General features: G+C 71.2%; 104 protein-coding genes and 1 riboswitch. Of the genes, 42 read left to right on the forward strand and 62 right to left on the reverse strand.

The features are described 5' to 3' along the window. Positions 1-134 precede the first annotated feature (134 nt). Positions 135-713, forward strand: coding sequence for a sigma-70 family RNA polymerase sigma factor (locus ABTY98_RS26285; RefSeq protein WP_352223437.1), 579 nt, complete (start codon positions 135-137; stop codon positions 711-713). Further along, positions 710-2,005 carry a maleylpyruvate isomerase N-terminal domain-containing protein gene (locus ABTY98_RS26290; protein ID WP_502994359.1) on the forward strand — a complete coding sequence of 432 codons (1,296 nt, stop codon included), beginning with the start codon at positions 710-712 and terminating at the stop codon, positions 2,003-2,005. The genes ABTY98_RS26285 and ABTY98_RS26290 overlap by 4 nt, the downstream gene beginning before the upstream one ends. Positions 2,006-2,216: 211 nt before the next feature. Here the strand turns inward: ABTY98_RS26290 and purU are convergent, their stop codons facing one another. Further along, positions 2,217-3,101 (reverse strand): formyltetrahydrofolate deformylase, encoded by an 885-nt coding sequence (gene purU, locus ABTY98_RS26295; protein ID WP_352223438.1) that lies wholly within the window; start codon positions 3,099-3,101, stop codon positions 2,217-2,219. 57 nt (positions 3,102-3,158) lie between these two features. After that, positions 3,159-3,659, reverse strand: coding sequence for an SCO4402 family protein (locus ABTY98_RS26300; protein WP_352223439.1), 501 nt, complete (start codon positions 3,657-3,659; stop codon positions 3,159-3,161). Positions 3,660-3,776: 117 nt separating this feature from the next. On the opposite strand from ABTY98_RS26300, the gene ABTY98_RS26305 reads away from it, so the two are divergent. Further along, entirely contained in the window at positions 3,777-5,081 is a 1,305-nt protein-coding gene (locus tag ABTY98_RS26305) for an ABC transporter substrate-binding protein (protein WP_352223440.1), read from the forward strand. A gap of 36 nt (positions 5,082-5,117) precedes the next feature. On the opposite strand, the gene ABTY98_RS26310 is transcribed toward ABTY98_RS26305, so the two are convergent. Together ABTY98_RS26310 and ABTY98_RS26315 are read right to left on the reverse strand one after the other, a co-directional pair. Beyond that, positions 5,118-6,779 (reverse strand): hypothetical protein, encoded by a 1,662-nt coding sequence (locus tag ABTY98_RS26310; protein ID WP_352223441.1) that lies wholly within the window; start codon positions 6,777-6,779, stop codon positions 5,118-5,120. 201 nt (positions 6,780-6,980) lie between these two features. Continuing rightward, positions 6,981-8,366, reverse strand: a complete 1,386-nt coding sequence (locus tag ABTY98_RS26315) for an NsdA family TPR-like regulatory protein (protein WP_352223442.1) — start codon at positions 8,364-8,366, stop codon at positions 6,981-6,983. 274 nt (positions 8,367-8,640) lie between these two features. On the opposite strand from ABTY98_RS26315, the gene ABTY98_RS26320 reads away from it, so the two are divergent. From ABTY98_RS26320 to ABTY98_RS26330, 3 genes are read left to right on the forward strand one after another with little or no spacing between them, the layout of a single operon-like run. Next, a complete protein-coding gene (locus ABTY98_RS26320) occupies positions 8,641-9,303 on the forward strand; it encodes a bifunctional DNA primase/polymerase (protein ID WP_352223443.1) in 663 nt (220 codons plus the stop codon). 55 nt (positions 9,304-9,358) lie between these two features. Then, positions 9,359-10,132 carry an ABC transporter ATP-binding protein gene (locus ABTY98_RS26325; protein WP_352223444.1) on the forward strand — a complete coding sequence of 258 codons (774 nt, stop codon included), beginning with the start codon at positions 9,359-9,361 and terminating at the stop codon, positions 10,130-10,132. After that, a complete protein-coding gene (locus ABTY98_RS26330) occupies positions 10,129-11,724 on the forward strand; it encodes a transporter (protein WP_352223445.1) in 1,596 nt (531 codons plus the stop codon). The genes ABTY98_RS26325 and ABTY98_RS26330 overlap by 4 nt, the downstream gene beginning before the upstream one ends. Before the next feature lie 30 nt (positions 11,725-11,754). On the opposite strand, the gene ABTY98_RS26335 is transcribed toward ABTY98_RS26330, so the two are convergent. Further along, on the reverse strand, positions 11,755-12,645 hold the full coding sequence (locus tag ABTY98_RS26335; protein ID WP_352223446.1) for an alpha/beta fold hydrolase: 891 nt from the start codon (positions 12,643-12,645) through the stop codon (positions 11,755-11,757). Positions 12,646-13,150: 505 nt separating this feature from the next. Continuing rightward, the gene (locus ABTY98_RS26340) at positions 13,151-13,843 is read right to left on the reverse strand and encodes an iron-dependent transcriptional repressor DtxR (RefSeq protein WP_351321325.1); all 693 of its coding nucleotides are present in this window, start codon (positions 13,841-13,843) and stop codon (positions 13,151-13,153) included. 238 nt (positions 13,844-14,081) lie between these two features. On the opposite strand from ABTY98_RS26340, the gene ABTY98_RS26345 reads away from it, so the two are divergent. Then, positions 14,082-14,837, forward strand: coding sequence for an SIS domain-containing protein (locus ABTY98_RS26345; RefSeq protein ID WP_352223447.1), 756 nt, complete (start codon positions 14,082-14,084; stop codon positions 14,835-14,837). Between the two features lie 7 nt (positions 14,838-14,844). On the opposite strand, the gene ABTY98_RS26350 is transcribed toward ABTY98_RS26345, so the two are convergent. From ABTY98_RS26350 to pdxH, 4 genes are all read right to left on the reverse strand, one after another. Further along, positions 14,845-16,266: a PAS domain-containing protein gene (locus ABTY98_RS26350; RefSeq protein WP_352223448.1), complete on the reverse strand. Its 1,422-nt coding sequence runs from the start codon at positions 16,264-16,266 to the stop codon at positions 14,845-14,847. A gap of 128 nt (positions 16,267-16,394) precedes the next feature. Then, the gene (locus ABTY98_RS26355; RefSeq protein WP_352223449.1) at positions 16,395-16,838 is read right to left on the reverse strand and encodes a GNAT family N-acetyltransferase; all 444 of its coding nucleotides are present in this window, start codon (positions 16,836-16,838) and stop codon (positions 16,395-16,397) included. After that, a complete protein-coding gene (locus ABTY98_RS26360; protein WP_352223450.1) occupies positions 16,835-17,239 on the reverse strand; it encodes a RidA family protein in 405 nt (134 codons plus the stop codon). Before ABTY98_RS26360 ends, ABTY98_RS26355 begins: the two co-directional genes overlap by 4 nt. Before the next feature lie 321 nt (positions 17,240-17,560). After that, positions 17,561-18,274, reverse strand: coding sequence for a pyridoxamine 5'-phosphate oxidase (pdxH, locus tag ABTY98_RS26365; protein ID WP_352223452.1), 714 nt, complete (start codon positions 18,272-18,274; stop codon positions 17,561-17,563). A gap of 125 nt (positions 18,275-18,399) precedes the next feature. On the opposite strand from pdxH, the gene ABTY98_RS26370 reads away from it, so the two are divergent. Then, positions 18,400-19,500: a citrate synthase 2 gene (locus ABTY98_RS26370; protein ID WP_352223453.1), complete on the forward strand. Its 1,101-nt coding sequence runs from the start codon at positions 18,400-18,402 to the stop codon at positions 19,498-19,500. Positions 19,501-19,623: 123 nt separating this feature from the next. On the opposite strand, the gene ABTY98_RS26375 is transcribed toward ABTY98_RS26370, so the two are convergent. From ABTY98_RS26375 to ABTY98_RS26410, 8 genes are all read right to left on the reverse strand, one after another. Further along, positions 19,624-20,265: a TetR/AcrR family transcriptional regulator gene (locus ABTY98_RS26375; RefSeq protein WP_352223454.1), complete on the reverse strand. Its 642-nt coding sequence runs from the start codon at positions 20,263-20,265 to the stop codon at positions 19,624-19,626. Then, entirely contained in the window at positions 20,253-20,987 is a 735-nt protein-coding gene (locus ABTY98_RS26380; protein WP_352223455.1) for an enoyl-CoA hydratase family protein, read from the reverse strand. The genes ABTY98_RS26375 and ABTY98_RS26380 overlap by 13 nt, the downstream gene beginning before the upstream one ends. Further along, positions 20,984-22,597: a 4-coumarate--CoA ligase family protein gene (locus ABTY98_RS26385; protein ID WP_352223456.1), complete on the reverse strand. Its 1,614-nt coding sequence runs from the start codon at positions 22,595-22,597 to the stop codon at positions 20,984-20,986. The genes ABTY98_RS26380 and ABTY98_RS26385 overlap by 4 nt, the downstream gene beginning before the upstream one ends. Before the next feature lie 36 nt (positions 22,598-22,633). After that, positions 22,634-23,800, reverse strand: coding sequence for an acyl-CoA dehydrogenase family protein (locus tag ABTY98_RS26390; protein ID WP_352223457.1), 1,167 nt, complete (start codon positions 23,798-23,800; stop codon positions 22,634-22,636). An 81-nt stretch (positions 23,801-23,881) separates the two neighbouring features. Next, positions 23,882-25,726, reverse strand: a complete 1,845-nt coding sequence (locus ABTY98_RS26395; protein ID WP_352223458.1) for an acetyl/propionyl/methylcrotonyl-CoA carboxylase subunit alpha — start codon at positions 25,724-25,726, stop codon at positions 23,882-23,884. An 8-nt stretch (positions 25,727-25,734) separates the two neighbouring features. Further along, positions 25,735-27,333: an acyl-CoA carboxylase subunit beta gene (locus tag ABTY98_RS26400; protein WP_352223459.1), complete on the reverse strand. Its 1,599-nt coding sequence runs from the start codon at positions 27,331-27,333 to the stop codon at positions 25,735-25,737. Beyond that, on the reverse strand, positions 27,330-28,997 hold the full coding sequence (locus ABTY98_RS26405) for an acyclic terpene utilization AtuA family protein (protein ID WP_352223586.1): 1,668 nt from the start codon (positions 28,995-28,997) through the stop codon (positions 27,330-27,332). Before ABTY98_RS26405 ends, ABTY98_RS26400 begins: the two co-directional genes overlap by 4 nt. Positions 28,998-29,005: 8 nt before the next feature. Next, positions 29,006-29,800 (reverse strand): TIGR03084 family metal-binding protein, encoded by a 795-nt coding sequence (locus ABTY98_RS26410; protein ID WP_352223460.1) that lies wholly within the window; start codon positions 29,798-29,800, stop codon positions 29,006-29,008. A gap of 239 nt (positions 29,801-30,039) precedes the next feature. Between ABTY98_RS26410 and ABTY98_RS26415 the strand changes: the two genes are divergently transcribed. Both ABTY98_RS26415 and ABTY98_RS26420 read left to right on the forward strand, forming a co-directional pair. Continuing rightward, on the forward strand, positions 30,040-31,104 hold the full coding sequence (locus ABTY98_RS26415; RefSeq protein WP_352223461.1) for a permease: 1,065 nt from the start codon (positions 30,040-30,042) through the stop codon (positions 31,102-31,104). Beyond that, on the forward strand, positions 31,101-31,853 hold the full coding sequence (locus ABTY98_RS26420; RefSeq protein ID WP_352223462.1) for a TIGR03943 family putative permease subunit: 753 nt from the start codon (positions 31,101-31,103) through the stop codon (positions 31,851-31,853). Before ABTY98_RS26415 ends, ABTY98_RS26420 begins: the two co-directional genes overlap by 4 nt. On the opposite strand, the gene ABTY98_RS26425 is transcribed toward ABTY98_RS26420, so the two are convergent. The 6 genes from ABTY98_RS26425 to ABTY98_RS26450 all read right to left on the reverse strand — a co-directional run bounded on the left by ABTY98_RS26425 (position 31,823) and on the right by ABTY98_RS26450 (position 41,015). Next, positions 31,823-32,884, reverse strand: coding sequence for an EamA family transporter (locus ABTY98_RS26425; protein WP_502994360.1), 1,062 nt, complete (start codon positions 32,882-32,884; stop codon positions 31,823-31,825). The genes ABTY98_RS26420 and ABTY98_RS26425 overlap by 31 nt on opposite strands. A 486-nt stretch (positions 32,885-33,370) precedes the next feature. Continuing rightward, positions 33,371-35,563 carry an ABC transporter ATP-binding protein gene (locus ABTY98_RS26430; RefSeq protein WP_352223463.1) on the reverse strand — a complete coding sequence of 731 codons (2,193 nt, stop codon included), beginning with the start codon at positions 35,561-35,563 and terminating at the stop codon, positions 33,371-33,373. A gap of 93 nt (positions 35,564-35,656) precedes the next feature. After that, positions 35,657-35,785 carry a hypothetical protein gene (locus ABTY98_RS26435; RefSeq protein WP_352223465.1) on the reverse strand — a complete coding sequence of 43 codons (129 nt, stop codon included), beginning with the start codon at positions 35,783-35,785 and terminating at the stop codon, positions 35,657-35,659. A 250-nt stretch (positions 35,786-36,035) separates the two neighbouring features. After that, positions 36,036-37,169 carry a lipid II:glycine glycyltransferase FemX gene (locus ABTY98_RS26440; protein ID WP_352223466.1) on the reverse strand — a complete coding sequence of 378 codons (1,134 nt, stop codon included), beginning with the start codon at positions 37,167-37,169 and terminating at the stop codon, positions 36,036-36,038. 169 nt (positions 37,170-37,338) lie between these two features. Beyond that, a complete protein-coding gene (locus ABTY98_RS26445) occupies positions 37,339-38,127 on the reverse strand; it encodes a metallophosphoesterase family protein (RefSeq protein ID WP_352223467.1) in 789 nt (262 codons plus the stop codon). Then, positions 38,124-41,015, reverse strand: coding sequence for an FAD-binding and (Fe-S)-binding domain-containing protein (locus ABTY98_RS26450; RefSeq protein WP_352223468.1), 2,892 nt, complete (start codon positions 41,013-41,015; stop codon positions 38,124-38,126). Before ABTY98_RS26450 ends, ABTY98_RS26445 begins: the two co-directional genes overlap by 4 nt. 136 nt (positions 41,016-41,151) lie before the next feature. Here ABTY98_RS26450 and serC point away from each other — a divergent pair, with 136 nt between their 5' ends. After that, complete coding sequence (gene serC, locus ABTY98_RS26455; RefSeq protein WP_352223469.1) at positions 41,152-42,270, forward strand: phosphoserine transaminase; 1,119 nt, start codon at positions 41,152-41,154, stop codon at positions 42,268-42,270. Positions 42,271-42,318: 48 nt separating this feature from the next. Here the strand turns inward: serC and ABTY98_RS26460 are convergent, their stop codons facing one another. Beyond that, positions 42,319-43,332, reverse strand: a complete 1,014-nt coding sequence (locus tag ABTY98_RS26460) for a TolB-like translocation protein (RefSeq protein ID WP_352223470.1) — start codon at positions 43,330-43,332, stop codon at positions 42,319-42,321. Positions 43,333-43,425: 93 nt separating this feature from the next. On the opposite strand from ABTY98_RS26460, the gene ABTY98_RS26465 reads away from it, so the two are divergent. After that, the gene (locus ABTY98_RS26465) at positions 43,426-44,112 is read left to right on the forward strand and encodes an SGNH/GDSL hydrolase family protein (RefSeq protein WP_352223471.1); all 687 of its coding nucleotides are present in this window, start codon (positions 43,426-43,428) and stop codon (positions 44,110-44,112) included. 213 nt (positions 44,113-44,325) lie between these two features. Beyond that, positions 44,326-45,318 carry an aldo/keto reductase gene (locus ABTY98_RS26470; protein ID WP_352223472.1) on the forward strand — a complete coding sequence of 331 codons (993 nt, stop codon included), beginning with the start codon at positions 44,326-44,328 and terminating at the stop codon, positions 45,316-45,318. Between the two features lie 563 nt (positions 45,319-45,881). On the opposite strand, the gene thpR is transcribed toward ABTY98_RS26470, so the two are convergent. Beyond that, complete coding sequence (gene thpR / locus ABTY98_RS26475) at positions 45,882-46,508, reverse strand: RNA 2',3'-cyclic phosphodiesterase (protein WP_352223473.1); 627 nt, start codon at positions 46,506-46,508, stop codon at positions 45,882-45,884. 26 nt (positions 46,509-46,534) lie between these two features. On the opposite strand from thpR, the gene ABTY98_RS26480 reads away from it, so the two are divergent. Beyond that, positions 46,535-47,053, forward strand: a complete 519-nt coding sequence (locus tag ABTY98_RS26480; RefSeq protein WP_352223474.1) for a GNAT family N-acetyltransferase — start codon at positions 46,535-46,537, stop codon at positions 47,051-47,053. Between the two features lie 31 nt (positions 47,054-47,084). Here ABTY98_RS26480 and ABTY98_RS26485 read toward each other — a convergent pair whose 3' ends face one another. Then, complete coding sequence (locus ABTY98_RS26485) at positions 47,085-48,434, reverse strand: MFS transporter (protein ID WP_352223475.1); 1,350 nt, start codon at positions 48,432-48,434, stop codon at positions 47,085-47,087. A gap of 27 nt (positions 48,435-48,461) precedes the next feature. Then, positions 48,462-48,899 (reverse strand): MarR family winged helix-turn-helix transcriptional regulator, encoded by a 438-nt coding sequence (locus tag ABTY98_RS26490; protein ID WP_351711436.1) that lies wholly within the window; start codon positions 48,897-48,899, stop codon positions 48,462-48,464. Between the two features lie 153 nt (positions 48,900-49,052). Here ABTY98_RS26490 and ABTY98_RS26495 point away from each other — a divergent pair, with 153 nt between their 5' ends. Continuing rightward, positions 49,053-49,247 carry a YlcI/YnfO family protein gene (locus ABTY98_RS26495; protein ID WP_352223476.1) on the forward strand — a complete coding sequence of 65 codons (195 nt, stop codon included), beginning with the start codon at positions 49,053-49,055 and terminating at the stop codon, positions 49,245-49,247. A 31-nt stretch (positions 49,248-49,278) separates the two neighbouring features. Here the strand turns inward: ABTY98_RS26495 and ABTY98_RS26500 are convergent, their stop codons facing one another. Then, a complete protein-coding gene (locus tag ABTY98_RS26500; protein ID WP_352223477.1) occupies positions 49,279-50,730 on the reverse strand; it encodes an NCS2 family permease in 1,452 nt (483 codons plus the stop codon). Between the two features lie 112 nt (positions 50,731-50,842). Between ABTY98_RS26500 and ABTY98_RS26505 the strand changes: the two genes are divergently transcribed. Together ABTY98_RS26505 and ABTY98_RS26510 are read left to right on the forward strand one after the other, a co-directional pair. Further along, complete coding sequence (locus ABTY98_RS26505) at positions 50,843-51,100, forward strand: DUF2530 domain-containing protein (protein ID WP_352223478.1); 258 nt, start codon at positions 50,843-50,845, stop codon at positions 51,098-51,100. Positions 51,101-51,245: 145 nt separating this feature from the next. After that, a complete protein-coding gene (locus ABTY98_RS26510; protein WP_352223479.1) occupies positions 51,246-53,645 on the forward strand; it encodes an HAD-IC family P-type ATPase in 2,400 nt (799 codons plus the stop codon). A 213-nt stretch (positions 53,646-53,858) separates the two neighbouring features. Here the strand turns inward: ABTY98_RS26510 and ABTY98_RS26515 are convergent, their stop codons facing one another. The 6 genes from ABTY98_RS26515 to ABTY98_RS26540 form a co-directional block, all read right to left on the reverse strand. Beyond that, positions 53,859-55,109: an RNA-guided endonuclease InsQ/TnpB family protein gene (locus ABTY98_RS26515; protein ID WP_352223480.1), complete on the reverse strand. Its 1,251-nt coding sequence runs from the start codon at positions 55,107-55,109 to the stop codon at positions 53,859-53,861. Positions 55,110-55,240: 131 nt separating this feature from the next. Next, the gene (locus ABTY98_RS26520) at positions 55,241-55,405 is read right to left on the reverse strand and encodes a hypothetical protein (protein ID WP_352223481.1); all 165 of its coding nucleotides are present in this window, start codon (positions 55,403-55,405) and stop codon (positions 55,241-55,243) included. 101 nt (positions 55,406-55,506) lie between these two features. Beyond that, entirely contained in the window at positions 55,507-56,439 is a 933-nt protein-coding gene (locus ABTY98_RS26525; RefSeq protein ID WP_352223482.1) for a hypothetical protein, read from the reverse strand. Positions 56,440-56,526: 87 nt separating this feature from the next. Then, positions 56,527-57,306, reverse strand: coding sequence for a DUF5707 domain-containing protein (locus tag ABTY98_RS26530; RefSeq protein WP_352223483.1), 780 nt, complete (start codon positions 57,304-57,306; stop codon positions 56,527-56,529). A gap of 174 nt (positions 57,307-57,480) precedes the next feature. Beyond that, positions 57,481-60,597: a sacsin N-terminal ATP-binding-like domain-containing protein gene (locus tag ABTY98_RS26535; RefSeq protein ID WP_352223485.1), complete on the reverse strand. Its 3,117-nt coding sequence runs from the start codon at positions 60,595-60,597 to the stop codon at positions 57,481-57,483. 400 nt (positions 60,598-60,997) lie between these two features. Then, the gene (locus ABTY98_RS26540; RefSeq protein ID WP_352223486.1) at positions 60,998-61,924 is read right to left on the reverse strand and encodes a DUF3027 domain-containing protein; all 927 of its coding nucleotides are present in this window, start codon (positions 61,922-61,924) and stop codon (positions 60,998-61,000) included. Between the two features lie 404 nt (positions 61,925-62,328). On the opposite strand from ABTY98_RS26540, the gene ABTY98_RS26545 reads away from it, so the two are divergent. From ABTY98_RS26545 to ABTY98_RS26560, 4 genes are all read left to right on the forward strand, one after another. Beyond that, complete coding sequence (locus ABTY98_RS26545) at positions 62,329-63,729, forward strand: MFS transporter (protein WP_502994362.1); 1,401 nt, start codon at positions 62,329-62,331, stop codon at positions 63,727-63,729. Between the two features lie 80 nt (positions 63,730-63,809). Beyond that, the gene (locus ABTY98_RS26550; RefSeq protein WP_352223487.1) at positions 63,810-64,283 is read left to right on the forward strand and encodes a DUF2771 domain-containing protein; all 474 of its coding nucleotides are present in this window, start codon (positions 63,810-63,812) and stop codon (positions 64,281-64,283) included. A 23-nt stretch (positions 64,284-64,306) separates the two neighbouring features. Further along, positions 64,307-65,014 (forward strand): futalosine hydrolase, encoded by a 708-nt coding sequence (locus tag ABTY98_RS26555; RefSeq protein WP_502994363.1) that lies wholly within the window; start codon positions 64,307-64,309, stop codon positions 65,012-65,014. After that, positions 65,004-65,855 carry a 1,4-dihydroxy-6-naphtoate synthase gene (locus ABTY98_RS26560; RefSeq protein WP_352223489.1) on the forward strand — a complete coding sequence of 284 codons (852 nt, stop codon included), beginning with the start codon at positions 65,004-65,006 and terminating at the stop codon, positions 65,853-65,855. The genes ABTY98_RS26555 and ABTY98_RS26560 overlap by 11 nt, the downstream gene beginning before the upstream one ends. Positions 65,856-65,870: 15 nt before the next feature. Here ABTY98_RS26560 and ABTY98_RS26565 read toward each other — a convergent pair whose 3' ends face one another. After that, entirely contained in the window at positions 65,871-66,344 is a 474-nt protein-coding gene (locus tag ABTY98_RS26565) for a hypothetical protein (RefSeq protein ID WP_352223490.1), read from the reverse strand. Between the two features lie 18 nt (positions 66,345-66,362). Beyond that, on the reverse strand, positions 66,363-66,746 hold the full coding sequence (locus ABTY98_RS26570; protein WP_352223492.1) for a cold-shock protein: 384 nt from the start codon (positions 66,744-66,746) through the stop codon (positions 66,363-66,365). A 188-nt stretch (positions 66,747-66,934) separates the two neighbouring features. Here ABTY98_RS26570 and ABTY98_RS26575 point away from each other — a divergent pair, with 188 nt between their 5' ends. After that, entirely contained in the window at positions 66,935-67,189 is a 255-nt protein-coding gene (locus ABTY98_RS26575) for a hypothetical protein (RefSeq protein ID WP_352223493.1), read from the forward strand. On the opposite strand, the gene ABTY98_RS26580 is transcribed toward ABTY98_RS26575, so the two are convergent. The 3 genes from ABTY98_RS26580 to ABTY98_RS26590 all read right to left on the reverse strand — a co-directional run bounded on the left by ABTY98_RS26580 (position 67,162) and on the right by ABTY98_RS26590 (position 70,643). Further along, entirely contained in the window at positions 67,162-67,791 is a 630-nt protein-coding gene (locus ABTY98_RS26580) for an HAD family hydrolase (RefSeq protein WP_352223494.1), read from the reverse strand. The genes ABTY98_RS26575 and ABTY98_RS26580 overlap by 28 nt on opposite strands. A 244-nt stretch (positions 67,792-68,035) precedes the next feature. Beyond that, positions 68,036-68,950 carry a hypothetical protein gene (locus ABTY98_RS26585; RefSeq protein ID WP_352223495.1) on the reverse strand — a complete coding sequence of 305 codons (915 nt, stop codon included), beginning with the start codon at positions 68,948-68,950 and terminating at the stop codon, positions 68,036-68,038. 67 nt (positions 68,951-69,017) lie between these two features. After that, complete coding sequence (locus ABTY98_RS26590; protein WP_352223496.1) at positions 69,018-70,643, reverse strand: PstS family phosphate ABC transporter substrate-binding protein; 1,626 nt, start codon at positions 70,641-70,643, stop codon at positions 69,018-69,020. Positions 70,644-70,880: 237 nt separating this feature from the next. Between ABTY98_RS26590 and ABTY98_RS26595 the strand changes: the two genes are divergently transcribed. Further along, positions 70,881-73,418 carry a helicase-associated domain-containing protein gene (locus ABTY98_RS26595; RefSeq protein WP_352223497.1) on the forward strand — a complete coding sequence of 846 codons (2,538 nt, stop codon included), beginning with the start codon at positions 70,881-70,883 and terminating at the stop codon, positions 73,416-73,418. 24 nt (positions 73,419-73,442) lie between these two features. Next, positions 73,443-73,817: a nuclear transport factor 2 family protein gene (locus ABTY98_RS26600; RefSeq protein WP_352223498.1), complete on the forward strand. Its 375-nt coding sequence runs from the start codon at positions 73,443-73,445 to the stop codon at positions 73,815-73,817. A gap of 13 nt (positions 73,818-73,830) precedes the next feature. Here the strand turns inward: ABTY98_RS26600 and ABTY98_RS26605 are convergent, their stop codons facing one another. Then, positions 73,831-74,376 carry a hypothetical protein gene (locus ABTY98_RS26605; protein WP_352223499.1) on the reverse strand — a complete coding sequence of 182 codons (546 nt, stop codon included), beginning with the start codon at positions 74,374-74,376 and terminating at the stop codon, positions 73,831-73,833. Positions 74,377-74,694: 318 nt separating this feature from the next. Further along, positions 74,695-76,257, reverse strand: coding sequence for a recombinase family protein (locus ABTY98_RS26610; RefSeq protein ID WP_352223500.1), 1,563 nt, complete (start codon positions 76,255-76,257; stop codon positions 74,695-74,697). Between the two features lie 108 nt (positions 76,258-76,365). Between ABTY98_RS26610 and ABTY98_RS26615 the strand changes: the two genes are divergently transcribed. Then, a complete protein-coding gene (locus ABTY98_RS26615; RefSeq protein WP_352223501.1) occupies positions 76,366-78,024 on the forward strand; it encodes a DNA repair helicase XPB in 1,659 nt (552 codons plus the stop codon). Here ABTY98_RS26615 and ABTY98_RS26620 read toward each other — a convergent pair. Then, entirely contained in the window at positions 77,964-79,079 is a 1,116-nt protein-coding gene (locus tag ABTY98_RS26620; RefSeq protein WP_352223589.1) for a glycosyltransferase 87 family protein, read from the reverse strand. The two genes, ABTY98_RS26615 and ABTY98_RS26620, sit on opposite strands and share 61 nt — an antisense overlap. Positions 79,080-79,217: 138 nt before the next feature. Beyond that, positions 79,218-79,403 carry a hypothetical protein gene (locus tag ABTY98_RS26625; protein WP_352223502.1) on the reverse strand — a complete coding sequence of 62 codons (186 nt, stop codon included), beginning with the start codon at positions 79,401-79,403 and terminating at the stop codon, positions 79,218-79,220. A 688-nt stretch (positions 79,404-80,091) separates the two neighbouring features. Between ABTY98_RS26625 and ABTY98_RS26630 the strand changes: the two genes are divergently transcribed. After that, positions 80,092-82,158: a HelD family protein gene (locus ABTY98_RS26630; protein WP_352223503.1), complete on the forward strand. Its 2,067-nt coding sequence runs from the start codon at positions 80,092-80,094 to the stop codon at positions 82,156-82,158. On the opposite strand, the gene ABTY98_RS26635 is transcribed toward ABTY98_RS26630, so the two are convergent. From ABTY98_RS26635 to ABTY98_RS26645, 3 genes are all read right to left on the reverse strand, one after another. Further along, positions 82,146-82,643: an NAD(P)H-binding protein gene (locus ABTY98_RS26635; RefSeq protein ID WP_352223504.1), complete on the reverse strand. Its 498-nt coding sequence runs from the start codon at positions 82,641-82,643 to the stop codon at positions 82,146-82,148. The genes ABTY98_RS26630 and ABTY98_RS26635 overlap by 13 nt on opposite strands. Before the next feature lie 53 nt (positions 82,644-82,696). Continuing rightward, a complete protein-coding gene (locus ABTY98_RS26640; RefSeq protein ID WP_352223505.1) occupies positions 82,697-83,404 on the reverse strand; it encodes a copper homeostasis protein CutC in 708 nt (235 codons plus the stop codon). A gap of 135 nt (positions 83,405-83,539) precedes the next feature. Then, positions 83,540-84,211: a maleylpyruvate isomerase family mycothiol-dependent enzyme gene (locus ABTY98_RS26645; protein WP_352223506.1), complete on the reverse strand. Its 672-nt coding sequence runs from the start codon at positions 84,209-84,211 to the stop codon at positions 83,540-83,542. A gap of 47 nt (positions 84,212-84,258) precedes the next feature. On the opposite strand from ABTY98_RS26645, the gene ABTY98_RS26650 reads away from it, so the two are divergent. Then, entirely contained in the window at positions 84,259-84,924 is a 666-nt protein-coding gene (locus tag ABTY98_RS26650) for an HD domain-containing protein (protein WP_352223507.1), read from the forward strand. 10 nt (positions 84,925-84,934) lie between these two features. Continuing rightward, positions 84,935-86,005, forward strand: coding sequence for a GNAT family N-acetyltransferase (locus ABTY98_RS26655; RefSeq protein ID WP_352223508.1), 1,071 nt, complete (start codon positions 84,935-84,937; stop codon positions 86,003-86,005). 6 nt (positions 86,006-86,011) lie between these two features. Here the strand turns inward: ABTY98_RS26655 and ABTY98_RS26660 are convergent, their stop codons facing one another. After that, positions 86,012-86,281: a DUF4031 domain-containing protein gene (locus tag ABTY98_RS26660; RefSeq protein WP_352223509.1), complete on the reverse strand. Its 270-nt coding sequence runs from the start codon at positions 86,279-86,281 to the stop codon at positions 86,012-86,014. A gap of 10 nt (positions 86,282-86,291) precedes the next feature. Next, positions 86,292-86,675, reverse strand: a complete 384-nt coding sequence (locus ABTY98_RS26665) for a DUF8819 family protein (protein ID WP_352223510.1) — start codon at positions 86,673-86,675, stop codon at positions 86,292-86,294. Between the two features lie 55 nt (positions 86,676-86,730). Here ABTY98_RS26665 and ABTY98_RS26670 point away from each other — a divergent pair, with 55 nt between their 5' ends. The 3 genes from ABTY98_RS26670 to ABTY98_RS26680 all read left to right on the forward strand — a co-directional run bounded on the left by ABTY98_RS26670 (position 86,731) and on the right by ABTY98_RS26680 (position 90,142). Beyond that, complete coding sequence (locus ABTY98_RS26670; RefSeq protein WP_352223511.1) at positions 86,731-87,675, forward strand: MurR/RpiR family transcriptional regulator; 945 nt, start codon at positions 86,731-86,733, stop codon at positions 87,673-87,675. Positions 87,676-87,810: 135 nt separating this feature from the next. Continuing rightward, a complete protein-coding gene (gene murQ / locus ABTY98_RS26675; protein ID WP_352223512.1) occupies positions 87,811-88,740 on the forward strand; it encodes an N-acetylmuramic acid 6-phosphate etherase in 930 nt (309 codons plus the stop codon). Between the two features lie 16 nt (positions 88,741-88,756). Continuing rightward, on the forward strand, positions 88,757-90,142 hold the full coding sequence (locus tag ABTY98_RS26680) for a PTS transporter subunit EIIC (RefSeq protein ID WP_352223513.1): 1,386 nt from the start codon (positions 88,757-88,759) through the stop codon (positions 90,140-90,142). Between the two features lie 123 nt (positions 90,143-90,265). Here the strand turns inward: ABTY98_RS26680 and ABTY98_RS26685 are convergent, their stop codons facing one another. Next, a complete protein-coding gene (locus ABTY98_RS26685) occupies positions 90,266-90,658 on the reverse strand; it encodes a hypothetical protein (protein ID WP_352223514.1) in 393 nt (130 codons plus the stop codon). 114 nt (positions 90,659-90,772) lie between these two features. Here ABTY98_RS26685 and ABTY98_RS26690 point away from each other — a divergent pair, with 114 nt between their 5' ends. Both ABTY98_RS26690 and ABTY98_RS26695 read left to right on the forward strand, forming a co-directional pair. After that, positions 90,773-91,612: a helix-turn-helix domain-containing protein gene (locus ABTY98_RS26690; RefSeq protein WP_352223515.1), complete on the forward strand. Its 840-nt coding sequence runs from the start codon at positions 90,773-90,775 to the stop codon at positions 91,610-91,612. Next, on the forward strand, positions 91,596-91,799 hold the full coding sequence (locus ABTY98_RS26695) for a DUF397 domain-containing protein (RefSeq protein WP_352223516.1): 204 nt from the start codon (positions 91,596-91,598) through the stop codon (positions 91,797-91,799). Before ABTY98_RS26690 ends, ABTY98_RS26695 begins: the two co-directional genes overlap by 17 nt. Here the strand turns inward: ABTY98_RS26695 and ABTY98_RS26700 are convergent. Genes ABTY98_RS26700 through nthB form a run of 3 tightly spaced genes read right to left on the reverse strand, consistent with a single transcriptional unit; the run spans position 91,789 to position 93,385 of the window. Next, entirely contained in the window at positions 91,789-92,121 is a 333-nt protein-coding gene (locus ABTY98_RS26700; protein ID WP_352223517.1) for a nitrile hydratase accessory protein, read from the reverse strand. The genes ABTY98_RS26695 and ABTY98_RS26700 overlap by 11 nt on opposite strands. After that, positions 92,118-92,717, reverse strand: coding sequence for a nitrile hydratase subunit alpha (gene nthA / locus ABTY98_RS26705; RefSeq protein ID WP_352223518.1), 600 nt, complete (start codon positions 92,715-92,717; stop codon positions 92,118-92,120). Before nthA ends, ABTY98_RS26700 begins: the two co-directional genes overlap by 4 nt. After that, positions 92,714-93,385, reverse strand: a complete 672-nt coding sequence (gene nthB, locus ABTY98_RS26710) for a nitrile hydratase subunit beta (RefSeq protein ID WP_352223519.1) — start codon at positions 93,383-93,385, stop codon at positions 92,714-92,716. The genes nthA and nthB overlap by 4 nt, the downstream gene beginning before the upstream one ends. Before the next feature lie 203 nt (positions 93,386-93,588). Between nthB and ABTY98_RS26715 the strand changes: the two genes are divergently transcribed. From ABTY98_RS26715 to ABTY98_RS26730, 4 genes are all read left to right on the forward strand, one after another. After that, on the forward strand, positions 93,589-94,050 hold the full coding sequence (locus tag ABTY98_RS26715) for a cupin domain-containing protein (protein WP_352223590.1): 462 nt from the start codon (positions 93,589-93,591) through the stop codon (positions 94,048-94,050). 45 nt (positions 94,051-94,095) lie between these two features. Then, complete coding sequence (locus ABTY98_RS26720) at positions 94,096-95,022, forward strand: alpha/beta hydrolase fold domain-containing protein (RefSeq protein WP_352223520.1); 927 nt, start codon at positions 94,096-94,098, stop codon at positions 95,020-95,022. A 104-nt stretch (positions 95,023-95,126) separates the two neighbouring features. Continuing rightward, the gene (locus ABTY98_RS26725) at positions 95,127-95,990 is read left to right on the forward strand and encodes a helix-turn-helix domain-containing protein (protein WP_352223521.1); all 864 of its coding nucleotides are present in this window, start codon (positions 95,127-95,129) and stop codon (positions 95,988-95,990) included. 43 nt (positions 95,991-96,033) lie between these two features. Continuing rightward, complete coding sequence (locus ABTY98_RS26730; protein WP_352223522.1) at positions 96,034-96,612, forward strand: hypothetical protein; 579 nt, start codon at positions 96,034-96,036, stop codon at positions 96,610-96,612. Between the two features lie 18 nt (positions 96,613-96,630). On the opposite strand, the gene ABTY98_RS26735 is transcribed toward ABTY98_RS26730, so the two are convergent. Further along, positions 96,631-98,184 (reverse strand): carboxylesterase/lipase family protein, encoded by a 1,554-nt coding sequence (locus ABTY98_RS26735; RefSeq protein WP_352223523.1) that lies wholly within the window; start codon positions 98,182-98,184, stop codon positions 96,631-96,633. Positions 98,185-98,448: 264 nt separating this feature from the next. On the opposite strand from ABTY98_RS26735, the gene ABTY98_RS26740 reads away from it, so the two are divergent. Next, positions 98,449-98,712 carry a hypothetical protein gene (locus ABTY98_RS26740; RefSeq protein ID WP_352223524.1) on the forward strand — a complete coding sequence of 88 codons (264 nt, stop codon included), beginning with the start codon at positions 98,449-98,451 and terminating at the stop codon, positions 98,710-98,712. A 176-nt stretch (positions 98,713-98,888) separates the two neighbouring features. Here ABTY98_RS26740 and ABTY98_RS26745 read toward each other — a convergent pair whose 3' ends face one another. From ABTY98_RS26745 to thrC, 5 genes are all read right to left on the reverse strand, one after another. Then, on the reverse strand, positions 98,889-100,016 hold the full coding sequence (locus tag ABTY98_RS26745; RefSeq protein ID WP_352223525.1) for an NADH:flavin oxidoreductase: 1,128 nt from the start codon (positions 100,014-100,016) through the stop codon (positions 98,889-98,891). A gap of 245 nt (positions 100,017-100,261) precedes the next feature. Beyond that, positions 100,262-101,884, reverse strand: coding sequence for a chaperonin GroEL (groL, locus tag ABTY98_RS26750; protein WP_352223526.1), 1,623 nt, complete (start codon positions 101,882-101,884; stop codon positions 100,262-100,264). Positions 101,885-102,300: 416 nt separating this feature from the next. Further along, the gene (locus tag ABTY98_RS26755; RefSeq protein WP_019057200.1) at positions 102,301-102,507 is read right to left on the reverse strand and encodes a cold-shock protein; all 207 of its coding nucleotides are present in this window, start codon (positions 102,505-102,507) and stop codon (positions 102,301-102,303) included. Between the two features lie 490 nt (positions 102,508-102,997). After that, on the reverse strand, positions 102,998-103,273 hold the full coding sequence (locus ABTY98_RS26760; protein WP_352223527.1) for a ubiquitin-like small modifier protein 1: 276 nt from the start codon (positions 103,271-103,273) through the stop codon (positions 102,998-103,000). A 47-nt stretch (positions 103,274-103,320) separates the two neighbouring features. After that, a complete protein-coding gene (gene thrC, locus ABTY98_RS26765) occupies positions 103,321-104,619 on the reverse strand; it encodes a threonine synthase (RefSeq protein ID WP_352223528.1) in 1,299 nt (432 codons plus the stop codon). Positions 104,620-104,637: 18 nt separating this feature from the next. Continuing rightward, positions 104,638-104,814, reverse strand: a riboswitch (SAM riboswitch). 157 nt (positions 104,815-104,971) lie between these two features. Between thrC and ABTY98_RS26770 the strand changes: the two genes are divergently transcribed. After that, complete coding sequence (locus tag ABTY98_RS26770) at positions 104,972-105,916, forward strand: glucosyl-3-phosphoglycerate synthase (RefSeq protein WP_352223529.1); 945 nt, start codon at positions 104,972-104,974, stop codon at positions 105,914-105,916. A 93-nt stretch (positions 105,917-106,009) separates the two neighbouring features. Further along, complete coding sequence (locus tag ABTY98_RS26775) at positions 106,010-107,434, forward strand: alpha,alpha-trehalose-phosphate synthase (UDP-forming) (protein ID WP_352223530.1); 1,425 nt, start codon at positions 106,010-106,012, stop codon at positions 107,432-107,434. A 50-nt stretch (positions 107,435-107,484) separates the two neighbouring features. On the opposite strand, the gene otsB is transcribed toward ABTY98_RS26775, so the two are convergent. The 3 genes from otsB to ABTY98_RS26790 form a co-directional block, all read right to left on the reverse strand. Further along, positions 107,485-108,333, reverse strand: coding sequence for a trehalose-phosphatase (gene otsB / locus ABTY98_RS26780; RefSeq protein ID WP_352223531.1), 849 nt, complete (start codon positions 108,331-108,333; stop codon positions 107,485-107,487). Positions 108,334-108,527: 194 nt separating this feature from the next. Then, positions 108,528-108,761, reverse strand: a complete 234-nt coding sequence (locus tag ABTY98_RS26785) for a DUF3263 domain-containing protein (RefSeq protein ID WP_352223532.1) — start codon at positions 108,759-108,761, stop codon at positions 108,528-108,530. A 17-nt stretch (positions 108,762-108,778) separates the two neighbouring features. Then, positions 108,779-110,044 (reverse strand): extracellular solute-binding protein, encoded by a 1,266-nt coding sequence (locus ABTY98_RS26790; protein WP_352223591.1) that lies wholly within the window; start codon positions 110,042-110,044, stop codon positions 108,779-108,781. A gap of 129 nt (positions 110,045-110,173) precedes the next feature. Between ABTY98_RS26790 and ABTY98_RS26795 the strand changes: the two genes are divergently transcribed. Together ABTY98_RS26795 and nagA are read left to right on the forward strand one after the other, a co-directional pair. Next, complete coding sequence (locus tag ABTY98_RS26795; protein WP_352223533.1) at positions 110,174-111,112, forward strand: ROK family protein; 939 nt, start codon at positions 110,174-110,176, stop codon at positions 111,110-111,112. Between the two features lie 119 nt (positions 111,113-111,231). Then, positions 111,232-112,365 carry an N-acetylglucosamine-6-phosphate deacetylase gene (nagA, locus tag ABTY98_RS26800; protein WP_352223592.1) on the forward strand — a complete coding sequence of 378 codons (1,134 nt, stop codon included), beginning with the start codon at positions 111,232-111,234 and terminating at the stop codon, positions 112,363-112,365. Positions 112,366-112,578: the final 213 nt, after the last annotated feature.

The raw sequence follows: 112,578 nt of genomic DNA on the forward strand, positions 1-112,578 counted from the left end.
CCCGCGCCGCCCTCGTCCTGCTCCAGATCGAGCACGGACGCACCACCTGAAACGAAGATCACGAACCGTCACGAGAGGTTACCGAGAAGGGTTCAGTGGAGACAGGCTGGACACGGGCATGGGGAGGGGGCCGCATGGCGAAGAAGGACGTACCGCCCCGCTGGGACCGCAAGATGCAGCAGCGGCTCGCACGCGGCGAGGCGGCCGCCCTCGGTGAGCTCTACGACCGCTTCGCCTCGCTGGTGCACGGCCTCGCCCACCGCGTCCTCGGGGACGAGCGGGCCGCCGACTCCATAACCCGCGAGGTCTTCGCCCACGTCTGGGAGCATCCGGACGCCTACGACCCCAGGCAGGGCCCGCTGCGCTCCTGGGTCGCCGCGCTGACCCACCGGCTCGCCGTGCAGCGTCTCAGGGCCACCGAGACCGCCGCGCTCACCCCGGGCGACACCGGCTCGGAGGCCACCCGGGAGCTGGAGCGCAAGGTGCGGCGCGCCTCCGTCGCCGCCCGCGCGGACTACATCGTGCACTCCATGCCGACCCCGCTGCGCGCCGCCCTGGACCTCGCCTACTTCCAGCGCCGTGACTACCGCCAGACCGCGGTGGACCTCGGCGTCACCGAGGACGAGGCCCGCCGCCGGCTGCGCCTCGGCCTGCAACTGCTCTCCACCGCGCACGATGCCGGGAGACCGCCCGGATACGGAGGTGCGGTGTGACCGGCGCAGACCCCTTCGAGGCCCACGACGGCACGGGCTCCGGAGACGGAGCCGGAGCCGGTGACGTGCCGCGCGACGGCAGCGGCGAGCCGGGCGGCCCGCCGCGCGTACCGCTGCCCCGGGCCTCCGTCGAGGACACCGGGCAGCCGCTGCCCGAAGTGGACGACGAACTGCCGCCGGTACCGGTGGAGTTGCCGCACGACGTCCTGAAATCCCTGCTGGGGGCGTGGGCTTTGGCCGCCTGCTCGACGGCGGAGGCCCTCGCCGTCGAGATCCACCTCGGCGACTGCGGGGCCTGCGCGGACGAGGCCCGCCGACTGCGCGAGGCGGTCGGCCTGCTGCACCAGCCGGAGAGCCTCGACCTCGACCCCGGCCTGCGCACCCGCGTCCTGGAGGCCTGCCTGGACCGCCGGCCACCGCGCATCCCGATCCCCGAGTGGGCGGCGCCCTACGACGCCGAGACCGCCCGCCTGGACGCCCTCCTCCAGGACTTCGGCGACGCGGAGTGGCACGCCCCGGTACGGCTGCGCTGGTTCGACGGCGCGGCGCAGACCAGCCGCCGTACGACGGTCGCCGGGGTGATCGCGCACCTGCTGTCCGTCGACGGCCTGGTGGCGGCGGCGCTCGGTCTGGACGACCCCGTCGGGGAGGCTCCCGCACAGGGCCCCGCCGCCCGCACCGAGGCCTTCTGGCGGGCCTCGCACTTCCCGCCGACCCGTGCGGTGCGGGCTCCCTGGCGGGAGCAGAGCCACCGGGTCGTGCAGACCGTCTCCTTCACCGGCGGCGGCGCCGGGCGCCTCGGGGTGTCGTACGGCGACTTCGCCCTGCCGTTGCACGACGCGATGCTGGACCGTGCCTTCGAGTGCTGGGTGCACGCGGAGGACATCGCGGAGGCCGTTGACTACCCCTACGGGCCGCCGGCCCCGAGGTACCTGCACCGGATGATCGACCTCGCGGCACGCATGCTTCCCGCTGCGCTGGCGGCGCGCCGGCAGGCGGGTCTTGCGGCGCCCGGTCCGACCCCGCACCTCGTCCCCGCGGGACAGCCGGGCCGAAGCCTGCGGCTGGAGATCGAGGGCACCGGGGGCGGCGAGTGGCTGATCCCGCTGGACTCACCGGGGGCGGTGGGCTCGGAGGAGTTCGAGGTGGCGCACGTGGCACTGGACGACGTGGAGTTCTGCCGGTTGGCCGCGGGCCATGTACCGCCGGAGGACGCTGCGGCGGGGCAGCTGGGAGACAGGGCGGCGATCAGGGACGTGCTGTTCGCGGCGGCGAGCCTGAGCCGGATGTAGGTGCCGGTTCGCGCCAGGGGCGAGGTGGTTCGGTCTTGCGGCGGCTGCGGGTACATGGGGGGCCGTTCGCGCAGTTCCCCGCGCCCCTGAGAGATGCGGGCGTTTCCTTGGGGGCGCGGGGGAACTGCGAGACCAGCCACGAACCACCCGCAGTCGCACCACGACCGAACCGCCCCGCCCCTTGGGCGAAGGCACCCGCCCGAAACAGCCGTCAGGCGAAGACGACCGTCCGTCGGCCGTTGAGCAGGATGCGGCGCTCCGCATGCCACTTCACCGCCCGCGCCAGCGCCTGGCACTCCACGTCGCGCCCGATCGCGACCAGCTGGTCCGGGGTGACGCCATGACCCACCCGTTCGACCTCCTGCTCGATGATCGGCCCCTCGTCGAGGTCCGCCGTGACGTAGTGCGCCGTCGCTCCGATCAGCTTGACGCCCCGCGCATGCGCCTGGTGGTACGGCTTCGCGCCCTTGAAGCTCGGCAGGAACGAGTGGTGGATGTTGATGATCCGGCCGCTGAGCTGCTTGCACAGGTCGTCCGAGAGGACCTGCATATAGCGGGCGAGGACCACCAGTTCGACGTTCTCCTCGCGGACGAGCTCGAGGAACCGTGCCTCCGCGTCCGCCTTGGTCTCCTTCGTCACCGGGATGTGGTGGAAGGGGATGTTGTACGAGCCCACCAGCTCCGCGAAGTCGGTGTGGTTGGAGACCACCGCGGCGATCTCCACCGGCAGCGCACCGATACTGGCCCGGAAGAGCAGGTCGTTCAGACAGTGACCGAACTTGCTGACCATGAGGACGACCCGCATCCGCTCGTCGGCCCGGTTGATCTGCCAGTCCATGTGGAAGGAGTCGCCGACCGCCGCGAAGCTGGCCCGCAGCTTGTCGACCGTCACCGGCTCCTCGGCGGAGAAGTGGACGCGCATGAAGAACAGACCCGTGTCGTGGTCCCCGAACTGCTGGCTGTCCTCGATGTTGCAGCCGGTCATGAAGAGGTAGCTCGACACGGCGTGCACGATGCCCTTCTTGTCCGGGCAGGAGAGGGTGAGGACGTACTGGTCGGCCGGGGCGGCCTGGGCTCGGGTGGACTGATCGGTCATGCACCACAGAATCTCATGCCCGGCCGCCCCCCGGCGGTCAGCGTCCGCTTCGCGGACTCACGCCGCCCGGGTCACGATCCGCAGCACCTCGAGGCTGCGCGGCGGGATGTCCGGATCGTCGCCGTCGCTCGCCGCCAGACGCATGTGCGCGTCCCGGGCCGCCCGCACCGCGTCCGGCCACGCCTGGTGGTCGAGGTACGCGGAGACCGGCGCGTCCGGCCCGACCTGGTGCATGATCCGCAGCACCCGCAGCACGGCGGTGTCGACGAGCGCCGCCTCCTGCGAGTCGCGGAATATCGTCCCGACGTATTTCTCCGCGGACCAGCTGTCCAGCCAGGTGTCCTCGACCAGCCGGTAGACCGCGTCGGTCACATCTCCGTACCCCTCCTGGCCGGCCAGCCAGACGTTCCGCTGGAAGTCCGGGTCGGAAAGCATGTGCAGCGCGGAGCGCACATTGCTGCGCCAGCGCCACCACGGCATGTCATTGAGTGGCATGCCGCCCATGGTGGAGGAGCGACGGCCGCGACGGGAAGAGTTCTCCGAACCTTGCACGGTCATCGATCGTACGTTCCTCGTCACACGTCCGTAACCGCCCCCCGTAATTCACCCGTACGTCACTCTTCGTTGACCATGGGGCACTCGCTGGTTATTGATGTGGCGGAATCGTGTGTGTTCATGACCGGCAGGCGCCCCACCCTCAGCACCATGCTCCCCACGACCCACCGGCGCGTCAGAGCCACCGCCCTGTCCGCGGTGGCCATGACGGCCTGCGCGTCACTCGCCGCCGGCTGCGGGGTCATCCCAGGACTGTCGGGCTCGGGGGACGACGAGATCAAGGTGATGACCTGGGCGCCGCAGCAGACCGGCGCCACCAACAAGCCCGGCATGCCCGCCATGGCGTCGGCCATCGTCCGCTGGACCAACTCCCAGGGTGGCATCAACGGCCGCAAGCTCAAGCTGCTCACCTGCAACGACCACAACACCAGCGTGGGCGCCGCGAACTGCGCCCAGAAGGCGGCCGACGAGAACGTCGTCGCGGTCGTCGGCTCCTACAGCCAGTTCGGCGACTCCTACTTCGCCGCGCTGGAAGGCGCCGCCATCCCCTACATAGGCGGCTACGGGGCGTCGAACCAGGAGTTCACCAGCCCCGTCTCCTACCCGGTCAACGGCGGCCAGCTCACCCTGCTGGCCGGACTCGGGGAGGCGCTGGCCGGCTCCTGCGGCCCGGTCACCCTGGTCCGCCCGGACAGCATCGCCGGCGACCAGCTGCCCCAGCTGCTCGACTCGGGCCTGCAGGCCGGCAGCCACGCCAAGGCGATCGACCAGCTCGCGGCCGAGGATCTCACCGAGTACGACAAGCAGTCGCAGAAGGCGCTGGAGAACGCCACTTCGGACTCGCTGAAGGAGGGCTGTGTGGTGCCCGAGCTCGGTGACCGCACGGCCACCTTCATGGACAACTTCCAGCGCGCCCGCGACGACTACCCGAAGGTGAAGACGGCCGCCGAGGTCGGCAGCGTCGACCAGACGGTGATCAACTCCACCGGCGGTGCGTCCGGCCCGTACGAGGGGTCGTACATCACCGGCTGGTACCCGGTGGCCTCGGACTCGCGCTGGGACCAGATGAAGAAGGTCATCAGCAAGGAGGCCTTCGGCGACAACCGGATCGACCCGGCCGACGCCGGGGTGCAGACGACCTGGATCGCCTACCAGGTCCTGACCGCCGCCCTGAAGAAGATCGGCAGCGGCGAGGTCAGCGCCGACAGTGTGCGCCGCACCCTCAACGACGGCCTGAAGGTCTCCACCGGCGGCCTGACCCCGTCCCTGTCCTGGCCCTACCAGGGCAAGCTGGCCGCGGCCGGCTTCTCCCGGCTGGTCAACACCGACGTGAACGTCCAGACCGTCAAGGGCGGCCTGCTCCAGTCGGCGAACAAGAACGCCCTCGACATGGCGAAGATCCTGGAGAACGCCGACCTCAGCTGACCGGCCGGCCGGCCCTCACAGCCGGCCGGCCCGTTCTCACAGCTGGGTCGGCTGCCGCTGGGTCAGCCCGTACTTGCTCGCGATCGTGTTCCACAGCGCGGCCGCCTTCACCTTCTGGGAGCTGGCTGTCCCGCTCTCCCGGTTGCCGGCCGCGGTCTGGCCGGTGGTGCGGGCCTGGCCCTTGTGGCAGCCGTGCTTGCCCTTGGCCTGGTCGGCCCAGGCCGCGTAGTGGTTGTCGGCGTTCGCGGAGGCCTGCCAGGCCTGGGTGAGGGCGGTGGTCAGCTCCGCGTTGTCCGGCAGCTTGTCGACGGACAGCTTCGACAGCCGGGTGACCAGCGCGGCACGCTGCGTGGCGGCGGTGCGCAGGTCGGAGGCGGAATCGTCCAGGTCCTTGCACTGCTTCACGTTGGCGACGGCGCCGATCACCGTGGCCCGGCTGCTGCCGCTGTCGGCGAGCAGCTTGTCCAGGGCGGTGGCCTGCGCCTTCGCCGGGTCGGCCGCGCCCGACGAGGAGCCGTCGGTCGCAGGCAGGGACGCGGCGACCGTCTTGTCGGCGTCGCCCGAGCCCCCGCCGCCCCCGCTGAACAGGGCACCGGCCCCGATCCCGAGGACGGTGATCCCGATCCCGACGGCCGCGATCAACGGCACCTTCGACCTGCCACCACCGCCCCGGCCACCGCCGTCACCGTCGTGGTCGTACGACGGCGGGGGCGGGGTGTACGCCGGCGGCTGCTGGAAGTTCTGCGGCTGCTGCTGGAAGCGGGGCAACTGGGCCGTGGACGCGGCCGGGGGCTCGCCGCCGGAGGCGCTGCGGAAGAGGTTGTCGAACTCGGCGGGCGGCTGCCGGTCCCCGCCCTGCGGGGCACCGGCCTGGTACGGCGCGATGTACTGCGTGGCCTCGGCGTCGGGGTGCGCGGCGGGGGCGGACTGCCGGCCCAGGAAGGTGGTCTGCTCACTGGATCTCTCCGGCGGCAGCGCTCCGGGGCCGACCGGCGGTATCAGCTGGGTGGCCCCTTCGGGGGCCGCCGACACGGGCGGTATGTACTGCGTGGCCCCCTCGTACACCGGCGCGGCGGGCACCGGCGGGAGGTACTGGGTCGCGCCTTCGTCGGCGGCGGACGGCAGGGCGCCGGGGTGCCCGCCGTGGCTCCCGTGCGGGACGGCGGCCGGCAGCGCGGCGCCCGGAGCGCCGTAGGAGTCCTGGCCGGCGGCCGGGGGCAGCGGGGCGCCGTACGGCTGCTGGGGCTGGGCGCCGTAGCCGTGGGACTGCTCGTACGACTGCTCGTAGCCGCCGCCGTACGACGGGGCGGGCGCCCCCTCCGGCGGGAGCGGGCCGGCGCCGGAGGCGGGGGGCTGGAACTGCTCGGCGTGGGACTGGTACTGGTCGGCGTGGGACTGCGCGGCCTGGGACTGGGCGTTCCAGGCGGGCGGCAGCGCCGGCTCCGGGGTGTTCCACTCCTGGCCGGCCGCCTGCGGCCAGCCCTGCTCGGGCTGCGGCGCGCTCCGCTGTTGACCGGGCCCCCACGGCTGTCCCCAGGCCTGGCCCTCGGAGGGCGCGGTGGTCGGCGCCGGGGCCTGCACGGGCGGCTGCGATACGGGGGCGGGAACGCCCGTCATGCCCGGCAGCAGGGGCTCGCCACCGTCGGAGGGCAGCACGATGCCTTCGCGCGCGGGCTCGCCCTGTCCACTCTGCGTCACCGGGACTCCTACTAATGGGGGACCTTGTGAATCGTCGGCTCACGCTACCGGGTCCCCTCAGCAAGGTGCCACGCAGCCGAGGGCGCGATCTTCTTCCCTGTGACAGCAGTAACAAAACCGCCCCGCGGTGCGCTGTATATGCCGCCTCTCGCACGGCAAGGTGTGGTTTCCCACACGTTCACGCAGCCGCGGGGCATGAATTCATGCGGCTGCCTGCAGATCCAGGCGGGCGCCGAACTCCCTGACGACCGGTTCGTCCCGGAACGGCTCCAGACGCTGCTGGAAGTCCTCCAGGTACTCGGCGCCCCGGTTGGAACGGACCGTCTCCAGCAGTTCCACCGCCTTCAGCCCGGTGGCACAGGCCTGTTCGATCTCACGCTGCTGCACCTGCGCCGTGGCGAGGAGCACATAGCCGATCGCGCGGCGCCGCGCCCGCGCCGGCGGGTGCCCGGCCAGCGACTGCTCCGCGCTCCGCGCGGCCGCCTCGGCCTGACCCAGGTCACGGTGGCAGTGCGCCAACTCGTCGGCCAGATACGCCTCGTCGAAGTGCGCGATCCACGACGGGTCGTCCCCGGAGGACGGATCGGCCGCCTCCATCGCCGACACCGCACGCCCGGACGCCAGCTGCGCCGACCGCGCGTCGCCCAGCAACGCGTGCCCCCGGGCCTCGGCCGCGTAGAACATCGCCTCCGCGCGCGGGGTCACGCGCCCACGCGCCCCCTCCTGCGCCGCCCGCGCCAACTGGGCGATCTCCCGCGGGTTTCCGAGCTGAGCGGCGAGGTGGCTCATGGAGGCGGCGAGCACATAGCCGCCGTAGCCACGGTCACCGGCGGCCTGCGCGAGACGCAGCGACTGGATGTAGTACCGCTGGGCCAGACCGGGTTGGCCGGTGTCCACGGCCATGTACCCGGCGAGTTCGGTGAGCCGGGCGACGGCCGCGAACAACTCCCTGCCCACGGGCTCCCGGTAGGACCCGGCGAGCAGGCCGGAGACCACGCTGTTGAGGTAGTGCACCACGACCGGGCGCACATGCCCGCTGCCGTACTGGTGGTCCAGGTCGGTGAGCGCCTGTGTCATGGCCTTCACGGCCGCGACGTCCGACGGTCCGACCCGCGGCCCGGCCTGCCGCGCCACCTGCGCGTCCGGCGCCGAGATCAGCCAGTCCCGGCTGGGCTCGACCAGCGCGGACGCGGCGACCGAGGAGCCGGACAGGAAGTCCCGGCGGCCCACGTCACTGCGCCACAGCTCGCAGACCTGCTCGATGGCCCCCAGGACCGTCGGCGAGAACTGCAGGCCGACGCCCGACGCGAGGTTCTTGCCGTTGGCCATGCCGATCTCGTCGATCGTGACCGTGCGGCCCAGCTTGCGCCCCAGCGCCTCGGCGATGATCGCCGGTGCCCGGCCCCGCGGCTGCTGTCCGCGTAGCCAGCGGGCCACGGACGTCTTGTCGTACCGGAGGTCGAGACCGTGCTCCGCACCGCACATGTTGACCCGGCGGGCGAGCCCGGCGTTCGAGCACCCCGCCTCCTGGATGAGCGCCTGCAACCGTTCGTTCGGCTGCCGCGCGACAAGCGGCCTTGCGGCCATGGCGTACCCCCTGCGAACTCCCTGTTGGGAAAAGATCCGGCCTTGACGATCACTGCCCAGCGGACATACCGAAAATGCGGGACATGCGAGGATTGCCGGGTAAAGGCAGCGGAATTGCGGGTACGACCGCTGCCAACCCCCCACTTGTGACTACCCGCTCACGCCCCGGTTCCTCCTGCGCGCCCCCACACGTGCATCCATGCGCCCCGGTTGCGGAACCGATGCTCCTCCCCCGCGCGCGCTACGCCCGTAACTCCAGGTGGGTGCGGGAGTTGTGTTGAGCGTGGAAGAGACGATCGTCGGCACCGAAGCCGCTCAGATTCCGAAGCAGCGTGGGGAATCGCTGCTGGAGACCGCCGTACGCTACGCCGAGGAGCGCCACTGGGACGTCTTCCCGGGCACCTGGCTGGAAGCGGTCCAGGGGGTGCAGCGCTGTTCCTGCGGGGAGGTGGCGTGCGCGGCGCCCGGCGCGCACGCGGCGCGCCCGGACTGGGCGACGCAGGCGACCGGTAGTGCGACGGTGGCGCGCCGGATGTGGCAGAAGCAGCCGGCGGCGTCGATCCTGCTGCCGACGGGGCGGACCTTCGACGCGTTGTCCGTCCCGGAGACGGCGGGGTTTCTGGCGCTGGCACGCATGGAGCGGATGGAGCTGACGCTCGGGCCGGTGACGCTCACGCCTGATCGGCGGATGCAGTTCTTCGTACTGCCGGGCGGGTCGGTGAAGGTGCCGGAGCTGGTACGGAAGCTGGGCTGGTCGCCGGCGTCGCTGGACCTCACGGCACTGGGCGAGGGCGCGTACGTGCCGGCGCCGCCGACGCGGTACAGCTCCCGGGGTGCGGTGCAGTGGGCCTGCCGGCCGACACCGGCGAACCGGTGGCTGCCGGACGCGGAGGAGTTGATCTCGGCGCTTGCCTATGCGTGCGGGCGGGACCGCTGAGGTGCGTGGTTCCCCCGCGCCCCTGAGGGCGCTGCCCACCCCCTAGGGTGCTGGCATGACCGATGCCGTTCGTGTTCGTGGGCTCTGGAAACGCTTTGGGCAGCAGGTGGCCGTCGGCGGGATCGATCTGTCGCTGCCCGCCGGGAAGTTCGTCGGGCTGGTCGGGCCCAACGGGGCCGGGAAGACCACCACTCTCTCCATGGTGACCGGGCTGCTCCGCCCGGATCAGGGGAGCGTCGAGGTCGTCGGGCACGACGTGTGGCGGGACCCGGTGGCGGTGAAGGCCCGTATCGGCGTGCTGCCCGAGGGGCTACGACTCTTCGAGCGGCTCTCGGGACGCGAACTGCTCGCCTACAGCGGCCGGCTGCGCGGGCTGCCCGGCGCCGAGGTCGACAAGCGGGCCGCCCAGCTCCTGGACGTGCTCGATCTCGCCGGAGCCCAGCACAAACTCGTCGTCGACTACTCGACCGGCATGCGCAAGAAGATCGGGCTAGCCGCGGCTCTCCTCCACAACCCCGAAGTCCTCTTCCTGGACGAGCCGTTCGAGGGCGTCGACCCGGTGTCCGCGCAGACCATCCGGGGCGTCCTGGAGCGCTACACGGCCTCCGGCGCGACCGTCGTCTTCTCCTCCCACGTCATGGAACTCGTCGAGTCGCTGTGCGACTGGGTGGCGGTGATGGCCGCCGGACGGATCCGCGCGACGGGCACCCTGGAGGACGTGCGCGGGGCGCACACCACCCTCCAGGCCGCCTTCCTCGAACTCGTCGGGGCGAGCGGCCGGGACGCCGGTTCGGACCTGGACTGGCTGGGCGGCGGGACGGCCCGATGACGGACGTGACCTCCACCGTCGTACGGCTGAAGCTGTCGCTGCTGCGCAACGGGCTGCGGCAGTCCGGTGGCCGGCGGGCCGCGTTCGTCGCGTCGGCCGTGATCGCGCTGCTGTTCGGGGCGGTACAGCTGCTGGGGCTGGTCCTGCTGCGCGGGCATGCGCACGCGGACGCCGTGGCCGTGCTGGGAGCGGCCGTGCTGGCGCTCGGTTGGGCGGTGATGCCGCTGTTCTTCCCCAGCGGCGACGAGACCCTGGACCCGACCCGCCTGGTGATGCTCCCGCTGCGGCCACGACCGCTGGTGCGGGCCCTGCTGGCCGCCTCCCTGGTCGGTATCGGCCCGCTGTTCTCGCTGTTGCTGCTGGTGGGCTGTGCGGTGTCCGTGGCGCACGGGGCGGCGGCGTACGGTGTCGCGGTCGTCGCGGTCGTCCTCGCGCTGCTGATCTGCGTGGCCCTCGCACGGGCCGTGGCCGCCGCGAACGTACGGCTGCTCAGCAGCCGCAAGGGCCGTGACCTGGCCGTACTGAGCGGCCTGGTCATCGCGGTCGGGGCGCAACTGGTCAACTTCGGTGCCCGGAGCCTCGGTTCGGCCGGGCTCGGGGAACTCACACCGGTGACCGACGTGGTGCGCTGGCTGCCGCCGGCGTCGGCGATCGGCGCGGTGCACTCGGCGAGCGAGGGCTCGAACGGCACGGCCGCCGCACAACTGGGCCTGTCCGTGGCCGCGTTGGCGTTGCTGATCGGCGCGTGGGCGCGGACCCTGACCCGGCTGATGACCTCACCGGACGGCTCGACGCTCCAGGCGCCCGACTCGGCCGGCCGGAGCCGTTTTTCCTCCGACGGCGCGGGCCTCGGCCGGCTGCTCCCCGCCGGCCGTACCGGAACGGTCATGGCGCGCAGCCTGCGCTATGTCTGGCGCGACCCCAAGACCAAGGCCGCGTGGGTGACCTCGCTGGCCATCGGCCTGATCGTGCCCGTCTTCAACGCCCTCCAGGGCACCGGGTCGATCTACTTCGCGTGCTTCGCCGCCGGGATGCTCGGCATCCAGATGTACAACCAGTTCGGGCAGGACACCTCCGCCTTCTGGATGGTCGCGATGACCATCTCGTCCCCGCGGGACGCCTATGTCGAACTGCGCGGGCGGGCCCTGGCCCTGCTGGTGATCACCCTGCCGTACGCCACGCTGGTGACCGTCGTGACCACGGCCATACTGGGCGACTGGCCCCGGCTGCCCGAGGTGCTCGGCCTGTCCCTCGCCCTGCTCGGCGCGATGCTGGCGACCGGCGCCTGGACATCGGCCCGCTTCCCGTACTCCATCCCCCAGGAGGGCCACAAGAACGTCGCCCCCGGCCAGACCGGCCTCGCCTGGATCGCCATCTTCGGCGGCATGGTCTCGGCGGCCCTGCTGTGCGCCCCCGTCATCGCCCTGACGATCGCGTTGAACGTGAGCGCGGGCGGCGAGGACTGGACGTGGGCGCTGCTACCGGTGGGGGCGGCCTACGGGGCGGCGATCACGTGGACGGGGCTGCGCCTGGCGGCACCGCGCGCGGCGGCGAGCTTGCCGGAGATCCTTACGGCTGTGAGCAAGGGGTGACTGCAGCGCCCACTCCCCCACAGGCACCCCTCACTCCCCCACCCGATCGAGAAACGGCTCCACAGCCGCCCGCCAAGCCTCCGGCCGGTCGTACGGCAACAGATGCCCCGCCTCGGCCACCTCCGCGTACTCCCCCTTGGAAAGGACCCGCACCATCTCCTGTGCCTCCGCCCGCCCCAGCTCCCCGTCCACCCCGCGGACAACGAGCGTCGGGCACGGCACCTGGGCCAGTTCCTCCCAGTGCGCGTCGTACACCCAGGTCTCCCGGGACTTCAGCATCTGGTCGGGGTCGAAGACGGGCCGCCAGCCGTCGGCACTCTCGTGCATCACCTCGGCGTAGAACTCCCCGCGTGCCGGGTTCGGCCGCTCCACCCAGGGGTCGTCCTCGCCGAACCACTTGCGTACGTCGGCGAGCGTGGCGAAGGGGACGGGCCAGGACCTGAACCAGTCGGCCCACTCGCGCTGCGAGGCCGCGCCCAGCGCGGAGGCCCGCATATCGCAGATGATCAGGCCCCGGACCAGTTCGGGGCGCTTCGCGGCGAGCTGCCAGGCGGTCAGCGCGCCCATGGCGTGGCCGATGAGCACGGCCGGGGCGAGGTCCAGCTGCTCGATGGCGGCCGCGGCGTCCTCGACGTACGCCTCACGGGTGTACGCGGCCTGCGGGGGCTTGTCGCTCTGGCCGTGGCCGCGCTGGTCGAGTGCGACGGCGCGGTGCCGGTCGGAGAGCCAGCGGGCGGTGGACGCCCAGTGCGAGGCGCGGCCCATCAGGCCGTGCAGTAACAGCACACCGGGGAACGAGCGGTCCCGGTCGGCGCGGTCACCGTGCGGCCGCGCCGGGTCGCCCTGCTTGGGCGGGTCCGCGAACTCCCAGGCGGCGAGGTGTACGCCGCCGGCTCCTGTCACGTCGATGCGTCGTGCCATGAGCCTGGCACCCCCCCTAGCTCCGCGTGCCTAGTGTCGCCTCGTATCGCTTCGTGATGCTTCGATACCACTGCAGACTATCGAATACCTATTCGAAAATCGGGTCCCTACGGGCAACACCCCTCGTTCGAGTGACCCCTCCCCAGGCATGATCGGCGCCACCAGGGGGATTTCTTCTGCGGGGGGCGGACCGCTCGGGGAAGACGGTCCGTGGGGATGACCCTGAGAGCTCGGGGCTCCGGGTCAGCACTGGGGAGGACAGGCCCCGGCACCGAAGGGTGCCGGGGCCAACCCCAGGTCCGTTTCGATGTCTTCGGCACATCCCCCCGCCCCCCTCAGGTCATATGCCTCTCGCGACAGCCTCGCACGCGAAACGTTCCGGCGCTGCGATTCGACGCATTGAACCTTGGATTCGACGCGTTCGACAAACCCGGGAGAGACGACGAAGAGAGGCGCCAACTCCCCCACGAGCAACGGAAGTTGAACGACGCTCTGGTTTCAGTACTCAGCGCTTGGCGACGAACACATGGGAGGCGACGTCCGCCTCCAGCTCGGCCGCCTCACCACCGCTTCCCACCAGCACCCCGCCGGCCGCCTCCGTCACGCTCACCACCGAACCGGGCTGCACACCCGCCCGCCGCAGCGTGTACATCAGCTGCGCGTCCGTCTGGATGGGCTCGCCGATCCTGCGTACGACCACGGTCTTGCCGTCCGCGCCCGGGTCCAGGTCGGCCAGCGACACCATGCCCTCGTCGAGGAACGGGTCCGCACCGTCCTTCTCGCCCAGCTCCTCCAGCCCCGGGATCGGATTGCCGTACGGCGACTCGGTCGGGTGGCGCAGCAGCTCCAGCACCCGCCGCTCCACGGCCTCGCTCATCACGTGCTCCCAGCGACACGCCTCGGCGTGCACCTGCTCCCACTCCAGGCCGATCACATCGACCAGCAGGCACTCGGCGAGCCGGTGCTTGCGCATCACACGCGTCGCCAGCCGGCGACCCTCGTCGGTCAGCTCCAGATGGCGGTCGCTGGCGACGGACACCAGACCGTCCCGCTCCATCCGCGCCACCGTCTGGCTCACCGTCGGCCCGCTCTGGTCGAGCCGCTCCGCGATGCGGGCGCGCATGGGGACCACGCCTTCCTCTTCAAGCTCGAGGATGGTGCGGAGATACATCTCCGTGGTGTCGATCAGTCCGGACATACGTGCCCCTCGATTACCTCTGCCGAAGCCCGGTCGCGTGCGTGCGCTGGCCCTGTCACCAATTCTGCCGGATCCCACTGACAAGCGGGGGACGCCGGGAGAACAGAGGTCGCACGTCCCGGCCCACCGCTGCCGCCCCCGGCCGTATTGACACCGAGATGGTCCAGACCGGAGGGTGATCCGCGACACAGACATCCGCGACACAGACAATGGCGTCGACCGCGCAAAGGGGCACCGCATGAGCGACGGCACACCCGCCGACCTTTTCTTCGACGCCGCGATCGGCCTCCTGCAACGCGTCCGCGACGAGGAGGCCGACGCCATCACCGCCGCAGCCACCCTCCTCGCCGACACCGTCGCCGCCGGCGGCCGGCTGTTCGCCTTCGGCGCCGGGCACTCCTCCCTCGCCGCCCAGGACGTCGTCTACCGCGCGGGCGGCCTCGCCCTCATGAACCTCCTGGCCGCCCCCGGCCTCGTCGGCGTCGACGTGATGCCCGCAACCCTCGGCTCCCGCCTGGAACGCGTCGACGGCCTCGCCACCGCCGTCCTCGACACCTCACCCCTGCGCGCCGGCGACACCCTGGTGATCATCTCCCTCTCCGGCCGCAACGCCCTCCCCGTCGAGATGGCCGCCAGCGCCCGCACGCGCGGCGCCAAGGTCATCGGCGTGACCTCCGTGGCGTACGCGGCGCAGACCACGTCCCGGCACTCCTCCGGCACGTACCTCAAGGACCACTGCGACGTCGTACTCGACTCGAAGATCGCCATCGGGGACGCCGAACTCACCCTCGACACCATCCCGGCGCCCTTCGCCCCCGCCTCCACCGTCGTCACCAGCGCCCTGCTCCAGGCGGTCCTGGCCACCACCGCGGCCACCCTCGCCGACCGCGGCATCGAACCCCCGCTGCTGCGCTCCGGCAACGTCGACGGCGGCCACGAGTGGAACGCCCGCGTGTTCGAGGAGTACCGCGACCGGATCTTCTACCAGCACTGAGACGCCCCTACTGCTGCCTCTCCTTCGCCAGCTGGGCCAGATCCAGCGCCGTGGCGATCCGCACGGCCACGTCCTCCGCGTACGTCGCGTCCACACGCTCGAAACGGCTGCGCCCCGACCCACGGAGAAACGTGAGCACGCCCAGCGTCCGCCCCCGGCTGCGCAGCACCGCGCACAACGCGTGCACCGCGTCCTCCGGCCACTGCCGGTCCAGCGCCCACGCCCGCGCACGGTCCGCCGGCACCGAACCGGCGTCCGCCCGCACACTCCCGGCCCGCGCCACGCACTGCAGCGCCGGATGCCCTTCGTCGTAGCGCACCGGCAGCCCCGCCGCCCCAGTCACCAGGCTCGGCCCCGGCGTCCCGGAGGGCGTGGCCGCGATCCGCACCAGCCGTACCGGACCCACGTCCCCGTCCGCCCGGGCACCGCCCACCACCCGGTCGACCACCGCGTGATCGGCGAACCCGGCCAACGCGAAGTCCAGATGGACGGTGGCCGCCTCCACCGGATCCTCGCAGTCCGCGGCCGCACGGCCCGCACGATGCAACTGGTTCGCACGGAAGCGCAGCATCGACGCCTCCTGCTCCGCCTGCTTCCCCTCCGTGACGTCCAGGAACAACCAGCCCACCCCGAGCGGCACCGGCTCCTCCGCGAGCGGCGACGCCAGCCGCAGGAACCCGGACCGCCAGCAGCGCCGCTGCTCGCCCTCCGCCGTCCGCACACTCACCCACATCTCGGCCGGCGCCGGCGGCGCACCCTCGGCCAGCACATGCGTGAGCGCGCCCTCCAGCTCCTCCACACCCTGCGCGAGCAACTCCCCGAGCGGCCGCCCCAGCGCCGACGTACGTCCGATCCCGAGCGCCCGCGCCGCATGCGCGTTGACCACGGCCGGCCGCAGATCCGCGTCCACGAGGACGACACCCCAGGCCGCGTCCTCGAACAGCGCCTCGCTCAGCGCGATCGACCGCTCCAGGTCGATCTGCGCATGCACCTCACTGAACGCGCAGTACACACCCGCCGGCTTCCCGTCCGGGCCACGCACGGCCGCCGACTGCGTCCTTACGAGCACCCGCCCGCCGTCCTTCGTGAGCAGCGCGAACTCGTGCACCTGACGCCCCGGGGCGTGCATGGCCGACAGCAGCCGCCCCTCGACCTCGTCGGCGTCCGCCTCACGCACCGCCCACCCGGCGAACCCGTGCCGGCCCACCGCCTCCGCCGCCGTCCACCCCAGGATCCGCTCGGCCTCACGGTTCCAGTGGGTGACCACGCCGTCCGCGTCGAACGCACACAGGGCCGCGTCCATGCCGTCAAGGAGCGCCGCGAGCAGATCCGACCCGCCCGAGTCCTCCGGACCATCCCGCTCCGGTTGCGGCTCGGGCTCGTCGGGCCCCAGCTCGTCGGTGGTCCCACTACGCCGGGAAGCACTCACCTGGACCCCCATCAGGCTGCGTCCGCACGCACGGCGCGTCGGTTCCTCGCTGCCCTTCATTCAACTGGAACGTGACGCAGCCCACACCGTGTTCCCGCAAGATTGAAGGAATCGTTGCAAGCCGACGCTCACAGCCCCAGCCGAAGATCCACCCACTCATCGTTCCCTCCGTCGAGCACATACCGCTCGACCTCGACGAACCCGCACCGACCGGCGAACCGCAGCCCGTCCTCGTTGACCGCCAGCACACACGTCTCGACGGCCTCGGCACCCTGCACACGCGCGTGCGCGAGCCCACGCTCGTACAACGCCTTACCGAACCCCCGCCCCCGAAACCCGGGCAGCACCCGCGCGATCACGGTCACCGCCCCGCCGACCACGGGCCGCACCGTCGAGCACCCCACGAGAACGTCCCCGAGATACGCGTTCTCCAGCCGGTACCCGCGCGCCAGCCGCTCCCGCGCCTCCGCCGCCGACATCGCGGCAGGCGGCACCACGACGTTGTGCACATACCGCCACTCCTCCAGCGCCTCGTCCCCACCCACGGGAACGAACCTCAGCACACCACTCACGCGTCCCCCTCCCCTCCTGCCGCCAGCCGCGCGTACACCTCGATCTCGATCTTCATCCGGGGATCCGCCAGCCCGCACACCATCATCGTCGCGGCCGGCCGCACATCCCCGAACACCCGCCGCAACACCGGCCAGCACGGCTCGAAATCCTCCCGCTCGGGCAGCAGATACCGCACCCGCACCACATCCTTGAAGCCACACCGGGCCTCGGCCAGCGCCGCCCCGATGTTCCGCAGACACTGCTCGGCCTGCTCCACCACATCCTCGGAGATGGTCATGGCCGCATAGTCGAACCCGGTGGTCCCGGACACATGCACCCAGTCCCCGTCCACCACCGCCCGCGCATAGCCGATCTGCTCCTCGAACACGGAACCACCGAGAATCACCTGCCGCTTTGTCATGTACGAAACCTAGACGACCACCGCGAGAAGCCGTGGCCGCGTACATCTCCAAAAAACAGTTGAACCGTTCCGAGCAGCTTCTTAGAGTGGCTGTTACTTCGGAGAGGAGGTGGTTCGGCAGATGTATGCATACCGGACGGAAGAGGTGGCTGCGGGCTAGCGGCTCGCCACCACACGATGTGCGGTGCCGGATCAGCGTGTGCGAGACGCACGCAGCCGGCCAATCCAACGCAGTCACCCGACCCGCGAGCTCGCCGGTACGTCCGGCCGGCTTCTTCGCCGTCAGGCGGAGGGACCACGAGTTCGCGGGTCGTCTGCGTTTCAGGGGCTGAGGCGGTCCACGTGCCAGGTGCCGTCGGGGGCGATGGCGTAGCGGAGGCGGTCGTGGAGGCGGTTGTGGCGGCCCTGCCAGAACTCGACCGTGCGGGGTGCGATGCGGAAGCCGCCCCAGTGCGGGGGGACCGGGACCTGTTCGCCCTCGGGATAGCGGGCGCTCAGTTCGGCGTAGGCGGTGTCGAGTTCGGTGCGGGAGTGGATGACCGAGGACTGGGCGCTAGCCCAGGCCCCGAGCTGGGAGCCGTGCGGGCGGGTGCGGAAGTAGGCGGCGGTCTCGTCGCGGCCGGTGCGGCGGGCGGTGCCGGTGACGATGATCTGACGGGCGATCGCGTGCCAGGGGAAGAGCAGCGAGACATGGGGATTCGCGCCGAGGTCCTGGGCTTTGCGGGAGTCGTAGTTGGTGTAGAAGACGAAGCCCTGGGTGTCGTACTGCTTCATCAGGACCGTGCGTGAGCTGGGGTGGCCCTCGGTGTCGGCGGTGGAGACGATCATCGCGTTGGGTTCGTAGATCATGCCGTCGGCGGCCGCCCGTGCGGCTTGTTCGAACCAGCGGGTGAACTGGTCCATGGGGTGTGCGGCCAGGTCGTGCTCGTCGAGGCCCTCGGCCCGGTAGTGCTTGCGCATCAGCGCGGGGTTGAGGATGTGGTCGGAGGCGGCGGCGTCGGGGTCGGTCACGCGGTCATCTTGCCGTATGCACATATGGGTCGGGGGCACATGTGGCGCAGAGCTACTGTGGCACTGAGTGCCGCTGGGCTCCCCAACTCTGGCACTCGGGGTTATGGTGCAGATGCCGCCGCCGTACACCTCATTGAGGAGCCGCCCCCATGTCCGACTTCGTACCTGGGCTCGAAGGAGTCGTTGCGTTCGAGACGGAGATCGCCGAACCGGACAAGGAGGGTGGCGCCCTGCGGTACCGGGGCGTCGACATCGAGGATCTGGTCGGGCACGTCTCGTTCGGGAACGTCTGGGGGCTGCTGGTCGACGGTGCCTTCAATCCCGGTCTGCCGCCCGCCGAGCCTTTCCCGATCCCGGTCCATTCGGGTGACATCCGGGTGGACGTCCAGTCGGCGCTCGCCATGCTCGCCCCGGTGTGGGGGCTGAAACCGCTCCTCGACATCGACGCGGCGCAGGCCCGGGAGGATCTGGCGCGGGCCGCGGTCATGGCGCTGTCGTACGTCGCCCAGTCCGCGCGTGGGCAGGGGCTGGCGATGGTGCCGCAGCGGGAGATCGACAAGGCGAACTCGGTGGTGGAGCGGTTCATGATCCGCTGGCGCGGTGAGCCGGATCCCAGGCATGTCGCGGCCGTGGACGCGTACTGGACCTCCGCCGCCGAGCACGGCATGAACGCGTCCACGTTCACCGCGCGGGTCATCGCTTCCACCGGTGCGGATGTCGCCGCGGCGCTGTCGGGTGCGGTGGGCGCGATGTCGGGGCCGTTGCACGGGGGTGCGCCGTCCCGGGTGCTGGGGATGATCGAGGAGATCGAGCGGACCGGGGACGCGGAGGGGTACGTCAAGGGTGCGCTGGACCGGGGTGAGCGGCTGATGGGGTTCGGGCACCGGGTGTACCGGGCGGAGGATCCGCGGGCGCGGGTGTTGCGGCGGACGGCACGGGAGCTGGGGGCGCCGCGGTTCGAGATCGCGGAGGCGTTGGAGAAGGCCGCGCTGGAGGAACTCCACAACCGTCGGCCGGATCGTGTGCTGGCCACCAATGTGGAGTTCTGGGCGGCGATCATGCTGGACTTCGCGGAGGTGCCGGCCCACATGTTCACGTCGATGTTCACGTGTGCGCGCACTGCTGGGTGGTCGGCGCACATTCTTGAGCAGAAGCGGACGGGGCGGTTGGTGCGGCCGTCGGCGGAGTATGTGGGGCCGGGGCCGAGGAAGCCTCAGGACATCGCCGGGTATGCGGATATCGCCCGCTGAGCCGCCTTTGACGGTGCGGGGGCGGGTGCGGGCGGGTGGGGGTTGGTCGCGCCCACGCGGCGGTGGCCGCACATCGGGTGCAGCCCCGCGCCCCTGAGAAGCGGGCCCTTCGGGCCCCGCTTCTCACCCCAGGACCTCGTCCAGCAGTGCCGCCCACTGGGTCACCACTCGTTCTCTCCTCGCCCCGTCGTCCGTCAGCAGGTTGGCCAGGCCCAGGCCCCTCGCCATGTCCAGGAGGCCCTGGACTGTTTCGCGGGTGCCCGGACGGGATTCGTCGGCGGACAGGAGGTCCACGGCGATGCGGTGGGTCTCGCGGCCGACTCGGGCTTCCAGTTCGGTGACCCGGGGGCGGAGCTGGTCCTCGTCGGAGGCGGCTACCCAGAGGTGGAGGGCGGCGCGGAAGAGGGGGCCGGTGTAGAGGTCGACGAGGGCACGGACCACGGCTCGGCGGTCGTCGGCGGCGCCCTGCGGGAACAGGGCGCGCAGGGCCGTGGAGCGTTCTTCGGCGACGTATTCGACGGCGGCGGTGAAGAGGTCCTCGCGGGTCGGGAAGTGGTGCTGGGCGGCGCCTCGGGAGACGCCGGCGCGTTCGGCGACGACGGCGACCGTGGAGCCTGCCCAGCCGTGTTCGGCGAGGCAGGCCACGGCGGCTTCCAGGAGCCGTTGCCGGGTGGCCCGGCTGCGGTCCTGTTTGGGGGCGCGGTCCTGTTGAGGTCCGCGCGCGTGTTCCGCCGTACTCGCGCCAGCCGTGCTCACACCACCCACGCCGCATCCCGTCGTTCGAGGAAGGCCGTCATCCCCTCGCGGGCCTGGTCGGAGGAGAACAGCCGGGCCGAGAGGGCGGTCAGGGCGGCCGCGTCCCGGTCGAATGTTTCCAGCACCCTAGCTGTGAGCAGCTGTTTCGTCTCGGTCAGGGCCTGGGGGGCGGAGCGGCGGAGGCCGTCGAGGATGGGTTCGAGGGCGGTGTCGACGTCGTCGGCGGTGGTGGTGAGGAGGCCGAGGCGTACGGCTTCGGGGGCTTCGAAGCGTTCGCCGGTGAGGTAGTAGCGGGCGAGGGCGCGGGGGTCGGTGCGTGGGAGGAGGGTCAGGGAGATGACGGCGGGGGCAACTCCGATGCGTACCTCGGTGAAGGCGAAGGTGGCGGCGGTGGCGGCGGCCGCGATGTCGCAGGCGGCGAGGAGGCCGAGGCCGCCGGCGCGGACGTGGCCGGTGATCCGGGCGACGACCGGTTTGGGGAGTTCGACGATCTGGCGCAGGAGGCCGACGAGCGCGTCGGGGTGGGGCGGGTCGCGCAGGTCGGCGCCGGCGCAGAAGGTGGTACCGGTGTGGGTGAGGACGACCGCGCGGATCCCGGGGTCCTTGGCGCAGTCGGTGAGGGCTTCGGCGAGTTCGGTGACGAGGGCCGCGGACAGGGCGTTGCGGGTGGGGGTGGAGTCGAGGCTGAGGGTGGCGACGGCACGCGCGCGTGTCTGGCCGATCAACGTCATGCCCGCTCCCCGGGTTCCCCGGTCCGCCCGGTTTCGCCCAGTGCGCGCAGTTCGCGCAGTTCGCGCCGGAGTATTTTCCCGGAGGCCGCGCGGGGCACTCCGGCGACGAAGGTGACCTTGCGGACGCGTTTGTAGGGTGCGACGCGTTCGGCGACGTAGAGCATGGTCTCGTTCTCGGTGAGGTCGTGGGCGGTGGGCTGGCGGACGACGAAGGCGTGCGGGATCTCGTTGCCGTCCTCGTTGTAGGCGCCGACGACTGCGGCGTCTCTGATGCCCGGGTGGGTGAGCAGGAGTGCCTCCAGTTCGGCGGGGGCCACCTGGAAGCCCTTGTACTTGATGAGTTCCTTGACCCGGTCGACGACGAACAGCCAGCCGTCGGCGTCGACGTGGCCGACGTCGCCGGTGTGCAGCCAGCCGTCGGTGTCGATCATCGCGGCGGTGGCGTCGGGGCGGCCGAGGTAGCCCTTCATGACCTGGGGCCCGCGGATGAGGATCTCGCCGGGTTCGCCGGTGCCGAGGTCCTTGTGCGGGTCGTCGAGGGAGACGATCCGCATCTCGGTGCCGGCGATGAGCTTGCCGACGGTGCCGGGCGGTGCCTGGTGCATGGCGTCGAGCGGGACGACGTGGGTGCCGGGCGAGAGTTCCGTCATGCCGTAGGCCTGTGCGACGGGTGGCAGGCCGAGGCGCTCGGAGCAGGCGGCGGCGAGGAGGGCGTCCAGGGGTGCGGCGGCGCTCATGACGTACTTCAGGGAGGACAGGTCGTACTGCTCGACCAGCGGGTGCTTGGCGAGGGCGAGGACGATCGGCGGGGCGACGTACAGGCCGGTGATGCGGTGGTTCTGGATCGCCGCGAGGAAGGTCTCCAGGTCGAATCGGGGCAGTACGACGATGGTTGCGCCCTTGCGCAGGGGCGCGTTCATGAGTGCGGTGAGGCCGTAGATGTGGAAGAGCGGGAGCACGGCGAGGACGCGGTCGCCGGGGGCCGCCGGGACGGCCGGCTCCAGCTGGATGAGGTTGGTGGCGATCTGGCGGTGGGTGAGCATCACGCCCTTGGGGATGCCGGTGGTGCCGGAGGAGTACGGCAGTGCGGCGACGTCCTCGGCGGGGTCGATGTCGACCTGCGGTTCGGGGGCGTCGCCGGCGAGCATGTCGATCAGGGAGCGGTGCCCGGGTGCGCTGTCGCAGACGAAGATCTCGGCTACGCCGCCGGCGAGTTCGGCTGCCCGGCGGGCCGCTTCCAGCAGCGGTGAGACGGTGACGATCCAGCGGGCCGCGGAGTCCTTGAGCTGTTTGGCGAACTCCTCGGGTGTGGCGAGCGGGTGCACGAGGGTGACGGAGGCGCCCGCGCGCGTGGCGGCGTAGAACGCCGCGGGGAAGGCGACCGTGTTGGGGCTGTGCAGGGCGAGCACATCGCCCTTGCGGACGCCCGCGTCGGCGAACGCGGCCGCGATCCTGCGGTGGAACCGGTCCAGTTGTTCGTACGTGAGGGTGGTGCCGTCGGTGCCGTCGATCAGGGCGGGCGTGTCACCGAACTCGGCGGCCCGGCCCAGCACCGCCTCGTGGATGGGGAGTTCTACGGGCGGAACGTCTGCGTACTCGCTGCGGAACACGGTTCCTCCAGGCGGCTGCCGGTGCCAGTGGGTGGCCTAGTACGACTTGGGAAGGCCGAGAGTCTGGTGGGAGACGTAGTTGAGAATCATCTCCCTGCTCACCGGAGCAATACGAGCCACGCGCGCGGCCGTTATCAACGAAGCGAGTCCGAATTCCCGGGTGAGTCCGTTGCCGCCGAGGGTGTGCACGGCTTGGTCGACCGCGCGGACGCATGCCTCGCCCGCCGCGTACTTGGCCATGTTGGCGGCCTCGCCCGCGCCGATGTCGTCCCCCGCGTCGTACAGATGGGCCGCCTTCTGCATCATCAGGCGCGCGAGTTCAAGGTCGATGTGTGCCTGGGCGAGGGGGTGTGCGATGGCCTGGTGGGCGCCGATGGGGGTCTTCCAGACGGTACGGTCGCGCGCGTACTCGATCGCCTTGGACAGTGCGTAGCGCCCCATGCCGATCGCGAAGGCGGCCGTCATGATCCGCTCCGGGTTGAGTCCGGCGAACAGTTGCAGCAGGCCCGCGTCCTCGTCGCCGACGAGTGCGTCCGCGGGCAGCCGTACGTCGTCGAGAACCAGGTCGAACTGCTTCTCCGCGGCGTTGAGTTCCATGTCGATGGGGTGCTTGTGGAAGCCCTCGGCGTTTGTCGGGACGATGAACAGGCAGGGCTTGAGGCGTCCGGTGCGGGCGTCTTCGGTACGGCCGACGATCAGGACGGCGTCGGCCATGTCGACGCCGGAGATGAAGACCTTGCGGCCGGTGAGCAGCCAGTCGCCGGTGTCCGGGTCACGGCGGGCGGTGGTGGTGATGCGGTGGGAGTTGGAGCCGGCGTCGGGTTCGGTGATGCCGAAGGCCATCAGGCGTGAGCCGTCCGCCAGCGCGGGGAGCCAGCGGGTCTTCTGGGCGTCGGTTCCGAAGCGGGCGATCACTGTGCCGCAGATGGCGGGTGAGACCACGAGCATGAGGAGCGGCGAGCCGGCTGCACCGAGCTCTTCGAGCACGATGGAGAGGTCGGCGATGCCGCCGCCCCCGCCGCCGTGTTCCTCCGGGAGGTTGACGCCGAGGTAGCCGAGCTTTCCGGCCTCCCGCCAGAGTTCGGTGGGAGGGCGGCCCTCCGCGATGGCTCGGGTGATGTAGTCGCGGCCGTACTTCCTGCCGAGGGTGGCCACCGCTTCGCGGAGTGCCTTGTGCTCGTCGGATTCGATTTGGGGGGTCAACGTGGCTCCTTCGCGTGCGGGATCGTCGTTGCTGGTCGCGTTCACGCGGCGGTAGCCGCATATCGAATACAGCCCCGCGCCCTAAAGGGGCGCTTTCACCACTGCCAGGAGAGAGCCGGGCTCTACCTGCTGCCCAAGCACCACCTTCAGCTCGGTCAGCGTGCCCGTGACCGGTGCTGTGATCTGGTGCTGCATCTTCATCGCCTCCAGCCACAGCAGGGGCTGGCCGACCTCTACGGCGGCCCCTTCCGCCAGGCCCTCTGCCACCCGGACCACCGTCCCCGGCATCGGTGCCAGCAAGGATCCCGGCGCCAGCTGGGCCTTCGGGTCGGGGAAGCGGGGTAGCGCGGTGAGAGCGGTGTTGTTGACGTGGACCTGGTCGCCGTATCTCGTCACCTCGAACTTCCGGCGTACGCCGTCCACTTCGAGTACGACCAGATGCGCGCTCGCGTGCACGACCCGTACGCCCTCTGCCGTGAGGCCCTCGCGGGTGTGCCGGTAGTGGGCCTCGTGTTCCTCGCCTGCCATCAGGTAGCGCTTGGTCTGCGGCTGGGAGGGAACGTTGCGCCAGCCGCCGAAGCGGGAGCGGCCGTGGGCGTCGGCCAGGGCGGCCGCGAGGGGGGCGTGCGGGTCGTGGGCGGGCGCCGTGAGGGTGGTGAGGTGGCGGTCGTAGAAGCCGGTGTCCATGCGGGCCGCGGTGAACTCCTCGTGGCGCAGGGAGCGGACGAGGAGGTCGCGGTTGGTGGTGGGGCCGTGCAGGGTGGTGCTGTCGAGCGCGTTCGCCAGCGTGCGCAGCGCTTCCGCGCGTGTGGGGGCGTGCGCGACCGCTTTCGCGAGCATCGCGTCGTAGTGGACGCCGATCTCGTCGCCGTCGGTGTAGCCGGTGTCCAGGCGGACGCTGCCGGGGACGGTGAGGCGGTGCAGGGTGCCGGTCTGCGGGGCCCAGTCGCGGGCGGGGTCCTCGGCGTAGAGGCGGGCCTCGATCGCGTGGCCGTGCGCGCGGGGGGCTTCGAGCGGGAGGGCGTGGCCCTCGGCGATGCGGATCTGTTCGGCGACCAGGTCGATGCCGAAGACGGCCTCGGTGACGGGGTGTTCCACCTGGAGGCGGGTGTTCATCTCCAGGAAGTGCGCCTTTCCGTCGGCGACGAGGAACTCGACGGTGCCCGTGCCGACGTAGGCGACGGCGCGGGCGGCGCGCACGGCCAGCGCGTAAAGCTCCTTCGTGAGCCCTTCCGCGAGCCCGGGCGCCGGCGCTTCCTCGATCACTTTCTGGTGTCTGCGCTGGAGTGAGCAGTCGCGGGTGCCCAGCGGCCACACCGTGCCGTGCGCGTCGGCGAGGATCTGCACCTCCACATGGCGGCCGCGTTCGATGTAGGGCTCGACGAAGACCTCGCCGTCGCCGAAGGCGCTCGCGGCCTCGGCGCGTGCGCCGTCCAGTGCGGCGGTCAGCTCCTCCAGGCGGCGCACGATACGCATCCCGCGCCCACCGCCACCCGCGGCCGCCTTCACCAGTACCGGCAGGTCGGACTCGGTGACCTCGCCGAGTGGCGCGATCCCCATCAGCTCCTTGGCGCGCGTCTTGGACGCCATCGCCTCGATCGCCTCCGGGGGCGGCCCGATCCAGGCCAGACCGGCGTCGATGACGGCGCGGGCGAAGTCGGCGTTCTCGGAGAGGAAGCCGTACCCGGGGTGCACGGCGTCCGCGCCGGCGCTCACGGCGGCCTTCACCACCAGGTCGCCGCGCAGGTAGGTGTCCGCGGGCGTGGCGCCCGGCAGTCGTACCGCGGTGTCGGCCACGCGCGTGTGGAGCGCGTTCGCGTCGGCGTCCGAGTGGACGGCGACGGTCCGGATGCCGAGTTCGGCGCAGGTGCGGAAGATCCGGCAGGCGATCTCGCCCCGGTTGGCGACCAGCAGAGTCGAAATCATGTGATCCCTCACATCCGGAAGACGCCGAAGCCGCCCCGCGCGCCCTCGTAGGGGGCCGTGTGGATGGCGGACAGGCACAGGCCGAGGACGGTGCGGGTGTCGCGCGGGTCTATGACTCCGTCGTCGTACAGCCGCCCGGACAGGAACATGGGCAGCGACTCGGACTCGATCTGCTGCTCGACCATGGCGCGCATGGCTGCGTCGCCGGCCTCGTCGTACGGCTGTCCCATCGCGGCCGCCGACTGGCGGGCGACGATCGAGAGGACGCCGGCGAGTTGCTGCGGACCCATGACGGCCGACTTGGCGCTGGGCCAGGCGAACAGGAAACGGGGGTCGTAGGCGCGCCCGCACATGCCGTAGTGGCCGGCGCCGTAGGAGGCGCCCATGAGGACCGAGATGTGCGGGACTTTCGAGTTACTGACCGCGTTGATCATCATCGCGCCGTGTTTGATGATCCCGCCCTGCTCGTACTCCTTGCCGACCATGTAGCCGGTGGTGTTGTGCAGGAAGAGGAGCGGGATGTCCCGCTGGTTGGCGAGCTGGATGAACTGGGCGGCCTTCTGCGACTCCGCGGAGAACAGGACGCCCTGTGTGTTCGCCAGCACCCCCACGGGATAGCCGTGCAGGGTGGCCCAGCCCGTCGTCAGACTGGTTCCGTACAGCGGCTTGAACTCGTCGAAGTCGGAGGCGTCGACGAGCCGGGCGATCACCTCACGCGGGTCGAAGGGGATCTTGAGGTCGCCGGGGACGATGCCCAGGAGTTCGTCGGCGGAGTACTTGGGGGGTTGTGCCGGGCCCGGATCCTGGTGCGCCTTGCGGTGGTTGAGGCGGGCGACCACCCGGCGCGCCTGGCGCAGCGCGTCCGGCTCGTCGACGGCGAAGTAGTCGGCGAGACCCGACACGCGCGCGTGCATCTCCGCGCCGCCCAGGGACTCGTCGTCGCTCTCCTCGCCGGTGGCCATCTTCACCAGGGGCGGTCCGCCGAGGAAGACCTTGGCGCGCTCCTTGACCATGATCACGTGGTCGGACATGCCGGGGATGTAGGCGCCGCCGGCGGTGGAGTTGCCGAAGACGACGGCGACGGTCGGGATACCGGCGGCCGAGAGCCGGGTCAGGTCGCGGAAGATGGCCCCGCCCGGGATGAAGATCTCCTTCTGCGAGGGCAGGTCGGCGCCGCCGGACTCGACCAGGCTGATGCAGGGCAGCCGGTTGGCGAGGGCGATGTCGTTGGCGCGCAGGGCCTTCTTCAGCGACCAGGGGTTGCTGGCGCCGCCGCGCACGGTGGGGTCGTTGGCGGTGATCAGGCACTCCACGCCCTCGACGACCCCGATCCCGGTCACCAGCGAGGCGCCGACGGCGTAGTCGCTGCCCCAGGCGGCCAGCGGCGACAGCTCAAGGAACGGCGTGTCGGGGTCGAGGAGGAGTTCGATGCGCTCGCGGGCGAGGAGTTTGCCGCGTGCCCGGTGCCGTGCGACGTACTTGTCGCCGCCGCCCGCGAGGGCCCTGGCGTGCTCGGCCTCCAGGTCGGTGAGCTTGGCGAGCATGGTGTCGCGGTTCGCCCGGTAGTCGGGGGTGTGGGTGTCGAGCGTGGTCTCGATGACCGTCACAGCAGGGCCTCCGGGATGTCCAGGTGGCGGGAGCGAAGCCATTCGCCGAGGGCCTTGGCCTGGGGGTCGAAACGGTGTTGGGCGGCCACACCCCGGCCGAGGATGCCTTCGACGGTGAAGTTGACGGCGCGGAGGTTGGGCAGGAGGTGCCGGGTGACGGTCAGTTCACGGCTCTCGGGTATGAGGTGCCGGAAAGTGTCGACGGTCAGGGTGTGCGCGAGCCACCGCCAGGCCTCGTCCGAGCGCACCCAGACGCCGACGTTGGCGTTCCCGCCCTTGTCACCGCTGCGGGCCCCGGCGACCAGGCCGAGGGGCGCCCGCCGGGTGGGACCGGCCGGGAGCGGCTCGGGCAGCGGCGGTCGCGGCGGATCCTGGAGTGCGAGGGTGTCCTGGGCCGGCGGCACAGGGATCCGTCGCCCGTCGTGGAGGACGGCCACATGGGGCACCTCGCCCTGGGGGACGTACACGTCCTCGAAGACCCCATAGGGCGCGCCCTTGCCAGGTGGTGCGAGCACATGGAAGCCGGGGTAGCTGGCGAGTGCCAGTTCCACGGCGGCTCCGCTCAGCGCCCGCCCGACGGCTTCCTGGTCCTGGTCCCGTACGACGAGCCGCAGCAGTGCGCTGGCCGTCTCCTCGGTGTCCGCGTCGGCCCGGTCGGTGCGCACCAGCTCCCACCGCGCCTCCTGCGGGGGCGACTTGGCGAGGGCGTCGGCCATCTGCTCCTGTACCAGATCCGCCTTGGCCTCGATGTCGAGCCCGGTGAGGACGAAGACGACCTCGTTGCGGAAGCCGCCCAGCCGGTTGCGGCCGACCTTGAGGGTCGGGGGCGGTGCCTCGCCCCGCACGCCCTCGATCCGTACCCGGTCCGGGCCGTCCTGGCTCAGCCGTACGGTGTCGAGGCGGGCGGTGACGTCGGGGCCGGCGTACCGGGCGCCGCCGGTCTCGTAGAGGAGCTGGGCGGTCACCGTGCCGACGTCGACGAAGCCGCCGGTGCCGGGGTGCTTGGTGATCACGCAGCTGCCGTCCTCGTGGAGTTCGGCGAGCGGGAAACCGGGCCGCCGGAGATCTCCGGAAGCCTCGTTGAAGAACGCGTAGTTGCCGCCGGTGGCCTGGGTTCCGCACTCCAGGACGTGTCCGGCGACGACGGCGCCCGCGAGCCGGTCGTACTCCTGCGGCCGCCAGCCGAAGTGGGCGGCGGCCGGTCCGGTGACGAGGGCGGCGTCGGTGACCCGGCCGGTGACCACGACGTCGGCGCCGGCCCGCAGGCACTCGGCGATCCCGAAGCCGCCGAGGTAGGCGTGGGCGGCGAGGCTGCCGGGGTGGGCGGCGGTGAGGTCGTCGCCCTCCACATGTGCGACGCGCACGGGGATGCCGAGCCGGTCGGCCAGCGTCCGCACCGCGTCGGCGAGTCCGGCGGGGTTGAGGCCGCCGGCGTTGGTGACGATCCTTACGCCGCGTTCCTGGGCGAGGCCCAGGCAGTCCTCCAGCTGGCGGAGGAAGGTGCGGGCGTATCCGGCGCCGGGGTCCTTCAGCCGGTCGCGGCCCAGGATGAGCATGGTCAGCTCGGCGAGGTAGTCGCCGGTGAGGACGTCGAGTTCACCGCCGGTGAGCATCTCGCGCAGGGCGTCGGAGCGGTCGCCGTAGAAGCCGGAGGCGTTGCCCATGCGCAGGGTCACGCGGTGCCGCCCTTCGGGGTGCGGCCGGTGCCGGGCGGGCCGGCGAAGGCCTGGGCGATGTCGAGCCAGCGGTCGGCGTCGGGGCCGACGGCGCGCACGGCGAGGTCCCTCCGGTGGGCGCGCTGGGTGACCAGGAGGCAGAAGTCGAGTGCGGGGCCGGTGACGCGCTGCGGGGCGGCTTCGGGGCCGTAGGTCCACAGCTCGCCGTCCGGGCCGGTGATCTCCACCCGGAACTCCTCGGTGGGAGGGGTGAGGCCGTGTACCAGGTAGGCGAAGTTCCTCGCGCGCACCCCGATGCGGACCACATGTCGGAGCCGGGCGGTGGGGGCGCGGACCACACCCAGGGCGTCGGCGATGTCCTGGCCGTGGGCCCAGGTCTCCATAAGCCGGCCGGTGGCCATGGAGGCGGCGGACATAGGCGGCCCGAACCAGGGGAAGCGGGTGCCGGGTGCGGCCTCCCGCAGGGCCCGGTCGAGCGCGGTCCGGCCCTCGCGCCAGCGGGACAGCAGCTCGGCGGGCGGGAGCCGGGCGCCGTCCTCGGCGCCCTCGTCGACGAACGTGTCGGGGGCGGCGAGAGCCTTCTCGGCCTCCGAGCGGAAACCGTCCTCGTCCGTCACGGCGAGCAGTGCGGCGCGGTCGGTCCAGTGCAGATGGGCGATCTGGTGGGCGATGGTCCAGCGGGGCGCGGGGGTGGCGAGAGCCCACCGCTCGGTTCCCAACCCGGCTACCAGCCGGTCGAGTTCCGTGCTCTCCTCGCGCAGGTCGTCGATGACGGGCGTCGGCTCGGACATGGGGAGGAGCATGGCAGCGAGCCAAGAAACAATCAAGCACGCTTGCATGAATTTGCGTCCACGGCCCGCCGCGGGAGCTTGCCCCGGGGACGGTCCTTGGCGACATCCGGGGCGGCCGTGGGACGTTCATGGGGCATTCCTTGGGACGGCCAGTCGCGGCCACGGCGCCCGTATGCCCTATGTTCGATGCGGACATCCGGCGATGGAGCGATGTGCGAGGCGTGCGGGACGTGCGGGACGTGCGGAGGACAGACGAACTCGCCGTGGGGGCGGAGACGACGATCGTCGTAGACCCCACGGCAAGCGGTCGTACGGCTGCGGAGGGGGTCGCGGACACACCCTCGCGTGAACTCCCCCGCTACTGGCCCCTGCTCCTCGTGGCCGCCGCCGTCCTCCCCGGTACCGCCCTCTTCCTCCTCGGCCAGGGCGTGAGCAAGGCCGCGTTGCAGGCCTGGCAGACGGTGTGCCTGGCGGTCGTCGTGCAGGCGACGCCGTTCCTGCTGCTCGGTACGGCGCTGTCGGGGGCGATCAACGCGTTCGTGCCGGAGCGGGTGTTCACCCGGCTGCTGCCGAAGCGGCCCGCGCTGGCCGTGCCGGTCGCCGGGCTGGCCGGGGTCGTACTGCCGGGCTGCGAGTGCGCGTCGGTTCCGGTGGCGAACAGCCTGATCGGGCGAGGGGTCACCCCGGCCGCCGCCTTCGCGTTCCTGCTCTCCGCGCCCGCCATCAACCCGGTCGTGCTGACCGCCACCGCCATCGCCTTCCCCGGCACCCCCCTCATGGTGCTGGCCCGGCTGCTCGCCTCACTGGTCACCGCTGCCGTGATGGGCTGGCTGTGGCTCTGGCTGGGGCGGGAGGAGTGGCTGCGGCCCGCCGTACGGCACACCGGGCACCGGCCGGGGCACAGCCGCTGGACGGAGTTCCGGCGCGGCTTCCAGCACGACTTCCTCCAGGCGGGCGGCTTCCTGGTGATCGGCGCCATGGCCGCGGCCACCTTCAATGTGGCGGTGCCGCGCTCGGTGCTCGACACCTTCTCCGGTTCGACGTGGCTGTCGGTGCTGTTCCTGGCCGCGCTGGCGATCATCCTCGCGGTGTGTTCGGAGGCGGACGCGTTCGTGGCGTCGTCGCTCACGGGCTTCTCGCCCACTGCCCGGCTGGCGTTCATGGTGGTCGGCCCCATGGTCGACCTCAAGCTGATCGCGTTGCAGACGGGTACGTTCGGCCGGGCCTTCGCGGCCCGTTTCTCGGCCGCCACGACGGTCGTCGCGGTCCTGTGCAGTGTGCTGGTCGGAGGGGTGCTGCTGTGAGACGTCCGCTTCAGGTGACCCTGCTGGTCCTCAGCGGCCTCGGCCTGCTGCACGCCTCCCTCTTCACCGACCTGTGCCTGCGCTACGTCAAGCCCGGGATGCGTCCGCTGCTGATCGCGTCGGGGTTCGTGCTGCTGGTGCTGGGCATCGTGGAGGCGGCGGCGAGAGAGGGCAGGAAAGGGCACGGCAGGCATGGCGGCCACGAAGACCACCACGCTGACCACGACCACGACCACTCCGCCGTCCCCCGGGTCGCCTGGCTGCTACTGCTCCCCGCGCTGAGCCTGCTCTTCTACGCCCCGCCGGCGCTCGGCGCGTACACCGCTTCGCGCCAGCCCGCCAAGGTCGTGGCGGAGCAGGACGACTTCGATCCGCTGCCGAAGACCTCACCGCTGCCCATCACCCTCACGGACTTCACCACCCGCGTGCAGCAGGACCGCACGCTGGCCATCAAGGCGCGGACCGTTGAGATGAGCGGGCTGGTCACGCCCGTCCCAGGGGGCGGGAGCTGGGATCTGACCCGGATCATCATCTCGTGCTGCGCGGCCGACGCGCAGTCCGTGAAGGTGCGGATCTACGGCAGCAGCATCCCGGCCGCCAACACCTGGGTGTCGGTGACGGGCAACTGGCATCCCGGCGGAAAGCTGGGCACGAAGTCGGCGCCGGTCGCGCTGGACGCCCAGACCGTGAAGAAGATCCAGCGGCCGTCCAACGGCTATCAGGACGCGCTGCCCTTCCCGTCCGCCTGAAGGCCGGCCGCCGTCTCAAGACCCGCAGCCGCCTCAGGACCGGCCGCGGCCTCAAGGCCCGCCGACTCAAGGCCCGCCGACTCCAGACCGGCCGCCGCCCGCCGGCCGCGGCCCACCTGGGTGCGGACCGCGCCGATGCTCGCCGCGATGACGAGGGCGATGGCGGCCGCCTGGGTGGCTGTCAGGGCCTGGTCGAGGATGAGGAAGCCGGCGGTGGCGGCGATGGCCGGTTCCAGGCTCATGAGAACGGCGAAGGTGTGCGCGGGAAGGCGGCGCAGGGCGAGGAGTTCGAGGGTGTAGGGGAGGACGGAGGAGAGGATCGCGACCGACGAGCCCAGGGCGACGGTGGTCGGGTCGAGGAGCTTGGTACCGGCGTCGGCGATGCCCAGCGGCAGGAAGAGCAGGGCCGCGACCGCCATGGCCAGGGCGAGGCCGTCGGCCTGCGGGAAGCGGCGGCCGGTACGGGCGCTGAAGACTATGTAGGCGGCCCACATGGCGCCGGCCCCCAGGGCGAAAGCGACACCTGTGGGGTCGAGATCGCTGAAGCCTGCGCCGCCGAGGAGGAAGACACCGGCCAGGGCGAGTCCGGCCCACACCGCGTTGACGGCGCGCCGGGAGGCCAGTACGGACAGGGCGAGCGGGCCCAGCACTTCGAGGGTGACGGCGGGGCCCAGCGGGATGCGGTCGACGGCCTCGTAGAAGAGGCCGTTCATCGCGCCCATGGTGACACCGAAGACGATCACCGTGCCCCAGTCGGTGCGGGAGTGGCCGCGCAGCCGGGGCCGGCAGACCACGAGCAGGACGACGGCGGCCGCGAGGAGCCGCAACGTCACCACGCCGAGCGCACCCGCCCTGGGCATCAGGGTCACCGCGAGGGCACCACCGAACTGCACGGAGATCCCGCCGGCCAGCACCAGACCGACGGGACCGAGCGAGCCGAGTCGGCCCGGGATGCCGGTGGCAGCCGGCGCGGACACCGGGGCGGGCGTGGGCGTCGACGTCGGCTGCTGTGAGGTGCTGGAGGTGGTCAAGGGTGGTCCTGGGGTTTCGTCGTTCAGTTCGATGCACTTCTCAGTCCAGGGTAATGGACTTCGACAGGCGCGTGAACCCCTTATGGGACTGTCCTGGATGGTGAGATAGACGCACGGTGGCCTGCTCACCACCTGCCTTGCCGCGGGCTGTGCCCAGGGCACGGCCGGGACAAGGTGGAGGTAGCCCCTCCGCGACAGGTCCGGGTAGCCGAACCGTTCGGCGACCGCGAGGAACGCCCGGTGATCACGCGGGCCGATGGGCAGGGCCGAGGCCTTCAGCATCCGCAGGAAAAGCCGGAAACCCAGGTCCACGTCGACTCTCTCCACCACCTCGGTCACAGCGGACACCAGGCCGGGGAGCGCGGGACGCCAGACGCGGTTCTCCGTCACGGCCGCCAGTCGGGGCGCCACGCCGTCGATGGGCTCCAGGAGCGCCGTGCGCAGATCCGGATCAGGCGCCGGCGCCGGCGGCAGTCCGACGGCGGCTCAGATGCCGGGCCAGGGCTCCTCGTCACGGAACAGGGGCCGACCGTCGGGGAGTGTGGACGGGACGTTCGCGCCGTAGTCGGCCTCCATCGGCACCCCGGTCGCCATGGGCGCCGCCTCCATGTGGGCCGCCTCCATGTGGGCCCCGTACACGGGCTGGGGCCATAGCCCCGCGGCCGCGTACACGTCGTAGTCGTACACGTTCCCGTACGGCTGCTGGTACCCGTACCCGCCAGCCTCCGCCCCGGCGTAGGAAGCCCGGGGTACGGCCACAGGCTGCCCCGCCGCCGGTGTGCCCTGGTCGGCGAAGAGTGGGAGCCGTAGCTCGCCGGTGTCCATCACCGCGTTGTTCTGGGAGCGGTGGAGCCGGGAGTAGGCGCCGCCGTGGGCGAGGAGTTCGTCGTGGCGGCCGGTTTCGACGATACGGCCGCGGTCGACGACGAGGATGCGGTCGGCGTCGGGGGCGAGGTTGAGGTCGTGGGTGATCATGATGGTCGTGCGGCCGCTCATCAGGCGCCGCAGCGGCTTGACGACGCGGCGCGCGGCCATCGCGTCCAGGCCGGTGGTCGGCTCGTCGAGGACGAGGACGGGGGCGTCGCGCAGGATCGCGCGGGCGATGGCCAGGCGCTGGAGCTGGCCGCCGGAGAGCCGGGCCGAGTTGGGGTCGACCTTGGTGTCGTAGCCGTCGGGGAGCCGGACGATGAAGTCGTGCGCGTCGGCGGCCCTGGCGGCGTCCTCGATGGCCTGTTCGCTGGCGCCGGGGCGGCCGCAGGCGATGTTGGCGCGGACGGTGTCGTGCAGGACGAGGGTCTCCTGCGGGAGCAGGGTGATGTACTCGCGCAACCGGGCCAGCGGGAAGTCGCGGAGCGGGACGCCGTCGAGGAGAACCTCGCCGCTGTCGGGGTCGTAGAAGCGGAGCAGCATCTTGGAGACGGTGGACTTGCCTGCGCCGCTGGGCCCGGTGATGATCACGAGTTCGCCGGGGCTGACCGTGAAGGAGAGGCCCTCCAGGGCTGCCCTGTCGGCGCCGGGGTAGCGGAAGCCGACGTCGCGGAGCTCGACGGTGCCGTCGGGGCGGCCGGTGTCGGTGCCGGTGCCGCGGCGCGGGTCGGTGACCGACGGCTTCACGTCGAGGATCTCGATCAGCCGTTCGGCACCGGCCGTGGCGGCGGTGACGGTGAGGCCGAGCTGGGCGAGGCCGCGCACGGGCGGGTAGAGGTAGCCGAGGAAGGCCGAGAAGGCGAGGAGCTGGCCGAGGGTCATGCGGCCGGTGGAGATCTCCCAGGCGCCGATGCCGATCACCGCGAGGACGCAGACGGTCTCGATGACCTGGACGAGCTGCTCGTAGGCCTCGTTGAGGCGGGTGGAGCGGACGGAGGCACGGAACCAGGCGCTCGCCTCCTCGTTCAGACGGCGGCGCTCGGCGTCACGGCGGTCGTACGCCTGTGTCAGCACGATGTTGCCGAGGGACTCCTCGACGACGGAGGTGATGGCGCCGTCGGCGACCCGGCCCTCCCTGGACACGTCCTTGATGGAGCCGGAGAAGCGGCGGGCGGCCAGCCAGAACAGGGGGGCGAGGACGAAGGTCGCGGCGGCCAGGTCCCAGCGCAGCCAGAATGCGGCGGCCGCGTAGAACAGGGCACTGAACAGGGCCGATGCGGCGCCGACCAGCCCGGACACGACCATGGTCTCGATGGCCTCGACGTCGCTGGTCAGACGGGAGAGCAGGTCGCCCTGGCGGTGGCGCTGGAAGAAGTGCGGGGGCAGCTGCTGGACATGGTCGAAGACGTGTTCGCGCAGCCGCATGACGAAGCGTTCGGTGACCCAGGCGGCGATGGAGTTGCCGGCGTATGCGACGATCGCGCCGACCATCGCGATGCCCAGCCACTGGCCGGCCGGGCTCCAGAAGGCGCGGAGCGAGCCCTGCTGCAGGGCGTGGTCGGTGAGGTCGCTGAAGAGCAGGATGGCCTCGGTCTCGGCGAGCGCGGCGATCACCGTGCACACCCAGACGATCACCAGCCAGCCGCGCAGGCCCCGGGTCAGCGGCCAGAAGCGGCGGAAGGCGGTGCGGGCCGGGATGGCGGGCGTGTAGTCGGCGTCCTCGTCGTACTCGTCGTACTCGTCTTCGTCCTCGTATTCCGAGTCGTCGACTTCGTACTCGTATTCCGTTCCTCCACTCTCCTTTGCGCGCATTTCCCACGACCTCCGCTCTCCGACGCTGGAATTACGGGAATTCAGGAGTGAAAAAGGACCGACGGCGAACCGTCGGTCCTTTTTACAGCCGGCTCAGCCGTCCTGGCCGGGGATCGGCTTCGGAAGCGGCTTGTGGGCCTTCTTCTTCGGCTTCGGCGGGGGCGGCGGGGGCAGCTGCTTCTTGGGCTTGGGGGGCAGCGGGGCGAGCTTCTTGAGGCTCATTCCGACTCCTTGAGAGTTCGAAGTGCAAGTGGTGCAGGATGGAGCGAGAATTCTCTTGGGCAACGTCCGGGGATTTCGGATCGTCATCCTCGGCAATCCCCGCCGCCCGACACCGATGAACTTACACGGCCCGGATCTCAAGGAACAGCAAAGTCGGCTTGCGAAAGGCAAACAGGCGCTGTGAATACCTGGGTAACAGCTGTATAACGGCCCCGAACCTGAGAGTTCTCTTATGAACCTGAGAGCCGGCTTATGAAGCGCGGCGGGCCATGTACACGTCGAACGCCTTGTGGAGCAGCTTGTTGAGCGGGAAGTCCCACTCCCCCAGATACTCGACGGCCTCCCCGCCTGCGCCGACCTTGAAACGGAGCAGCCCCAGCAGGTGGTTGGACTCCTCCAGGGTGTCGGTGATGCCTCTGAAGTCGTATACGGAGGCACCGAGTTCGTGGGCGTCGCACATCATCCGCCACTGGATGGCGTTGTTGGGCTGGACCTCGCGCCTGCGGCTGGTGGAGGCGCCGTAGGAGTACCAGACGTGCCCGCCGACGGTGAGCATGGTCGCGGCGGCGAGCACCTCGCCCTCGTGGTGGGCGAGGTAGAGGCGCATACGGTCGGGGTGTTCGGCGGTGAGGACGGTCCACATGCGCTGGAAGTAGGAGAGGGGGCGCGCGATGAAGCGGTCGCGCTCGGCGGTCTCGGCGTACAGCGTGTAGAAGGCGGGCAGGTCCTCGTATCCGCCGCGGACGACCTTGACCCCGGCCTTCTCGGCCTTCTTCACATTGCGCCGCCACTGCTGATTGAGCCCGCGCTGGATGTCGTCCAACGACCTTCCGGCGAAAGGAACCTGGAACACATACCGGGGCTGCCCGGCCGCGAACCCCTCCTCCCCGCCCGCCTCCGCCTGCCGCCACCCCATCCGGCGCAGCCGTTCGCCGAGTTCGAGGGCACGGGGATCCTTCGAGGTCGCCTCGGCGTCCCGCAGCCGCCGGGCGGCGGGATCGGCGATCGCCTCCTTCACCGCGTCCGCACTCCACCGTCGTACGACGACCGGCGGCCCCATCTTCACCGCGAAAGCGCCGCGCTGCTTCAGATACGCCAGGAACGGATCGAGCCAGCGCTCGAGCCCCGGGTCGTGCCAGTCGATGACAGGCCCCTCCGGCAGATAGGCGAGACACCGCTTCACCTTGGGCAACGCCCGCAACAACACCAGCCCGGCCCCGACGATCCGCCCCTCCCCGTCGAACCAGCCCAGACTCTCCGCCCGCCAGTCGGCCTTCACATCCCCCCAGGACGGCAACTGCATATGGCTGACGGACGGCCGGGAACCGGCGAAGGCGAGATGCTCGGCACGGCTGATGGGCTGAAGGCGAAGGGCTGCTGTCATCGGCGGGGGCTCCTCGGCTGCGGGACCGGTCATTTCCGTCAAGGACAACAGACGCACCCCGAGCGGTTGCCTTCCCCACGCCGCCGAGGACCGCGTGTCACGGAAACGCTCACCGACGCTCCGGGCTGCCCGGCCCGGACCGTCCTGAGCTGCGCCCGCCGGACAGGCCTCAAGGAGCCTCGGTGGCCGCCGCCCTCCCGTCCCTCGGCCCGAACACCGCCAACGCCTCCGTATCGGTCACCCGGGAGTTGAGGTAGCAGTCCGCCCACTCGGCGATGTCCCGGTACGCGCACTCGGCACGGAGCCGGGCCACCGCCGCCGGGATGTCGTACGACGTCACACGCAGGTCGGTCCCGGGGCCCAGGAGGCACCAGTGGGCGCCCGGACGGCCGTAGGGCATGCCCACGCTGCCGGGGTTGACGACCAGGCGGCCGTGGGCGAGGCGGGTGAACGGCATGTGGGTGTGGCCGCAGACGACGGTTCCGATGTCGGGGCCGATGCCGGCGAACACCTCCGCCCAGCGGTCCGAGGGGGAGTCGACCAGGACGACCTCCTCGTCGTCGCGGGGAGTCGCGTGGCAGAACAGGACCCGGCCCATGCCTCGAATCGTGAGAGTGGCCGTCTTGGGGAGGGCAGCGAGGAAGTCGACCTGTTCGGCGGTGAGCGCGTCCGCCGCGAACGGGCCTATCGGGTCGGGGATTTCGGTACGTTCGCCCCGGCGGTACTCGACCAACTCCCGGTCCGCGTTTCCCGACAGCCACAGCACCCGGTCGCCCAGCTCGCGCAACGCGTCGATCACCTGGCCCGGTTGCGGGCCCGCCGTGATGTCGCCGGTGAGGACGATGCGGTCGGCCGTGGACACGTCCGGTTCCGCGAGGACCGCCTCAAGCGCCGGCAACACCCCGTGGATGTCGGAGAGGACCGCCACCCGGTTCCATCCAGCCTCGCGCAAGGTCACTTCCCCTCCCCCTCCAACCCCTCCGCCAGCACTTCCGCCAGATGCCGCCCCCGCACCCCCGCCAGCTGTTCCAGCTGGGTCCGGCAGGAGAAGCCGTCCGCCAGGATCACCGTGTCCTCCGCCGCCTCGGCCACCGCCGGCAGCAACTGTTCCTCCGCACACGCCCTCGACACCTCGAAGTGGCCTTTCTCGAAACCGAAGTTGCCGGCCAGGCCGCAGCAGCCGCCCGTCAGGTCACCGTTGAGGGCGGCGGCCTGGCGGAGGCGGCGGTCGGCGGTGTCGCCCAGAACCGCGTGCTGGTGGCAGTGGGTCTGACCGGTGACCGGGCGGTCCAGGCGGGGCGGCGCCCAGTCGGGGGCCAGGCGTTCCAGGGCCTCCGCGAAGGTGACCACCGCCCCCGCGAGGTGTGCCGCACGCGGGTCGTCCGGGAGGAGTTCCGGCAGATCCGCGCGCAGGGCTGCCGCACAGCTGGGTTCCAGGACCACGAACAGGGGCGCGTCCCCCGGTTCCGGGACCAGGAACGGCTCCAGCAGATCCAGGGTGCGGCGCAGCACAGCGCGGGCACGGTCCAGTTGGCCCGTCGAGATGTACGTCAGTCCGCAGCAGGCCCGGGAGAAGCGGCCGAGCCGGCCCGGGAACAGGCCGGGCCACCGGGCCCTCCCACCTCGCGTCGGCAGCTCCAGCACTCCCACTCCCGCCGTCTCCAGCACCCGTACGGCCGCCCGGCCCACGGACGGTGACAGGTACTCGGTGAACGTGTCCGGCCAGAGGAAGACCCTGCGCACCGGAGGGTCCGGGTGGTGACCCGGCCGCGCCTCCGCCGCCCAGCCGCGCGGGCGCCGCCGCTGCCACCGGCTGAAGGGCTCCCTCGCCAGGCGCGGGATCCCGCGTTCCGGTGCGATACCGCCCAGGCGTTTGGCCAGCGCCGCCAGCGGTCGTACCGAGGCGAGCGCGTTGGCCGCCCACGCCGTGCGGGTGCGGGCCGTCAACTCCAGCCACCTCGGCAGCCAGCCCATGCTGTAGTGCGACGAAGGACGGCGACGGCCCTCGTAGTGGTGGTGCAGGAACTCCGCCTTGTATGTCGCCATGTCCACCCCTACCGGGCAGTCCGACCGGCAGCCCTTGCAGGACAGGCACAGGTCCAGCGCGTCCCGGACCTCCTCCGAGCGCCAGCCGTCCGTCACCAGCTCGCCCGCCAGCATCTCGTGCAGCAGCCGGGCCCGGCCGCGCGTCGAGTGCTCCTCCTCGCCCGTCGCCCTGAACGACGGGCACATCACGGAGGAGCCGGACACCGCGGTCGTACGGCATTTCGCCACACCCACGCAGCGGCGGACGGCCGCGGAGAAGTCGCCGTCGTCGGTGGGGTAGGCGAAGGCCACCGGCAGTGACTCGCGGGGGAGGACGGAGAAGCGGAGGTTCGAGTCCAGGGGGGCGGGACGGACCAGGATGCCCGGGTTGAGGAGGTCGTCCGGGTCCCAGAGGGCCTTGGCGCGCTCGAAGAGAGTCACCATCTCCTCGCCGTACATCCTCGGCAGCAGTTCCGCTCTCGCCTGGCCGTCCCCGTGCTCCCCGGAGAGCGAGCCGCCGTGGGCGACGACGAGGCCGGCCAGCTCCTCCGAGAAGCGGCGGAAGCGGGCCACACCGGCCTCGCTGAGCAGGTCGAAGTCGATGCGGACGTGGATACAGCCGTCACCGAAGTGGCCGTACGGGGTGCCGCGCAGGGCGTGGGCCGACAGCAGGCCTCTGAAGTCCCGCAGGTACGCGCCCAGGCGGGCCGGCGGTACCGCGCAGTCCTCCCAGCCGGGCCAGGCCTCCCTGCCGTCCGGCATCCGTGTCGCCGTACCGGAGGCGTCCTCGCGGATGCGCCAGAGTGCGCGCTGCCCGGCCGGGTCGGTGACGACCAGCGCGTCGAGGACATCCGCCGCCCGGACGACCGACTCCGCACGCGCCCGTGCCGCCGCGGCCGAGTCCCCGCCCGTCTCCACGAACAGCCAGGCGCCACCGCGCGGCAGTCCGGCCGGGGACCGCACCAGGTCGGCGGCCATGCCCTCGACCGTCAGCGGGGCGGCGGCGAGCAGCCCGGCCGCCGCCTCCGCCGCCGCGCTCTCGTCGGCGTACCCCAGCACCGCCAGCGCACGCGCGCGGGGTGACTCGACAAGGCGGACGGTCGCCTCCGTGAGGATTCCCAGCGTGCCCTCGCTGCCACAGAAGGCGCGGGCCACGTCGGCGCCCCTCTCGGGGAGCAGGGCGTCCAGCGCGTAACCGGAGATACGGCGGGGCAGCTCCGGGAATCCGGTGCGCAGGCGGGCCAGATCCCCGGCCACCAGTTCGCGCAGGCCCTCCGGTGCCCCGGCCCAGTCCTGCCCCAGCCGCAGCCGCCCGCCCCGCGCGGTGATCACGTCCAGCTCCCGGACGCTGTCCGCCGTCGTACCCCAGGCCACACTGTGCGAGCCGCACGAGTTGTTGCCGATCATCCCGCCGAGCGTGCAGCGGCTGTGCGTGGAGGGGTCGGGGCCGAAACGCAGGCCGTGCGGGGCGGCGGCCTCCTGGAGACGGTCCAGGACCAGCCCCGGCTGGACGACGGCCGTACGGGTGGACGCGTCCAGGTCGACCAGACGGTTCATATGGCGGGTGAAGTCAAGGACCACGCCCGTGCCCGTCGCCTGCCCCGCGATGGACGTGCCCCCGCCCCGGGCGACCACCGGCACCCCGTGGGCACGGCACACCTCCAGTACGGCCGCCACGTCGTCCGCGTCCCGAGGGGCCACCACCCCCAGCGGGACCCGCCGGTAGTTGGACGCGTCCATGGTGACCAGCGCCCGCGACGTGATGCCGAACCCCACCTCGCCCCGGACGGCCCCGCGCAGTTCAGCCTCCAGTTCGACCATGTCTCCCAGTCTGCCCGCCGGCACCGACAGTGACGCGGGACGACGGCCGCGGAACCGTCTCACACCCCCACACCCGCCCGTCTCACCCGACGGACTACATTTCGACCGCGTTTCCTCCAACCACTACGCTCGCCCCGTGGCTGACATCCAGATCCCCGCTGACATCAAGCCCGCCGACGGACGCTTCGGCGCGGGCCCCTCCAAGGTGCGGACAGAGGCGCTGGACGCGCTCGCCGCCACCGGTACCTCTCTCATGGGCACCTCCCACCGCCAGGCCCCGGTGAAGAACCTGGTCGGCCAGGTCCGCGAGGGCATCAGCTCCCTGTTCTCCCTCCCGGACGGCTACGAGGTCGTCCTCGGCAACGGCGGATCCACCGCCTTCTGGGACGTCGCCACCCACGGTCTGATCGACGGCAAGTCGCAGCACCTGAACTTCGGCGAGTTCTCGTCCAAGTTCGCCAAGGCCGCCAAGCTCGCCCCCTGGCTGGCCGAGCCCACCGTCATCGCCTCCGACCCGGGCACCCACCCGGAGCCGCGCGCCGAGGCCGGCGTGGACGTCTACGCCTTCACGCACAACGAGACCTCGACCGGTGTCGCCATGCCGATCGAGCGGGTCGCCGGGGCCGACGAGGGCGCGCTCGTGCTCGTCGACGCCACCTCCGGCGCGGGCGGCCTCCCCGTGGACGTCACCGAGACCGACGTCTACTACTTCGCCCCGCAGAAGTCCTTCGCCTCCGACGGCGGCCTGTGGATCGGCATCTTCTCCCCGGCCGCGATCGAGCGCGCCGAGCGCATCCACGCGTCCGGGCGTCACGTGCCGGAGTTCTTCAGCCTGCCCACGGCGATCGACAACTCCCGCAAGAACCAGACGTACAACACCCCGGCACTCGCCACCCTCTTCCTGCTCAACCAGCAGCTGGAGTGGCTCAACGGCCAGGGCGGTCTGGCGTGGTCGACGGCCCGTACGAAGGACTCCTCGACCCGGCTGTACAGCTGGGCGGAGGAGAGCAAGTACGCCACCCCGTTCGTCGCCGACCCGGCGCAGCGCTCCCAGGTCATCGGCACGATCGACTTCGCCGACGAGATCGACGCGGCCGCCGTCGCCAAGGTGCTGCGCGCCAACGGCGTCGTCGACACCGAGCCCTACCGCAAGCTCGGCCGCAACCAGCTCCGTGTCGCGATGTTCCCGGCGATCGACCCGGCCGACGTCGAGGCGCTGACCAAGTGCGTCGACTACGTGATCGAGAAGCTCTGATCACTTCCGTACGACGGTGAGAGGCGCCCGGTGTACGCACACCGGGCGTCAGTGCCGGCGGGTGGGTGTGCGCCGCAGCCGGCGCAGCCCGAAGAGGGCGAGCAGGGCGACGCCGACGGCGATGGCGCCGACCTTGATCTGGCCGGTGGCGGGACTGCCGCTGCCCCCGTCGGCGGCCGAACTCCCGCTTCCGGTCGACGACTTCCCGGCCGCCGTCCCGCCCGGCACGTCCTTGGCCTGCACCGGGCTGTCGGAGCCCTCGCTCCCGTACATCAGCTTGGTCCCGTCGGCGGAGTAGCTGACCGACTCGCCCTGCTTCTGGAGCGGCACGTCGAGCCGCCCCTCGCGCTTGATCCTCCCGCCGTTCCAGTCGTAGTAGATGCCGCCGAAGTAGCCGCGTACGGCAAGCTGCTTGCCGTCCGGCGAGAAGGCGGCGTCGGTGGCCCAGAGGTCGACGGTGGCGACGGGCTTGAAGATGTTGGTGCCGGAGGAGGACAGGGTCGCCGGGCCCTCGTACAGATGCCCGCCGTCCTCCTTCTTGTCGATGATGTACACGCGTCCCGTCCTGGGATGGACGATGAGCGACTCGGCGTTCCGGGCGACGTTCGAGTACTTGACGATGTACTGCGTGGCCTTGATCGTCTGGTTCTCCAGCACCTTCGGCTCGGGCAGCCGGTAGATCCACACATACGGCCAGCTGCCGTCGAGGTTGTCGCCGATGTCACCGACGTAGATCTGGTTGTCGGGGCCGATGGAGATGGCCTCGACGTCACGGGGTCTGCCGATGCCGCTGAGAGTGACCGTGGCGACGGTCTTCCCGGTCGCGCTGTCGACGGCGTAGATGTAGGGGCCGTCGCCGCTGTCGTTGTGGGTCCAGTAGATGCCGGGGTGGAGGTGGGAGGCGGCGAGACCGCTGGACTCGGTGATGCGCGGGTCCTTGATCGTGAACCCCTGGTCACCGGTGCCGTCGGCGGCGGAGGCGGGGGCGGAGCCCAGGGCCCCCGTGAGCAGGAGCCCGGCGAGGAGGGCTCCGGCGGGGAAGGCGGGCGATCGTCGGCGCATGGGCCAAGCCTGCCATCCCGCCCGATGTTCCCCTACGGGGGACGTGGTGGTCCTCACACCCCGTCCCTCCCGCTGATCGTCCATCATGAGCGGATGCTCAGGTTCATGCCCGTCGGGGACTCGATGACCATCGGCAGCGCGGGCGAACACACATGGCGGTACCGCATGTGGCGGCACCTGTGCGCGACCTACGGCGGCCCGTTCACGCTGGTCGGCCCGCGCGAGACGCTGTACGACAAGCTCGCCGACGCACCCACGTCGTACGCCTACGCCGACCCCGACTTCCCCCGCGCCCACCTGGCCGGCTGGGGCGAGGGCTGGCTGCACATGGCCCCGCTGATAGGGGAGGCCGCGCGTTCCTGCCACGCCGACGTCCTCCTGGTGTCCCTCGGCCTGATCGACCTGGGCTTCTACACGAACGCGGAACAGACGGCGGCGAACGTACGGTCCTTCGTCGCCGCCGCACGGGAGGCCAAGCCGCGCATCCGCATGGTGGTGCTGCCGGTGATCCCGAACATCCGGGCCGCGTCGGACGTGCGGTTCGCGGAAGAGGTGAACCTCTTCAACGAGTTGCTGGCGAAGGCGGTCGCCGACCTGGACGAGCCCCGGTCACCGCTCCTGCTGGCCTCACCTCCGCCGTCCTACGACATCCACACCGACACCTACGACGGCACCCACCCCAACGCGAACGGCGAGCACCGGATCGCGGAGGCGTTCGCCGTGGCGATGTGGCAGGGGTGGGCTCTGGGCGAGGAGTACGCGGCCGCCGGAACGGACTGACCGGATCCGGACGTTCCCCGGTCACCGTGCGTATCGTCGAACCGCGCGATCGTGGTCATACGGAGGCGGCCGAGGAGGAGGGCCGGCGGTCGCCGAGTACCTTCCCTCGGTCCGGTGCGAGCTGATGGACGACCTGCTCGCCGAGCCCCGCGGCCGGGACGACTGACCGGGGTGCTTGCTTAGAGCGCACTCCACGCCGTTGGCTGGGTGAACATGAAGTACACGCAGCTCGGACGTACCGGACTCAAGGTCAGCCGACTCGTCCTCGGCACCATGAACTTCGGCCCCCAGACCGACGAGGCCGACAGTCACGCGATCATGGACGCGGCGCTGGACGCCGGCATCAACTTCTTCGACACCGCCAATGTGTACGGGTGGGGTGAGAACAAGGGGCGGACCGAGGAGATCATCGGAAGTTGGTTCGCCAAGAGTGCCGCGCACCGCGACAAGGTCGTGCTCGCCACCAAGGTGTACGGCAACATGGCCGCCGACGGCGACGCCTGGCCCAACCACGACAAGCTGTCCGCCCTCAACATCCGGCGATCCGTCGACGCCAGCCTGAAGCGGCTGGGGACCGACTACATCGACGTCTACCAGTTCCATCACATCGACCGCAGCACTCCCTTCGAGGAGATCTGGCAGGCGATCGACACCCTCGTCACGCAGGGCAAGATCCTGTACGTCGGGTCCTCCAACTTCCCCGGCTACAAGATCGCCCAGGCCAACGAGATCGCCGCCCGGCGCGGCGGGACCATCGGGCTGGTCAGTGAGCAGTGCCTGTACAACCTGGCCGAGCGGCGCGCCGAGATGGAGGTCATCCCGGCCGCTCAGGACTACGGCCTCGGGGTCATCCCCTGGTCGACGCTGCACGGCGGCCTGCTGGGCGGAGTGATCAAGAAGGAGATCGAGGGCGGGCGCCGGGCGTCCGGGCGGGCCGCCGACACCCTCAAGGACCCCGCCGCCCGCGCGCAGATCCAGGCCTACGAGGACCTGCTGGAGAAGCACGGGGTGGAGCCGGGCGAGGCCGCGCTGGCCTGGCTGCTGACGCGTCCGGGGGTGACGGGTCCGATCGTCGGCCCGCGCACCGGCGGGCAGCTGGAGTCGGCGCTGAGGGCCGTCGAGCTCGAGCTGAGCGAGGAGTTGCTGGAGGGGCTGGACGAGATCTTCCCGGGTCCGGGTCCTTCTCCGGAGGCGTTCGCCTGGTAGCCGACCGGTAGCCGACGTCAGGGGCAGCGCCCGTAAGGGCCACCGCCGGCCCGCGGCCGGTCACTCAGCCGGCCGCGGTCATCCCTTCGGCTCCTCCGGTCACCTCATGGCAGAAGCCACGGCGACCACCACGAACAACAGCACAAGCGCACCGGCCATAATCCGGTTCCGGGTCTTCGGGTCCACGACAAGGAGCCTAACCGGCCGCCCTTGGGGCCTGCCCGGCGGATCCCGCTCCCCCAGAGGGGGGACCCCCAGCCGCGTACTCTCCGACGTCCGCCAGCCTTCGGCCGGGGGTGCCCCCACCGCGTCGCCCGCCGCGGCGGGGTCTTCGGGTCCACGGCTGGGGGCCTGTCCGGCGGATCATGCCGCAGACGCGGGGCGTGGCAGGCACAAGGCACTCCCCCAGAGGGGACCCCCAGCCGCGTTGTCGTCACTCGCCGACGTCCCCCAGCCTTCGGCCGGGGGTGCCCCCACCGCGTCGCCCGCCGCGGCGGGGTCTTCGGGTCCACGCCTCCCCCACCTTGCGGCCGCACACACCACGCCCCGCTCACCAGCACCGATCAGGCACCGCCGATTTCCCGCGACCCGTTCCGCCGGACAGGCCCCAGCCCCCAGCGGTCGACCACCTCGTACCGCGGTTGCTCCCCCGGCACTCCCGACGTCGGCAGGTTGCTGCGCACCAGCGTCAGCTCCCCCACCGTCCAGGTCCGGCTCGCGAACTCGGCGAGCAGCGCGAGATACGGCCGTACCTCCACCGCGTCCCGGCTGCGGGCCACCGTCAGGTGGGCCTTGTAGCGACGGTGCTCCCCCATCGCCACGCCCGCCTTCCGGGCCGCCGCCTCCGCGCGGTCGGCCAGCAGGCGGAGGGTCTCCAGGTCGCCCTCGGCGCCCGCCCACAGGACCCGGCCGTGGCCGAACTGGCCGCCACCCGCGACGGACAGGCGGAAGGGCGGCGTGCGGTGGGCCGCGCGGGCCAGCCGGTCCGACAGGTCCGGTACGACCCCGTCCTCGACCTCGCCGTAGAACGCCATGGTGAAGTGCCAATCAGCGGCTCCGCCGCGGGGCCAGCCAGGGCGACCGGTCCAGCGCAGCGCCTCCGCACCCGGCAACCGCTTCAACCGGTCGACCTCGGCGGCGAGTTCGGCGGCCACCTCGGGCGGGGGCAGCACGGCTGCGAAGAGTCTCATGCAGACCACCCTGCCATCATGGCGAGATGGAGATCACCATCAGAGAAGGCGGCCCCGACGACGTTCCCGCGATACTCGGCATGCTCGACAGCTCGGTGGCGTGGCTGGTGGGCCAGGGGCGGACCGAGCAGTGGGGGACCACGCCGCTGTCGGAGAACTCGAAGACGGCGGAGTCGGTCGTCCACTACAAGGACAAGGGCGTGACCTACATCGCCGAGGCCGACCGGGTGCCGGCCGCCACGCTCACGCTCACCGACGCTCCCGGCGCCTATCTGGCGCATCTCCCGCCGCCCGGTGAGCCCGAGCGGTACATCCACTGGCTGGCCTCGGACCGCCGGTTCAGGGGGCACGGCGTGGGCAGCGCCCTGCTGGCGCACGCGGCCGAGGAGACCCGGCGGGCCGGGGTGTCACTGCTGCGGGTGGACTGCTACGCGGGCGCCGACGGCAAGCTCGTCCGCTACTACGAGGGCAACGGCTTCACCCGCACCGACACCTACACGTTCAGGAACGACTGGCCGGGACAGGTACTGGCCCGGCGGCTGTAGTACGTCTCCGGGCCAGTACCCCGTGCGTGTCTCACGCGGCCGCGGCCAGTTCCTCCTGCTTCTCCCGCGGGACGAACCGCACCCGCGGGTGGCCGCCGTGCCAGCCGACCGACAGGCGCAGGTTGCCGAGGCGGGCCAGGACGAGGCCGATCACCACGGCCGCCGCGGCGGCGATGGCGCCGCCCACCGCCAGGCCCGCGCGGACGCCGTACGCGTCCGTGATCCAGCCGGCGATGGGTGCGCCGACCGGGGAGCCGCCGAGGAAGACCATCATGTAGAGGGCCATCACCCGGCCGCGCATGGCCGGGTCGGTGCCCATCTGGATGCTGGTGTTGGCGGTGACGTTGATCGTCATGCCGAACATGCCGATCGGGACCATGAGCAGGGCGAACAGCCAGAGCGAGGGGGCGGTCGCGGCCACCAGCTCCAGTGCGCCGAAGGCGACCGCCGCAGCGATCATCACCCGCAGCTTGGCCGTGCCGCGTCTGGCCGCGAGCAGGGCGCCGGCCAGGGAGCCGACCGCCATGAGGGTGTTGAAGAGGCTGTAGGAGCCGGCGCCCGCGTGGAAGACGTCGTCCGCGAAGGCGGAGAGGTAGACGGGGAAGTTGAAGCCGAAGGTGCCGATGAACCCGACCAGGGTGATCGTCCAGAGCAGGTCGGGACGGCCGCTGACATAGCGAAGGCCCTCCCGCAGCTGGCCCTTTCCTCTCGGTGCCCGCTCCACGACGTGCAGGTCACGCGCGCGCATCAGCAGCAGGCCGGCGATGGGGGCGACGAAGGACAGGCCGTTGAAGAGGAAGGCGTAGCCGGTGCCGACGCCGGTGATCATCAGGCCGGCGACGGCGGGGCCGACCAGTCGGGCCGACTGGAAGTTCGCGGAGTTGAGGCTGACCGCGTTCTGCAACTGGTCCGGGCCGACCATCTCGGAGACGAAGGACTGGCGAGCCGGGTTGTCGATAACCGTGGCGAGGCCGACGGCGAAGGCGGCGAGGTAGACATGCCAGACGTGGACATGGCCGGAGAGGGTCAGCAGCGCGAGCGCGATGCCGGTGAGGGCCATGGCCGACTGGGTGACGAGAAGTGCGCGCCGCTTGTTCAGCCGGTCGACGAGGACTCCGCCGTAGAGGCCGAAGAGCAGCATCGGCAGGAACTGCAGGGCGGTGGTGACGCCGACGGCGGTCGCGGAGCCGGTGAGGCTGAGGACCAGCCAGTCCTGGGCGATGCGCTGCATCCAGGTGCCGATGTTCGAGACGACCTGGCCCGCGAAGAACAGGCGGTAGTTCCTGACCTTCAGCGAGCCGAACATCGAGGACCTGCGGGATGCGGGGGTAGTAGGGGCGGTCGGTGCGGGGGCGGAAGGTGCTCCGGATCCCGTACTCAAAGTGCGTTCGCCTCCTCGTCAGGGGGTTTACAGGTGTGCGAGTTTCTCCAGGACGGGGGCGGCCGCACGGAGCTTGGCCCACTCGTCCTCGTCGAGGCCGTCGACCAGGCCGGCCAGGAACGCGTTGCGCTTGCGACGGCTCTCTTCGAGCATCGCCTCGGCCTGCTCGGTCTTGGTGACGACCTTCTGGCGCCGGTCCTCGGGGTGCGGCTCCAGACGGACCAGTCCCTTGGCTTCGAGCAGCGCCACGATGCGGGTCATCGAGGGCGGCTGCACATGCTCCTTGCGGGCCAGCTCACCGGGGGTGGCCTGGCCGCAGTTGGAGAGGGTGCCCAGTACCGACATCTCGGTGGGGCTCAGTGACTCGTCGACCCGCTGGTGCTTCAGCCGTCGCGAGAGTCGCATCACGGCGGAGCGGAGGGAGTTCACGGCGGCCACGTCGTCGCCATGGGTAAGGTCCGGCATGTCTTTAGAGTAACTCATTACCCTACCTAAGGACCACTCGGACACGCCGATATGCCCGTGACCTCGACCACTGAACCCCCATCGTCACCCTTACGAGTGAGCCGGATCCGGAAAGTGACGCATCGGACGCCCGGATGTGGCGCCCTCGTATGCATGGGGACCAGTGTGCTCAGCCTGCGGATAGACAAAGAGCTGCTCGACCGGCTCCGGCACCATGCGGCGAAAAGGGGAATGAGCGTCCAGGACTATGTGGTCCGGACGCTCATTCGCAACGACTTCGACGAGCGGTTCTCGGCCGCCGTCGAGGAGACGGAGAGGTTCTACGGTGATCAGGTCAAGGTCACATGAGACCCCGGCCTGATCAGCATCAGGCTCAGGATCAGGTGAGACCCAGGGCCGGCATCAGGTAGTAGAAGGCGAACACGGCCGAGACCACGTACATCGCGACCGGGATCTCCTTCCCCCGGCCGGCGGCCAGGCGCAGCACCACGAAGGTGATGAAGCCCATGCCGATGCCGTTCGTGATCGAGTAGGTGAACGGCATCATCACCATCGTCACGAAGGCCGGGATCGCGACGGTGTAGTCGGCCCAGTCGATCTCCTTGATCGAACCGGCCAGGATCAGGAAGCCCACCGCGAGCAGCGCCGGGGTGGCCGCCTGGGACGGGACCATCGTGGCGACCGGGGTCAGGAACAGCGCCACGGCGAACAGCGCGCCGGTGATGACGTTGGCGAAGCCGGTGCGCGCGCCCTCGCCGACGCCCGCCGTCGACTCCACGAAGCAGGTGGTGGCGGAGGAGGAGCTGGCGCCGCCGGCGGCGACCGCGACTCCGTCGATGAAGAGGACCTTGTTGATGCCCGGCATATAGCCCTGGGCGTCGGTCAGCTTGGCCTCGTCGCTGACGCCCATGATCGTGCCCATGGCGTCGAAGAAGCAGGACAGCAGGACGGTGAAGACGAAGAGGATGCCGGTCAGCACACCGACCTTGCCGAAGCCGCCGAAGAGGCTGACCTTGCCGAGCAGGCCGAAGTCCGGGGTGGCGAGGGGGTTGCCGGGCCACTTCGGGGTGGTCAGGCCCCAGGAGGTCACATGGGCGACGGCGTTGATGATCAGCGCGAGCACGGTCATCGCGACGATGGAGATCAGGATCGCGCCGGAGACCTTGCGGACGATCAGCGCGAGGGTCAGCAGCGCGCCGAGCACGAAGACCAGGACCGGCCAGCCGTTGAGATGACCGTCGGCGCCGAGCTGGAGCGGGACCGTGGTCTGGGCGGCGTCCGGGATCCGGCTGACGAAGCCGGAGTCCACGAGACCGATCAGCATGATGAACAGGCCGATACCGATCGAGATCGCCTTGCGCAGGCTGTAGGGCACGGCGTTCATCACGCGCTCGCGCAGACCGCTGGCGACCAGCAGCATCACGATGAAGCCGGCCAGGACCACCATGCCCATCGCGTCCGGCCAGGACATCCGGGGCGCCAGTTGGAGGGCGACGACGGAGTTCACGCCGAGACCGGCGGCGAGCGCGATCGGGACGTTGCCGATGACACCCATGAGCAGCGTGGTGAAGGCGGCGGTGACGACGGTGGCCGTGACCAGCTGTCCGTTGTCGAGGTGGTGGCCGTACATGTCCTTCGCGCTGCCGAGGATGATCGGGTTCAGCACGATGATGTACGCCATCGCGAAGAACGTGGCGAAGCCGCCGCGCACCTCGCGGGCGAGGGTGCTGCCCCGCTCGGAGATCTTGAAGTAACGGTCGAGCGCGCCGTACGCGGGGGTCGCACCCGGCTGTTCGGGGGCGGGGGCCTGAGTGGAAGCCGGGGTCGACATTGGATGTTCCTACGATCAGAAGTAGCCAGACACAAACGGTTTCAGTATGAACGTATGAGTGGCAGATGGCTATCTCCGCGCGTAGACCACCGAGGTGCGTAAGCTAGGGCCCATGGCGAAGTGGACCCCCAAGCACGAGGCGCCGGAGCCCCTGGAGGGCCCCGTCGTCCCGACCGTCGTCGGCGGCACGATCGTCTGGTTCGTCCTCTTCCTGGTCCAGCTCCCCTTCTACGGCTGGTTCGCCGACCACGGCCACACCTGGTGGGTGTGGACCTGCCTGGCCGGCGGCGGCCTCGGGCTGATCGGCGTCTGGTACGTGAAGAAGCGGGACGCGGCCATCAGGCGGGCCGAAGCGGCCCGCGCCCTGTAGGCCGCGCCGCGGTCCGCTCACCTAGGCCGCGTGCAGGAGACCTGGGGGCCGCTCTACGACCAGGGCACGACTTGACTCCTCCCCTGGTCGGATCTTCCGGGCACTCGGCAGGTGAACGCGCAAATGCGCACGTACCGTCGGACGTATGACGCACATCGACGCGGGCGCGGAACTCGACCCTGTGCATCCGGTCCCGCTGCCGGCCCCGGCCCGGACGAGCGGGCTGACCGCCGCCGAGGTCGCGGAGCGGATCGCGCGCGGGCAGGTGAACGACATACCGGTGCGCAGCAGCCGCTCGTTCGGCGAGATCGTGCGGGCGAACGTCTTCACGCGGTTCAACGCGATCATCGGTGTGCTGTGGGTGATCATGCTCGGGGTGGCCCCGATCCAGGACAGCCTGTTCGGCTTCGTGATCCTCGCCAACACGGGCATCGGCATCGTGCAGGAGTGGCGGGCGAAGAAGACCCTGGACTCGCTCGCGGTGATCGGCGAGGCGCGGCCGACCGTGCGCCGCGACGGGGCCGCGGTCGAAGTGGGCACCAGCGAGATCGTGCTCGACGACCTCATAGAGGTAGGCCCGGGCGACAAGATCGTCGTGGACGGGGTGTGTGCCGAGGCCGACGGCCTGGAGATCGACGAGTCGCTGCTCACCGGTGAGGCCGACCCGGTCGTCAAACGCCGCGGCGACCGGGTGATGTCGGGGAGTTTCGTGGTGGCCGGCGGGGGCGCGTTCGCGGCGACGAAGGTCGGCCGGGAGGCCTACGCGGCCCAGCTCGCCGAGGAGGCCTCCCGGTTCACGCTCGTCCACTCCGAGCTGCGCACCGGTATCTCCACCATCCTCAAGTACGTGACCTGGATGATGGTCCCGGCGGCCATCGGCCTGGTCGCCACCCAGCTCGTCGTCAAGAACAACGGGGTCAAGGACGCCGTCGCCCGCACGGTCGGCGGTATCGTCCCGATGGTCCCCGAGGGTCTCGTCCTGCTCACCTCCGTGGCCTTCGCGATCGGCGTGATCCGGCTGGGCCGCCGGCAGGTCCTGGTCCAGGAACTCCCCGCGATCGAGGGTCTCGCCCGCGTCGACACCGTCTGCCTCGACAAGACCGGCACGCTCACCGAGGGCGGCATGGACGTCACCGGGCTGCGGGCGCTCAACGGGGTCGACGAGACGTACGTACGCAAGGTGCTGGGCTCGTTGGGCGAGTCGGACCCTCGCCCGAACGCCTCCCTCCAGGCGATCATCGACGCCTATCCCGACAGCGAGGACTGGCGGTGTGTCGAGTCGCTGCCCTTCTCCTCCGCCCGCAAGTACAGCGGGGCGGCCTTCAGCGAGGGCGACGGGGAACTGAGCACCTGGCTGCTGGGGGCGCCGGACGTGCTGCTCGCCGCCGACAACCCGGCGTTGGCCGAAACCGTACGCCTCAACGAGCAGGGACTGCGGGTGCTGCTGCTGGCCCGCGCCACCCGGGACCTCGACGACCCGGAGGTGGCGAAGGGCGCCGGCCCCACCGCCCTCGTGGTCCTGGAGCAGCGGCTGCGGCCCGACGCCGCCGACACCCTGCGCTACTTCGCCGACCAGGAGGTCCGGGCGAAGGTGATCTCCGGCGACAACGCGGTGTCGGTCGGCGCGGTGGCCGCGAAGCTCGGCCTGAGCGGTACGACGGTGGACGCGCGCCGGCTGCCCGCGGAGCGCGGCGAGATGGCCGATGCCCTCGACGAAGGAACCGTCTTCGGCCGGGTCACCCCGCAGCAGAAGCGGGACATGGTCGGGGCGTTGCAGTCACGCGGGCACACGGTCGCGATGACCGGGGACGGCGTGAACGACGTTCTCGCCCTGAAGGACGCCGACATCGGTGTCTCGATGGGCTCGGGCTCCGAGGCCACCCGTGCGGTCGCGCAGATCGTTCTCCTCGACAACAGCTTCGCCACACTGCCCTCGGTGGTCGCCGAGGGGCGGCGGGTGATCGGCAACATCACCCGAGTCGCCACCCTGTTCCTGGTCAAGACGGTCTACTCGGTCCTGCTCGCGGTGTTCGTGGTCTGCTGGCAGGTCGAATATCCCTTCCTGCCGCGGCACCTGACCCTGCTGTCCACCCTCACCATCGGCATCCCGGCCTTCTTCCTGGCCCTCGCCCCCAACAAGGAACGGGCCAGGCCCCACTTCGTCCGCCGCGTGATGCGCTACTCGATCCCGGGTGGGGTGGTGGCCGGTGTCGCGACCTTCGTGACGTATCTGCTCGCCCGCCACTACTACACGGGTCCGGGCTCCCTGGACGCGGAGACCAGCGCGGCCACGCTCACCCTGTTCCTGATCTCGATGTGGATCCTGGCGATCATCGCCCGCCCCTACACCTGGTGGCGGGTTGTCCTGGTGGCCTCGATGGGCGTGGCCTTCGTGTTCGTACTCGCCGTACCGGCACTGCAGAGCTTCTTCGCGCTGAAGCTGGTGGGGGACGTGATGCCGTGGACCGCGGTGGGCGTGGCGGTGGTGGCGTCGGCGGTGCTGGAGTTCCTGTGGAAGTGGGTCGAGCGCCGCTTCCCGGTGTGAGCGCCCGAAGGACGGCCGCCCCACCGGTGAGACACCGGTGGGGCGGCCGTTCGGTTCCGGTGGGACTACTGCACGTCGACGTAGTCGCCCGTGGCGCTGACCGCCGGGGTCGTCGAGGTCGGTCGCGGTCGATCGAGGTACCCGCGAAGGATTGACACGCTCCTCGCCCCGAAGGGGCGAGGATTCTGGCCTTCTCGACTGGTTGCTGTGCCGCTACGCGGCACGGTTTCCGGTCGGGAATCCGTGGCTTCCTGTTTCTTCGCGCTGTGCCGGGATTGCTCCTGGTCTTACCGGCGCTCCGCAGGCCGATACCGCCAGTCCAGCGGCCGTTTTCACATTGAGTGCGGCGTTGTGGTCCCGGTCGTGGACGGTGCCACAGGCGGAACAGGTCCATTCCCGCACATTCAGGGGTTTGGGTCCGTCCACAGCACCGCAGGTGGAACACGTCTGGGAGGTCGGAATGAACCGGCCGATCCTGACCAGGGTGCGGCCGTACCGTTCCGCTTTGTACTCGAGCATGCTGATGAACTGTGCCCATCCGGCGTCGTGCACCGACTTGGCCAGCTTCGTGCGGGCCAGTCCCGCCACCGACAGGTCCTCCACGGCGATCCCTTGGTTCTCGGAGATCAGCTTCGCGGAGAGCTGGTGGTGGAACTCACGGCGTGCGTCGGTGACCTTGGCGTGGGCGCGGGCGACCTTAAGGCGGGCCCTGGCCCGGTTCTTTGATCCCTTCTGCTTGCGGGACAGTTCCTGCTGGGCCTTCCTCAGCTTCTTCTCCGCGCGCCGCAGGAAGCGCGGGGAGTCGATCTTCGTGCCGTCGGAGAGGACCGCGATGGGGGTCCCCCCGGACGGAGTCTGGGGGAGGGTGAGGCCGAGATCGATGCCGATGGTGCGGTCGGTCTGCGGCATCCGGGCCGCGTCGGCGGCGGGGTCGGTGTCGATGACGAAGGAGGCGAAGAATCTGCCGGCCGCGTCCTTGACGACGGTGACGGAGGTGGGGGTGGTGGGCAGGGTGCGGGACCATTTCACCTGCACCGCGCCGATCTTCGGCAGGCTCAGACGGCCACTGCCGGTGATGTTCCAGCGGGCGTTGGCGGTGAACCGGATCGACTGCCGCGTGTCCTTGCGGGACTTGAAGCGGGGCGGGCCCACCTTCGGTCCCTTGCGGGTGCCCGTGAGGGAGGCGAAGAAGTTGCGGTACGCGGCCTCGGCGTCGCGCAGGGACTGCTGGAGCACCACCGCGGAGACCTCACCGAGCCAGGACCGCCCGGCTGTCCGTTTCGCCTGGGTGATCAGGCGCGTGGACAGCTGACCGGCCGTCGGGAACGGCAGCCCGGCCTTACGGGCGTCTTCACGGGCACGCACGGCGTCGTTGAACACGACGCGGGCGCACCCGAACGCCCTGGCCAGCGCGGCCTGCTGAGCGACATCGGGGTACAACCTGAAGGCGTACCGGAGCTGCATGACGATCACAGTAGGCAAATCGAACCCACGCCGTCACCGGGAACATGTGAACGACCCGTCACCGTCACAAGCAGGGTCCGGCTCCGCCGAACACCACCGCGACGCTCCGCGTCGCAACCCCAGGATTCGCTTCACCCCCGGCCTGAAGGCCGGAGCACTGCGAATGAATCCCGGTAGCGGTAGTAGCCGTCGACCGTCGCCGTGGTGGTCGTCTTCAGGGCGCCCATGGAGGACGACTTGATGGTCTTCAGCGTGGTGTAGGTGCTGGAGCCCTTCTTGCGGAACTGGAGCTTCACCGACTGGCAGGGTGAGACGTAATCCGGTCAGATTCTGATTCTTTTGCGACCGGATTACGTCTCCATGGGATTACTCCACGGCCGGAGTGCTGCCGTCGCTGCTACTTCACGCCGACGTAGTCACCCGTCGCGTTGGCCGCCGGGGTCGTCGAGGTGCCGACGAAGGAGAAGCGGTAGTAGCCGGACACCGTCGCCGTGGTGGTGGTCTTCAGGGCGCCCGTCGAGGACGACTTGATGCCCTTGACGTTCGTGTAGGTGCTGGTGCCCTTCTTGCGGAACTGCAGCCGCACGGACTGGGTGGCGTAGCCGTGGTACTTGCCGTCGTCCCAGTTGGCGCGGGTCAGCGTGCCGGTGACCGTGAGGGTCTTGCCCTTCTTCACCGGCTCCGGGGCGGCGTTGACCGTCAACTTGGACAGACGCTGGAGCGGCACCTTGGCCAGGTTGTCCTGGTCGACGTAACCAACCTTGCTGAGGTCCACGTTGTCGGAGGTCGGGTCCTGACCGTTGAGGGCGATGGCGTAACCGACCCCCTTCCAGGTGGTGGCGTCGGCGTTCGACAGTTCCTCGTCGGCGTAGACGTCGATGGTGCCGGTGCAGCTCGCGGTCGTCGTCGAGGTGTCCGTGCAGGTCGGCCAGTCGTCGCCGAACAGCTCGTTCGTCGGGTTGTCGAAGGAGCCGCGGTAAATCTCGACGTCCATGAGGAAATCGTCCGCGTGGATGTCGATGTCGGCGGCGTGCGTCACGGTGAAGGTGACGGGGGCCTTCGTGTGCGTGGTGGTGCCCGCGACGATCGGCTTGCCGTTGTTGACCTTCACGTTGGAGAAGGAAAGATCCAGCGTGTACGGCACACCGGTGTCGTCGGCGGTCGACGCGGTGTACGCCGACCGGCCAGCGGTCTTGTGCTGCGCCTGGACGAGCTTCGCCAGGTCGGAGGGGCTGTAGGAAGATCCGCCGGCGGCCTGCGAGGCCGGCACGGCGAGAGCGGAGAGGGCCAGGGCGCCGGAGACGGCGGCCACGGTGGTGCGTATGCGCATGTGCTTCCTCGGAGAAGGGGAGGGAAGAGAGGAGGCGTGGGGGGTGGTGACGGGGCGAAGGCATTCCCTTCGCCCCGGAAAGCCGAACTACTTGACGTCGATGAAGTCGCCCGTAGCGCTGACCGCGCCCGTGGTCCCGTTGCCCGCGAAGGAGAAGCGGTAGTAGCCGTCCACCGTCGCCGTGGTCGTCGTCTTGAGGGCGCCCGTCGAGGACGACTTGATGCCCTTGACGTTCGTGTACGTGCTGGAACCCTTCTTGCGGAACTGCAGCGCCACCGACTGGCTGCCGTAGCCCGAGTACTTGCCGGCGTCCCAGTTGGCGCGGGTCAGAGAGCCGGTGACCGTGATGGTCTTGCCCTTCTTCACCGGCTCCGGGGTCGCGTTGGCCGTGAGCTTGGCCTGGCGCAGCACCTTGAAGGTCTTGACGTTGTCCTTCTGGACGTAGTCGGCGTCCTTGCCGGAGGCGATCCCCCAGACCTTCCAGGTACCGGCGACCGCGTTGATGGCGTTGTAGCCCGGCTCGAAGTCGAAGGACGCCTTGCAGTTCGAGGTGGTGGCGTTCACAGCGGTGCACGTGGCGTAGTGGTTGCTGCTGTTGGCCACGGCGCCGCTGTCGGACGTGTCGAAGGTGCTGCCGTGCCACAGGATGGCCATGGCCGACTTGACGCCCGAGTCGTCCTTGGCGGTGAAGGTGACCGTGATGGTCTTCGTCGAGGTCGCAGCGACGACGACGGACTTGCCGCCGTTCACCACGACGTTCGAGATCGTGGTGTCGCCGGCGACCTCGTCCGCCTGCGCGACCGGCACGGCGAAGGCGGACAGGGCCAGGGCGCCGGTGATGCCGGCCCCGATGGCTCGTATGCGCATGAGTTCCCCACGTTGGCAGAGGCCCCGACGGCGGTCGTCCCCCACGGTTCGTCCTGCCACCGGGGCCCGGTTGATCAGTGAGTCTTGTGACTCCCGTGATCAGACTCGGGAGATGGGGGAACGGTTGTACGGAAGTCGAGGAATTTGCGTGAAGAGGCTCCTGTGCGAGGAGGGTCAGTCGAACCAGCGGTCCCGGGCCAGTTCCTCCGTCCGTGACGGGTCCTCCAGCAGGGCCGCCACCTCGAAGCGGCGCGGCCACTGGCCCGCTGCCCAGGCGAGGCCGGCGGCGACGCCCTCCAGGGTGGCGGCGTGCAGGACGCCGTCGCCGGTGAGCCGCCAGTCGATCTCGACGCCGTCGACCACCAGCTCCTCGTGTTCGACGTAGGTCTCCGGGGTGCGCGGGCCGAGCAGGACGCGGACCGGCTCGGGGACGTCGTGTTCGGTGCCCTCCGAGTCGACCGAGCCCGTCACCGACTCGCTCAGCCGCCGCACCTGGAACAGTTCGGCCAGTTCGGCGGCGCGGGCGGGCCGTACCGGGAGCAGCGGGACGCCGGTCGTGAACGGCAGCAGGTCCGGGGAGTCGACGACCACCGCGTCGGCCGCGTCCACGACCTCCACCCGGCCGTCGACCACCGCCCGCAGCTCGTCGGGGAGGGTCACCTGCTCGGGGTCCAGGTCCGCCAGCGCGCCGTACAGGGCGTGCAGTTGGGCGCCGGTGACCGAGCGGTCCGGGTCGGCCAGGCGGTCCAGGAGTTCGGCGGCGCCGCCCGGCTCGTCGAGGAGGGCGGCGACCGAGGTCCGTACCCCGAGCGCCCGCAGCACCTGCTCGTCCTCGAAGCCGGTCGCGTCGGCCTCCTCGTAGAGGCCGCGCAGCAGCGGGTCGCCGCCCGAGGCCAGCAGACCGGCGGGGCGGCGGCCGTCGAGGACGGGGTGGCCGCGCAGCCACCACGCCGTGTACGGCCGTACGACCTCGTGGGTGCCGTCCGGCAGCAGGATGCGGACCGGCTGGGTGAGGGCGTCCCGCAGCGGCGGTTGGGCGAGCAGGGCGAGGGCCTCGGGCCAGTGGTCCTCGTCGACGAGGTCGAGGTCGCGGACGGCGATCAGCTCGGTGGCGACCGGGGGGACGGGTGTGTCCGGGAAGCGGTCGAGGATGTCCTCGCACCAGACGTCGACGGCGTCAAGGAGGCCGGCGTCATCAGGTTCCGCGAAGTCGCCTTCGCGGGGCTCCAGTTCGTCGGGGTCCAGGACGACGTCGGTGGCGCGGACGAGCGCGAAGTTCGCGAGCACCCCGCAGGCGGCCAACGGCTGTTCGCCCCACTTCTCCGCCAGTTCGGCGTCCACGGCGGCCAGTTCGTCCTCGCGGATCACCCGGGCGAACGGGCTGCCGGGGAAGACGAGTTCACCAGCGGGGGCCGGCTCGCCGTCCTCGTCGGGCAGGGCCAGGGCGCCCAGCCAGGGCTCGTCGCCGGGTTCCAGGCCCGCGTCCCTGACCAGGGCGAGGACCGTGTCCGCCAACTCCTCGGCGTCCGGGGCGTCCTCCTCCCAGTTCACGGCTCCCTCGTCGTCCAGGGAGGCGGCCACGGCGGCCCGTACCTGCGGGGTGGTGAGGACCGCACGCGGGCTCGCGGGAAGCGCGCCGAGCTTCTCCAGGAGGGGGTGGGCGGCGTCCCGGTGGGCGACCTTGAGGCCGAGCCGGGCGAGGACCTCGGGGTCGATGGCCGCGTCCGGGGTGGGGATCAGGACCTGGCGCGGACCGATGGTGGTCCGTCCGTCGGCCAGCGGCACGGGCAGCCCGGACAGCCGTTCCGGGTCGACGCCCGCGAGGCTGTCGTAGAGCCGCCACCACCAGTCCGGGTCCTTCTCCAGGCCGGCGAGGCGGTCGACCGCGTCGGCGAGCGGGAGACGGGTGACGGACAACGTCCGCAGCTCGACGCGGCGTTCAAGACCGGCGGGCAGGAGGGTGGGGAGGACCTCGGCGAGTACGCGGACCGTGTCCGCGCCCGCCCCTTCCACGATCTCGGCGTCACGCGGCCGCAGTGCCTCCGGGAGTTCGCTGTCGTCGCCGGCCTCGACGGCGGGCGGCAGGAACGCGGTCCGTGGCAGCCGCTCCAGGATCGCCTGGCGCAGCGCGCCGTCCAGCTCGCCCTTGCCGAGCGGGCCGGGCACCAGGTGGATGATCCCCTCCCCCACCGGCCGCCAGTCGGCGAGGAGTTCGGCGTACGCGTCGGCCGCGCGCTGCACCAGGAAGTCGGTGAGCGGGCCGGGGGCGGTGTGCCGGCGGGTGGTGTCGAGGGGGAAGGACGCGATGAGGAGGGCGGGGACGCCGAGGGGCTCGTCGCTGGGGGTGGGGGCGTGCAGGACGGCGGCGGTGCGCGGCCGGTCGGGAGCGCCCGCGCCGTCCGTGGGCACGGCCCAGGTCAGCGACCAGTGCGGGCGCAGCCGCTCCTCCACCGGCCGGTCGGCCAGCAGCTCCGGGGTGAGCGAGCCGTGCGCGGAGACGGTACGCCAGCGGGTCGTGCCCTCCTGCGAGTCGTCTACGACGGTGAGCGCGCCGTCGGTGCCGCGGCGCAGGGTGCGCACGGTGTCGCCGCTCTCGATCACGACCTCTTCCAGACCCGGCAGGGCGAGCAGGAGGGCGTCGTCGACGGCGGCGAGGAGGCGTTCGGCGAGATCGGTGGCCGCCGTGTCCCTGAGCGGCAGGATCACGACCGTGTCGTACGGGTCCGGGGCGGTGCCCTCGGCGGCGAACGGGAGCCTGAGCAGCGGCACATGGCCGTCCCGGCGGCGAATCTCGTCCCCGAGCCCCGAGCTGTGGCCTGCGGTCTCCTCGGCCAGCTCCCGGGCCTCGGCGAGCGACCAGCGCACCCCGCCGTGCCGCCCCACGACCGCCGGCTCGTCGGTGACGGCCAGCACGGCGGCGAAGCCGACGCCGAACCGGCCGACGGCACTCTCGGTCTCCTCCCGCTTCGCGGAGGCGCGCAGGGTGGAGAGGGACTCGACGCCGGCCGCGTCCAGCGGGGCGCCGGTGTTGGCGGCGAACAGGACTCCGTCGCGGAGGGTGAGCCGGAACCGGCCGGGGACTCCGGCGCGGGCGGCCGCGTCGGCGGCGTTCTGGGCGAGCTCCACGACGAGCCGGTCCCGGTAGCCGCCGAGGACCAGGTCCTCCTCGGCGTTGGCGTCCTCACGGAACCGGGCGGGGCTGGTGGCCCAGGCGTCGAGGACACCGCGGCGCAGGCGGGCGGTGCCGAAGGGGTCGGCGCCCTCGGCGGCGGGCCGCACGAACTTGCTCACGTTCACTCTCCTCGTCGACGTGAGGACGAAGGTACCGCGCGCCGAGGACCCACCCACCCGCCCACCCGACCCGATCAGCCGAGAAGCGGACACCCGACCCCCGGTCCGACACCGACGGCGGCGGGCCTCCCCGTGGCGCCCTACATGATCATCCTCTACGCCCTGACCGAACGCCTCGCCCCACCGCGCCGTGTCACGACCGCGATGACGCTCCTGTGCGCCGCCGGTCCGCTGGGCACCGCGGCCGGCCAGGCCGTGCCGGGGCCGCCGGCCGAAAGCCACGGCCCGCGGGGTGCCCTGCTGGTGGCCGTGGGGGCGGCGGCCGGCGCGTTCCTGCCGGCGCTCGGGAACCGGGGTGACGGCGACGGGGCTGAGGGGCCGTCACTACAAGAGGGAGCGGCTACGAGTGGCCCAGTTCCGCCGACGTCTCGTCCTCCGTCGCCGGTACCGAGCCGGAGTCGGAGGCGGGGCGGAGCGGGAAGGGGTCCACGCGGGTCTCGTCGATCACCGGGGGTGCCACCACCGGAGGCTTCGGCATGACCGCGGCCTCCGAGTGGCCGCCGCAGCCGTAGGCGAAGGAGACGACCCGGCCGTCGGCCGGGGAGAACTCGTTGGCGCAGACGCCGAAGGCCTGGCCCAGGGAGCCGCCGATGGGGGTGAGGAAGCCGCAGCTGACGCACGTCGCGGGGGCCGCCTGGGCCATCGGGGTCTTGGCGCCGAACGACTCCTCCCAGCGGTCGGCGGCGATGTGCAGGCCGTAGCGGGACAGGACGCGGGCGCGGCGCATGCCCAGTTCCTCGGCGACCGAGGCGATCGTGCCCCGGGAGGGGACGGTGGGCAGATGCGCGGGCGTGCCCGCGGTGACCTCGGCGTCCTCCGCCTCCGCCAGCTCCTCCATCTCCTCCGAGACCGGAGAGTTCGGCTCCGGTCCGTCCTCGCCGGTGTAGCCGGGCTCCAGACGGAGGTCCTCGGCCTCGGTGGGGAGCAGGTCGCCAGGGCCCATGTCGCCGGGGCGCAGCCGCTCGCTCCACGGCACCCACTCGGGGGCGAGGAGGGCGTCGGAGCCGGGGAGGAGGACCACCTCGTCCAGCGTGACGATCTTGGCGCGAGAGGCTCGGGCCACCGTCACGGCCCAGCGCCAGCCGCGGTACCCGAGTTCCTTGCACTCGAAGAAGTGCGTGACGACGCGGTCGCCCTCCGCCACCGCTCCGGCGTGCTCGCCGACCACTCCGGGTGCGGCGGCCTCCTCGGCGGCGGTCCGCGCGAGGTCGACCGCCTCGGCGCACAGACGGTCGGGGGTGCGGCTTCGCGTTGTCGCTGCGCTCACAGGTATCGCTTCTCTCCTACGCCGTCTCACGAGTGCGGCTGCCTCCGGCGGTGGGGCGGACGGAGCGGACCTGTGGGCCGCATCGACGTCCGCGTCCGATCGCTCTCGGGCGCACCTCTGCCATCCATTGTGCTTTATGGCTGAGATACGCACGCTACCCCGTCGCCGGTAGTGGGGGACAGTCCGCCGCGACGCCTGCGCGGCGGCGGGGGGCCGACAGCCGGGGGGGTGCCGCGTCGGGCTGTGGGGTCCGCGCGGGTGGGTGGGGGCTGGTCGCGCCCACGCGGCGGAGCCACGATCGGTACAGCCCCGCGCCCCTGGAGGGCCGCTCCACTCGTGCACTCTCCGACTCGCTTGGTTACAAAGTGCACTAGGAACTGTCGTCTCAGGGCACTATGAACGACGTGGCAACCGCGAAGTCCCCCCAACGCACCGTCGGGGTCGGTAGCGGTGCGGGCCGGGTGCGCGGTGCCGTCCGCTCGGTCGGGCGTGCCCTGCACTTCCCCGTGACCGGCACCGCCCGGGGTATCCGCAAGGCCACGCACGCGCACGGCGCCGGTGAGTCCGGCCTCGGCAAGCTGATCGAGCTGCACGCGGTCAACGGCGCCGGTGATGTCATGATCACCGTCGCTCTGGCCTCCACCGTGTTCTTCTCCGTGCCCACCGACGAGGCCCGGGGGCGGGTCGCGCTCTATCTCGCCATCACCATGGCGCCCTTCACCGTTCTCGCCCCGGTCATCGGCCCCCTTCTCGACCGGCTTCCACACGGCCGCCGCGCCGCGATGGCCGGCGCGATGCTCGCCCGGGCGCTGCTCGCGCTGATCATCTCGGGGGCGGTGGCCGGGGGCAGCCTGGAGCTGTATCCGGCCGCGCTCGGGGTGCTGGTCGCGTCCAAGGCGTACGGCGTGGTGCGCAGTGCCGTCGTGCCCCGGCTGCTGCCGCCCCGGTTCTCCCTCGTGAAGGCCAATTCACGGGTCACCCTCGCCGGGCTGCTCGCCACCGGTGTGGCCGCCCCGATCGGGGCCGGGCTGCACGCCATCGGCGACCCCTGGCCGCTCTACGGTGCCTTCGTGATCTTCGTGGCCGGTACGTTTCTCTCCTTCACCCTCCCCCCGAAGGTCGACTCGGCCAAGGGCGAGGACGTGGCGCTGCTCGCCGCCGACGAGGAGCATCTGCACGGCCCGCTCCGGAAAGAGACGAAGCGGCCGGGGCTGCGGACGGTCGGGCCCGCCGTCACCCACGCGCTCGGCGCGAACGCGGCCCTGCGCTGTCTCTCCGGCTTCCTGATCTTCTTCCTGGCGTTCCTGCTCCGCGAGCACCCGCTGACCGGCGAGAGCGCGGCGGTGTCCTTAGGGATAGTGGGCGTCTCCGCGGGCGCGGGCAACGCGCTCGGCACGGCGGTGGGCGCCTGGCTGCGCTCCCGGTCGCCGGAGATCATCATCGTGACGGTGGTCGCCGTGGTGCTGGGGACGGCGATCGTCGCGGCCCTGTTCTTCGGCGCCTTCCTGGTGGCCGTCCTCGCCGCGGTGGCCGGCTTCGCGCAGGCGCTGGCCAAGCTGTGCCTGGACGCGCTGATCCAGCGGGACGTGCCGGAGCAGGTGCGCACCTCGGCGTTCGCCCGCTCGGAGACGCTGCTCCAGATGGCCTGGGTGTTCGGCGGCGCGGTGGGCATCGTGATGCCGCTGAACGGCACCCTGGGCCTGGTGGTGGCCGCCGCGATCGTGGCCGCCGGCTGGCTGACCACCCTGCGTGGCCTGGTCAGCTCGGCCCGGCACGGCACCCGTACCCGGCCGAGGGTGGCCTGAGGGGCGCGGCTGGCGTAACGAACCGGGCACGCCGTACCCCACATGGGGAGCGGGCCGGGTGCTCCAGATAGCCTTCGGCCATGACCACGCTGCAATCCCGCTCGCGACGCCGCCGCGTCGTCGCCGCCGCCGGCGCCGTTTCCGCCGGACTGCTCGTTCTGTCGGCCTGTGACAAGCCGACGCCGATCGCCACGATCACCGTCGGTACGAGCTCGGTCAACTCCGAGGCCAGCTGCTACAACGACGGTAAGGCCCTGAACACGGCCTCCCTCGCGAACTGCCTGAAGGACACCGGGATCAAGTCCATCAAGGTGGACCCGGACGCCACCGTCCGCTTCGGCGTCGACCCGAAGATCGCGGACAACGGCTGGACGATCCTGATGAACGGTCAGGCGCTCACCGACTCCAGCACCAAGACCTACCGCACCATCCCGGGCAGCGTGTTCTTCAACGCCCAGTACGGCGCCTCCGGCAACTCGACCCTCGTCTCCATCAAGGAGGGCGGCAAGTCGGTGCTGGGCCTGTGGTCCTTCAAGCTCAAGAAGGACGCCTGACCACGTCCGCCGTACGCATCCTCGTGGCCACCGCGGTCCCCGCCGAACGGGACGCGGTGGCACGGGCGTTCACCGACGCCACGACCGAGGTACGGCTGCCGGGCTCGGCCCTGCTGCACCGCACCCGCGGGGGACGCCAGGGGTACGACCTCCTCGCCGCCGGGGTCGGCCCGGCCCTGGCCGCGGCCGGTACCGCGACCGCCCTGACCGCCGCCGCACTCGACGGCCGGCCCTACGCCCTGGTCGTCTCCGCCGGGATCGCAGGCGGTTTCCAGCCTCAGGCGCCCGTGGGCTCCCTGGTCGTCGCCGACGAGATCACCGTGGCGGATCTCGGCGCCGAGACGGCCGACGGGTTCGTACCGGTCACCGACCTGGGTTTCGGGACCGTCAGCCACCGTCCGCCGGATCCACTCGTACGAGTCACCGCCGAGGCGACCGGAGCACACCCCGGAGCGGTACTCACCGTGTCCACCGTGACCGGCTCGGCCGCCCGCGCGGCCGAACTGCGCGCCCGGCACCCGCGCGCCCTCGCCGAGGCCATGGAGGGCTTCGGCGTGGCCGAGGCGGCCGCCGCGCACGGCGTGCCCGTACTGGAGATACGCGCGGTCTCCAACCCCGTCGGCCCCCGCGACCGAGCCGCCTGGCGCATCGCGGACGCCCTGGCCGCCCTGACAGAGGCCTTCGGGAAGCTCGCGCCCGCTTTGGAGAGTTGGAACCCACATGACCAGTGAGCCCCTGCAGATCGCCTACTCGCCCTGCCCGAACGACACCTTCGTCTTCGACGCCCTCGCCCACGGCCGCGTCCCGGGCGCGCCCGCGCTCGACGTGACCTTCGCGGACATCGACATCACCAACGGCATGGCCGAGCGCGGCGAGTCGGACGCGCTGAAGGTGTCGTACGCGGTGCTGCCGTACATCCTCGACGAGTACGCGCTGCTGCCCTGCGGGGGCGCGCTGGGCCGGGGCTGCGGGCCGCTGGTGCTGACCCGCGAGGCCGGGGTGGACCTCACCGCCCGGACCGTCGCCGTACCGAGCGAGAAGTCCACGGCGTATCTGCTGTTCCGGCTCTGGGCCGCGGACACACTGGCGGCCGGCGCAGTCGGCGAGATCGTGGTCATGCCGTTCCACGAGATCATGCCGGCCGTACGGGACGGGAAGGTCGACGCGGGGCTGGTGATCCACGAGGCGCGCTTCACCTACCAGAACTACGGGCTGCACAAGCTCGCCGACATGGGCGAGCACTGGGAGACCACGACGGGCCTGCCGATCCCGCTCGGCGCGATCATCGCGAAGCGTTCGCTGGGCGCGGAGACGCTCACGCGGCTCGCCGAGTCGATCCGTACGTCCGTCCACGCGGCCTGGGACGACCCCGAGGCCTCCCGGCCGTACGTCATGGCCCACGCCCAGGAGATGGACCCGGCCGTCGCCGACCAGCACATCGGGCTCTACGTCAACGAGTTCACCTCGGAACTCGGCGAGGACGGCTACGCGGCGGTACGCGGACTGCTCACGCGGGCGGCAGCCGAGGGACTCGTCCCACCCCTCGGTCCGCACGCACTCGATTTCCCGTAAGCCTGCTGCTTGTCTCTACTGGTCGGGCCCGTCGCCGTCGGTGAGACGGTCGGCCCACGGCCACCCGGCCAGGGCCAGCATCCCCAGGACCTTCCAGATGAGGAAGCCGGCCAGCGGCAGCTCGACGCAGACCGCCAGCCCGGCCGACATCCACACGTCCGGGGTACCGAGGGCGAGCGACACGTCGAACCACGCGTCGCACACCAGCAGCGCCCCCGTGGCGACGGCCGCCACCGCGACGGGCCGGTGCCGACGCCACCCGAGCAGGGCGGTGACCGCCATCGCGAGCACGAGCAGAACGTCGAAGCCGACCCAGGTGGTCCGCCATTGGCGGACCGCGTACCCGGACGGCAGGGTGAACGCCAGCAGGATCGTCCACGGAACGAGGCCGATGGCGCAGACGACGATCAGCTCCAGGGTGTGGCGCCGCTGCCGCCGAATCCGCTCCAGCAGTTCGGGCGACGGCCTCCCGGTCCGTATGTCGCTCACTTCGGCTTTCCCGGCGCCCTACACGTCCAATTGGTCGGCGACCGCGCGCAGCAATCCGGCGATCTTCGCGCCGGCGGCCTTCTCGGGGTAGCGGCCGCGCTCCAGCATCGGCGTGATGTTTTCGAGCAGGGTCGTCAGGTCCTGCACGATCGAGGCCAGCTCGTCCGGCTTCTTGCGCTGGGCGGCGGCGACCGACGGGGTGGGGTCGAGCAGGACCACCGACAGTGCCTGGTCACCGCGTTGACCGGCGACGACGCCGAACTCCACGCGCTGTCCGGGCTTGAGTGCGTCGACCCCGTCGGGGAGAACCGAGGAATGGACGAAGACGTCACCGCCGTCGTCACGGGAGAGAAAGCCGAAGCCCTTCTCACTGTTGAACCACTTGACCTTGCCGGTAGGCACGTCTGTCCTCGTCCTCGTATCTCGTCGGAAACTGCTCGGTAAACTTCTGAATGCAACAGCTCGGGAACGGCTCTTGATAGCACTCGGGCGGGTCGACCATGACCCGCCGGTACCAAGGCTAATGGTCTTCGGGCGCGTGACAAGACGTCGCCCGGTTGTTCCTTCGGGCAGGGAACTACCCTGGTCGAGTGCGTGACAAAACCCAAGCGAATTCCGCCGCTCCCGGTGACCGACTGATCCGCGCCGGTGCCGTGGTCTTCTTCATCGGTACGGTGGCCACTCTCGTCACCGTGATACCGCTGTTCCTCGGTGCGAAGCCTTTTCCGACGTACATGTACGTGCTGAGCATGCTCATGGGCGTCGGCTTCCTGGTCGCGGGCGCCGGAGTGCTCCAGTCGATCGCGGCGGGGCGCCGTCAGGCGAGGGAGGCGTCCTCGCGGTAGCCGGCCAGCCAGGCGGGCAGCTCGGTGAGGTCGCCGAGCACCACGTCCGCGCCGGCCGCGCGCAGCTCCTCGGCATCGCAGGGCCCCGTGGCCACGGCCACGGACAGGGCTCCCGCCTTACGGGCCCCGCGGACGTCTCCCACGTGGTCGCCGACGTACACGCCGGCGCCGTGCTCGCGCAGCGCCTCGGCCTTCTGCTCGGCCCACAGGTCGCCGACGACCGCGTCGGGGACTATGCCGAGGTGGCCGAGGTGCAGCTTCGCGTTGGGCTCGTACTTGGCGGTGACCACGACGGCCTTGCCCCCGGCGTCCCGCACGGCGGCGATCGCCTCCCGCGCGCCGGGCATGGCCGGCGTCGCGGCGATCGCGATCTCCGGATACATGGTCCGGTACAGATCACTCATCTCCGCGATCCGCTCGGCCGGAAACCAGTGGATCAGCTCGTCGGCGAGCGGCGGCCCCAGCCGGGTGACCGCCAGATCGGCGTCGATGTAGGTCCCCGTGCGCTCGGCCAGGGCCGTGTAGCAGGCGTGGATCCCGGGCCGGGAGTCGATGAGGGTCATGTCGAGGTCGAAGCCCACGGTGAGGGCGCGGTCAGTCATGTGGGCCATTGTGCCGGGGTGGCGTGGGCCGTCGAACGACTGCGAGCCGGTGGGGCCGTTCGCGCAGTTCCCCGCGCCCCCAAGAAGGCGGGTCCGCCGGTCCCCGGTGGCGTGGGCCGTCGGACGACTGCGAGCCGGTAGGGGCCGTTCGCGCAGTTCCCCGCGCCCCCAAGAAGGCGGGTCCGCCGGTCCCCCCTGAAGGGGCGCGGGGCTGTATCGACTTGCGGCTCCGACCGCGGCACCCCTACCGCGCTCTCTGCGACCGCCAGACCAGATACAGGGCCGATGCCACCGCCGCCCCCCGCACCACCCACGGCCAGGTCTCGCCCAGCGCATCGCTCATGTGCCCCTGGGCGATCGGGTCGCCCCACCGGCCGACGCTGCGGCCCCACAGCCACACCACCCCGGCCGCGACCGAAAGCCCCGGTACCCACATCACCGCCAGCTTGGTCTCCGCAGGAGTGAGCCTCCGGGAGCCGTACGCGATGAGCCAGCCGAGGAGCAGCGCGAACCAGTTGCCGAGCACGGCACCCACGACAAGCGCGGCGGCGGCGAGCAGCAGCAGGGGGTTGCTCCAGCCGGTCGCGGGCCGAGGGACGCCGCGGAGGCGAAGGCGGCGCGGAGCGGGCGGCACGGGCTCCTCGGCCTCCACGACCGGCTCGACGGCCTCCTCCTCCGGCTCCTCCTTCCGCAGCCGCGGTTTCCTGAGCATCTCCGGGATCTCCACACCGCCCACGAACCCCGGTACGGCGTCGCCGTCCCCGAACGGGCTGCTGTCCACCCGCCACCAGTCGGCGGGCATCGGGCCGTCTTCCGGCTCGGTGGGCCGCGGACGCGGTACGACGCGACGCAGGTCCTCGCTCCCGGAGGGCGCCCCGGCCTCCCGCTGGACGGGAACCGCCGCCGACGGTGGCGGCGGCGCGGTGTCCGTCGTACCCCCCGCCGCCTCGACGACCTCGTCGGGCGTGCCCAGCCGGTTCAGGATGCGCCGCACGGCGGCGGGACTGTCGACGGACGCCTTGGCCCGGTGCCGGTCGATCTCGTTGCGCAGCCCCGACACCAGCCGCATACGGTCGGCCGACGACAACTGGCGCTGGTGCGCGATGTCCCCGACACGGCTCAGATACTCGTATACGACCTGGTCGCTCTCGATACCCACGAAGTCCCCTCCGGGGCCGGCGCGTTGGTGAATACCCCGTCCAGACGAAGGTAGCGCAGGCCACCGCTCATGTCGGCCGGCACACCAGCGGGTAACGCGTCTCCGAGCAGGGGCGGTTGCCGTACTCGCGCAGGATGTCCTTGCCGCCCTGGTCGGTGAGGTAGCGCAGGAAGGCCGCGGCGATGGAGCCGGCGGGCGGTTCGCCGAAGGTGTAGGCGTACTCGGTCTGCCAGTACGGATAGGTGCCGTGCTCGACGCCTTCGAGGGTGGGCGGCATGTCGCCGATGTTCAGCTTGACCAGGTCGGCGGAGGTGACGCCGGCCGCCTCGCTGTAGCCGAGGGCGCCGTGCTGGGCGGCCGCGGTGTCCAGCATGGTGTCGGTGCTGTCGACCTCGCAGACGCCGGGCTTGGCCGGGTCCAGGGACGCGCAGTCGCCGTTCGCGGCGCCGGGCACGGGCTTGCCCGCGAGGACGCGTTCCTGGAGGGCGTTGCGGGTGCCGGAGTCGGAGTAGCGGTTGATGAGGTGGATGGGGAGGTCGGCGCCGCCCACCACGGACCAGTTGGTGATCTTCCTGGCGTAGATGTCGCGGATCTGCTGGAGGGAGAGGTTGCTGACGTGCGCGTCCTTGTTCACGACGAGGGTGAACAGGGAGTAGACCACCGGTCGCGGCAGATCCTGGGGGTGGCCCTTGCCGGCCGGGCCGTCGGTGAAGGCGAGGTGGTCGCCGAGTCCTTCGTCGCCGGAGATCCCGGCGTCCTTGCCGGCCTTCTCCAGGGCGGTGAGTCCCGCCCCGCTGCCCCGGAACCCGCCGTCGCTGACGGGGATGTGGGCGCCCTTGGCCGAGCACAGCCGGGTGTACTCCTTCGCCGCCGCGGTCACCGCCGGTTCGAAGGCGGTCGAGCCCGACAGGTGCAGGGTGCCGCCGACGCAGTCGAGCGGCGCGGGCCTGGCGGGGAAGAACAGGGTCAGGCCGGCCTGTAGCACGACCGCCGCCGCCAGCAGGGCCATGCCGCCCAGCGCCGCCCCGGAGGCGAAGGTGTGGCTCTCGGTGTGGGCAAGCTTGAGCCGGGCCAGCCAGCGCAGCCAGGCGAAGGAGTGGTCCATGCCCCCGGTGACCGCGGCCTGGAACTCCGGCTGCGGGAAGGGCGCGTGCGGGCTCCCGCCCCGGCGCTCCAGCACCGCGAGCACCTTGTAGTGGGCGCCGGGGTTCAGCGTCACCTTGGGCAGCCGGATGACACCGGCGCCGTCCTCCCAGTCCTTCCCGAAGCCGTCGGTCTCCTGGGTCCTGCCGTCGCGGGTGGTGACGAAGAAGTGGCGGAGCGTGGGCTGGCTGAGTTCGGTGACCGCCATGCCGACGACCCGGCGGTCCCGGAACATCACCCGGATTCCGGTGTGGTCGTCGGGCGGGGTCAGATAGTCGCCGGGGACGATCTCCCGCCAGCCGGCGTTCTCGATCCGCACCAGCACGAACGACGGCTCCACCAGTTCGTGGCCGTCGTCCCGCATCCGTGCCAGCACGTCGGCGCTCGGCGCGTGCGCGGTGTCCGTGGCCAGGGTGTCCATCTGGAGGCGGTAGCCGAGCCGCTTGCGGCGGATGACGACGAACTCCCAGAAGAACGCCAGCACCGGGATCGCGACACTGACGATCGCGACGACGTTGTTGAAATCGAGCTCGGCGCCGAAGGCTCTCACGATCGCATCCCCCGAATCCCCGTGACCGGTCCCACAGTTGACTTCACGCGGTGGCCAGGGAGCCCAGGGTGACGAGTGCGAGGCCAGTGTTGCCGGAACTGCCGTGTTCCTCCTGCCGAAGTTCATGTGAGGGACATCTACGAAACGCTCCGTTCGCCCGGTGGCTGCCCTGTACACAGAAGAGGCCGCGGGACAGGTGATCCCGGTCCCTGCCCCGCACCCGCTACCGTGGGTCGGATGAGCAACCCGGCCACCCCGCCGCGTTCCCTCGCGGAGGCGCTTCGCGCCAGGGACGACGCCTCCCTGGCCGTACTGCTGCGCGCCCGCCCCGACCTCGTCACCCCCGTCCCCACCGACCTCACCCAGCTGGCCACCCGGGCCGGCACCCGCGCCTCGGTGCTGCGCGCCCTGGAACGCCTGGACCGCTTCGCCCTGCAGACCGCGGAGGCCCTCGCCGTGGCCGGCGACCCGGCGTCGTACGGTGAACTGCTGGGCCTGATGGCCGGCGACGGCGGGGACCCGCTGGTCGCCGCCGCCCTGCCGCGCGCCCTCAACACACTCCGCGACCAGGCGCTGGTGTGGGGCGACGACGACCGGCTGCGGCTGGTGCGGACCGCGCGCGAGGTGCTCGCCCCGTCCCCGCAGTACCCCTCGCCGACCGGGCTTGGCCCGACCGTGCGGGAGGCCACCTCGGGCATGTCGCCGGGCCGGATCCAGGAGATCGTCACCACCGCCGGGCTGCCCTCGACGCATGACTCGGTGTCCGCGGCGGACGCGCTCGGCAAGCTGTTCGGCCACCGCAAGAAGATGGCGAAGCTGCTCGCCGCGGCGCCCGCCGAGTCCGTCGAGGTCCTCTCCCGGCTGGTCTGGGGGCCGCCGTACGGCCAGGTCACCCCGGAACCGGCCGCCCATCTGCGCTGGCTCCTCGACCGCGGCCTGCTGCTGCCGACCGCGCCGGGCACGGTCGTCCTCCCCCGCGAGGTCGCCCTGCACCTGCGGGAGGGCCGGGCACACCGCGAGCCGGAGCCGGTGCCGCCCGCGGTCGAGCCGACGGCGACGCACCGTCCACAGGTTGTGGACGCGACGGCGGCCGGGCAGGCGTACACCGCGCTCGCCACCGTCGAGGAGCTGCTGAAGGACTGGGACGAGGGCGGACCCGCCGTGATGCGGGCCGGCGGCCTCAGCGTCCGGGACCTGAAGCGGACGGCCGTGGCCCTGGACCTGCCCGAGCCTGTCGCCGCCTTCTGGGTCGAGCTGGCGTACGCGGCCGGGCTGCTCGCCTCCGACGGCGAGGCCGACGAACGCTACGCGGCCACCCCCGTCTACGACGAGTGGCTGGACCGCCCTCCGGCCGAACGCTGGGCCCAGCTCGCCCAGGCCTGGCTCACCGCGACCCGCGCCGCCGGCCTGGTCGGCGGCCGGGACGCCAAGGACCGCGCCCTGTCGGCGCTCGGTCCCGGCCTCGACCGCTCTGCGGCGCCCGAGGTACGGCACCGGGTGCTGGCCCTGCTGGCCGGGCTCCCGGAGGGCACCGCCCCGGCCGCCGCCTCGGTGCTGGCCCGGCTGCGCTGGGAACGCCCGCTGCGCGGCCCGCAGCAACGGGACGACGATCTGCGCGGCCGCCTGGCCCGCTGGACCCTCTCGGAGGCCGAGCTGCTCGGCGTGACGGGACGCGGGGCGCTGTCCGCGCACGGCAGGGCCCTCCTCGGCGCGCCGACCGTGGAGAAGGCCGCTGAACGGGCCGCTGAACGGCCCGCCGGCCCCGGTGACAAGCTCCCCGTGCACCATCACCGTCCCGCCGCCGCCCTCGAACCCCTCTCCCCGCCCGAGCAGGCCGTCGCCGCCGCGGCCGCCGGCCGTCTCCTCGCCCCGCTCCTGCCGGAGCCCCTCGACCACGTCCTGCTCCAGGCCGACCTGACGGCGGTCGCCCCCGGCCCGCTGCAACGCCCGCTCGCCGACACGCTGGGCGTACTGGCCGACGTCGAGTCGAAGGGCGGCGCCACCGTCTACCGCTTCACGCCCGCCTCGGTCCGCCGCGCCCTGGACGCCGGCCGCACCGCCACCGACCTGCACGCCTTCCTCACCACCCACTCCCGCACACCGGTCCCGCAGCCGCTCGCGTACCTCATCGACGACGTGGCCCGCAGGCACGGCCATCTGCGGGTGGGGGCGGCCTCGGCGTACGTCCGCTGCGACGACGACACCGTCCTGAACGAGATCATGGCCGACAAGCGGGCCGCCGCCCTGCGCCTGCGCCGCCTGGCCCCGACCGTCCTCTCCACCCAGGCCGACCCCGCCGCCCTGCTGGAAGGCCTGCGCGCGATGGGCTACGCGCCCGCCGCCGAGTCCGCCGAGGGCGACGTCCTGATCACCCGCGCCCACGCCCACCGCACCCCGCACCGCACCGCCCCCGAGCCGGTCCCGGACGGCCCGCCACCGCCGGACGGCACCCTCCTCGCCGCCGCGATCCGTGCGATCCGCGCCGGCGACCTGGCCGCCACCACCCCGCGCAAGCCCACCGGCACCGCCGTCCAGGGCGGCGAACTCCCGCGCACCACCGCCGCCGAGACCCTCGCCACCATGCAGGCCGCCGTCCTCACCGGCGACACCCTCTGGATCGGCTACGTCAACGCCGAGGGCACCGCCAGCCAGCGCGTCATCGCCCCGATCCGCGTCGAGGGCGGCTTCGTCACGGCGTACGACCACACCGCCGACGAGGTACGCACCTACCCCCTGCACCGGGTGACGGGGGTGGCGGAACTCGCGGCGGAGTAGCGAAGTGGCTGGTATTACTCGTGCATGCAGGAAGAGACCGCACGATCCGCGATCGACACGTTCATCTCCGCGTTCAACGCCTCGGACGACAGCTATGTGACCGCGCTGCTCTCCCAGGCCCTGACCTCGGACGTGGTCTTCTGGGGGCCGCTGGGCCGCAGCGAGGGCATCGAGGCAGTCGAGCGGTTCGTGCTGGACATCCGGCGCCACCCGGCGGGGACCGGCACGATGGTGCGCTGCTCGGCGGTGGACATGCCTGACGAGTGGGCCCGGTACCAGTGGGTCTTCACCACGCCGGACGGAGGCCCCCGCCTGGCGGGGACGGACGTCGTCCATCTGCGGCGGAGCCTCATCGACCAGGTCATCGTCTTCGCGGGGGAGATCGAGCCGGCCCACTGATCGAACCGTCCGGCTAGCAGTCCCGGACCGGTGCGTCCGCAGGCAGGGCGAAGTGGGCGCGGGCCAGGGTCTCCAGCCCGGTGGACTCCATCTCCTCGTCAAGGCGGGACTCGGCGGAGGCGCTGAAGTGGCTCGCCGTCCACTCGCCGTAGCCCTCGCCGTCCGGGGGCTCCTCCTCGGAGACAACGCCGTAGCCGCCGTGCGCCGAGTCCCGCTCCAGCCGGACCACCTGCGGTATCTGCGCGCCACCGCACTCCACCAGAGCGCCGGCACGCTCGCCGAGCTCCAGACACAGGGTGTTGACCCCGGCCCGCACCTGGCCCCCGCTCTCCGCCAGGTCCAGCGCCTCCGCCCGGCAGAACCACCGCGACCTGAGAGCGGCCTCGCTCTCCCCGGCACCGGTGCCGGCGGACTGCGCCACGAGCCGGGCCTCTATCGCGGGCCGCACCTCGGCCCACAGACCGGCGTCCACACCGGCCGACCCGTGCGCCCACACCGCCGTCACCACCAGCACCGCCACCGCCCCGGCGCCTGGCCCCCAGATACGTACGGACGTCACCCCACCCCTCCTCACCGAGCCGCCACGCGCGCTGCGCGGCTCCCCCCGGACATGACTCCCGAAACGGACTCAAGGTTGCACCGGGCGCTCGCTCGCCCTCGGAAGGCACGTTCTGTCGAGCGGCGCACGTGATCGCTCGGGCAGGGCCTTGGCCTCGGCGACCTGACCGGGGGTGAACGGGCCGGGCGCCCCGAGCGCCTGCGGTCGGCCAGGGCTGGCAGCCGGCCGTCGCCGAAGCGGTTGCGCCAGGTCCGCACGGTGTCCAGGTGCAGGGCAGGCCCGTCTCGCGGGCGATGTGCGCGTCCGGTGACGTCGGCGTCAGCCCTGGCTGTCGGCCGCCTCGGTCTCCTGGCCGCTCTCCTTCACCGCCGCTGCCGCCCGCCGCATGTGCCCCTCCTCGCCGAAGTGCACCGACAGACGCGACGTGTCCAGCTTCTTCCCACCGCGCCGCGCGGGAGCCACCTCCACGTAGCCGCCCGCGTTCAGCAACAGATCCCGCTTACCGGCCACGTCCGAGCGCTTCCACTGCTCAGCGTGCGTCTCTCCGGTCGGCTCCGCCTTCACACCGCCGGGCTTCGCCGTACGCTGCTTCTCCTTCAGGGACGCCAGGCGGTCCTCCAGCTTGGCGTACTGCTCTGCGTACCGGCTCGCGCCATCTTCGCCCCTGAACAGGCCCCGGTCGTAGCGGTCCTTCTGCAAGTCGGCCAAGGCTTCCTCGGCCTGCCTGATCTGCGGTCGGAAGTCCTCGCCCACCTCCTGGACCATCCGCATCACGGGAAGGTGCCCGTACTTCGCAAGGAACTGCTCGGTGACGTACTCCTCGGTTGTCACCCCCGCCACGGTCGGCCCGTAGCACTTCTCCCCCGGCTTCTCCTCCCCCTTGGCCGCCCGCTGGCGGTACTTCAGGGGGCCGATGCACCTGTACCGGAGCTGGCCGTTGCGCCCGCTGAAGGTGTACATGCGCTCACCGCAGACTGCGCAGTGCAGGATGCCGCGCAGCAGCGATGTCCCTTCCCGGCGCTTCTCCCCGGGATTGGCCCGGCGCTCCAGCTCGTCCTGAAGCGCCTGCCAGGTGTCCGTGTCGAGGATCGGCGGGCGGTTGACCAGGGGCAGACCGTCCGTCCGCAGGATCGGCTTTCCGTCCTCGACGACCTGGCCGAGCAACTGGGGATTGCCCAGCAGGCTGCGCAACGTCGTCGTGTACCACTGCTTGGAGTCGCTGCGCTTGCCCGTCGTCTGGCGTGAGGTGTGGCCAGGGGAAGGAACACCTTCCTTGTTCAGGCCGTTGATGATCTGCATGAGCGAGTCCTTGGTCAGGACCCGCTCCACGATCTTCCTGATCGTCTTGGCCTCGTCCTCGTTGACCGCGAGAACCTTGCCCGCCCCGTTGGGGTTGGGGACGACCATGTACCCGTACGGGACCCGGCCTCCGGTGTAGCGACCCTCGCGGCGCAGGTGCTCGTGCGCGCTGGACACCCGCATGCCGATGGTGTCGGACTCCAGCTCCGCGAAGACGGCGATCACCTTCGCCATGGCCCGGCCCATGGACGACGTGAGGTCGAGCGGCTCCGTCGCCGACGCGAGCGCAACGCCCTGGTGCTCGGCGAGTCGCATGATCTCCGCGAAGTCGACCGTCGAGCGCGCGAGCCGGTCGATCTTGAAGAACACGATCACGTCCAGCTCGGCGAGCCTGGTCAGGATGCGTTGCAGTCCCGGCCGGTCGAGCCCGCGCGAGAAGCCCGAGACATCGATGTCTTCCTCGGCGGCTATGACCTCCCAGCCGCGTGCCTCGCACAACGCCTCACAGGCCGCGCGCTGGCGTTCGGGCGAAGTCGTCTCGTCGGTCTCGCGCGATAGGCGAACATAGATAGCGGCGCGCATCCCCGGCGCGCTGGCCGGGACGCCCTTCCGGCGTCGGGCACGGGGCATAGCCCGTGCTGTGACAGACGTTGTTTCTGTCATGAGACGACCTAATCTCCGGAGGTATGTGTGTCCTGCCTAATCGTCCAGTCCGACAAGACGCTGCTCCTGGAAGTCGACCATGAGCGGGCGGACGACTGCCGTCGGGCGATCGCGCCCTTCGCCGAGCTGGAGCGGGCGCCGGAGCACATCCACACCTACCGGGTGACCCCGCTGGGGCTGTGGAACGCGCGGGCGGCCGGGCACGACGCCGAGCAGGTCGTGGACGCGCTGGTGGAGTACAGCCGCTACCCGGTGCCGCACGCGCTGCTGGTCGACATCGCCGAGACGATGGACCGCTACGGCCGGCTGACGCTCTCCAAGCATCCGGCGCACGGGCTGGTGCTCACCACCACCGACCGGCCGGTCCTGGAGGAGATCCTGCGCTCCAAGCGGATCATCCCGCTGATCGGCGCCCGTATCGACCCCGACACCGTGGCCGTGCACCCCTCCGAGCGCGGGCAGATCAAGCAGACGCTCCTGAAGCTGGGCTGGCCCGCCGAGGACCTCGCCGGATACGTGGACGGCGAGGCCCACCCGATCGAGCTCGCCGAGGACGGCTGGGCGCTGCGGCCGTACCAGAAGCAGGCCGTGGAGAACTTCTGGCACGGCGGGAGCGGTGTCGTCGTCCTGCCGTGTGGGGCGGGCAAGACGCTGGTCGGTGCCGGGTCCATGGCACAGGCCAAGTCGACGACCCTGATCCTCGTCACCAACACCGTCTCCGCCCGGCAGTGGAAGCACGAGCTGGTGAAGCGGACGAGTCTGACCGAGGACGAGATCGGGGAGTACAGCGGGACGCGGAAGGAGATCCGGCCCGTCACGATCGCCACGTACCAGGTGCTCACGACGAAGCGGAAGGGCGTCTACCCGCACCTCGAACTCTTCGACTCCCGCGACTGGGGTCTGATCGTCTACGACGAGGTCCATCTGCTGCCGGCTCCTGTCTTCAAGTTCACCGCCGACCTGCAGGCGCGCCGGCGGCTGGGGCTGACGGCCACTCTCGTGCGTGAGGACGGCCGGGAATCGGACGTGTTCTCTCTCATCGGGCCCAAGCGCTTCGACGCTCCGTGGAAGGAGATCGAGGCGCAGGGCTATATCGCGCCCGCCGACTGTGTCGAGGTGCGGGTGAACCTCACGGACTCGGAGCGGCTCGCGTACGCCACCGCCGAGACCGAGGAGAAGTACCGCTTCTGTGCGACCACCGCGACCAAGCGGAAGGTCACGGAGGCGATCGTGCGGCGCTTCGCGGGGCAGCAGATCCTGGTCATCGGCCAGTACATCGACCAACTCGACGAGCTGGGCGAGCACTTGAACGCCCCTGTCATCAAGGGCGAGACCTCCAACGCCCAGCGCGAGAAGCTCTTCGACGCCTTCCGCGAGGGCGAGATCAGCGTGCTGGTGGTGTCGAAGGTCGCCAACTTCTCCATCGACCTCCCGGAGGCGACGGTCGCCATCCAGGTGTCGGGCACCTTCGGTTCCCGCCAGGAGGAGGCCCAGCGTCTCGGCCGGGTGCTCCGCCCCAAGGCCGACGGCCACCAGGCCCACTTCTATTCCGTCGTCGCCCGCGACACGATCGACCAGGACTTCGCCGCCCACCGGCAGCGGTTCCTGGCGGAGCAGGGCTACGCCTACCGGATCATGGATGCGGACGAGCTCCTCGCGGAGGGTGCGGAAGGCACGGAAGGCTGAGGAACCGGCAGGGTGCGGCTGTGCCGTCGTACGGCGACGGCCGCGACCGCCAGCAGCGCCAGCCCCAGGAGCGGGTACGGCGCCGCGAACGCCTGCTGCCACCACGGGAGGTGCAGGTCCCGGTCGCCCTCGTGCGGCAGCAGCCACATGGTGCGGGCGGTGAAGAGCGCGGCCGTGGTGAGCGCGAGGGCCGTTCGGGCTTCTGTCAGGAGTACCGCCAGCAGCGGGACGCACCACACCCAGTGGTGGGACCAGCTGATCGGGCTGACCAGCAGCGCCGTGAACGCGGTGAGCAGGATGCCCCAGCGGTCGCCGTGGGTGCGGTGTTCGCGGTGGGCGCGGGTCGCCAGCCATAGGCCCGTCGCCGCCAGGGCGGTCGCCGGGAGGGCCCAGGCCAGGCCCGGTGCCTCCGTGCCCGCCACCCTCGCGATCAGGCCTTGGAGGGACTGGTTGTCGACGATCCAGGCCTTGCCGACCCGGCCGGTCTCGAACAGGCGCCGCGTCCAGAAGTCCACGGTCGCCGCGGGGAGGAACAGGGCGCCGAGCACTGCCGTACCGGCGAAGGACGCCGTCGCAACGCTTGCCTCCTTTCTGCGTGCGGTGAGGAACAGGTAGGCGATGAAGATCGCCGGGGTGAGTTTGACGCCCGCCGCGATGCCGAGGGCCAGGCCCTTGGCGCGGGCGCCGGGCGGGCGGGTGAGGTCCCAGAGGACCAGGCAGGCGATCGCGAGGTTGATCTGGCCGAACAGGAGAGTCTGGAAGACCGGCTCCAGCCAGAGGGCGAGCGCGGTGGCCGTGCACAGCAGCGGGAGGGGCGCCGTGCGGCCGGCCAGACGGGCGGAGAGGGCGACGAGCCAGGCGAGCAGGAGCGCGTTGCCCGCGAGGAAGGCCATCTTCAGGGCCGGGACGGGGATCCAGGTCGTCGGGACGAACAGGACCGCCGCGAAGGGCGGATACGTCGCCGGCAGCCGCCACTCGGTGACCGTGAAGCCGTACAGGTCACCGCCGTGGACCACGGCCTCGCCCTCGGCCCGGTAGACCAGCAGATCGGCCATCGGGGCGTGCAGCAGGACGCAGAGGGCGGCGAAGGAGGAAAGGGAGACTGCCAGGAGGGAGAGGGCGAGAGGGAGGGTGAGGGAGGGCAGGGGGCATGACGTCACCGTCCGGTTCGGCACGGAGGTGACCCTATGACGTCACCTGCGGCGTATGCCCGCTTCCTCGCCGTACTCGCCGAGTATGACGACGCTGAACGCCGCGCTGACGAAGACCTTGACGGCACGCAGGGCGTCGCCCAGACGGTGGTGGGGATGCGGGACTCCGTCCAGGGCCGTGGCGCCCGGTGGACGGCTGGGGGTCGGGTTGATGGTTGCTGCGCTCATGCCTCAATGGTGGAACTTCGGACCCAAGTACGGCATCGGTCCACGGGTCCAATTTTCCGCTCCCGCCAGTCCACCCGCCGATGGACCCCACCCCCCACCTCATCCCCACCCCACGAGTGACACACCCCCTAGGAGACCGAACCCCCTGCCCTGGGGGCACGACGCCATCCGCCCAGCTCAGCGCGCCGTACCCACCCGGGCTCACCACGCCACGCCCACCCTGCCGAGCGCGCCACGCCCCCGGCCCAGCGCCGCGTCCACCTCGCAGGACACCCCGCCCGCCCGGGGACGGCGAAGAGGGTGGCCGCTTTGTGCCGTCGAGTCACTGCGGCGCCGTGGGGGCTGATCGCGCAGTTCCCCGCGCCCCTAAAAGGAGCGCCAGAGCAGTGCGCCCTTCAGGGGCGCGGGGAACTGCGCGACAAGCCACAACGCACCCGCAGCCGCCAACCACACAAAGCGGCACCCCCGTCGGCGCACTCAGGCCGTGCGCGCGGTCCCCGTCCCCTTCTCCGCCCCCCGCGCCGGAAATCCATTGGCCTCTTCCGCCCCCGTCTCACTAGACTCTCCGCTCTTGCCCGCCTCCTTCCCCGGAGTGCCGTCGGCCGGACGGAAACCGGTCGGCTGACCGCCACCTGTGCGCCATCCACACCTGAGCGCCATCCACTCGCAGGCCTTCGGAGGCATCCCCTTGTCCACGCCCGCCCACGAGCCGCTCGACGCCCCGCTCTCCGACCCCCTCTCGCGCGAGCGCGCCCACCTCGCAGGATCCCGTGCCGCGCTCCGTGCCATGCGCGAGGACGTCGAGTCGCTGGACATCAGCGACGTGACCGCGAACTGGGTCAACGCCGAGGTTCTCGCCCGCCAGATCGACGAGCGCATCAAGGCGCTGGCCGACCTCAGCGACACCCCGCTGTTCTTCGGCCGCCTCGACTACCTGCACGCCCCCGGCGCCGACCAGGCCGAGGGCGCGTACGGGGAGCGCTTCTACATCGGGCGCCGGCACGTCCACGACCACGACGGCGACCCGATGGTCATCGACTGGCGGGCGCCGGTCTCGCAGCCGTTCTACCGGGCGTCCAAGAAGGACCCGATGGACGTGGCGCTGCGCCGCCGCTTCGGGTACACCCGCGGCGACATCACGGCGTACGAGGACGAGCACCTGTCCGACCCGGCCGAGGCGGCCCGGACCAGCAAGCTGCTCCAGCAGGAGATCGAGCGTCCGCGTGTCGGCCCGATGCGCGACATCGTGGCGACCATCCAGCCCGAGCAGGACGAGATCGTGCGCAGCGGGCTGGGCGGGACGGTGTGCGTGCAGGGCGGTCCGGGGACCGGAAAGACCGCCGTCGGCCTGCACCGGGTCGCGTATCTCCTCTACGCCCACCGCGAGCGGCTGGCCCGCACCGGCACCCTGGTCATCGGCCCGAACCGGTCCTTCCTCCACTACATCGAGCAGGTGCTGCCCGCACTGGGCGAGCTGACGGTGCAGCAGGCGACGGTCGACGACCTGGTGGCGAACGGCGTCGACGTAAGCGGCACCGACACCGCGCCCGCCGCCGTCATCAAGGGCGACGCCCGGATGGCGGAGGTGCTGCGCAGGGCCGTCTACGCGCACGTCACGATGCCCGGCGAACCGGTCGTGGTGGTACGCGGCTCCCGGCGCTGGCGCGTCCCGGCGTACGAACTGGAGGGCATCGTCCGGGAGTTGCTGGACCGTGGCATCCGGTACGGCGCCGCGCGCGAGGCCCTGCCGCAGCGCATCGCACACGCCGTGCTGGTCCAGATGGAACGCTCCGGTGAGGCCCCCGACGACCGGGTGCAGGACTCGGTGGCCCGCAACGCGGCGGTGAAGGCGGCCGTCAAACAGGTCTGGCCGCCGGTCGACCCGGCGAAACTCGTGCTGCGCCTGCTCACGGACGCGGACTTTCTCGCCGTACACGCGGACGGGATCCTCACCGCTGACGAGCAGAAGACGATCGTGTGGGCGAAGGCGGTGCGCAGCGTCAAGTCGGCCAAGTGGTCGCCCGCGGACGCCGTGCTGATCGACGAGACGACGGATCTCGTCCAGCGGACGCACTCGCTCGGCCATGTGGTCCTGGACGAGGCGCAGGACCTGTCCCCCATGCAGTACCGCGCGGTCGGCCGCCGCTGCACCACCGGCTCGGCGACCGTCCTCGGCGACCTGGCGCAGGGCACTACTCCCTGGGCGACACGGAGTTGGGACGAGGCCCTGGCCCACCTCGGCAAGTCGGACGGTGTGATCGAGGAACTGACCGCGGGTTTCCGCGTCCCGACGGACGTCATCACCTACGCCTCCCGGCTCCTCCCGCACATCGCCCCCGGCCTGACCCCGGTGGCGTCGGTCCGTGAGAACCCCGGCTTCTTCGCGGTGCGTACGAGTGCCGGCTCCGCGGACGTCGTCGCGGCCTGCGCGGAGTTGCTGCGCAACGAGGGTTCGACCGGTCTGATCGCGGCGGACGCCCGGATCCCGGCGCTCGCGGAGGCGCTGGCAGCGGCGGGGATCGGCCACCTGGCCCCCGGCGAGGAGACGACGGAACAGACCCGTCTCACCCTGGTCCCGGCGTCACTCGCGAAGGGCCTGGAGTACGACTACGTGGTACTGGACGAGCCGCAGGCGGTCGTGGACGGCGAACCCGACGAACGCACCGGCCTGCGCCGCCTCTACGTCGCCCTCACCCGAGCCGTCTCCGGCCTGATCGTGACCCACACGGCCCCGCTGCCGCCTCAGCTGGCCTGAGCCAGCTCGCGGAAGCAGCCCCGCAGGGTGCGCGGTTCGCGCCCGAGGACCGCGGAGAGGACCAGCGAGTTCCCGCCGGGGAAGCCATGGGTGTCGTAATGGCGCATCATCCGTACGAGCCCGTCCCGCTCCGGTCCCTCGGGCATCCGCGCCGCCCACTCCTCCAGAGGGGTCACCTCCGCGTGGACGGGCCGCCCGGGTTCCTCGCTCGCGATCGCCGCCATCTCGACCCGGTCGACCATGCCGGGGGCGCACAACTCGAAGGTGCCGTAGGAGAGCCGGTCACCGGTGAGGGCGAGGGCGGCGCGCAGGCTCGCGGGGTCGTTGAGGTCACCGAGCGCCGTCTCGGCGGCCCCACGCGCGAGGGCGTCCTCCGCGCGTCGTTCGTCGCGGACGAGCGCGCGGACGTGCGCACCGCGCTCGACCAGCTCGGGCAGTACGGCCCCGGCGTCGGCACCGGTGGCCCCGACCATGAGTACCTTCATGCGGCCCGCGTTCCCAGCACACCGCGGCATGCTCGACCGCTGTACACCGCGGCCTATTCGGGCAGCGCCGTCACCAGGTCCAGTGCCCGGCGCCAGTTCCGGACCGCCTCCGCGGACACCGGTCCTTCCCAGCCGGCCGGCCGTGCCGCGCCGCCGATGTGGAACGCGTCGAGCCCGGCTGCCCGAAGCTCGGTGACATGATCGAGCCGCAGGCCGCCACCCACCAGGAGCGTCTGCTCGTACCCCGGCTCGCCGCGGCGCCGAGCCTCGGCCAGGAGGGTGGGCAGCCCCTCGTCCACGCCGGTCGCCGCGCCCGCGGTGAGGTAGGTGTCAAGGCCCGGAACGTCGGCGAGCTGCTTGCGCAGCGCGTCGCGGTCGGCGGCGCGGTCGATGGCCCGGTGGAAGGTCCAGCGGCAGCCCGCGAGCTCGGCCGCCACGCGCTCCACGGCCGCCAGGTCCACATCCCCGTCCGCGCCGAGGAACCCGAGCACGAACTGGTCGGCCCCCGCCGCCCGCAGCTCCCCGGCCACCCCCACCAGACGGTCGACGTCCCCCGCGGCGAACCCGTCCGCCAGCCGCACCATCACGCGCAGGTCGATGTCGACGGCGGCCCGGATCGCGGTGAAGGTCCGGGGCGGCGGGGTCAGCCCGTCGGCCGCCATGTCGGTGACCAGTTCGAGGCGGTCCGCGCCTCCGGCCTGGGCGGCTACCGCGTCCTCGGCGTCGAGGGCGATCACCTCCAGGACTGCACGCGTGCTCATAGGGCCCCTTCCGTGGTGTTCCCCGTGTACCCAAGGCGCGGTCGGCCGACCAGCAGGCCGACCGACCGCAGGAGGTCTAGTCCAATCAAAGAGTACGTGGGGTCCGTATACGGCCGCGAGACCGCCTTCGGCCGCTCACCCGAACAGATTCAGCTCCTTCGCCTCCGCCCCCATCAGCTCGTACAACGCCCCGTCGACCGCCCGCCCCGTGTACAGCCGTACGAGCGTCGCCGTGTCGCCGATGAAACGGGCCGGTGTCCGCGTGCCGCTCGTCGCGCCCAGTTGCAGCGGCTCGTCCACGTCGTCCAGGTCGGCGTGCAACCGCAGCCGGCCCCGCTCCCGGGTGACCCGGGCCAGCAGCGAGAGCGCGTACGGCCCGCCCGCGCCGGTGTAGGCCCCGGGCTCGCCGAGGGAGTCACGGACGTCACCGGCGTGCACCCACTCCCCGAAGGCGATCCCGTCCAGGACCCCGTCGGCCCGTCCCGCGATCACCTCCCCGGCTTCGGTCATCCCGCGCTCCAGCTCGTCGAGGACCCGGGCGTTCGTCCAGTCGGCGCGGTCGGCGATGTCCCGGTCGTTCGACTCGGGTGAGAACACCCCCTTCTCCAACCGGCTCTCCACCACCCGGATCAGCGCGGCCGAACAGTGTGCGAGCACATCCCGCACCGTCCACCCCGGACACGCGGCGGCCGGCAGCGCGAAGTCCGCGTCCGGCCGGGAGCGGAGGAGCGGGAGCAGCGCGTCACGCTCGACGGTGAGCAGACGTCCGGGCAGCGAGGGATCACGTACGTCGTCAGCAGCAGTCATGTCCTCCACGCTAGGGGCATGTCGGTGGCGCGCGGGAGAATGGGCGCATGGCCGATCTCCAGGAACTGCGCTTCCGCTGGCGGCGCGCCCTCCTCATGGCGCGGGGCGACGACCCGCGCCACCCCGACCCCGACCCGTACGCCGACGCCCTCCTGGACCGCTGGCAGGAGCCCCAGCGCCGGTACCACACCCTGGCCCACCTCACGGCGGTCCTCGACCACATCGACGTCCTGGAGGAGCACGCGGACGACCCGGATCTGGTGCGGCTCGCCGCCTGGTTCCACGACGCGGTGTATCTGCCGGACCGCTCGGAGAACGAGGAGCGCTCGGCCCGTCTCGCCGAACGGGCCCTCCCCGAGGCCGGGGTCTCCGAGGCCGGTACCGCCGAGGTCGCCCGACTGGTCCGGCTCACCGTCACCCACGACCCGGCCCCCGGCGATCGCAACGGCGAGGTGCTGTGCGACGCCGACCTGGCGATCCTCGCCGCCCCGCCCTCCGCGTACGCCGCCTACACCGCCGAGGTACGCGAGGAGTACCACTTCGTCCCGAACGACGCCTTCCGGGAGGGCCGTTCCGCGATCCTCCGTCAACTGCTCGGTCTGCCAAGGCTCTTCAGGACGCCGTACGGCCAGGCGGAGTGGGAGCCGACCGCCCGCTACAACCTCGCCGCCGAGCTGGAAATGCTGTCGACCGCACAGGATCCGGCGTCCTAGGGTGCGACCCATGCGTGAAACGGGCGGGGATCAGATAGCAGAGGCCGTCGCGAGCTGTGTCGCGGCGCTGCGGCCGGCGGTGGACCGGGACTGGACGGAGGTGAAGGCGGGCAGGCTGGAGTGGAACTGCCACGAGACGGCGGTCCATGTCGCCGACGATCTCGTCGCGTACGCCGCCAATCTGGCCGGGCGTGCCCAGGACGCGTACGTGCCCTTCGAGCTCAAGCTCGACGACGGCACCGACAACTCCGGCCTGCTGCACGTGGTCGAGACGACCGGCGCCCTGCTCGCCGCCACCGTCCGGACCACCTCGCGCGCGATCCGGGCCTTCCACCCGTACCCCTTCCGCAGCGCGGACCGCGTCGGCTTCGCCGCGATGGGCATCGCCGAGGTGCTGCTCCACACGCACGACATGGCGGAGGGTCTGGGGGTCCCCTACCGGCCGTCCGACGAACTGGCCGAGTCCGTCCTGACCCTGCTCTTCCCGCATGTCCAGCCCGGTCCGACGCCCTGGGAGACCCTGCTGTGGGCCACCGGCCGCGGCGAGCTGCCCGGCCGCGCCCCGGTCACCGAGTGGCGCTGGCGCAACAACCTCGTCATCCCCGCCGAACGCCTCGACCTCGTCGGCATCCGCCCCGCCGAGGCCCGTGACCTGCGCCTCGGCGGCGACGGCGGCTTCGAGTGGATCGAGGGCGGCCCGTACGAGGGCACGCGGGAGGCCGCCGGTTTCCTGCTGAAGGCGTACGAAGGGGGCGTGCTCCGGCCGGAGTTCGGTGTCTTCGCCCTGGTCCGCCGGGAGGACGGCCGCGCGGTCGGCGGCCTGGGCTTCCACTCCGCGCCGGACGAGGAGGGCCGCGTGGAGATCGGCTACGACCTCACGGAGTCCGCCCGCGGCAACGGCTACGCGACGGAGGCGCTGCGCGCACTGGCCGACTGGGCCCTGGCCCGCGACGACGTGACCTCCCTCTTCGCGACCGTCGAGCCCGCCAACATCCCCTCCCTGGCGGTCGTCTCCCGTGCCGGCTTCACCAAGGTGAGCGAGGACGGGGAGGGGCTGGCCTTCGAACTGCGGGGACGGTGAGCGCGGTTATCGGGGCACGTCGCTCTTGCGTCTGCGCAGCCCCGCCCCGTGCAGCAGCCGCACCACCTCGCGGCTGCTGACCTCCACCGCGCCCGCCCGCACCGCGTCCGCGTAGCGGTGGGACGGGATGTCGTAGTGGTCGCGTTCGAAGCCTCGGCGCGGGACGCCCATGTCCTCGGCGAAGACGTGCAGTTCGGCGTACGACACGTCACTGACCAGGTGGGACCACATACATCCGTGGCCCGGCCAGTTCGGTGGGTCGATGTATACCGTCATGAGAGCACCGTCACGAGGACGACATGCCGCCCGTCGCCCGGCCCAGGGAGCCGACGGAGGCGACCTTCACGCCCGCCTTGTGGCACACCCAGTGCGGGTCAGGGCCGAGCTCCGGTTCGACGTCCAGGGCGTGCGGGTCGCCGGTGCCGCACACCGGGCACAGCGGCCAGCGGCCGTACCGCTCAAGGAGCGCGTCCTGTACGTCCTGGGCGACCAGCCCCGCCACGTACCCCGCCCCGTCCGGCCACTGCTCCACCCACCAGCGCCGCTGTACGACGGAGTCCTCGACCAGCGAGACGACATCCGCCTCGGCGACCTCGCCCGCGACCAGGTCGGCGAGCACCAGGGCGCGGGCTGCGTGCAGCGCCTGTTCCAGGGGGCTTACGGGGTCCATGGTCCTATTGTGCGCGGTCTTGACCGGGTGCCCGAAACGAAAATATCTTTCAAGGATGACCGAGAGTGTGAAGGAAATTTTCGGCAACGGCCGGGGCGGGACCCCGGCCCCGGGCAACGCGCCGCCGGCTCCGGCCGCCCTCGCGGCCAAGGTCCGTACCCTCGCGCCCTCCATGACCCGCTCCATGCAACGCGTCGCCGAGGCCGTCGCGGGCGACCCCGCCGGCTGCGCGGCCCTTACGGTCACCGGGCTCGCGGAGCGCACCGGCACGAGCGAGGCGACCGTCGTCCGCACCGCCCGGCTGCTCGGCTACCCCGGCTACCGCGATCTGCGGCTCGCCCTCGCCGGGCTCGCCGCGCATCAGCAGTCGGGGCGGGCGCCCGCGATCACCACCGACATAGCCGTCGACGATCCGATCGCCGACGTCGTCGCGAAACTCGCCTACGACGAGCAGCAGACCCTCGCCGACACGGCCGCCGGTCTCGACACCGTGCAGCTGGGGGCCGCGGTGACCGCGCTCGCCGGAGCCCGGCGGACCGACGTCTACGGCATCGGGGCGTCCGGGCTGGTCGCCCAGGACCTCACGCAGAAGCTGCTGCGGATAGGGCTGATAGCGCACGCGCACAGCGATCCGCATCTGGCGGTCACCAATGCGGTGCAGTTGCGGGCGGGTGACGTGGCGATCGCGATCACGCACTCCGGGTCCACCGGGGATGTCATAGAGCCCTTGCGGGTCGCGTTCGAGCGGGGGGCCACGACCGTTGCCATCACCGGGCGGCCGGATTCCTCGGTGACGCAGTACGCCGACCATGTGCTGACCACGTCCACGGCTCGGGAGAGTGAGCTGCGGCCTGCTGCGATGTCCTCGCGGACAAGTCAGTTGCTGGTGGTGGACTGTCTGTTCGTGGGGGTTGCCCAGCGGACTTACGAGGCTGCGGCTCCGGCGTTGGCGGCGTCTTATGAGGCGTTGGCTCATCGGCACCGGAACGTCCCTCGATAGACCGTGGTACTTGATCGTCGTGGGCATGCGCGGGCCGGATGCGGCTGGTCGCGCCCACGCGGCGGAGCCGCATATTCGGTTCAGTCCCGCGCCCCTGGTGGGTGCACTCGACCGAGTCAGAAAGAACCGTTCTCCATGACCACCGAACACCGCGCCCTCCGCTCCGAGCTGGAGGCGCTCACCACCGAGGCGTTCCGGCCCGAGCTCGCCGAGATCGACACGCTTCCCACCCTCGACATCGCCCGGCTCATGAACGGCGAGGACGCCGGGGTCGCCGCCGCTGTCGCCCTGCGCCTGCCCGGGATCGCCGGCGCCATCGACGCGATCTCCGCCCGTATGGCCGAAGGGGGGCGGCTCGTCTACGCCGGTGCCGGTACCGCCGGGCGGCTGGGGGTGCTCGACGCCTCCGAGTGTCCGCCCACCTTCAACACAGCCCCCGGGCAGGTCATCGGGGTCATCGCGGGCGGGCCGGATGCCATGGTCACGTCCGTGGAGGGCGCCGAGGACTCGGCGGAGCTGGCCCGGAAGGATCTCGACGCCCTCGGAATCGACGCCGCCGACACCGTCGTCGGCATCTCCGCCTCCGGCCGCACCCCCTACGCCGTCGGCGCCGTCGAGCACGCCCGCGCCCTCGGCGCCCTCACCGTCGGTCTCTCCTGCAACGCGGGCAGCGCCCTCGCGGCCGCCGCCGAGCACGGTATCGAGGTGGTCGTCGGCCCGGAGCTGCTCACCGGCTCCACCCGCCTGAAGGCCGGCACCGCCCAGAAGCTCGTCCTCAACATGCTGTCGACGATCACGATGATCCGGCTCGGCAAGACCTACGGGAACCTGATGGTCGACGTCCGTGCCTCCAACGAGAAGCTGCGCGCCCGTTCCAGACGGATCGTGGCCCTCGCCACCGGGGCCGAAGAGGAGGAGATCGAGCAGGCCCTCACCGCGACCCACGGCGAGGTGAAGAATGCCATCCTGGTGATCCTGGCCGGGGTCGACGGGCCCACCGCCACCCGCCTTCTGGAGGAGTCCGGCGGCCGTCTGCGCGCCGCGCTCGCCACGGCGACCGGCTGACCCGCACGCTCGGGGTGTGCAGAGATCGCCGTACGACACCGCCGCCGCGCTGCTGCCCCTCGTCGGCGGCCCCGCGAACGTCACCTCCGTCGCCCACTGCATGACCCGGCTGCGGCTGGGGATCGCCGACCGCGAGAGGGTCGACGACGAGGCGGTGCGGGCGGTGCCCGGGGTGCTGGGGGTGGTGGCCGACGGGAACAGCCTCCAGGTCGTCCTCGGGCCGGGGGCTGTGGTGACGGTGACCGCCGAGTTCCAGCGGCTGCTGGGGACGGCCGGGCAGCTCGCCGCCCGAGGGGCCGAACTGCGCGAGGCCCGCGCCCGGCGCAACGCGACACCCCTCAAAACCGCCCTCCGCCGCATCGCAGACGTCTTCGTCCCGCTCATCCCCGCCCTGATCGGCTGCGGGGTGCTGGCCGGTCTCAACGGGCTCCTCGTCAACGCCGGCCTGCTGTCCTCGCTCACTCCCGCCCTGGCCGCCATCGCCTCCGGATTCATGGCCCTGATCAGCGTCTTCGTCGGATACAACACGGCGAAGGTGTTCGGCGGGACGCCCGTGCTGGGCGGCGCGGTCGCGGCGATCGTCGTCTATCCGGGCGTCGCGAAAGTGACCGCCTTCGGGGTGACGCTCGCACCGGGGCAGGGCGGTGTCCTCGGCGCCCTGGCCGCCGCCCTGCTCGCCGTCTACGTAGAACGATGGTGCCGGGGCCGGGTCCCCGAAGCCCTCGACGTCCTCCTCACCCCCACCGTCACCGTCCTCGTCGCCGGACTGGCCACCCTGTACGGCCTGATGTACGCCGCCGGACTCGTCTCCTCCGTCATCGCCACCGCAGCCGACTGGCTCCTCGCCACCACCGGCCCCCTTGCCGGACTGATCCTCGGCGGCCTCTTCCTCCCTCTCGTGATGCTGGGCCTCCACCAGGCCCTGATCCCCATCCACACCACCCTCATCCAGCAGCAGGGCTACACCGTCCTGCTCCCCCTCCTGGCGATGGCGGGCGCGGGCCAGGTCGGAGCCGCCCTCGCCGTCTACGTCCGTCTCCGCCACGACACCTCACTGCGTACGACCATCAGGTCCGCCCTCCCGGCCGGCCTGCTGGGTGTCGGCGAACCCCTGATCTACGGCGTCTCCCTCCCCCTCGGCCGCCCCTTCCTCACCGCCTGCGCGGGCGGCGCGGCGGGCGGGGCCTTCGTCGGTTTCTTCGCGGTGCTCGGCGACCGCGTCGGCGCCACCGCCATCGGCCCCTCGGGCTGGGCCCTGTTCCCCCTGCTGACGGGGAACAGGGGGCCGGCCCTGGCGGCGGCGGTCTACGCGGGCGGTCTGCTGACCGGCTACGCCGTCGGTTTCCTGGCCACGTACATCAGCTTCAGCGACGGTGGCCCGAGACCTGAGCCATCCATGTGACGAAGTCACCGGGGTCGTTACCGGCGCCGTGCCCGTTCACTTCCGTCACTGCAGCAGCGGTTTCTCAAGGCTCCCTGTGATGTCGATGAGTTGTCGCCAGACGTCAACGATGGCCGGATGCCCTCAACAGGGCATCCGCCGCGCCTTGTTGGCCCGCTGAACCTGCGCCCGCAGCACCTCCTCCGACGGCGCCGGCGCCAGCGACTCCCCCGGACAGTCCCACTCCCGCCCACCGGCCACGGGCCGTAGCTGCACCTTCCCGCCGAGGTGCCCCATCACCTCGCCGATCCGACCGTCCCGTACGTCCGTCACATACGTCCCGACGGGTGGCCGTTCACCGCGCACCACCGAGGCCAGCCGCTCCGCCACCCGGACGTTGCAACGCCCCAGCTCGACCAGGGCGAAGGGCTCGTCACTCGCACCGGTCACCGGATCGACGCACAACGACGGCAGCACGACCCCGGCCCCCTTCAGTGCCCTCCGCAACGACTCCACGACTTCTTCGGTCGGCCGCACCGTTCCCCACCTCCACGCTGAGTTCGTCATTCGCAACACAGCGTGGCGACCACGGCTCTAACCTGGCTAGATACGACATCCCAACAACCTCGTCCGTGGAATAGGGGGTTGCCGATGGCAGCACCGAAGGACCTGGACCCGTCGTCGTCGCCGCGAGCCCTGCTGGGGGCCGAGTTACGGCATGCACGCGAGAAGGCCGGCCTCAGCCAGACGGAACTGGGGCAACGGCTGTTCGTGAGCGGGTCGTTCATCGGGCAGTTGGAGGCGGGGACACGGCGGATGTTGCCGGACATCGCCCGGATGCTGGACGAAGTCCTGGGGACGGGGGGGTTCTTCACACGGAACTGCGCGGCGGCGGCCAAGTCGAAGTACGAGGAGCACTTCGCCGACGCGGCGGATTCCGAGGCTCAAGCCACGGCGATCAGGGAGTACTCGCCGCTGCTGATCCCCGGGCTGCTGCAAACTCGTGCGTATGCCTGGGCGGTGAACCGCGCGTACGACCCGACCGCTCCGGAGGAGACCGTCGAGGAGTGGACGGAAGGCCGCATGGAACGCACCGCTCTTCTCGATCACCCAACAAAGCCGGTGTTGTGGGTTGTTCTCGACGAGGCGGCACTGCTTCGGGAAACCGGTGGCCGAGCGGTGATGGCGGAGGCCCTGCGTCACACCGCGGCTCTGTCCCGCCGGGGCCGGGCCATCGTGCAGGTGCTTCCCTTGAGCGCGGGAGCGCACACGGCAATGCGGGGTGCTCTGAAACTGATGGAGTTCGAGGACGCCCCTCAGCTGGCCTACTTCGAGGGCGTTCACACCGGGCGGCTGGAAGACGACCCGGCCACCGTCGCCCAACTCAGGTTCGCCTTCGATCTCCTCGTGGCCTCCGCTCTGTCACAAGAGAACTCTCTGGCCCTTATGGAGGCGTTGGCGCAGGATTACGCCCATGAGGAACATCCTTGAGTACGACCAGAGCACGGCCGTATGGATCAGGTCCAGCTACAGCCAAGGCGGCGGTAACTGCCTGGAAGTAGCCGTCGGCCACCCCACCCTCATCCCCGTCCGCGACTCCAAAACCGCCCCCCTCGGCCCGAAGCTCCTCTTCCGGCCGGAGGCCTGGTCGGCCTTTGTGGAGGGCGTCAAGGAGTGACCCCGTGGTCGTGGCCCGGAGGGCGCCGTGCCAGGGCCTGGGCGCGTGCGGTGACCTCGTCCGTGGACACGGCGTCCACACTGACCAGCACGTCTTCCAGCGCGGCCAGCCACAACTGGTAGTAGCGGTACGGCTCGTCGCGCGACGACGCCGCGATCCGGGCGATCAGCGCGGCCTGGAACTGCGGCCAGGTGAACGCGCCCGCCTCGTACAGGCTGACGGCCATGCCGAACGCACGGCTCTCCCAGGGCTCGGCGAAGACCAGTTCACCGTTGGAGCGAGGCGGCGCGGCCGGGCCCTCGACCCCCAGCGGCGCGGTCACGGTGCCGTCACCTTGGCCACGCCGACCATCGCGTCCCGGGACACCAGGGGCACGAGTTCCTCCTCGGAGAGGTCCTCGGTGCCCGCCGGGCGTTCGGGCAGAACCAGCCAGCGGACCTCGCTGGTGGAGTCATGGACGGTGATCCGTACGTCGTCGTCCAGTTCGAGGCCCATCTCGGCGAGCACCCTGCGGGGTTCCTTCACCACGCGGGCGCGGTAGGCGGGGTCCTTGTACCAGCTGGGCGGCAGGCCGAGCACGGGCCACGGGTAGCACGAGCACAGCGTGCAGACGACGACGTGATGGGTGGTCGGGGTGTTCTCCACGACGACGATGTGCTCGCCCTGCGACCCCGAGAAGCCGAGTTCCTTGATGGCCGCGGTGCCGTCATCCAGGAGTCGGCGCCGGTACTCGGGGTCGGTCCAGGCCTTGGCGACGACCTTGGCGCCGTTGAGCGGGCCCACGTTGGTCTCGTACTCCGTGATGATCCCGTTCATCACCTTCGGGTCGATCAGGCCCCGCTCGGTGAGCAGTTGCTCCAGTGCCTCGGTGCGCAGGGCCGGGGGCAGACGCTCCTCCTCTGATCCGGCGGTGGTCATGCGGTGGCCTCCAGATAGCTCTCGTACATCTCCACGGTGATCGTGAAGGGTTCGGTGTCGGCGCCCCACAGTTCGCGGGAGTCGAACTGCACCGAGTAGACGTACTGCGGGTTCTCGCCCTGGAAGTGCGCGTTGGTGTCCGGGAGCACCGACGCGGGCTGTACGGCCTGGATGACGCCGGTACGGCCGCGGGCGTAGCGCGGCAGCCGGGTGTGTCCGGGGACCGGCGTGGCCCTGGGCCGTACGCGGTCGCCCGCGGCGAAGGCCGGCGGGGTGTCCAGGGAGCGCAGTGAGCCGGGGGCGGTCGGGGCGTAGTCGGGTCTGGCGGGCTCGGGGACCGGCGGCTCGGGTACCTGTTCGCCGCGTAGGTTGCGGGCGCGGGCGTCGATCGCGCCGGGCGCCAGGACCGAGCTGTCGGTGAGCATCAGTTCCCCGCCGTTGAGCCAGCGGCCGTAGTAGCCGTCGTCGAAGTAGGCGGCCCGGTCCAGGCGCTCCAGGGCGTGCCGGAAGGCGTCCGTGTTGACGCCGCCGGACGCGACACGGCTGGAGAGGATCGCGAGGGCGAAGGCCCGGCCCTGCCAAGGCTCCGCGAAGACCGGTTCGTCAGGGGCCGGGGGGTGTACGGGGCCCCACCCCGGTGTGCCGCCCAGATCAGCAAGACCGTCCATGACAGAGCTCCCCATATGGCCACGTAACGGACCACACATCTGAATCGTATGCGAAAGGCCTCGTCGATGCCCCGTGCCCGATGCTCCGTGCGGTGCCGCCGGTGGTACTGCTGGTCCTACCCCCGCATCTGGCGGCGGCCGGTTACGGAAGAGGATCATCGGCGCGGGACGGTCACCCACACCGAACGGACATCGCCGTGAGCATGATGTACCTCGCCCAGCCCGATCAGCAGCAGAAGCTCGAATGGCTCGACGGCGGCCAGTTCGCCGTCCTCCTGGACAGCGCGGCCACCGACGGACAGCTGACCGTGGGACGGTTCGGTGTCGCCAAGGGGGAGGCGCCGCCGTACCACATGCACACCCGCGAGGACGAGATCTTCATGCTGGTCAAGGGCACCGCGCTGGTGTGGTCGGACGGCCAGGAGCTGGAGCTGTCGGAGGGCGGGATCGTCTACCTGCCCAAGAACGTCCCGCACGGCTACCGGATCACCTCCGACACCGCCGACCTGCTGATGATCTGCACTCCGGGCGGCATCGAGGGCATGTTCCGGCACGCCGGGCGTGACATGTCGACGCCGCGGCCGGAGGGGTTCGAGATATCCAAGGACCTGATGGCCGAGGCCGCCGACATGTACGGCCAGATCATCCTCGGCCCGCCGCGCTGAGCCCCCGGCAAGCGCCTCTACGCCCCTCTACGAAAGGCACAGCCATTGTCCGGGCAGCAACGCCGCGACCTCGACGAGATGCTCCGGCACGCCCCGCTCGACGTCGGCGGCGACATAGCGGAGGCACGCGCGGTCTTCCACGGGATGATGACCTCGATACCGCTGCCCCCCGATGTCACGACCACGTCCGGCCGGCTCGGCGGTGTCCCCGTCGTCACGGTCGAGACGCCGGGCGGCGATCCGTCCGACGTGGTGCTGTACTTCCACGGCGGCGCGTACGCCATCGGCTCCGCCGCCGACGCGGCGGGCCTGGCCGCCGACGTGTCCCGGCGGGTGGGCGCCCGTGCCGTCTGCGTCGACTACCGGCTGGCCCCCGAGAACCCGTTCCCCGCGGCCGTCGACGACGCGGTGGCCGCGTACCGCGCGCTGCTCGACCGGGGCATCCCCGCCGCCCGGATCGCCTTCGTCGGCGAGTCCGCCGGTGGCGGGTTGACCGTCGCGACGCTGGTCGCCCTCAAGGCGGCGGGACTGCCCCAGCCGTCGTCGGCAGCGGTGTTCTCGCCCTGGGCCGACCTCACGGTGTCCGGCGCCAGCGCGACGAGCAAGGCCGACCTGGACCCCGCGCTCACCCCGCAGGCCCTGCGCACCCGGGCCCGCGACTACCTCGGTACGACGCCCGGCACCGAACCGCTGGCCAGCCCGGTCCTCGCCGACCTGACGGGCCTGCCGCCGCTGCTGATCCAGGTGGGCTCGCACGAGATCCTGCTGGACGACGCCGTCCGGCTGGCCGCCCGCGCCGCCGCCGACGACGTCCGCGTCGAACTCCAGGTCTGGCCCCAAGTCCCGCACGTCTTCCAGTCGTTCGCCGTCATGCTGGACGAGGCCGACGAGGCGCTGGAGTCGGCGGCCGCCTTCACCCGCGCCCAGTGGACGGCGGCCCGGACCCTCGCCGAGGCAGCGCTCAACATCTGACACCTGACCCCTGATCCCTGACTCCTGAACTCCTTTACCCAGATGTGGCACAGGAGTTCCACTGCGGGCGGCTCATCCAAATAATTCCGAACGATGATGCCCGCATGGCAACGACGAACAACTTCGGCATCGCCCTGCGAGGCTGGCGGGAGCGCCGTTCACCCTTGACGGGCGAGTCGGCATCCGGCGCGGACCGGCGTATCCCCGGTCTGCGCCGCGAGGAACTGGCCCGTCTGGCCGGGCTGTCCGTCGACTACGTGGTGCGGCTCGAACAGGGCCGCGCCCGAAACCCCTCGGCCCAGGTCGTCGGCGCCCTGTCCCGGGCCCTGCGCCTGGACGCCGCCGAGCGCGACCACCTGTTCCGTTGCGCCCACCTCACCCCGCCCGCCGCCGGTGACGTGCCGCGGCAGGTGCCGCCGAGGGTCCACCGGCTCGTCCGGCAACTGGGGGACGCGCCGGTCGCGGTCTACGCCGCCGACTGGACGCTGCTCAGCTGGAACCGGATGTGGACCACCGTCATAGGGGACCCTCGCTCCTACGGCTGGGACCAGGGCAATCTCGTCGCCGGGATGTTCCGCTCCGGCGGCGGCCACCGGGGCGATGCCATCGCCGCCTGGCCGGTACGGTCCTGGGCCGGCGACGAGGCCGAGGAGGAGTCACTGGTGGCCGACCTGCGGGTCACGGCGCTGGCCCATCCCGAGGACGCCCGCCTCTCCCTGCTCGTCGACCGGCTCCTGCGCACCAGCCCCCGCTTCGCCCGCCTGTGGTCCAACGGCACCGCGGGCCTCCACACCGGCGACCGCAAGACCGTCGAACATCCCCTGGTCGGCAACCTGACCCTCGACCTCGACGTCCTCACGGTCCCGGGCTCCGACCTCCGCATCGTCGTCTACGCGCCTGCCCCCGAAACCGACACCGCCGAAAGACTGAACACCCTGCGCACGACCGCCCACCGGTACGCCGACTGATCTCCCCGGTCTGTTGTCGGCGCCGTATGCCACGCTGGATCGTATGAACCACTCCCAGCTCACCGCCCTGGGCCGTGCCCTTCGCCTGCTCGGCGAGCACGGGGAGGCGCTGACCGCCAGTACGCCCGATGCCAAGCTGCACGAGGTCAAGGACGATCTCCGTCGTGCTCTCGACCTGCTGGAGGAGAGTGTCAGCGCGGCCGCGCCCAGCACCCGGTGTGCCGAGCATCCGCAGGGGCCCGTGGACGAGAGCGCCCCGGATCTGTGTCTGCTGTGCGAGACACGGCGGCGGGCCGCACGCCGGTCGGAGTTCTCGGGTGGGCCCCGGCCGGTGCACGGCGAGGCGGCCGTGGAGCCCTCGATGTCCCGTTACGGGGTGCGGGCCGACCGGCCGCAGCCCCAGCAGCGGTGGCTGCCGGAGGCGTGGAACGGCCGGGAGTGGGAGCTGTGCGGCACCCCCCGCCGCGACCGGCGCGAGGCCGAGCTGTACCTCAATGCCCAGCGCCGCGGGTCCCGGCCGGCCATGGCCTACCGGCTCGTCCACGAGTTCACCGACTACGAGGTGCTCCGGGTCTGGGGCACTCCCCTGCACGTGGACATCGAGCCCCTCGGCAACATCTGACCCGCGGCCCCGCCCGGATCAGTCGAGCAGCGGGGAGGGGGTGAATTCGTAGCCCTCCCAGAGCTTCCTGCTCCGCTCCTCCGGGTACGGCGTCACCGTCGGTGCCGTGTCCATGATCTGGGTGGGGCGGTCCTGGACGTCGAAGGCCGGCCAGCCCGGGTCTCCCGTCCTCGCGAACGCCGTCCACGCCGTGCGGAAACGGGTGGAGAGGGCCTCCGCCTCGGGGGTGACGCCCGTGCCCGCCCAGAGGAGGTTGGCGAGGTCCGCCTCGAACGTGCCGAAGAGCAGCGGGATGTCCAGGCCGTGGCAGGCGCCCAGCAGCCCGCCGTTGCCCGGGGCGCCCCAGGTCAGTTCGTACAGGTGCGCCCGGCCGCCGCCCGCGGTCTGTGCTTCCGCCAGGCGCAGCGACGGTATGCCGAAGAGCCAGTCGGTCTGTACCCGTTCGTACAGGTCGCCCGCCGACGCCTCCGGGAAGGCCGCGCGGTAGGCCTGCACCCCCGTTTCGCCGCCCGGTGCGAACAGGCGCAGGGCGCCGGTCGCCTGCTCCTCCGTGATCTTGCCGTACATCCCGCCCATGACCAGGAAGAGGCGGTACTCGTCGCGGTTGTGGCCGACGAGGAGGTCCACGTCCCGGGCGGACCCGGAGGCCAGCGCCTGCCAGGGGGTGGTGGGCAGCACCTCGCCGTCGACCACCGGGGAGAACGGTGTCATGGTCGGCGCGATCTGGCCCCAACGGCCCATGTACTGGGGCATCTTGACGCCCAGCGCCTGCCCCACGTCCGGCAGTCGGCGCGGGTCGGTCGTCGCGAGGTCGGCCAGCGTGGGGCGCAGGCCGGCCTCCGCCGCGAGGGCCTGCGCGATGTCCGCGGCCAGTTCGGTGGAGAAGAACGTGCCCGGGACGCTCTGGGCGATCGCCCGCCGGAACAGGCCGCGCGCCCTCGGCATCGCCAGCAGCGAGGCCACCGACCCGCCGCCCGCCGACTCCCCGAAGACCGTCACCTGGTCGGGGTCGCCGCCGAAGGCCTCGATGTTCTCCCGCACCCACTCCAGCGCCGCCACCTGGTCAAGGAGGCCCCGGTTGGCGGGCGCTCCCTCGATCTGGGCGAAACCCTCCATGCCGACGCGGTAGTTGAGGGAGACCACGACCACGTCGCCGTCGCGGGCGATGTGCTGGGCGTCGTAGCCGGGGCTGCCTGAGTGGCCCAGTTTGTAGGCGCCGCCGTAGATCCACACCATCACCGGGCGGTGGGCGGCCGGGTCCGGGTCGGGTGTCCATACGTTGACCGTCAGCCAGTCGTCGCCCTCGGGTGCCTCCAGCACGCCCGTGCGCCCCTGGATGCCCAGGTCCTGCGGGGGCGGCGGGCCGAAGGCGTACGCCTCACGCGTCCCGTCCCACGCGCGTGCCGGGCGCGGCGCCGCGAACCTCGCCTCCCCCACGGGGGGTTCGGCGAACGGTATGCCCCGAAAAACCGCCAGCCCGTCCTCCCGCAACCCACGCACGGCACCGGCGCCGGTACGAACCACCGGCCCCTCGGTCAGGGGGGCCGGCTCCTGGGGCACACTCGTCGTCATGATCGCTCACTTTCGACAGCTGATGGCTGCCAGGTCTTCACGGTCGGTCAGTGATGGAACGTCCGACAGTTCGCGCGAGTGCCGAACACCCGTCACCCGATCGGGTGAAAGCGGCCCCGTCTCGGGAGAAGCGGCGTTCGGCGACGAACGCCCCGGTCTCCGCCTCGTCGATCTCGTACACCGTCTCATGGGCCCGCGGATCCCGCGCGGCTCGTTCTTCGGAGCGGACATCCTGTCGTTGGTGCCGCGGGCCGTGGGGTGATCATGACTGTCTCCGAGGACACCGGCGCCATGTGGGCCGCACTGCTGATGCTCTCGGCGCTGCCCGCGGTGGGGTACGCGCTCGTCACCCGGCTCACCGGGCGGGGTCGCAAGGGGGGCGCCCCCCGGCGGCCGGGGCAGGATCCGCTCGCCCTGGCCGGTGGGGGTGCGGCGGTCGCGGGCCAGGTGCCGGCCGCGGTCACCGTGGTCGAGGGCTGGGACGGGCTGTCCACGCTGCTGTCGGCGGAGGTCGCCGGCGGCTGCTGACGCCAGCGCCCTCGTCTACGCGTACGACGCCTTCACGGGCGGAGCCGACCGTGACGCGCGGGTGCCGCGTTCCGCGCGCGGGCTCCGCCCCGCGCAGTTGCTGCTCCTGCCGTACGCGTTCGCCCTCGGGTTCTTCTGGCTGGTCGCCGGATGAACCCGAGGGCGAAGGGGGTGGGTCAGCTCAGGCTCTTCAGCGACGCCGCGTCGTACGCCTTCAGCTCGCCCGTGCGGCCGGCCAGCACCTTCGCCGCCCACTCCGGGTCCTGGAGGAGGGCGCGGCCGACGGCGACCATGTCGTACTCCTCGCGCTCCAGGCTGTCGAGAAGGTCGTCGAGGCCCTTGACCGAGGAGCCCTCGCCCCGGAACGCGCCGAGGAACTCGCCGTCGAGGCCGACCGAGCCGACGGTGATGGTCGGCTTTCCGGTGAGCTTCTTGGTCCAGCCGGCCAGGTTGAGGTCGGAGCCCTCGAACTCGGGGAGCCAGTAGCGCCGGGTTGAGGCGTGGAAGACGTCGACACCGGCCGCCGCCAGCGGGGTGAGGATCGCCTCCAGTTCCTCCGGGGTCTCGGCGAGACGGGCGTCGTAGTTGTCCGACTTCCACTGCGAGTAACGGAAGATCACGGGGAAGTCCGGGGAGACCGACGCGCGTACGGCGGCCACGAGCTCCGCCGCGAACCTGGTACGGGCGACCGGGTCACCGCCGTAGGCGTCGGTACGGCGGTTGGTGCCCGCCCACAGGAACTGGTCGAGGAGGTAGCCGTGGGCGCCGTGCAGCTCGACCCCGTCGAAGCCGATGCGCTCGGCGGCGGCCGCTGCCTCGGCGAACGCCCGGATGACGTCGTCCAGGTCCTGCGGGCTCATCGCCTTGCCCTCGCCCTCGGTGCCGTCCAGACGGATGCCGGAGGGGCCGACGGCGGGGGCGTCCGCGAACGGCGGCTGGCCCTGCTTGCGCACCATGCCGATGTGCCACAGCTGCGGGACGATCGTGCCGCCGGCCGCGTGCACCCCCTCGGCGACCTTCGCCCAGCCCGCCAGCTGCTCCTCGCCGTGGAACCGCGGGATACTGCTGCTCTGCCCGGCCGAGTCATGCCCGACGTACGTACCCTCGGTGACGATCAGACCGACACCGGCGGCGGCCCGGCGGGCGTAGTACGAGACCACGTCCTCGCCGGGGACACCGCCCGGGCTGAACTGGCGGGTCATCGGCGCCATCACGATCCGGTTGGGGACCGTGAGCCCGTTCAGGGCGATCGGACGGGAGAGGATCTCGGCCGCGCGGGAGGCGGAGGTGGTGGTGACGGTCACGTGGGGGGCTCCTCGTGAATAGGTCGTAGACCGGACGGTATGTGCACATGCATTAAGTGCACCCGTAGGTGAACGATCGAGGCGACCCCCCGCATTCCGCGATCCGGCGACCGATCCCTGTGATCCGCCGCACGCCCCCCAGCGCGTACCTTGCTTCGGGACCGGCGAAAACGCCCGAGGGCGGCACCCCCTGTCGAACAGGGGGTGCCGCCCTCGGTCAGGACGGGCGATCGACCAGGGGTCGATCAGAAGTCCATGTCACCGCCCGGCATGCCGCCCGGAGCGGCCGCGGAGGCCTTCTCCGGCTTGTCGGCGATGACGGCCTCGGTGGTGAGGAACAGCGCGGCGATGGAGGCCGCGTTCTGCAGGGCGGAGCGGGTCACCTTCGCCGGGTCGATGATGCCCTCGGCGATCATGTCGACGTACTCACCGGTCGCGGCGTTCAGACCGTGGCCGACGGGCAGGTTGCGCACCTTCTCGACGATGACGCCACCCTCGAGACCACCGTTGACGGCGATCTGCTTGAGCGGGGCCTCCAGCGCGAGCTTCACGGCGTTGGCGCCGGTCAGCTCGTCACCCTCCAGGTCCAGCTTCTCGAAGACCGAGGAGGCCTGGATGAGGGCCACGCCACCACCGGCGACGATGCCCTCCTCGACGGCCGCCTTGGCGTTGCGCACGGCGTCCTCGATGCGGTGCTTGCGCTCCTTGAGCTCGACCTCGGTCGCGGCACCGGCCTTGATGACGGCGACGCCACCGGCGAGCTTGGCCAGGCGCTCCTGGAGCTTCTCGCGGTCGTAGTCCGAGTCGGACTGCTCGATCTCGGCGCGGATCTGGTTGACCCGGCCCTGGACCTGCTCGGTGGAGCCGGCACCGTCGACGATGGTCGTCTCGTCCTTGGTGATGACCACCTTGCGGGCGCGGCCCAGCAGGTCGAGGGTCGTGTTCTCCAGCTTGAGACCGACCTCCTCGGAGATGACCTCGCCACCGGTGAGGATGGCGATGTCGTTCAGCATCGCCTTGCGGCGGTCGCCGAAGCCCGGGGCCTTGACCGCGACGGACTTGAAGGTGCCGCGGATCTTGTTGACGACCAGGGTCGACAGGGCCTCGCCCTCGACGTCCTCGGCGATGATCAGCAGCGGCTTGCCCGACTGCATGACCTTCTCCAGGAGCGGGAGCAGGTCCTTGACCGAGGAGATCTTGGAGTTGGCGATCAGGATGTACGGGTCGTCGAGGACGGCCTCCATACGCTCCATGTCGGTGGCGAAGTACGCCGAGATGTAGCCCTTGTCGAAGCGCATACCCTCGGTGAGCTCCAGCTCCAGACCGAAGGTCTGGGACTCCTCGACGGTGATGACGCCTTCCTTGCCGACCTTGTCCATGGCCTCGGCGATGAGCTCGCCGATCTGGGTGTCGGCGGCGGAGATGGAGGCCGTGGAGGCGATCTGCTCCTTGGTCTCGACGTCCTTCGCCTGCTCGAGCAGGGCACCGGAGACGGCCTCGACGGCCTTCTCGATACCGCGCTTCAGGGCCATCGGGTTGGCGCCGGCGGCGACGTTGCGAAGGCCTTCCTTGACCAGGGCCTGGGCGAGGACGGTCGCGGTGGTCGTACCGTCACCGGCGACGTCGTCCGTCTTCTTGGCGACTTCCTTGACGAGCTCGGCGCCGATCTTCTCGTACGGGTCCTCCAGCTCGATCTCCTTGGCGATGGACACACCATCGTTGGTGATCGTGGGGGCGCCCCACTTCTTCTCAAGGACGACGTTGCGGCCCTTGGGGCCGAGGGTGACCTTGACGGCGTCGGCGAGCTGGTTCATACCGCGCTCAAGGCCGCGCCGCGCCTCCTCGTCGAACGCGATGATCTTGGCCATGTGAAGTGGTCCCTCCAGGACTGGGGGTGAGTCTTCGGACCGCGCCCGCGCCCGCGACGGACGGCTCGCCGACCCGTGGGTTCCTTGCCCCACCCGGCCTGCGGGCCTCACCGACCCGGTCCATCTTTGTCACTCTCACCTTCAGAGTGCTAACGCCAATGATTAGCACTCGCCCATGCCGAGTGCAAGCGCCTCCCGCGGACTGGGCCGCGCCCCGGCCCCTCACCGGGCCGCGCCCGCGGGTGCGTCAGCGGGTGCGTCCCGGGTGCGTCCCGGGTGCATCCGCGCGTGCGTCCGCAGGGGTGCGCCGGCACGCTCGCCCCGGGCATGCCGAAGGGCTCGTAACCCATGACTCCCCATGGGATACGAGCCCTCCGACAAAGAGAGAAGAACGACGCTGTCAGTCGGCGCGTGCTTCAGCTGGTCGCGAGCCGGACCATGTCCGCCTGCGGCCCCTTCTGGCCCTGCGAGATCTCGAAATCGACCCGCTGACCTTCCTCCAGGGTGCGGTAGCCGTCCATCTGGATCGCACTGTAGTGGACGAAAACATCCGCACCACCGTCGACCGCGATGAAGCCGTACCCCTTCTCCGCGTTGAACCACTTGACGGTGCCCTGAGCCATGCCTAACTCCCCTATTACTGGCCCTTGCACAGATCCACACTTCGCGGATCCGGGTCAGACCTCACCCCCCACAGGTTGGGGGCGTGCGCCGGAACGCGTCGACCGCGGCTGAATGTATCTGTCCAACTGCCGTCTGCAACAGGTCAATCGGACGAGAATTCTGGACGGGAAGGGTCCGGAATGTAGCAAGAATTCGGCTGAATTCAGGGCAAGTCGGGCCCCATAAAAGCCGCAAAAGCCGCATATAACCCGCACAGTTTGGCTACTTCTTGTGGGGTCAGCGGTATCGAATACGGGGCCCCCGACCCGGAGATCAGGACCGCGTTCCCCAACTGTACCGCGCTCAACCACACAGAATTGCCCCCTCCGCTTCACTCACGGAGGGGGCAATCGGATGAACAGTCGGTGATGGGTATTACCGAAGGTAATGTTCGGTCATACGGCCATCACGTCAGCCAGGTCAGCGGGGCCGCCGTGGCGGTCGCCGGGGTCAGCCGCCGGCGACGGCCGGGATGATGGAGACGCCGGCGCCGTCCGGAGTGGCCGTCTCCAGGCCCTGCTCGAACCGCACATCGTCGTCATTGACGTACACATTCACGAACCGGCGCAGCTTGCCCTGGTCGTCGAGAACGCGGGCGGCGATCCCGGTGTGGTTCTTCTCCAGGTCCGAGATGACCTCGCCGAGGGTGGCCCCTTCGGCACTGACCTCGGCCTGACCACCGGTGTAGGTGCGCAGGATGGTGGGAATGCGAACAGTGATACTCACGTGGAAACCTCCGATCGGGGGCAACGCCCTGGTTTTCTACGGCTGACTCAGGCGAGCCCGGCCTCACGGAAAGACTCGAGATTCGGGCGGATGGTCGCCGTGAGCCCGGTCCCCGCCACCGCGTCCAGCGTCTTCAGTCCATCACCCGTGTTGAGTACGACGACCGACTTCGCCGGGTCGATCAGCCCGTTCTCGATGAGCTTCTTGGTGACTCCGACCGTGACCCCGCCGGCGGTCTCGGCGAAGATGCCCTCGGTCCGCGCGAGCAGCTTGATCGCGTCGACGACCTGCTCGTCGGTGACGTCCTCCACCGCACCGCCGGTACGGCGCGCGATGTCGAGGACGTACGGCCCGTCGGCCGGGTTGCCGATGGCGAGGGACTTGGCGATGGTGTTCGGCTTCTGCGGCCGCACGACGTCATGGCCCGCCTTGTAGGCCACCGACACCGGCGAGCACCCCTCGGCCTGCGCACCGAAGATCTTGTACGGCTTGTCCTCGACGAGCCCGAGCTTGATCAGCTCCTGCAGACCCTTGTCGATCTTCGTGAGCTGCGAGCCGGAGGCGATCGGGACGACCAGCTGGTCCGGGATCCGCCAGCCGAGCTGCTCGCAGATCTCGTACGCCAGGGTCTTTGAGCCCTCCGCGTAGTACGGCCGCAGGTTGACGTTGACGAAGCCCCAGCCCTCGCCTGCCGAGTCGCCGATCAGCTCGGAGCAGAAACGGTTCACGTCGTCGTAGTTGCCCTCGATGCCGACGAGCTCGCCGCCGTAGATCGCGGCCATGACGATCTTGCCCTGCTCCAGGTCGTGCGGGATGAACACGCAGGAGCGGAAGCCGGCCCGGGCGGCGGCGGCACCGACCGCGCCGGCGAGGTTGCCGGTGGAGGAGCAGGAGAGCGTGGTGTAGCCGAAGGCGCGCGCGGCCTCGACGGCCTGGGCGACGACACGGTCCTTGAAGGAGTGCGTCGGGTTGCCGGAGTCGTCCTTGACGTACAGACCTCCGGTGACGCCCAGTTCCCTGGCCAGGTTGTCGGCCTGGACGAGCTTGGTCCACCCCGGGTTGATGTTCGGCTTGGTCGCCACGTCCGCGGGGACGGGCAGCAGCGGCGCGTAACGCCAGATGTTCGCGGGACCCGCCTCGATCCGCTTCCGCAGCTCCTCGGTGTCGTAGGCCGAGAAGTCGTACGCGATTTCGAGCGGGCCGAAACACTCCTCGCAGGCGAACACCGGGCCGAGCGGCACGCGGTGACCGCACTCGCGGCAGCTCAGGGCGGCGGCGGGCCCGAGGTCGACGGTCGTGGAGCCGGTGGTGGAGTCGCTGGTGGTCTCAGCAGTCTGCACAGCCATGTGAGGCGAGGCCCTTTCTCCTCATCTTCCTCACGACGCATCTCGCCGTGAGACGGATTTGGCACCTTCCCTAGCCGGGAGCCTCGCGAGTGATCGACAGTGATCAGGGATCAGCCGTCAGCGATCCACGAGTAACCGACTGGAGGGTTGCCGGGGCTTCATCGGGCCGTATCCCTCTGCCCCTCTGGATGAGCGGTATGTGGTTGTCAACGGCCAATGACCCCACGACATGCGATGGTCATCGGCGTTGTTCAAGACTGTAACCGAAGGCCAGGACAGTTGAGAGAGTCGTCCGAACCGCGAGATGGATCACACCTCGCAGTGTGACCGTGACAGTGAGGAGCCGCTGACTGTGCTGGAAGAAGTCGAGCGCTGGCTGGCCACCCGCTCCTGGTCCCTGAACGAACGCCCACTGCACCGGATACTCGCCGCCAAGCAGCGCACCGGTCAGTCCGTCTCCGTCGTGCTGCCCGCGCTCAACGAGGAGGAGACGGTCGGCGACATCGTCGCGATCATCCGTCATGACCTGATGCGGCAGGCGCCGCTCGTCGACGAGATCGTGGTCGTCGACTCCGGTTCCACCGACCGTACGGCGGCGGTGGCCGCGGCGGCCGGCGCCCGGGTCGTCCACCGCGACACGATCCTGCCGCGCATCCCCGCCGTCCCCGGCAAGGGCGAGGTCCTCTGGCGCTCCCTCCTGGTCACCACCGGGGACATCGTCTGCTTCGTCGACGCGGACCTGAGGGAGTTCTCCTCCGACTTCGTCTCCGGGATCGTCGGCCCGCTGCTGACCGATCCCGAGGTGGACCTGGTCAAGGCGATGTACGACCGCCCGCTCGCCGGCGCGGCCGGACAGGGCGGCCGGGTCACCGAACTGATGGCCCGCCCGCTGCTGAACATGCACTGGCCGCAGCTGGCCGGGTTCGTGCAGCCCCTCGGCGGCGAGTACGCGGCCCGCCGCTCACTGCTCGAACAGCTCCCCTTCCCGGTCGGCTACGGCGTGGAACTGGGCATGCTGGTCGACGCCCTGCACCTGGTGGGCCTTGACGCCCTCGCCCAGGTCGACGTGGGGGTGCGCAAACACCGCCACCAGGACGGCCAGGCCCTCGGCCGGATGTCCGCCGCGATCTACCGCACCGCGCAGCTGCGGCTGGCCCGCGGGCATCTGATCCGGCCCGCCCTGACCCAGTTCGAACGGGGCGAGGACGGCTTCGAGCCGCGCACGTACTCCGTGGACACGGAGGAACGGCCACCGATGGCGGAGATCGCCGAGTACGCCGAGCGCCGGGTGGCGTGAGCGTGGCGTGACTTGGCCGTACGGCCGTATACGGTGGCGTGTCTGACGTAGCCGTACGTTTGAGCGTTTACGGGCCGGGCTAGGTTGAGGCGTATGGCTTCCACCGGCAGTGCTGAGGTGCTGGTCGCGTCCAACCGCGGCCCGGTTTCGTACGAGATGCGCGAAGGCGGTGCGCTGCACGCCAAACGCGGCGGCGGCGGACTCGTCTCGGGCCTGTCCGCCATCGGGACGGACGCGAACGCGGTCTGGGTGTGCGCGGCGCTGAGCGACGGGGACCGGGAGGCGGTACGGCGGGCCGAGGGCGGCCGGCTGCCGGCGCGGGACACCGGCGGGCAGCAGGTCCGGATGCTCGACATCGACGCGGACGTGTTCTCCGACGCGTACAACGGCATCGCGAACTCGGTGCTCTGGTTCGTCCACCACATGCTCTACCAGACCCCGCTGGAGCCCGTCTTCGACGCGGAGTTCCGGCGGCAGTGGGGGTCGTACCAGGCCTACAACGAGGCGTTCGCTCAGGCCCTGGCGCAGGAGGCGGGCCAGGGTGCGGTGGTCGTCATCCAGGACTACCACCTGGCGCTGGCCCCGCGGATGCTGCGCCGGCTGCGGCCGGATCTCCGTATCGGCCATTTCTCCCACACCCCGTGGGCGCCGCCGGACTACTTCCGGCTGCTCCCCGACGACATCGCGGCGGAGCTGCTGGGCGGGATCCTGGGCGCCGATCACGCGGCGTTTCTGACCCGGCGGTGGGCGGACGCGTTCGTGGCCTGCTGTCATACGGTGCTGGGCCCGGGGATTCCGGCGGCCGGTGAGACCCGGATCGGGGTGCACGGGCTGGGGGCCGACGCGGACTTCCTGCGGAAGCGGTCGCACGAGCCCGACGTGGACGAGCGGATGCGGGCGTTGCGGGAGGAGATCGGGGAGGGCCGAAAGACCATCGTCCGGGTCGACCGGACCGAGCTGTCGAAGAACATCGTGCGGGGACTGCTGGCCTATCGGCAGCTGCTCGACGACCACCCCGAGTGGCGGGAGCGGGTGGTGCATGTCGCGTTCGCGTATCCGTCGCGGCAGGACCTCGCGGTGTACCGCGAATACACGGCCGAGGTGCAGCGGGTCGCGGAGGACATCAACTCTACGTACGGGACGCCGGGCTGGACGCCGGTGGTGCTCCACGTCAAGGACGACTTCGCACGGTCGCTGGCGGCTTACCGGCTGGCCGACGTGGCACTGGTGAATCCGATCCGGGACGGCATGAACCTGGTCGCCAAGGAGATTCCGGTGGTGTCGGACGAGGGGTGCGTGCTGGTGCTCTCGCGGGAGGCGGGGGCGTACGAGGAGCTGGGCGAGGACGCGGTGGTGGTGAACCCGTACGACATCGGGGGGACGGCTCGGGCGCTGCATGAGGCGCTGAGTCTGCCGGCGGCCGAGCGGGTGGATCGGTGCAAGCGGTTGGCCGCGGCGGCTACGGCGTTGCCGCCTGCGGCTTGGTTTCTTGAGCAGTTGGGGGCGTTGGGAGGGTGAGGGGCACGCGCGGGCCCGGTGGGGGCTTGTCGCGCAGTTCCCCGCGCCCCTTAGGGGGCGCTGTGGTGAGCCAGGTTCTCCAGTAGTCGTACTACTCCCTCCGGGCCGTCCACCACCAGGTCGGCTCGGTCCGCCAGCTCTGTGACCTCCGTGCTGCCGCTGCATACCAGCAGGCCCGGTACGCCCTCCGTGCGGAGCTTCTCCACGGCCGCGAAGGCCGGGATGTCGCCCAGGTCGTCGCCGGCGTAGAGGACCGCGCCCGCGCCGATCTCCCTCGCGTACTCGCTCAGCGCCACGCCCTTGTCCATGCCCGGGGGGCGCAGTTCCAGGACCAGGCGGCCCGGTTCGACGATCAGGCCGTTACGGGTGGCCAGGTCGGTCAGGGGGGCGCGGAGGGACTCGAAGGTGGCCTGGGGGTCGTCGGCCCGGCGGGTGTGGACGGCCACGGCATGGCCCTTGTCCTCGATCCAGGTACCCCGCGCCCCTGCACCGTCGATGACGGCCGGGAGTTCGGCTCGGACGGCGGCGATACCGGGGTGCGGTGGGGGCGCGGTGATCTCGCCCGTCGCCGCGTCCCAGCGTTCGGCGCCGTAGTGGCCGAGGACGACGAGGTGGTCCAGGCCGGGGACGCCGGCGAAACCGCCGTAGCGGACGGCGATCTCGGCGGGGCGGCCGGTGATCACGGCGACGGCGGCCACCCTCGGGGCCAGGGCGGCCAGGGCCGGTACGGCGTCCGGGTGAGCCCGGGCCTGCTCGGGGTCGGCGACGATCGGCGCGAGGGTGCCGTCGAAGTCGAGTCCGACGAGGGCGGTGTGCGGCCGGGAGAGGAGAGCGGCAAGGCCGTCGCGACCGGCCGCGGTGCGAGGCGTCGGGAGGGGTTCCGTGATGTGGGTGCCCATACAGCCGACAGTATCCGAGTGCCCCAAAGGGGCGCGGGGCTGTATCGGTATGCGGCTCCGCCGCGTGGGCGCGCCCCACCCCCACCGGCCCGCAGATCCGCATCGACCGCCGGCGTGGGTCGAAGGGGGCGCAGCCCCCTGGTGATGGGAAGGGCAGGGGCGGCGGGGGCGAAAACCTCCCCCCGCCCGCCCCCTCAGCGCTCCGACCGGCGCGCCTCCCGTACTCTCCGCAGCCTGTTCACCGTCACCGGATCATGGGCCAGCGCGCGCTCGTCGTCGAGGAGGGCGTTGAGGAGCTGGTAGTAGCGCACCGGCGCCAGGTCCAGTTCCTCGCGGATCGCCCGTTCCTTGGCGCCGGGGCTCGGAAAGCCCCGGCGTTCCAGCGCGAGGATCGCCTGTTCGCGCGCGCCCAGTTCTTGCCGGTCCATGCGGAGAACCGTAACGCTCAGCCCGTCTTCGTACGGCTGTCGGCCGCCGTCGCCTCGGACTGGAGCCGGGTGAGAACGGCGGTCGGGTCGCCCGTCGGCGCGACCGCCGTGCCTATCTGCTTCTTGACGTCGGCGCTGACGGCGGCCCAGGAGGTCTTGCCGGCCGGGTACAGCTCGGAGGTCGGCAGCTGGTCCAGGAAGGGGAGCAGCTGCTTGTCCTGGCCCTGCGGGGAGTCGGTCATCGTCTGGGACGCGGACGTGGTGACCGGCAGCAGGCCGTACTCGCGGGAGAAGTCGAGGACGTTCTTCTCGCTGTAGACGTAGTCGAGGAAGTCGCCGACCTGGTCCGCGTGGCCGTTCTGCTTGAACGCCGCCATCCAGTCGGTGACGCCCATGGACGCGGTGGGGGTGCTCTGGCCGGCGCGGGCGGGCATCGGAACCGTGCCGAACTTCACGCCCTTCTTCTCGGCCTGCTTGATGAGCGTGGGGTGGCCGTTGAGCATGCCGACCTGGCCGTCGGCGAAGGCGGCGAACGCGGTCGCGCGGTTCAGCTTGCCGGGGGCCGTCGGACCGGTCAGGCCCTTGCCCACCAGCTCGTCCTTGAGCCAGGTGAAGGTGTCGATGTTCTGCGCGGAGTCGATCGTGTACGTGCCGATGTCGTCGGTGAGGCCGCTGCCGCCGCTGAGCAGCCACTGCATGGTCTCCGCCTGCGCCTCCTCGGGGCCGAGCGGCAGCGCGTACGGGTACTTCACGCCGTTCTCCTTGAGCGCCTTCGCGTCGGCCGCGAGCTCGCTCCAGGTGGTGGGCGGGGTGGTGATGCCGGCTTCGGAGAAGAGGGTCTTGTTGTAGAAGAGGACGCGCGTGGAGGCGGCGAAGGGTATGCCGTACTGCGCGTGGTTCCACTGGCCCGCCTCGGCGAGCTGGGAGGGGAAGTCGGCCTGGACCGGGATGGAGAGCAGGTCCCCGGCCTCGTACAGCTTGCCGGCGGCCGCGTAGTCGGCGTACGAGCCGATCTGGGCCAGGTCGGGTGCCTTGCCGCCGGCGACCATCTCCTTGACCTTGCGGTCGACGTCGTTCCACGAGTAGACGGTGACGTCGATCTTCACGTCGGAGTGCTTGGCCTCGTACGCCTTGGCCAGCTTGTCCCAGTACTTCTGGGAGCTGTTGGCGGCGGAGTCTCCGTAGTCGGCTGCGACGAGTCTGAGGGTGACGTCCGAGGAGCCCGTCGTCCCACAGCCACCGAGGACCGCCGTCATGCCCGTTGCGGACACCACCGCGATCATTCCTGCCCTACGCCGCCGCACGTGAACTACCCCTGTCTAACTGTCTCGCCGTTCAATATGTGGACCCACAAGGTCTACACCACGCAAGTGGACTAGACCTCTTGCGGGTCGGCGGGCCACACTGTTCCCGTGAGACATGTCATCGCCCTGGACGTGGGCGGCACCGGAATGAAGGCCGCGCTGGTCGGCCCGGACGGCGAGCTGCTCCACCAGGACCGCCGGGCGACCGGCCGCGCCCGCGGCCCCGAAGCCGTCGTCGCCGCCATCCTCGACTTCGCCGCCGACCTGCACGCGTACGGCGAGAAGCACTACGGCGAGGGCGCGGCCGCGCTCGGCCTCGCCGTACCCGGCATAGTCGACGAGCCGAACGGCATCGCCGTCTACGCGGCCAACCTCGGCTGGCGCGACGTACCCCTGCGCGCCCTCCTCGCCGACCGCCTCGGCATCCCCGTCGCCCTCGGCCACGACGTGCGCACCGGCAGTCTGGCGGAGGGCCGGCTCGGTGCGGGCAAGGGCGCGGACCGCTTCTTCTTCGTGGCGCTCGGCACCGGTATCGCGGGCGGCTTCGGCCTGGACGGCCGGGTGGAGTCGGGCGCGCACGGCTTCGCGGGCGAGATCGGCCACATCGTCGTACGGCCCCAGGGCGCGCCGTGTCCGTGCGGGCAGCGCGGCTGCCTTGAACGGTACGCGTCGGCGGCCGCGGTGAGCGAGGCGTGGGCGAAGGCCACCGGTGACCCCGGCGCCGACGCGGCGGACTGCGCGAAGTCCGTCACGTCCGGCGACCCGAACGCCGTCCGGGTGTGGCGGGAGGCGGTGGCCGCCCTGGCCGACGGCTTGGTCACGGCCCTGACGCTGCTGGACCCGCGGGTCCTGATCATCGGCGGGGGCCTGGCTGAGGCGGGGGAGGTGCTGTTCGAACCGCTGAGGGAGGCGGTGCAGACCCGGGTGACCTTCCAGAAGCTGCCGGCCATCGTCCCGGCGGCACTGGGAGACACAGCGGGCTGTCTGGGCGCGGGGCTGCTGGCGCAGGACTTGTTGACTACGACGACACCGGAGGTAACCCCGTGACGGCTGCGAAAGAGCAGGACAACAGCGCCCCGTCAGGGGCGCGGGACCGTGCTGAATCTGCGGCTGCCGCCGCGGGGGCGCGACCAGCCACGAACCGCGCGCGGACCGGGTACGACGGCCTGGTCCTCGACGGTGCCCGGGTAGTCCTCCCCACCGGAGTTCTCCAAGATGGCCGACTCGCAGTCGAGGGCACGCGCATCGCCGCTCACGCCCCCGAGAACGCCCAGCTCATCGACGTCGCCGGCCACTACGTGATCCCGGGCTTCGTGGACATCCACAACCACGGCGGCGGCGGAGCCTCCTTCAGCTCGGGCACCGCGGAAGAGATCCTCACCGGCGTCCACACGCACCGCGTGCACGGCACGACCACCCTGGTCGCCTCCACCGTCACCGACGACATGGACGTCCTCGTCCGCCAGGCCGGCCTCCTCTCGGAGCTCGCCGAGCAGGGGGAGATCGCCGGTATCCACTTCGAGGGCCCGTTCATCTCCCCGTGCCGCAAGGGCGCCCACTCCGAGGCGCTGCTGCGGGACCCGGACCCGGCGGAGGTCCGCAAGCTGGTCGACGCGGCGCGCGGCCACGCCAGGATGGTGACGCTCGCCACCGAACTCCCCGGCGGCATCGAGTCCGTACGGCTGCTCGCGGAACACGGCGTGATCGCCGCCGTCGGCCACACCGACGCGTCGTACGAGCAGACGGTCGAGGCGATCGACGCGGGCGCCACGGTCGCCACCCACCTCTTCAACGCGATGCCGCCGCTCGGTCACCGCGCCCCCGGCCCGATCGCCGCGCTCCTGGAGGACGAGCGGGTGACGGTCGAGCTGATCAACGACGGCACCCATCTCCACCCCGCCGCACTGCAGTTGGCCTTCCATCACGCGGGCGCCGACCGGGTCGCGTTCATCACGGACGCGATGGACGCGGCGGGCAGCGGTGACGGCCGCTACCTCCTCGGCCCCCTCGAGGTCGAGGTCACCGACGGGGTCGCCCGGCTGGTGGACGGCGGTTCCATCGCCGGTTCCACGCTGACCCTGGACCGCGCGCTGCGGCGGGCGGTGACCATCGACCGGCTGCCCGTCGAGCACGCCGTCGCCGCCCTGTCCGCCAACCCGGCCCGGCTGCTGGGCCTCTACGACCGCGTCGGCTCCCTGGAGCCCGGCAAGGACGCCGACCTGCTCGTCCTGGACGCCGACTTCACGCTGAAGGGCGTGATGCGGCAGGGCGCGTGGGTGGTCGTACCGGAGCTGCACTGAAAGGCGGCCCCGCCACCTGGATGCGGTGGCGGGGCCGGGCCGCTGGTCGTGTCCTCAGTGCTCCCCGCGGTCGAGTGCGGCGACCTCGCGTACGGCCTCGGCGACGGCCGGGAAGTCCTTCTTCAGGATCGCGCCGTGGTTGCTGGCGACCTTCGCGCTGAGCCGGACGTTCGGGTCCCGCTCAAACACCTGGTCGAGACTGGCGCGGATCTC

Origin of the sequence: Streptomyces sp. NPDC096040, from assembly GCF_040303265.1 — a bacterium.
In the GTDB taxonomy this organism is placed as follows: domain Bacteria; phylum Actinomycetota; class Actinomycetes; order Streptomycetales; family Streptomycetaceae; genus Streptomyces.

Bases quoted from the DNA above. Each gene is read 5' to 3' on its own strand.
- ABTY98_RS26755 (WP_019057200.1), bottom strand. From the start codon at position 102,507: ATGGCTCAGGGCACCGTCAAGTGGTTCAACGCGGAGAAGGGGTACGGC.
- ABTY98_RS26730 (WP_352223522.1), top strand. From the start codon at position 96,034: ATGAACCACTCCCAGCTCACCGCCCTGGGCCGTGCCCTTCGCCTGCTC.
- ABTY98_RS26530 (WP_352223483.1), bottom strand. From the start codon at position 57,306: ATGCGCATACGAGCCATCGGGGCCGGCATCACCGGCGCCCTGGCCCTG.
- ABTY98_RS26480 (WP_352223474.1), top strand. From the start codon at position 46,535: ATGGAGATCACCATCAGAGAAGGCGGCCCCGACGACGTTCCCGCGATA.
- ABTY98_RS26610 (WP_352223500.1), bottom strand. From the start codon at position 76,257: ATGCGCGCCGCTATCTATGTTCGCCTATCGCGCGAGACCGACGAGACG.
- ABTY98_RS26300 (WP_352223439.1), bottom strand. From the start codon at position 3,659: ATGACCGTGCAAGGTTCGGAGAACTCTTCCCGTCGCGGCCGTCGCTCC.
- ABTY98_RS26465 (WP_352223471.1), top strand. From the start codon at position 43,426: ATGCTCAGGTTCATGCCCGTCGGGGACTCGATGACCATCGGCAGCGCG.
- nthB (WP_352223519.1), bottom strand. From the start codon at position 93,385: ATGGACGGTCTTGCTGATCTGGGCGGCACACCGGGGTGGGGCCCCGTA.
- ABTY98_RS26725 (WP_352223521.1), top strand. From the start codon at position 95,127: ATGGCAACGACGAACAACTTCGGCATCGCCCTGCGAGGCTGGCGGGAG.
- nthA (WP_352223518.1), bottom strand. From the start codon at position 92,717: ATGACCACCGCCGGATCAGAGGAGGAGCGTCTGCCCCCGGCCCTGCGC.
- ABTY98_RS26500 (WP_352223477.1), bottom strand. From the start codon at position 50,730: ATGTCGACCCCGGCTTCCACTCAGGCCCCCGCCCCCGAACAGCCGGGT.
- ABTY98_RS26380 (WP_352223455.1), bottom strand. From the start codon at position 20,987: ATGACGTTGATCGGCCAGACACGCGCGCGTGCCGTCGCCACCCTCAGC.
- ABTY98_RS26695 (WP_352223516.1), top strand. From the start codon at position 91,596: ATGAGGAACATCCTTGAGTACGACCAGAGCACGGCCGTATGGATCAGG.
- ABTY98_RS26335 (WP_352223446.1), bottom strand. From the start codon at position 12,645: ATGGCACGACGCATCGACGTGACAGGAGCCGGCGGCGTACACCTCGCC.
- ABTY98_RS26345 (WP_352223447.1), top strand. From the start codon at position 14,082: ATGAGCGACGGCACACCCGCCGACCTTTTCTTCGACGCCGCGATCGGC.
- pdxH (WP_352223452.1), bottom strand. From the start codon at position 18,274: ATGTGCATACGGCAAGATGACCGCGTGACCGACCCCGACGCCGCCGCC.
- ABTY98_RS26650 (WP_352223507.1), top strand. From the start codon at position 84,259: ATGGCCGATCTCCAGGAACTGCGCTTCCGCTGGCGGCGCGCCCTCCTC.
- ABTY98_RS26525 (WP_352223482.1), bottom strand. From the start codon at position 56,439: ATGCGCATACGCACCACCGTGGCCGCCGTCTCCGGCGCCCTGGCCCTC.
- ABTY98_RS26330 (WP_352223445.1), top strand. From the start codon at position 10,129: ATGACGGACGTGACCTCCACCGTCGTACGGCTGAAGCTGTCGCTGCTG.
- ABTY98_RS26580 (WP_352223494.1), bottom strand. From the start codon at position 67,791: ATGACTGACCGCGCCCTCACCGTGGGCTTCGACCTCGACATGACCCTC.
- ABTY98_RS26735 (WP_352223523.1), bottom strand. From the start codon at position 98,184: ATGACGACGAGTGTGCCCCAGGAGCCGGCCCCCCTGACCGAGGGGCCG.
- groL (WP_352223526.1), bottom strand. From the start codon at position 101,884: ATGGCCAAGATCATCGCGTTCGACGAGGAGGCGCGGCGCGGCCTTGAG.
- murQ (WP_352223512.1), top strand. From the start codon at position 87,811: ATGACCACCGAACACCGCGCCCTCCGCTCCGAGCTGGAGGCGCTCACC.
- ABTY98_RS26620 (WP_352223589.1), bottom strand. From the start codon at position 79,079: ATGGCCGATCTGCTGGTCTACCGGGCCGAGGGCGAGGCCGTGGTCCAC.
- ABTY98_RS26670 (WP_352223511.1), top strand. From the start codon at position 86,731: ATGACCGAGAGTGTGAAGGAAATTTTCGGCAACGGCCGGGGCGGGACC.
- ABTY98_RS26715 (WP_352223590.1), top strand. From the start codon at position 93,589: ATGATGTACCTCGCCCAGCCCGATCAGCAGCAGAAGCTCGAATGGCTC.
- ABTY98_RS26325 (WP_352223444.1), top strand. From the start codon at position 9,359: ATGACCGATGCCGTTCGTGTTCGTGGGCTCTGGAAACGCTTTGGGCAG.
- thrC (WP_352223528.1), bottom strand. From the start codon at position 104,619: ATGGCTGTGCAGACTGCTGAGACCACCAGCGACTCCACCACCGGCTCC.
- ABTY98_RS26510 (WP_352223479.1), top strand. From the start codon at position 51,246: ATGACGCACATCGACGCGGGCGCGGAACTCGACCCTGTGCATCCGGTC.
- ABTY98_RS26430 (WP_352223463.1), bottom strand. From the start codon at position 35,563: ATGCGCGCAAAGGAGAGTGGAGGAACGGAATACGAGTACGAAGTCGAC.
- ABTY98_RS26505 (WP_352223478.1), top strand. From the start codon at position 50,843: ATGGCGAAGTGGACCCCCAAGCACGAGGCGCCGGAGCCCCTGGAGGGC.
- ABTY98_RS26515 (WP_352223480.1), bottom strand. From the start codon at position 55,109: ATGCAGCTCCGGTACGCCTTCAGGTTGTACCCCGATGTCGCTCAGCAG.
- otsB (WP_352223531.1), bottom strand. From the start codon at position 108,333: ATGGGCACCCACATCACGGAACCCCTCCCGACGCCTCGCACCGCGGCC.
- ABTY98_RS26550 (WP_352223487.1), top strand. From the start codon at position 63,810: ATGACCACGCTGCAATCCCGCTCGCGACGCCGCCGCGTCGTCGCCGCC.
- ABTY98_RS26655 (WP_352223508.1), top strand. From the start codon at position 84,935: ATGCGTGAAACGGGCGGGGATCAGATAGCAGAGGCCGTCGCGAGCTGT.
- ABTY98_RS26410 (WP_352223460.1), bottom strand. From the start codon at position 29,800: ATGTCCGAGCCGACGCCCGTCATCGACGACCTGCGCGAGGAGAGCACG.
- ABTY98_RS26640 (WP_352223505.1), bottom strand. From the start codon at position 83,404: ATGAGCACGCGTGCAGTCCTGGAGGTGATCGCCCTCGACGCCGAGGAC.
- ABTY98_RS26625 (WP_352223502.1), bottom strand. From the start codon at position 79,403: ATGAGCGCAGCAACCATCAACCCGACCCCCAGCCGTCCACCGGGCGCC.
- ABTY98_RS26460 (WP_352223470.1), bottom strand. From the start codon at position 43,332: ATGCGCCGACGATCGCCCGCCTTCCCCGCCGGAGCCCTCCTCGCCGGG.
- ABTY98_RS26645 (WP_352223506.1), bottom strand. From the start codon at position 84,211: ATGACTGCTGCTGACGACGTACGTGATCCCTCGCTGCCCGGACGTCTG.
- ABTY98_RS26490 (WP_351711436.1), bottom strand. From the start codon at position 48,899: ATGCCGGACCTTACCCATGGCGACGACGTGGCCGCCGTGAACTCCCTC.
- ABTY98_RS26305 (WP_352223440.1), top strand. From the start codon at position 3,777: ATGACCGGCAGGCGCCCCACCCTCAGCACCATGCTCCCCACGACCCAC.
- ABTY98_RS26340 (WP_351321325.1), bottom strand. From the start codon at position 13,843: ATGTCCGGACTGATCGACACCACGGAGATGTATCTCCGCACCATCCTC.
- purU (WP_352223438.1), bottom strand. From the start codon at position 3,101: ATGACCGATCAGTCCACCCGAGCCCAGGCCGCCCCGGCCGACCAGTAC.
- ABTY98_RS26315 (WP_352223442.1), bottom strand. From the start codon at position 8,366: ATGGCCGCAAGGCCGCTTGTCGCGCGGCAGCCGAACGAACGGTTGCAG.
- ABTY98_RS26635 (WP_352223504.1), bottom strand. From the start codon at position 82,643: ATGAAGGTACTCATGGTCGGGGCCACCGGTGCCGACGCCGGGGCCGTA.
- ABTY98_RS26595 (WP_352223497.1), top strand. From the start codon at position 70,881: ATGAGCAACCCGGCCACCCCGCCGCGTTCCCTCGCGGAGGCGCTTCGC.
- ABTY98_RS26405 (WP_352223586.1), bottom strand. From the start codon at position 28,997: ATGGGCAACGCCTCCGGCTTCTACGGCGACCGCTCCGACGCCCTGCGC.
- ABTY98_RS26395 (WP_352223458.1), bottom strand. From the start codon at position 25,726: ATGATTTCGACTCTGCTGGTCGCCAACCGGGGCGAGATCGCCTGCCGG.
- ABTY98_RS26785 (WP_352223532.1), bottom strand. From the start codon at position 108,761: ATGGACCGGCAAGAACTGGGCGCGCGCGAACAGGCGATCCTCGCGCTG.
- ABTY98_RS26600 (WP_352223498.1), top strand. From the start codon at position 73,443: ATGCAGGAAGAGACCGCACGATCCGCGATCGACACGTTCATCTCCGCG.
- ABTY98_RS26665 (WP_352223510.1), bottom strand. From the start codon at position 86,675: ATGGACCCCGTAAGCCCCCTGGAACAGGCGCTGCACGCAGCCCGCGCC.
- ABTY98_RS26440 (WP_352223466.1), bottom strand. From the start codon at position 37,169: ATGACAGCAGCCCTTCGCCTTCAGCCCATCAGCCGTGCCGAGCATCTC.
- ABTY98_RS26740 (WP_352223524.1), top strand. From the start codon at position 98,449: ATGACTGTCTCCGAGGACACCGGCGCCATGTGGGCCGCACTGCTGATG.
- ABTY98_RS26450 (WP_352223468.1), bottom strand. From the start codon at position 41,015: ATGGTCGAACTGGAGGCTGAACTGCGCGGGGCCGTCCGGGGCGAGGTG.
- ABTY98_RS26470 (WP_352223472.1), top strand. From the start codon at position 44,326: ATGAAGTACACGCAGCTCGGACGTACCGGACTCAAGGTCAGCCGACTC.
- ABTY98_RS26790 (WP_352223591.1), bottom strand. From the start codon at position 110,044: ATGATCGCGGTGGTGTCCGCAACGGGCATGACGGCGGTCCTCGGTGGC.
- ABTY98_RS26775 (WP_352223530.1), top strand. From the start codon at position 106,010: ATGGCTTCCACCGGCAGTGCTGAGGTGCTGGTCGCGTCCAACCGCGGC.
- thpR (WP_352223473.1), bottom strand. From the start codon at position 46,508: ATGAGACTCTTCGCAGCCGTGCTGCCCCCGCCCGAGGTGGCCGCCGAA.
- ABTY98_RS26690 (WP_352223515.1), top strand. From the start codon at position 90,773: ATGGCAGCACCGAAGGACCTGGACCCGTCGTCGTCGCCGCGAGCCCTG.
- ABTY98_RS26435 (WP_352223465.1), bottom strand. From the start codon at position 35,785: ATGAGCCTCAAGAAGCTCGCCCCGCTGCCCCCCAAGCCCAAGAAGCAG.
- ABTY98_RS26660 (WP_352223509.1), bottom strand. From the start codon at position 86,281: ATGACGGTATACATCGACCCACCGAACTGGCCGGGCCACGGATGTATG.
- ABTY98_RS26560 (WP_352223489.1), top strand. From the start codon at position 65,004: ATGACCAGTGAGCCCCTGCAGATCGCCTACTCGCCCTGCCCGAACGAC.
- ABTY98_RS26370 (WP_352223453.1), top strand. From the start codon at position 18,400: ATGTCCGACTTCGTACCTGGGCTCGAAGGAGTCGTTGCGTTCGAGACG.
- ABTY98_RS26285 (WP_352223437.1), top strand. From the start codon at position 135: ATGGCGAAGAAGGACGTACCGCCCCGCTGGGACCGCAAGATGCAGCAG.
- ABTY98_RS26495 (WP_352223476.1), top strand. From the start codon at position 49,053: ATGGGGACCAGTGTGCTCAGCCTGCGGATAGACAAAGAGCTGCTCGAC.
- ABTY98_RS26360 (WP_352223450.1), bottom strand. From the start codon at position 17,239: ATGACAAAGCGGCAGGTGATTCTCGGTGGTTCCGTGTTCGAGGAGCAG.